Here is a 106,512-nt window from a genome sequence, read left to right as displayed (position 1 = left end):
GCTTCACACCCTCGATGTGCCAGGAGCCGTCCTCCTGCTTGACCGCCTTGGTGCCCCACCTGCCCGCCGCCGGTCCGCCCGCCACCCACCTGCCCGCCGCCGGTCCGCCCGCCACCCACCTGCCCGCCGCCGGTCCGCCCGCCGCCCACCTGCCCGCCGCCGGTCCGCCCGCCGAAGGCCTCGCCGGTGTCCCTGGTCACGTCGCCCACCCCTGTTCCTCACGCCGTCCGGACCGCCGCCGGACGGATGACGTCCGACCGGTCGCTATCCACCCTGCCCAGCGGAACGCCGCGGGAACCCCCGGATTCCCCCTCCCGCGGCCGCGCCCGGGGTGGGGTCACCCGGCCTGCGCGAGCTTCTCCCGCGCGTCGGCGAAGTCCTCGGCGGTGGGCGCGTCGTCCTGGGTGAGCCGGTGGCGCCAGTACCCGGCGAACTCCACCGACGCCTTGGCCAGTCCGCGCTCCTCCACCAGGTGGCGCCGGATCGCCCGGACCGCCGAGGCCTCCCCGGCCAGCCAGGCGAACGGCGTACCGCCGGGCAGGTCGGCGGCGCGGACCGCGTCGGTCAGCGGACCGCCGGGGGCGGCGCCGTCGCGGTACACCCAGTGCACCGTCAGGTCGGCCGGGGTGGCCAGCGGCTGCCGCTCCGCCTCGTCGGCCACCTCGGCGTACACCACCGCCCGGATCCCGGCGGGCAGCGCCGCCAGCAGGGTGGCGATCGCGGGCAGCGCCGTCTCGTCCCCGGCCAGCAGGACCCAGTCGGCCCCGGCGACGGCGGTGGCGAGCGGGACGGGCCGGGCGTACAGCTCGGAGGGGCCGACCATGCCGAGCCGGTCGCCCGGCCGGGCGCGGTCCGCCCAGGCGCTCGCCGGGCCGCCGTCGCCGTGCAGCACGAAGTCGACCTCCAGCCGCCGGGTGCCGGGCCGCCGGCCGCGGACGGTGAAGCTGCGCATCCACGGTCGCTCGTCCTCCGGGACGGCCAGGTAGGCCTGGTACCAGCCCATCGGATCGTCGCCGCCGCCGGGCAGCACGGGCTCGGTCCGGCCGGGCTTGGGGAAGCAGAGTTTGACCTGCTGGTCGGGGGTGCGGCCGACGCTGTCGTCGAGCGCATCGGCCTCGAAGGTGATGCGGGCCGTCCGCGGGGTGACCCGCTCGACCGCGACGACTTGGATGTATGTGACGGGCAATGCCACCGTCGGACCCTCCGGTTTCGGCTCCACTGATAACCTTACGCCATAAGCGATTACCTCGACGAGGATACTTTACGGCATAAGGAGTTCGCTACCGTGACCGTCTTCGCGGGCCAGGGTGACGCCCACAGCTCGATGTCCCTGCTCTGGCGCGGGCCGGAGGAGCCGCGCACCGGGCGCAGCGGCCCCAAGCCCGCCCTCAGCGTGGACGCGATCGTGACGGCCGGGATCGCGGTCGCCGACGCCGAGGGGATGGCCGCACTGTCCATGCGCGCGGTCGGCCAACGGCTCGGCCGCACCGCGATGGCCCTGTACACGTACGTACCGGGCAAGGCCGAGCTGCTCGACCTGATGCACGATCGGGTGCTCGCCGAGCTGCCCACCGGCCACGACCCCGCCGAGGGCTGGCGGGCCGCCGCCACCGCCTGGGCCGAGGAGGCCTTCACCTGCTACCTGCGGCACCCGTGGGTCCTGCAGATCTCCCAGGCCCGGCCGGTCCTCGGCCCGGCCGAGCTGGGCGCGATGGAGGCGGTGCTGCGGATCCTGGACGGCGCCGGCCTGGCGCCCCGACAGCTGCGCGGCGTGGTCGCCGCCTTCTGGCAGCTGGTCCGCGGAATGGCCCGGACCGCCGCCGAGGCCCGTGCCGCGGCCGTGGACACCGGGGTGGCCGACGAGGAGTGGTGGTACGCGCGGTCCACCCAACTCGCCTCCCTCGCACCGGACTTCGCGGAGCGCTTCCCACTGCTGACCGCGCTGGAGAGCGGCGGCGGCGCCCCCGAGGCCGGGGACGGCGCCGGTGACCTGGAGGAACGGACCCGGGAGGCCTTCCGCACCGGGCTCGCCGTCCTCCTCGACGGAGTCGAGGCGGCCGCCGCCCGGTCGTAGCGCCCGGCGGGCCCACCGGCACTGTCCGCTGCCCAGGTGACGGTTGGTCTGAGCGGGTACGCCCGGTCACCGATCAGCGTAGGCGGGCGCTCCACCGGTCACCCTGTTCGCACGAGCTGGCGGACGCTTCGACTATGTCTTCCTTCAACCGACTGCTCACCCGCGTCCGCCGACGGGCCGGCGCCCTGGCTCTCCCCTGTACGGTGCTCTCGACCCTGGTGCCGGTCCTCGCCCTCGGTGCCGGGGCCGTCCCCGCCGTGGCGGCGCCGCTGCCCGGCGGCCTCGGCCCGTGCGTACCGGGCAGCTGCCCGCCCAGCTATCCGACGTCGATCAACAACCTCCCGTTCACCGGCCGGGACAACGGCATCAACATCTTCGTCGGCAACCAGTTCCAGGTCGCCGGGCGCGCCGCCGAGGCCGAGGGCCGCGTGGTCGTCCTCGACAGCTTCGCCCAGGCCAAGGAGGCCGGCGTCAGCTCCATCTACAACATCGGCATCGCCGGCGTCGGCTCCCGGGTCCCCCCGCCGGACGGCGCCGACTTCCTCACCACCGGCGGCGGCATCACCATCGCTCCCGGCCAGACCCTGGTCGCCGAGGGCGGCGTGGTCCGGCACGCGGGCACGGTCACCGGCACGGTGACCGGGACCCTGGTCACCGACCCCGACGCCGTCCGGCCCTACAGCGGACTGCGCGACCAGCTCACCACCGCGTCCGACTGCTACGCCCGCGTCGGCGGCACGCCGCGCACCCCGACCGGCACCGCCGTGAACCAGGGCGGGCAGACCCTGTTCACCGGGGACGGCAGCTCGGCCCTCCAGGTGTTCAACGTCGACTTCGACCTCACCGGGCCGACCGGGGGCCAGCAGGGCATCGTCTTCGCCGGCATCCCCTCCGGCGCCACGATCCTCGTCAACGTCCTCGGCGCCACCCGGGCCCTGAACACCTACAGCGGCGGCATCAACGACACCGACGACCCGCTCAACGCCTACCGCGACCACCTGCTGTGGAACTTCCCCGACGCCACCGCCGTCACCCTGGCCGGCACCGGCCAGTTCCAGGGCAGCTTCCTGATCGGCCGTCAGGCCTCGCTGACCACCGTCACCCTCGCGGGGATCAACGGCCGCTTCTTCACCACCGGCTCGCTCACCCACACCAGCCTCCCCGTCGGGGGCGGCGGCCAGGAGTTCCACTCCTACCCGTTCAACGGCGACCTCCCCTCCTGCACCACCCCGCCGGTCACCGGTGAGGTCCGCGTCCTGAAGACCGACGCCACCACCGGCACCGCCCTCGCCGGCGCCGTCTTCGAACTCTGGCACGAGACCAACAACACCCCCGGCCTCCAGACCACCGGCACCAACCCCGACACCCGACTCGGCACCACCTGCACCACCCCCACCGACGGCATCTGCCGACGCACCGTCGACACCGGCACCTACTACTGGCGCGAAACCACCGCACCCACCGGCTACGACCTCCCCACCGACCCCGTCTTCGGCCCCCTCGTCCTCACCCCCCAGAACGCCACCACCGGCGTCCAGGTCACCGCGGCCGACCGACCCCACACCCAACCACCCGTCACCGGTGAGGTCCGCGTCCTGAAGACCGACGCCACCACCGGCACCGCCCTCGCCGGCGCCGTCTTCGAACTCTGGCACGAGACCAACAACACCCCCGGCCTCCAGACCACCGGCACCAACCCCGACACCCGACTCGGCGCCACCTGCACCACCCCCGCCGACGGCATCTGCCGACGCACCGTCGACACCGGCACCTACTACTGGCGCGAAACCACCGCACCCACCGGCTACGACCTCCCCACCGACCCCGTCTTCGGCCCCCTCGTCCTCACCCCCCAGAACGCCACCACCGGCGTCCAGGTCACCGCGGCCGACCGACCCCACACCCAACCACCCGTCACCGGTGAAGTCCGCGTCCTCAAGACCGACGCCACCACCGGCGCCCCCCTCGCCGGCGCCGTCTTCGAACTCTGGCACGAGACCAACAACACCCCCGGCCTCCAGACCACCGGCACCAACCCCGACACCCGACTCGGCACCACCTGCACCACCCCCACCGACGGCACCTGCCGACGCACCGTCGACACCGGCACCTACTACTGGCGCGAAACCACCGCACCCACCGGCTACGACCTCCCCACCGACCCCGTCTTCGGCCCCCTCGTCCTCACCCCCCAGAACGCCACCACCGGCGTCCAGGTGACGGCCGGCGACTGCCCCTCGCCGACGCCACCGCCGGACGGCTCGATCCACCTGACCAAGCGGGACGCCAAGACCGGCGAACCGCTGGGCGGCGCGCAGTTCCAGCTCTGGCGGGAGACCAACGGAGTCGCCGGCCTGCAGACCGGCGGAGCGAACCCGGACACCCGCACGGGCCCGGGCTGCACCACCTCGGCCGAGGGCGACTGCGCCTTCACGCACCTGCCGGCCGGCCAGTACTACCTCCGGGAGACCGCCGCGCCCGACGGCTACCAGCTCCCGCACGACCCGGTGACCGGCCCGTACCGGGTGGACGCCGATGACTGCGTCACCGTGGACCTCACCAACAAGCGGCACCACCACGACGACGACTGCTAGCCGAACGGCTGCCGCCCCCAGGGCGCGGCGCCCGGTACGCCGGACCCGCCCGAGCACCCTCTGCTCCGGCGGGTCCGGCGCGTCCGGGCCGGCCCGCCCCGTCCGGGTGCCGGGGCCCGGACGGAGCAGCGCACACGGCGCCCCGGCCGCGCCGCGGGTACGTTCGCGGTGTGCAGCAGAGGTCACACCATGTCAGAGGACCGGCCGCGGCCGGTGCCGTCGCCGCCGCGCTGGTGCTCGCCACCGCGGCGTCCGCGGCCGTCGCGCAGGACGCGACCACCGTGGTCGGCGGCGAGCGGCTGGGCCGCCCCGCCGTCCAGGTGGCCCCGCTGGCCGGGGCGCCCGCGCTGCCGGTCGAACTCACCGGCCGGTCCTGGCTGGTCGCCGACGCGACCACCGGTGACGTCCTGGCCGCCCGCAACGCCCATCTGCCGCTGCCGCCCGCGAGCACCCTGAAGATGCTCTTCGCGGACACCGTGCTGCCCAAGCTGGACCGCTCCCTGGAGCACAAGGTCGCCCCGGCCGAGCTGGCCAACCTGGGCGTGGGCAGCAGCCTGGTCGGCATCAAGGAGAACCTGCCCTACCGGGTGGAGGACCTCTGGCGGGGCGTCTTCCTCAGCTCCGGCAACGACGCGGTGCACGTCCTGGCCCACATGAACGGCGGCCTCGCCCGGACCGTGGCCCAGATGCAGGACCGCGCGGTGGCCCTCCAGGCCCGTGACACCCACGTGGTCTCGCCCGAGGGCTACGACCAGGAGGGGCAGGTCTCCTCGGCCTACGACCTGACGCTGTTCGCCCGGGCCGGGCTGCGCAACCAGGACTTCCGCTCCTACTGCTCCACCCGCACCGCGCGCTTCCCCGGCGGGGTGGACAAGACGACCGGTCAGCGCACCGCCTTCGACATCGCCAACACCGACCGGCTGCTCGGCAAGTACCCGGGCCTGATCGGGGTGAAGAACGGCTACACCACCGGCGCCGGTGCCACCTTCACCGGCGCCGCCGAACGCGGCGGCCGCACCCTGCTGGTGACGGTGATGCACCCGGAGTCGCAGACCAAGGTGTACGACGAGGCGGCGAGCCTGCTCGACTGGGGCTTCGCCGCGGCGGGCCGGGTGGAACCGGTCGGCCACCTGGTGGACGAGCCGGCCGACGCCGCGTCCGCCCCCGCCGAGGCCCCCGCGACGGGCGTCGTGCCGCACGCGATCCAGCAGGCCCACCACGCGCTCGGCCCGGCCGGGTGGACGGCGCTCGTGCTCGGCGGGGCGCTGGCGCTGTGGGCGGCGGGCCGGACCCGGACCCGGGCCCGGCGGCTGCGGCTGCGCCCGGCTGCCGCCGAGGCCGTCGCCGCCCCGCTCGCGTTCGCCCGGACGGGTGCCACCGCGCTGGGCGGCTCGACGGCGGTGGGCGGTCGCGGCCGCCGGCGGGCGGCCCGCGCCCTGCGGTCGACGGTGCGGTCGGCCCGTCGGCGGCTGCACAACCACCGGGCCTGACTCCCCGGCGGCCACCGCGCCGCCGACCGCGGCCGTCCGGACCGCGTCGTCCGTCGGGCGGTGCTCCGCCGGCCCGGCGTGCGGCCGGGCGCCGCCCGCACACCACCGATGGAACGGAGCATGCGATGACCGACCTGCCCTTCGACGACACCACGGACTTCGAGGACGCCGACCGGGGTTTCCTCGGCGCGCTGGTGCCCGCCGTGGTCCGGGCCGCCGACGGGCGGGTGGTCTGGGACAACGACGCGTACGGCTTCCTCGCCGCCGACTGCCCGGACACCGCCCGTCCGAGCCTCTGGCGCCAGGCCCGGCTCTGTGCCCGGCAGGGGCTCTACGAGGTGGCCGAGCGGGTCTACCAGGTGCGCGGCCTCGACCTGTCCAACATGACGCTGGTCGAGGGCGAGCGCGGGGTGATCGTGATCGACCCCTTGATCTCCGCCGAGACGGCCGCCGCCGCCCTCGCGCTCTACCGGGAGCACCGCGGTGACCGGGCCGTCACCGGCCTCGTCTACACCCACTCGCACGGCGACCACTTCGGCGGCGCCCGCGGCGTCCTGCCGCCGGGCAGTGAGGAGGGCGTCCCGGTCATCGCGCCCGCCGGCTTCCTGGAGCACGCCGTCAGCGAGAACGTCTACGCGGGCAACGCGATGACCCGGCGGGCCATGTTCATGTACGGCGACCGGCTGCCGAAGGCCCCCGACGGGCAGATCGGCGCCGGCCTCGGCATGACCACCTCCACCGGCACCATCACGCTCGTCCCGCCGACGGTGGACGTCACCCGCACCGGCCAGGAGGAGACCGTCGACGGCGTGCGGATCGTCTTCCAGCTCACCCCGGGCACCGAGGCCCCGGCCGAGATGAACTTCCTCTTCCCCGACCTGCGGGCACTCTGCCTGGCCGAGAACGCCACCCACACCATGCACAACATCCTGACGCTGCGCGGCGCGGTGGTCCGCGACGCCCGGATCTGGGCCCGCTACCTGGACGAGGCGATCGAGTACTTCCACGGCCGGTACGACGTCGCGTTCGCCTCGCACCACTGGCCGACCTGGGGCCACGACAACGTGGTCGCCTTCCTCTCCGAGCAGCGCGACCTCTACGCGTACCTGCACGACCAGACCCTGCGCCGGCTCAACGACGGGCTCACCGGGACGGAGATCGCCGAGGAGCTGCGGCTGCCGCCCGCGCTGGAGCGGCGCTGGCACGCGCGCGGCTACTACGGCTCGCTGAACCACAACGTCAAGGCCGTCTACCAGCGCTACCTCGGCTGGTTCGACGGCAACGTGGCGCACCTGTGGGAGCACCCGCCGGTGGCCCAGGCGCAGCGGTACGTCGAGGTGGCCGGCGGCGGCGACGCCGCACTGGCCAAGGCCCGGGGCTACGCCGACTCGGGGGACCTCCGCTTCGCGGCCACCCTGCTCAACCACGTGGTGTTCGCCGACCCGTCGAACCGGGCGGCCAGGGAAGCGCTGGCCGGCGTCTACCGGCAGCTCGGGCACGGCGCGGAGAACGGCCCCTGGCGCAACTTCTACCTGGCGGCCGCGGGCGAACTGCTGGACGGCCCCGGGACGGTCCTGCTCGACGCCACCAACCCCGGGATGACGGCGGCCCTGACCACCGCCATGCTGCTCGACTCGATCGCGATCCGGATCGACGGGCCGCGCGCCTGGGACGAGGCGCTGACCATCGACCTGGTGCTGACCGACGAGCGGCTGCGGTACCGGGTGACACTGCGGCACGGCGCCCTCACCCACCGGTCGTTCCCCGCCGGGGACGCGCCCCGGTCGCCGGCCGGGCTGACGCTCACCCTGACCAGGCCGCAGTTGCTCGGCCTGCTGGCCGGCCAGGCCCTCGACACCGTCCGGCACGAGGGCGACCCGGGGCTGCTGCCGCGGCTGTTCGCCCTCGTCACCACCCCGGAGCGGGCGTTTCCGGTGGTCACCCCCTGACGACGGCCACTCCCCCGGCCCACGGCGCGGCCTAGAATGCGGCCATGAGCGCCGCCACCCCCGACCCCGCCTCGCAGGACCGGCTCGCACGCCTGGTCCGGCTCTCCGCCGGGAACTACCTGCTGGTCACCACCTACAAGAAGGACGGCAGCACGGTACCGACCCCGGTCTGGGTGGTCCGCGACGGCGACGCGCTGGGCGTCTGGACCGTCGCCGACTCCTGGAAGGTCAAGCGGATCCGCAACCGCGCCGACGTCCTGGTCGGCCCGTGCGACGTCAAGGGCCGACCGACCGGCGAGCAGTACCCGGCCACCGCCGAGGTCCTCGGCCCCGAGCGGACCGCCGCCTACCGGACGCTGCTGCGGCAGAAGTACGGCCTGCTGGGTGTGCTCACCCTGCTCGGCAGCCGGGTGCGGCGCGGCGAGCGCGGCACGGTCGGCATCCGGATCACGCTGACGGACTGAGCGGCTCCGGCAGGGCCGGCCGGTCCTGCGCCCGGGCGCAGGTGTCCAGGACCACCCGGGCGACCAGCTCCGGGTCGTCGTTCATCGGCACGTGCCCGCAGCCCGACAGCCGGACCAGCCGGGCCGCCGGGAGTTCCCGCAGCGCGCGCACGCCCTGACGGCGCAGCAGGATGCGGTCCCGGCTGCCCCAGGCGACGGTGACCGGCACGTCGCCGGCGGCCCCGGTGAACCGCAGCCCGCGGCCGGCCGCGAGGGTGGGGCCGAAGCCGGTCGCCTCGCGCAGCGCCCTGGTCTCGGCGACGGCGGCGGCGGGCTCCCGGCGGCCGGGGCGGGCGTAGATGGAGCTGACCAGGAGCGCGCGGCCGGCCGCGGAGCGGGCGATCCGGCCCACGGCGGGCGGCGGCAGCAGCCGCGCTCCGAGCCGCATCCCGCCCAGCACCGCGTAGGCGTAGCGGCGTTCGGCCTCGGTCCAGAACCCGGCCGGGGCGAGCGCCGTCACCGAGCGGGCCAGGCCGGCCCGGCCGAGGCCGAGGGCGAGCAGTCCGCCGAGGGAGTTCCCGGCGACGTGCGGGCGTTCGATCCCGAGTTCGGCGCAGAGCCTGCCGAGTACCGGCACCACCGCCTCCAGCCCGTACGGCACGCCCGGCGGCAGGGCGGGCGAGGCGCCGAAGCCCGGCAGGTCGACGGCGATCACCTCGTGCCGCTCGGCCAGCGCGGGCAGCACGGGCTCCCAGGCCTGCCAGTGGTGGCCCACGCCGTGCAGCAGCAGGAGCGGGCTGCCGGACCCGAGCCGCTGGTAGCGGACGGTCACCTCCCCCGGTCCGTGCGGGGCGGGCAGCGCGAAGGTGACGTCGGCGGGCATGCGGCTCCTCTGCTGGACGCGATGTCAGCAAGGATTACCGACGAGTAGCCCGCCCGGCAAGAGGTGCGCCCTGCCGGCCGCTCAGTACCGGACGGCCCTGACCACCACCGGCAGCAGCGTCTCCTCCGCCGGCCGGCGGCTGAACGCGACCGGGGAGGCCTGCGCCCCGACGGCGAGGTGCTCCGCGCCGACGATCGAACTGTCCACGGTCTTCCCGCTGGTGTCGGTGAAGTCGACCTGCACCGCGTACGAGGCGGTGTTCACCCCGTCGTTGGTGATGGTGACCACGACGGCGTGCAGCCCACCGGTCTGCGCCCGCGGCACCCCGGTGATGGCGACGTCGCCCAGCGCGTTGCCGCCGTTCTCCAGCGTGCCCAGCGCGGCCGCCGCGTTCTGCCGCGCCTGCTCGCCCTGTGCCGAGGCGGAGGCCGCGAACGAGGCGGCGGCGGCCGAGCCGGACTCGGCGGCCGCCGACGCCGACGCGAGCGCCGACTCCGCGGTCGAGGCCAGCGCGGACGGCGGCTCCCCCGAGAACGACGACGGGTTGGGCGCCGTACTCAGCGTCGAGGCCTCCGAGCGGGTGACCGACGGATTGGTCGACGAACTGCTGCACGCGGCCAGCACCGCGGCCCCGGTCAGCGCGGCCACCAGCGCCACGGCCCGCGGCCCGGACCACCCCCGGCGAGCACCCTCGGCAGGACGGTTCGGGAAGCTATGGAGTTCACGCACCGGAGTTCCCTCTTCTGATCGGCGTCCAGCGGCCGACGACCGCTCCGTCCCCATGCTTCGCAACGACCGCCCCCGCCGCGAAACCTGCTCCCCCGTTCGGGTACCCCCGGCCTCCACCGACACCGTCGCCGGCGGCGGCCGGCGCTCCTGTTTCCGGCTCGACACCCCGCTGATGGACGGCGGCCCCGGCGCGGTCCCGGGGTGAGGGCCGGGGTGATGGTTCGGGCGTGGTGTTCCGGGGTGATGTGGGGGTGGTGGGAACCGGTGGGGGTGGCGGGCCGACTGGTGGGGGGTGAGTGAGATGACGCCGGGTGGCCGGCCGTGGAGTGTGGTGGCGGGGTTCGCCCTGCTGTTGGTGGTGGTGTTGGTGGCGGCGTTCGCGCTGGGGCGCGGGGCCGGGCCGGTGTCGCCGGGGCTGACGCCCGGGAGCGGCGGGGGCGGGGGCGCGCCGGGGATGAGCGGGCACGACATGGGGGCGGGCCGGTGAGCGCCGTCGCGGACGCGCCGGCCGGGGCGCCGGTCAGCACCGACCTGACGGTCGGCGGGATGACCTGCGCGGCCTGCGTCGGCCGGGTGGAGCGGACGCTGGCGCGGATCGACGGGGTCACGGCCGGCGTCAATCTCGCCACCGGGCGGGCGCGGGTGCTGCACCCGGCCGGGGTGGCCGTCGGGGACTTGGTCGCCGCGGTCGAGCGGGCCGGGTTCACGGCCGCGCCGGCCGGGGCCGGGCAGCCGCCGGTGGACCGCGCCGAGGAGCCCGCGGAGCGGTGGCGACTGCTGGTGACCGCGCTGGCGGCGGTGCCGGTGGTGGTGCTGTCGATGGTGCCGGCGCTGCAGTTCCCGGCCTGGCAGTGGGTGTGCTTCGCGCTGGCCGTCCCGGTGGTGACGTGGGGGTCGGCCGGCTTCCACCGGCGGGCCCGGCAGGGGCTGCGGCACGGCACGGCGACCATGGACACGCTCGTCAGCCTCGGCGTGGTGGCGTCCTTCGGCTGGTCCGCGTACGCGCTGGTGTTCGGCGGGGCGGGCGGGCTCGGCATGCGGATGCCGTTCTCGCTGACCGCCGACGGCGGGGGCGGCGCGCACGTCTATCTGGAGGCGGCCGTCGGGGTGCCGCTGTTCGTGCTGGCGGGCCGGCTGCTGGAGGGCAGGGTGCGGCGGCGCACCGGTTCGGCGCTGCGGGCGCTGGCCGAGCTGGGGGCCAAGGAGGTGTGCGTCCGGGATCCGCGGTCCGGGCAGGAGCGGCTGATCCCGATCGAACAGCTGCTGCCCGGCGGGGTGTTCGTGGTCCGCCCGGGCGAGCGGGTGGCCACCGACGGGGTGGTGGTGGAGGGCGGCTCGGCGCTGGACCTCAGTCTGCTCACCGGCGAGAGCGCGCCGGTGGAGGTCGGCCCCGGCGATGCCGTGGCGGGTGCCACGGTGAACGTCGGCGGCGCGCTGGTGGTCCGGGCCACGGCCGTCGGTGCGGACACCCAACTGGCCCGGATCACCGCCCTGGTGGCGGACGCGCAGGCCGGCAAGGCGCGGGCGCAGCGGCTCGCGGACGCGGTGGCCGGGGTGTTCGTGCCGTGCGTCCTGGCGGTGGCGGTCGCGGTGCTCGGCTTCTGGCTGGGGGCGGGCGCCGATCCGCAGGCGGCGGTGACGGCCGCGGTCGCGGTCCTGGTGGTGGCCTGTCCGTGCGCGCTGGGCCTGGCCACGCCGACCGCACTGCTGGCGGCGACCGGCCGGGGCGCGGAGCTGGGCGTCCTGGTGCGCGGGCCGGAGGTGCTGGAGAGCCTGCGCCGGATCGACACCGTGGTCCTGGACAAGACCGGGACGCTCACGACCGGGCGCACCGAGCTCGGTGAACTCACCGTCGTGCCCGGGGTGGAGGCGGACGAGGTGTTGCGGCTCGCGGGCGCGGTCGAGCAACGCTCCGAGCACCCCGTGGGCCGGGCCGTCCTGTCGGCGGCCCGGGCGCGCTGCGGGTCGCTGCCGGCGGTGGCGGCCTTCGCGGCCACCGCCGGGGTCGGTGTCACGGGCAGCGTCGAGGGGCGGGCCGTCCGGGTGGTTCGGCCGGAGGACTCATCGGCGGAGCTGCCCGCCGTCCTGGCCGGAGCGCGGGACCGGGCCGGGGCGGCCGGCCGGACACCGGTCCTGGTGGAACTGGACGGCCGTGCGGTGGCCCTGCTCGCGGTCGGGGACACCCTGCGCTCCGGCAGCTGGCGAGCGCTGCACCGGCTGCGCGCGCTGGGGTTGGAGACCGTCCTGCTGACCGGGGACGGCCCGGGGGCGGCCCGGGCGGTGGCCGCCGAGCTGGGCATCGAGCGGGTGCACTGCTCGGCCTCTCCGGCGCGCAAGGCCGAAGTGGTCGCCGAGTTGCGGGCCGCCGGGCGGACCACGGCGGTGGTCGGCGACGGGGTCAACGACGCCGTCGCGCTGGCCTCGGCGGACCTCGGGGTGGCGCTCGCCTCGGGCAGTGACGCCGCGATCGGGGCGGCCGGGCTCACCCTGGTGCGGGGCGACATCGAGGCGGTGGTGGACGCCGTCCGGCTGGCCCGGCGGACGCTGGCCACCATCCGGGTCAATCTGCTCTGGGCGTTCGGCTACAACCTGGTGCTGATCCCGCTGGCGGCGGTCGGACTGCTGAACCCGATGCTGGCGGCGGTGGCGATGTCGCTGAGTTCGCTGCTCGTGGTGGGCAACAGCCTGCGGCTGCGGACGTGGCAGCCGGGGCGCGGCGCGGGCCGTCCGGGCGGCGGGCCGCGCCGGGGCGCCGCGGGGGTGGCCGGGTGAGCGCCCGGTCCGGCGGCCGGAGGGCCGCACGGCTGCGGGTGGTCGGGCCGCCGGTGGCCGCGGCTGCGGTGGCGCTGGCCCTGCTCGCCGGCTGGACGGCGGTCGGCGGGGCCGGGCGCCAGCGGCCGGTGGAGGCGGGCCCGGGCTGGGTGCTGCTGCCGGCGACCAGCGGGGCGAGCGCCACGGCGGCGTTCTTCACCGTCCGCAACCCGGGCGACATACCCGACGAACTCACCGGTGCGAGCTGGGAGTTCGGCGGCCGGATCACGCTGAAGCGGCATCGGCACGAGGGCGCGGCGGGCCGCTGGGAGCCGGCCGCCGTGCTGCCCGTGCCGGAGCGCGGCGAGCTGGCGATGGCGCCGGAGGACGCCGACCTGATGATCGTCGACCCGCCGGAGCTGCGGGCGGGGCAGTGGGTGGAGTTCACCCTCAGCTTCCGCCACAGTCCGGACCTGCGGGTGCGGGCCGAGGTCGTACCGCCCGGTGGGCGGCGCGCGGGCTGAGCCCGGGCGGCGGGCTGAGTCAGGCGACGGACCGGGGCCGGGCGGCGGGCTGAGAGCAGGCGACGGGCCGGGGCCGGGCGGCGGGCTGAGAGCAGGCGACGGGCCGGGGCCGGGCGGCGGGCGGGCCGCCCGGCCGGGCCCTCACGGGTGCGGCACCACCGCGACGGGGGCGTCCGCGTACGGGAGGACGGCGCTGGTGACCGGGCCGAGCCGCCGGCCGAGGTCGTACGGGCGGTGGCGCCGGCCGACCACCACGAGGTCGGCCGCCCCGGAGACCGCCACCAGGGTGCGGGCGGCGCCGAGCCCGACCTGCTCGACGAGTTCCGTGCCCGGGCGGCGCTCGCGCCACTCGGCGAGGGCGAGCGAGAGCTCCTTCGCCTCCAGTGCTTCGAGTTCCGCGAGTTCGGGCTGGGACGGGACGACGCCCACGGTCGCGAACGCGGCCGGCAGCTCCCAGCCGTGGACGGCCCGCACGCGGGCGCCGCGCAGCTCCGCCGCGTCGAACGCGAAGGCCAGCAGGGCTTCGTCCACCGCCCGGGTGTCGACGCCGACGACGACCTCGGGCACCTCGGGCGGCCCGCCGTTCGCGGCCGGCGGCCGGACCACGACCACCGGTGACGCGCTGCGGGCGACCGTCGCCGTGCTCACCGAGCCGAGCAGCAGCCCGGCGAAGCCGCCGAGTCCGCGCGAGCCGAGGACCAGCAGGCCCGCGTCGGCGCTCTCGGCGACCAGACCGTCCTCCGCGCCGTCGAGCACCACGTCGGCGTGCACGGCCAGGCCGCGGTGGCGGCGGCGGATCGCCTCGGCGGCGCCCTGCACCACCTGCTGGGCGGCGGCGGGCGGCGCCTCGGCGGTGGCGAACCCGGCCCGGCCGTCGGTCAGCCAGGGCCAGGCGTGCACCAGGCGCAGCGGGACGCCCCGGCGCAGCGCCTCCTCGGCGGCCCAGTGGGCGGCGGCGGTGCTCGCGGGCGAGCCGTCGACTCCGGCCAGAACGGGTGGCGTCATCGGTCTTCCTTCCGTTGCGGATCACGGACCACTGCGGCCGGGGGCGGTGCGTCCTGACCCGCCGTCGACTCCCCCACCCTCGTCCCGGGAGCGGCCCCGGTGCCAGGGACCGGCGGGCCCCGGCACCGGGGCCGGAAGTCCCGCCGGGTGTGTACACGACGGACCCCGGCGTCCCGGGCGGGTGTGCACGGGCACTACCGTGAAATCCGACAATCCTCCCGGTCGCTCGACCGGGGACGGCACAGCTGGAACGGGACCCTGAGGAGGACGCCGGTGGGCGGCGCGGACGGTACGCGGACAGGCGCCGGCCCTTCGGCGGACAGGTCGCCCGGCGGCGGCGCGGGCGCCCGCGCGCGGATGCCGCACCTGCGCCTGGACGAGCTGCTGGAGGAGCTCCAATGGCGGATCGACGCGGCGCGCGGCACCCGGGACCGGGTGCACAGCCTGCTGGAGGCGGTGCTGGCGGTCGGCCGCGAACTCGACCTCTCCCAGGCGCTGCACCGGATCGTGGCGGCCGCCGCCGACCTGGTAGACGCCCGGTACGCGGCGCTCGGCGTGATCGGCGCCGACGGCCACACCCTCTCGCAGTTCCTCACGGTCGGCCTGACGGAGCAGGAGATCGCGGCGATCGGCCCGCTGCCGGCCGGCCACGGGATCCTCGGCGAGCTGATCCGCCACCCGGAGCCGCTGCGCTGCCCGGTGCTCTCCGAGCACCCGGCCTCGGTCGGCTTCCCCGCCCACCACCCGCCGATGCACACCTTCCTCGGGGTACCGGTGCGGGTGCGCGGCGAGGTGTTCGGCAACCTGTACCTCACCGACAAGCGCGGCGGCGTGGACTTCGACGCCGACGACGAGGCGGTCATCTCCACCCTGGCGGTGGCCGCCGGGGTGGCCATCGACAACGCCCGGCTGTACGAGGAGGCGCAGCGCCAGCAGCGCTGGCTGCGGGCGAGCGCCGAGATCACCCGGAGCCTGCTGTCGGGCGCGCCCCGGCTCGCCGTGGTGGAGCTGATCGCGCGCCGGGCCCGGGAGATCGCCGGCGCGGAGCTGGCGGACGTCTCGGTCGCGCTGGCCGAGCCCGGCGAGCGGGCCGGCGAGCTCACCGTGGAGGTGGCGCTGGGCCGTGAGCCGGGCGCCCGGCTCGGGGTGACGGTCCCCGTCGACGGCACGCTCTCCGGCGCCGCGTACGCCTCCGGCTCGCCGGTGACCAGTGAGGGGCTGGCGGTCGACGCCCGGTTCGCGGCCGGGCCGCCCGGGCGCTTCGACGGCCTCGGCCCGGCGGTGGCGGTGCCGCTGGGCACCGGGCCCGGGTACGGCCGGGGCGTGCTGCTGCTGGCCCGGGAGTGCGGGCGGCCGCCGTTCACCGCCGAGGAGACCGGCCCACTGCTGGGCTTCGCCGACCAGGCGGCACTCGCCCTGGAGCTGGCCGAACGCCGCCGGGACGCCGAGCAGTTGACGCTGCTGGAGGACCGTGACCGGATCGCCCGGGACCTGCACGACCTGGCCATCCAGCGGCTCTTCGCCACCGGGATGACGCTGCAGAGCGCGGGCCGGCTGATCGAGAGCCCGGGCGCGGCCGACCGGGTCGGCCGCGCGGTCGCGGACCTGGACGAGACGATCAAGATCATCCGCTCGACGATCTTCGGACTGCGCGCCCACGGGGAACCCGACCGGAGCCTGCGGGCCCGCGCGACCCGGGCCGTCGGCGACGCGCAGACCACCCTGGGCTTCGCGCCGCGGCTCAGCATGGAGGGCCTGCTGGACACCGACGTGCCGCAGGAGCTGGCCGAGCACGTGCTGGCCGTCCTCGGCGAGTCGCTCAGCAACGCGGCCCGGCACGCCCGGGCGAGCCGGGTGGAGGTCGCGCTGCGGGCGCTCGGCGGGCGGGTGACGCTCACCGTCACGGACGACGGGGTGGGCGTACCGGCGGGCGGGCGGCGCAGCGGCCTGCGCAACCTGGCCGAGCGGGCGGAACGGGCCGGTGGGAGCTTCGCCCTGCGGGAGGCGGAGGGCGGCGGCACCCGGGTGGTCTGGGAGGCCCCGCTGGGGGTCTGACGGGCCGGTCCGTATACCGCCGGGCGGCGGGGCCTCAGCCCTCGGTGGTCAGCCGCCGGCCCACCACCAGCTCCGGACCGACCCGGATCAGCACCCGCCCCCGGTCCGTGTGCCGGTCCGGTGCGTCGCCCGGGGCCGGGGCCGTCGCCGGGGCCGGGCGCACCTCCGCACGGCCGAGGACGGTGACGCACCAGCCGGTGCCGTCGGTGCCGTCCCACTCGTCGGCCTCGAAGGCGACCACCGCGCCGTCCACCGCCCGGGCCAGCTCGGAGCCGGCCCGGGCGGACAGCAGCACGCCGCCGGCCGCGTCCAGCCGGAAGTGCACCGGGAGCACGGCGGGCAGCGCGCCGACGGTGTAGACCACCCGGCCGACCGCCGCCCCGGCCAGCAGCTCCAGCGCCCTGGTCCGGTCGAGCTCCGGCGGGCCGGGCGGCCGCCGACCCTCCGGTTCCACCTGCACGGGCGGCGCGGACGGCGCTTGAGGATCGGGGTTCATGCCAGCGATGGTCACCCGCCGGACCGGGCCCGGGCGAGGGCCGATGGTCCCGCCGCGGGTCCCACCTTCCCGAAGCGCGGGGCTATCCCCGCCCGCTGCCGAGGGTGCGCGGGCAGGCCGGCTGGGCGGCGACGGACTGGCGCAGCTCGGTGGCGATCAGCGCGGCCTGGACGCGCCGCTCCACGCCGAGCTTGGCCAGCAGCCGGGAGACGTGGTTCTTCACCGTCTTCTCGGCGAGGTAGAGGCGCTCGCCGATCTGCCGGTTGGTCAGGCCCTCGCCGATCAGCGCCAGCACCTCCTGCTCGCGCCCCGTCAGCTCCGGCCCGGTGGCGGCGGGCGGCGGCGGGGCCGCGTCGTTGCGCAGCCGGTTGAGCAGCCGGGTGGCGGCGCCCGGGTCGAGCATCGACCGGCCGGAGGCGACCGTACGGACGGCGGTGACCAGGTCGGTGCCGCTGATCTGCTTCAGCACGTAGCCGACCGCGCCCGCCATCACGGCGTCGAGGAGCGCCTCCTCGTCGTCGAAGGAGGTGAGCATCAGGCAGGCCAGGTCGGGCATCCGGGAGCGCAGTTCGCGACAGACGGACACCCCGTCACCGTCGCCGAGGCGGACGTCCAGGACGGCGACGTCGGGGCGCAGGGCGGGGACGCGGACGAGGGCCTGCGCGGCGGTGGCGGCCTCGCCGACCACCTCCAGGTCGGGTTCGCAGTCCAGCAGGTCGTGGACGCCGCGGCGCACCACCTCGTGGTCGTCCAGCAGGAACACCCTGACCGGTGCCGGGGTGTCGGTACCGGCCGTCTCGCTCGCCATCTCGCGGCTCCACCTTCCTCGCGCCCGGCACACTGCCGCGGGCCCACCGCATCATCGCCGACCGGAGGGCGCCGGCCCAGGGCCCAAGGACCCCATTCGGGCCGGCTGCCCCGAAGCGGCCCACCGACGGCACGGCCCACCGACGGCACGGCCCACCCGGCGCCTCCCGGCCGACGCCGGCCCGGCGCGGCGCCCGGTCAGGGCCGGTGGCGGCGGGCGTTGGCGAGACCGATCAGCAGGAACGCCGTCGAGACCACCCCCGCGCCGGCTGCCGCTCCGCCCAGCCGGGAGGCGACCGGCCCGCCGGCGGTGAGCAGCAGGGACAGCGCACCGAGCGCGGCGACGGCGAGCCCGACGAGCAGCCAGCCCGCCAGGATCCGGGCCGCCGGGCGCCGGCCGCGTGGCACGGGGCCGGCGTCGAGCATCGCCCAGCGCCGCCCGGACTCACGCTGCTCGCCCCGCCGGTGGCGGTACGCGCGGACCCTCAGGACCGCCCCGGCGACCAGGCCCGTCAGGGCGAACCCGGCGGCGGGCCGCCAGTCGGGGACGACCGGCAGCACTCCCCCGGCGAGCGCGAGCCCCACCCAGCAGACCACGCAGGCCGCAGCGGCGGTGCGGACGGACCGGGGGCGGTCCTCGCCCGCCCGGAGGTCGGCGACGGCGGGCAGGTACCAGACGCAGCCGGCCGCGGTGAGCGCGGCGGTACCGAGGGCCAGGACGGGGTGGGACATACCGGGTGCTCCTCGACCGGGCGGGCCTCCCCCGGGTCGCCGGGGGCCGCTCCGAAGCGGGTGGAAGGGAAGGGGTGGGACCGGCCCCGCCCGCCCGGGGCAGCGGAACGGGCGGGACCGGCGTTCTGGGCGGCGCGGGCGGCGGCGGGCGCGGGCCGTCAGCAGGCGCGGGCCGTCAGCAGGCCGTCACCGGTCCGGCGACCGGTCCGGTGGCCCGTCGCCGCGCCGCACCGCCCGGCGGGCCCGCGGGGCGGGGACGTCGTACCGGGCCGGGGTGACGCCGGCCAGGTGCTCGGCCGGTTCGCCGTTGTTCTCCACGAAGTCCAGCGCCGCGATCCCGGGGTGGTGCAGGTCGAACGCCGGGGACTCCGAGCGGATCCGGGGCAGGGTGGCGAAGTTGTGCCGCGGCGGCGGGCAGGAGGTGGCCCACTCCAGCGAGCGTCCGTAGCCCCACGGGTCGTCGGTGGTGACGCGCTCGCCGTACTTGGCGGTCTTCCAGACGTTGTAGAGGAACGGCAGGATCGACAGGCCGAGCAGGAACGAGCCGAGGGTGGACACGGTGTTGAGGAGGGTGAAGCCGTCCGAGGCCAGGTAGTCGGCGTAGCGCCGCGGCATGCCCTCGGCGCCCAGCCAGTGCTGCACCAGGAAGGTGCTGTGAAAGCCGATGGTGAGGGTCCAGAAGCTGATCCGCCCGAGCCGCTCGTCCAGCATCTTCCCCGTCATCTTCGGCCACCAGAAGTGGAAGCCGGCCATCATGGCGTAGACGACCGTGCCGAACAGCGTGTAGTGGAAGTGGGCGACGACGAAGTACGAGTCGGAGACGTGGAAGTCGATCGGCGGCGCCGCCAGCAGCACCCCGGTCAGCCCGCCGAACAGGAAGGTGACCAGGAACCCGACCGTCCAGAGCATCGGCGTCTCGAAGCTCAGCGAGCCCTTCCACATGGTGCCGACCCAGTTGAAGAACTTCACCCCGGTGGGCACCGCGATCAGGAAGGTCATGAAGGAGAAGAACGGCAGCAGCACCTGGCCGGTGACGTACATGTGGTGCGCCCAGACCGTCACCGAGAGGCCCGCGATCGCCACGGTGGCGGCGATCAGACCCGCGTAGCCGAACATCGGCTTGCGGGAGAAGACCGGGATGACCTCGGAGACGATCCCGAAGAACGGCAGCGCCAGGATGTACACCTCGGGGTGGCCGAAGAACCAGAACAGGTGCTGCCAGAGCATCGCACCGCCGTTGGCCGGGTCGAAGACGTGCGAGCCGAACTTGCGGTCGCACTCCAGCGCCAGCAGCGCGGCGGCCAGCACCGGGAAGACCATCAGCACCAGGACGGAGGTGAGCAGAACGTTCCAGCAGAAGATGGACATCCGGAACATGGTCAGGCCCGGGGCGCGCATGCAGATGATGGTGGTGATGAAGTTGACCGCGCCCAGGATGCTGCCGAAGCCGGACAGCGTGACGCCCATGATCCACATGTCGGCGCCGACGCCCGGCGAGTGGATCGCGTCCGAGAGCGGCGCGTAGAGGAACCAGCCGAAGTCGGCCGCGCCCTGCGGGGTCGCGAAGCCGGCGGCGGCGATCAGCGAGCCGAACATGAACAGCCAGTAGGCCAGCATGTTCAACCGGGGGAACGCGACGTCCGGCGCGCCGATCTGCAGCGGCATGATCCAGTTGGCGAAACCGGTGAACAGCGGCATCGCGAACAGCAGCAGCATCACCGAACCGTGCATGGTGAAGGCCTGGTTGAACTGTTCGTTGGAGAGGATCTGCGTCCCCGGCCGGGCGAGTTCGGCCCGCATCACCAGCGCCAGGACGCCGCCGATCAGGAAGAACCCGAACGCCGACACCAGGTACATCGAGCCGATCGTCTTGTGGTCGGTGGTCGTCAGCAGCCTGACCAGGGCCGAGCCGGGCCGGCGGGCCCGTACTCCGGCCGGCCGGGCGGCCGACGGCGGCGACGGCGGCGCGCTGTCGCCCGGTGCCTCGATGGCGCTCAAGGACGCACTCCTTCGAAGTTCTGCGAATGGATGGTGATCCATGATCAGAACTCGACGGCCCGGCGCCCCAGGGCCGTTGGGCCCGGCGGTCCCGGGTCGGTGGGCCTCCGCCCCGGGCCGGGGCCAGGGACCTCCGACGGGCGTCCGGCGCTCGCCGGATCCCGCCGGGACCCGGGCCCGGGCATCCCGCCGGGGCCCGGACCAGGACGCACCGAAGCGCCGGTGCGGGCCGGAAGCCGGACATGCCGAAGCACCGGTGCGCCGCCGCGGGGCCCGGGGGCCACCGCGACACCGCACCGGCGGCGGACCGGCGCTACCGGCCGGCGGCCCCGGCCGGGGTCAGCCGGGAGCCCGTCACCAGCTCCGGCCGGATGGCCACGATGTGGTCAGTCCCGGCGTCCACCCAGGGCGTCAGCAGCGCCCGGTACCGGGCCAGCAGGACCGGGTCGGTGACCGGGCGGGCGTAGCCGGTGACGACCACGCTCCAGCCGAGCCTGGTCCGCGGGTCGATGGCGTCGGCCTCGTAGGCGACCACCACGCCCGCCGCGTCGGCCCCGAGCGTGGCCGCGCCCAGCGCCGCCGCGTCGTCCGTCCGGATCACCACGGTGTCGTCGACCAGCAGGTGGTTGACCGGGCGGACGGCGGGCAGCGCCCGCAGCGTGAAGACGATCCGCCCGAACGGCGCGCTGCCGAGCAGCCGCAGCGCCTCGGCCCGGTCGATCGGCACCAGCCGGCGCGGCGGGGCCCCGGTGTGCGGCGGCCGACCGCCGCCGGGCGGCTGCCCCGCGAGGCGGCGCAGCGTCCGCAGCCGGTGGCGGACGGCCCCGGTTCTCACGAGGTGGCCGCGATCAGGCCGAGCAGGCCGTCGAAGCGCCGGTAGAGCACCCGGCCGCCCCGCGTCCCGGGCTGGGCGAAGAACAGGAACGGCAGGTCGGCGGCGCAGAGCCGGTCGACGGCTCCGGCCTCCGTCAGTTCGGGTGCGCCGACCGGGCTGAGGGTGAATGGGACGGCCGGGCGGGTGGGCGGCCCGGCGGCGCCGGTGCGCGCGAGCCGGTAGCCGGTGGGGCCGGTCCGGTAGACGACGGCGTCGGTCTCGGTGGCCGGGTCGGTGAACAGGTGGATGTCGAAGTCCATCGCGTCCATGGTCCGGGCCGCCGCGTCGGGCGAGCACCACACCAGATGGGCCTCCTTGCGCCGCGCGATGTGGCGCGGGCCGGCCGAGGACGCCGCCAGGGCGGACCGGACGCCGGCGCGCGGCAACCCGGTGCACGGGTGCGCGGCGAACGGCGCCGCCACGGCGGCCACCGGCGCCCGGCCGGCGCGCGACGGCCCGCCCTGCGCGGGAACGGCGGAGAGCAGACCGGCCCCGGCCGCCCGGCGCGGCCACGGCAGCGGCGTCCAGCCGGTGGTGACGGCCGTGATCCGGGCGCGCAGCCCGTCGGCCAGCCGGTCCAGGGCGGTGGCCCGGTCGGCGGCGGCCTCCTGGACGCGGATCCGCCGCCCGTCCACCTCGGCGTTCACCTGCGCCAGCACGGCCCGCGTGCCGACCGGCCGGATCCGTACCCGGACCGCCTCGACCAGCGCGTCCGCCCCGCCCACCACCGCGGCGATCCGGGCCCTGGCGTCGATCGCGACCCCTCGCGCGAGCCCCTCGTCCACCTGTATCGCGACCAACTCGCCCACCTCAGGCCTCTCCTGTCCCGTCACGAAGTCCGCCGTCCCGTCACGTCTGCCCACCGGTACGCCCCGCACACCCGTCAGGCGCTCACGATCCCGCCGGCGGTCGGAGCCGGAAAGGGCCGAAGGGCCCGTTCGCGCGCGCCGACCGGGCCCGGGCCGCGCCCGCGCGGGCCCCCGGGGGCCCGGGTCGTGCGCACCCCACCCGGCGGGCGGGCCGCCCGGCCCGGATCATGCGGGCGGAGCGCCACAAAGATGGGGGGCCGTCCCCCATGCCCCGGCGGCCGGGGCAGGGCAAGGATCAGCACGAGGGCGGCGGCTTCGACGGCGACGCGGCCCTCTCGCGGCATCGGAGGTGCGGTGGTGGCAGAGGTGGACGCCGTGCGCAGAGCGCACCCCGACGGGGGCGGCGTACCGGTTCAGGGCCCGGTCGCACCGGCGTCCGCCAAGGCCGCCACGACGCCGCACCCTCCGATGCCCGGCGACCCGCCGGCCCGGCTCCACACACCCGCCCCGGCCCCGCTGCACGCCACGGCGCCCCGGGTCCGGCGCACCCGGGCGGACCGGGCCGTCTGGTGGGAGCGGGCGCTGACCCCCGGTCTGCCCCGGCCGCCGGCCCGCCCCGACTGGGCCGCGTTCACCGAGGCCGCCGTCGCCGCCGCCCCCGTGCGGCCGATCGTGCCGCGCGCCGCCTACCCGGGGCTGACCGGCTTCGCCCTGGTCCTGGCGCCGTTCGCCGAGCGCGCCCTCGTCCGGCTGCCGGCCGTGCTCGACCCCGCCGCCCACCGCCCCGGCCGGCCCGGGCGGCTGGACGTCCCCGCCCTGCGGGCCGGCTTCACCGCCCGCCTCGCCCGGCGCCTCGCCCGGATCGCCGCCCGCACCCTGGTCCTCGAACTGCACACCGCGCGGACCGGCGGGCGGCTCGCGGGCACCACCCCGCAGGAACGGTTCCGCTCCTTCCTCGCCCTGACCGCGCGCCGCGACGGTCTCGCCGGGCTGCTCCGCGGGTACCCCGTCCTGGCCCGGCTGCTCGCGCAGACCTGCCTGGACGCCGCCGACGCGCACGCCGAACTGCTCACCCGCTTCGCCGCCGACCGGCCGCTGCTGGTCGCCGGCCTGCTGCACGGCACCGACCCCGGGGCGCTGGTGGCCGTCGACTCCGAGGCCGGCGACCGCCACCGGCGCGGCCGCGCCGTCAGCGTGCTGCACTTCGCCAACGGCTCCGCCGTCGTCCACCGCCCCCGCCCGCCCGCCGCCCACCGGCACTTCAACGCCCTGCTCGGCTGGTTCAACGCGCAGCCCGGCGTGCCCCGGCTGCGCGCGCTGGGGCTGCTGGACCGGGGCGACTACGGGTGGACGGAGTACGCCGAGGCCCACCCCTGCCGCACCGGCTACGAGGTCGAGCGGTTCTACCGGCGCCAGGGCGCGCTACTGGCGCTGCTGCACGCCCTGGACGGCACCGACCTGCACTACGAGAACCTCGTCGCGGCCGGGGACCAGCCCGTCCTGGTGGACGTCGAGACACTGTTCCACCCGCCGGCCCGGGCCTGCCCGGCACCGGACCCGGCGGCCCGGGCCCTGGAGGAGTCGGTCCACCGGGTCGGCCTGCTGCCGCAGTTGCTGCTCGGCGACGAGGGCGCCGTGGACGTCTCCGGCATCGGCGGCGGCCGACGGTCCACCTCCCCGGTGGAGGGCGTGGACTGGACGGGCGCCGGCACCGACGAGATGCGGCTGGTCCGGCGCGCCCGCCCGCTCGCCGAGGCCCGCAACCGGCCCCGGCTGGACGGCGCGCCCGCCGACCCGGCCGAGTACACCGACGCCCTGGTGACCGGCTTCCGGGCCGGCTACACCGCCATCACCGGCGGGCGCCACCAACTCGTCGGCGCCCACGGCCTGCTGCGCTCCTTCGCCGAGGACGAAGTCCGGGTGGTGCCCCGCGCCACCCGGGTGTACGCACGGCTGCTGGACGAGTCGACCCACCCGGACGTGCTGCGCGACGCCGCCGCCCGGGGCGCCGTCCTGGAACTGCTGCGCACCGACGCCGTCGCCGACCCCGGCCGCCCGGAACTCGCCGACCACGAGCTCGCCGACCTCCGCTCCGGCGACGTCCCGCTGTTCACCACCCGCCCCGGCAGCCGCGACCTGTGGACCTCCACCGGCCGCCGGCTCCCCGGCGAACTCGCCGAGACCGGGCTGGCCCGCGTCGAGGCCAAGCTGGCGGCCCTCGGCGAGGTCGACCGCAAGGACCAGGAGTGGATCGTCCGGGCCGCGATGGCCGGCGCCGCCCCGACCCCCGCGCACCGGCCCGGCCGGCCGGCGCCGGAGAACGTCTGGGCCACCGCGCCCGAGCCCGAGCAGCTCCTCGCCGCCGCCCGGGGCGTGGGCGACCAGCTGGTCGCGGCCGCCTACCAGGGGCGGTCCCGCACCAACTGGCTCGGCCTGGAGCTGCTCGCCGACCGCTACTGGCGGGTCCGCCCGCTCGGCGCCGACCTGGCCGGCGGCTACACCGGCACCGCGCTGTTCCTCGCCCAACTGGCCGCCCTCACCGGCTCCGACCGCTACGCCGAGGTGGCCCGCCGGACCCTCGCACCCGTTCCCGGCCTGCTCGACACCCTCGGCGCGCACCCCGACCGGCCGGCCGCCGTCGGCTCGGGCGGCTTCGCCGGGCTCGGCGGTATCGCCTACGCGCTCACCGAGATCGGCCGCACCCTGGACGACCCGCTGATCCGGCAGTGGACCGGCCCGGCGGTCGCGCTCACCGCGGCCGCCGCCGCCCGCGAGACGGACCCCGGTGTGCACAGCGGCACCGCCGGCGGCCTGGCCGCGCTGCTCGCCGTGCACACCGCCACCGGCCGGCCCGGGGCGCTGGCCGCCGCGACGGACTGCGCCGACCGGCTCGCCGCCCTGCCGGTGCCCGCCGCCGCCGGCTTCGCCCACGGCTCGGCGGGCACCGGCTGGGCGCTGCTGCGGTACGCGGACACCGTCGGCGAACCCGCCGACGGACCGCACCACCGGGCGGGCCTGGCGGCCCTGCACGCCGCCACGGCCGCGCGCGCCCGGGAGTCCTCCTGGTGCCGAGGCCGCCCCGGGATCGCCCTCGCGGTGGCCGACAGCCCGTCCGCCCGCGCGGACCGGCGGCTCGCCGAGTGGGCCCAGCGCGCCGTCCGCAACACCGCGCGGGCCGCCCCGACGGCCGATCAGAGCCTGTGCCACGGCGAGTCGGGCGTACTGGAGCTGCTCGGCCGAGGCGGCCCGGCCACCGGGCGGACGCCGTGGGTGCGCCGGGCGGCCTCGCTGCTGGCCGGCGTCGACCAGGACGGCCCGCGCTGCGGCACCCCCGGGTCCGTCCCGCACCCGGGCCTGCTCACCGGCCTGGCCGGGATCGGCCACGGGCTGCTCCGGCTGGGCTTCCCCGAGCGGGTGCCGCCCGCCCTGCTGCTGCGCCCCCGCCCCCCGGCCGAAAGGCCGGCCCCCTGACCGCACGCCGTGTACCGTCCACGACGACCGAAGCGGCGCGGCGGGCGAGCACCGCTCGCCCGGGCCGAACCCGGCCGCACGCGCTCCACCGACGAACGGGAGTACCGCACCGCATGAACGACACCGACCTGGCACAGACCTGGAACCAGCCGGACGCCCGGCCCGAGGAGGCGGTGGACCATCCCGCCGGGGACATCCGGCTGCGGGCCGGCGGCGGGCTGGGCCTGCGCTCGCAGCTCCTGTCCGCCGCCGGCGGCTCCGTCTCCCCGGCCTTCGAGTTCCCCACCATGACCGTCCCGATCTGACCGGACCGATCCGAGCGGCCAGGGGCACCGGGCACCGCCCGTGACACCCCGACAGCGATCGCCACGTCCCGGCCGTGAACGGCCCGGCGAACGGGCCGCACGCCACCGACGCCGGACCGTGCGCCCCTGAGGGCGCGGCCGGCCGCCATCGGGGACCGGGCAGCGCCCCGGTGGCGGACCGGAGCGGCGCCTCGCCGATGTGGCCGTACGGTGACCGGCCCGTGCCGGACAGGTGTTCGCTTCGTGGCCGATTCACCACTCTACAGATCGGAGAGGCCGTCAAGTAGCCTGCGGGCCATGCGGACCACTTCGTCGATCACCGTCGGCCGGGCAGCCGAGCTCGGCCGGCTCGGCAGCGCGCTCGCCGCCGCCCGGCAGCGGTCCGGACGGGCGGTCTTCCTGCTCGGCGAGGCCGGGATCGGCAAGTCGCGGCTGGCCGGCGAGTGCGCCTACCAGGCCTACGGGCTGGGCCTGCCGGTCCTGCGCGGGCGCGGCAGCTCCACCGGGACGGTCACCCCGTTCCGGCCGCTGATCGAGGCGCTCTCCTCCCGCTTCCGGGCCGCCGGGCCGCCCACCGACCCCGAACTCGACCCGTACCGGCCCGCCCTGGCCCGGCTGGTGCCCGAATGGCGCGGGGCGGCGGCCTCGGCGGCCGGGGCCGGCGCGTACCCCGAGACGGTGGTCGAGCTCGCCGAGGCACTGCTGCGCCTGCTCGCGGTGCTCGGCCGGGACGCGGGCTGCGTGCTGCTCCTGGAGGACCTGCACGACACCGACGCGGAGACGGTCGCCGTCCTGGAGTACCTGGTCGACAACCTGGCCGGCCTGCCCGTCCTGCTGGTCGGCACCCTGCGGGCCGAGCGGGGCCCGGCGCTGGACCTGGTCCGGGCCGCCGAACGCCGCCGTGCCGCCGCCGTCTCCGAACTGCGCCCGCTGCCGCCCGCCGACGTCCGGGCGATGGCCGCCGCCGTCCTGGAGAGCGACGCCGCCGACGTCCCGGCGGCCGTCCTGGAGACGCTGGCCGACCGCGCCGACGGCTCGCCCTACCTGATCGAGGAACTGCTCGCGGACATGCTGGCCGGCGGCGCGCTGCACCGGGCCGGCGGCCGATGGGAGGTGGCCGGGGGCCTGCGCACCGGCGTGCCGAGCACCATCGTCCGCAGTTGGGGCCGGCGGATCGACCAGCTGGACCCGCCCGTGCGCGACCTGCTGCTCACCGCCGCCACCCTGGGCAGCCGGTTCTCGGTGGCCACCGTCCAGCTGATCACCGGGTACGACGACCGGACGCTCTTCAGCCACCTGCGGTCGGCCTCCGAGGCCAACGTCATCGTGCCCGACGGCGCCGCCCCGGACCGCTACGCCTTCCGCCACACCCTCACCGCCGCCGCCGTCACCGCCGCCCTGGCCCCGGCCGAGCGGGCCGCCGTGGCCCGCCGGGCGGCCCGGGCGATCCTCCGCGCCGATCCGGAACTCGCCGACGAACGACGCCAGTTGGTCGCTTCCCTGCTGCTGGCCGGCGGGGACCGGACGGGCGCCGCCGTGCACTTCGCCGAGGCCGGCCGACGCGTGCTGGAGGCCGGCGCCGCCGGCTCGGCGGTGGTGCTGCTGGAGCGGGCGCACGAACTCGCCGGGGACGCCGAACGGGCCGCCGTGACCGAGCAGTTGCTGCCGGCCCTGGCCGAGGCGGGCCAGCTGGACCGGGCCTTCGAGCTGGTCCGCACGCTGCCCCCGGTCCGGCCGGAGCCGGCGGCGGCCTGCGCCGCGGCGGTCCGCGGCCCGGCCACCGACCGCCGGGTCGACCTGCACACCCGGCTCGCCTGGGCGGCCGTGATGGCCGAACGGGCCGCCGAGGCCGCCGCCCAGGTCGCCGCCGCCCGCGCCCTCTCGGGTGCGCACCCGCGCCCCGAGCAGGACGCCGCACTCGTCGTGGTCGAGGGCCACCTGGCGCTCCTGCCCGACCACGCGCCCACCGCGCCCGAGGGCGGCGCGACCGCCGCCGGGGCCCCGGGCGACGAGCACCCCGGACGGGCCCGGCTGGCCCGCACCGAGGCCCTGGCCCGCCGGGCCGCCGAGGTGGCCGAGCGCTCCGGACTGCCGGTGGTCGCCTGCCAGGCCTGGCAGTTGCTCGCCCTGCTGGCCCGCGAACGCGGCTTCGACGACGCCGACGCCTGCCTGGAGCGGATGCTGGCGGTGGCCGAGGCCCACGCCCTGCCCGTCTGGCGGGTGGAGGCGCTGCTGCGGCTGGGCGCCAACGCCTTCATGCGCACCGGCGACGGCGCCCGCCTCGAACGCGCCCGGCAGGCCGCCGCCGGCCTCGGCGCGATCGTGCTCACCCAGACCCTCGACGGCCTGCTCGCCATGAACGCCGTCCTGCGCGGCGAATGGCGGACCGCCCGCGAGATCGTCGACCGCTGCCTCGACGCCACCGCCCGGCTGAACAACGTCCCCGCGCACCGCTACCTGCTGCTCGGCTCGGCGACCCTGGCCGCCCATCGCGGCCGGGGCCGGGAGATGGAGCGCGAACTGGTCCGGTTCCGCCAGGCCGGCGGCGAGGAGTCCTTCCTGATGCCCCTGCGGCACGGCCTCTGCCGCGCCATCGGCGCGCTGCTCGCCGAGGACCGCGCCGGGGCCCGGGCCGAACTGGCGGCCGGCCTCGCCTGGGAGCAGGAGCACCCCAACGTGTTCTACCTGGCCGGCCGGCACGGGCTGCACCCGCTGCTGGAGGTCGCCGAGGGCCACTGGCAGCGCCCCGACCTGACCCGGGCCATGGCCGCGCCCGCCACCGAACTCGCCTGGAACCGCCAGTTCCTGGGCTTCGCGGAGGCCGTGCTGCTCGGCCGCGAGGGCCGGCCGCGGGACGCCGCCCGCGCGGTCGACGAGGCCCGCGCGGCGGCGGCGCCCTTCCCGCTCGCCCACCACCTGGCGCTGCGGCTGACCGCCGAAGCGGCCCTCGCCGACGGCTGGGGCGACCCGGTGGGCTGGCTGCGCACCGCCGAGGAGTACTTCCACGAGGCCGGCGTCCAGCCGGTGGCGGCCGCCTGCCGGGCCCTGCTGCGCCGGGCGGGCGCCAGCGTCGCCCAGCACCGCGGCGGCCGCGACGCCGTCCCCGCCGGGCTGCGCAGCTGCGGGGTGACGCTGCGCGAGTACGAGGTCCTCGCCCTGCTCACCGACCGCCCCGGCAACCAGCAGCTGGCCCGGACGCTCTCCATCTCCCCCCGCACGGTGGAGAAGCACGTGGCCAACCTGCTCGCCAAGACCGGCCGCCCGGACCGCGCGGCCCTCTGCGACCTCGCCGCGGAGGTCTGCGCCGGACCGTGACGGTCCGGCCGCCCCGCCGGTCCCGCCTCGCGGACCGCACGGCTCTCCACGGCCTCGCCGCCGGACCGTGACGGCTCCGGGTCCGGCCCCCGGCTCAGGGAGTGAGCCGGACGATCTCGCCGAGTTCCAGGGCCGCGTACACCGCGCCGTCCGGAGCCACCGCGATGCCGTGCGGTTCGGCGGCCGGCACCGGCAGCTCGTACCCGGCGTAGTGGCCGTCGGCGGTGAGCGAGCCGAGCCGGTTGCCGGCCCACTCGGTGAACCAGAGCCGGCCGTCGGGGGCGGCCGCGACGGCGTGCGGCCGGGCGGCCCGGTCGGGCAGCGGATGCTCCGTCACCCGGCCGTCCACCGTGATCCGGCCGACCTGGCCGGCGCCGATCTCGGCGAACCAGAGCGCACCGTCGCCACCGGCGGCGATGCCGACGGGCGCGGCCCCCTCGGTCGGCAGCGGGTGGACGGTGATCTCGCCGTCGACGGTGATCCGGCCGACGGCCCCGGCCTGGTTGAGGGTGAACCAGAGCGCGCCGTCCGCCCCGGCCGTGATCATCGACGGGAAGGCGCCGGTCACCGGCAGCGGGTACTCCGTCACCCGGCCGTCCACGGTGATCCGTCCGATCCGGTCCGCGTTCAGCTCGGTGAACCAGAGCGCGCCGTCCGGGCCGGCCACGATCCCGTACGGCCCGGCGGCCTCGGTCGGCAGCCCGAACGACCGCTCCCGGCCGTCGGTGCCGATCCGTCCGATCCGGTGGTCCCGCATCCGCGCGTACCAGAGCGCGCCGTCCGGCCCGGTCGTGATCACCGACGGTCCGGACGCCGCGGAGCCCGTCCCGAACCGCCGCACCGACCCGTCCGCCGCCAGCCGCCCGATCTCCCCGGCGTGCACCAGCGTGAACCAGACACCGCCGTCCGGCCCCACCGTGATGCCGTACGGGCCGGCCTTCCCGTCCGCCACCCGGAACCGCTCGAACTCCCCGCGCATCCCCGCTCCTCGACTGTCGCGACGTGATCGTCTCCATGCTGTCACGCCGTCACCGGCCTTTGTCGGTGGCGTCGGCTACCGTCCTGGGCCATGGGGATCTACCTGGTGAGCGTGGCCGCCGACGACTGGCGCGACGAGGAGGTGCTCGGGCCGGTGGCCGGGGCGGTCGACGCCGAGCTGGGCCGGCGCGGCCTGGCGCCGTTCGTCTGTCCGGAGCCCGTCCGGGCCGGGCGGCGCCCCGGCACCCGGTTCGAGGAGAAACTCCACCGTCCGATCGGCGGCTTCGACCGGCTCTGCCGGGCGCGGTCCGACGACACCCACGAGGCGCTGCTCGGCTGGGAGGTGCTGCTGCCGGTCGACCTCGCCGACTCCGTGGTCCTGCCGGCGCGGTCGGAGGACGACGACCCGACGACGGTCGGCGGCGCCCGGCGGGCGCTCGCCGCCGCCCGGCGCCTCGCCGACCGGCTCGCGCTGCCCGCCGGGATACCCGAGCACTGCGACGGCCTCGACCTGGGCCGCTGGTTCGACGGCCCGGCGGCCGTCGCGGCCGCCACCGCCCCCGGCCCCTGGAGCGAGGACCTGGACGCCGCCTACTACACCGCGGTCTACCTGCGGGCGGCCGAGCACGCGCTCCGGCGCGGCTGCCCGGTGGCCTACTCCTGACCCGGGCCCCCGCCGGCGTCCCCGTCCTCGCGGTCGCCCCCGCCCGCGCCGGCCGGAGCCGCCCCGCGTAGGCCGCGGCCGACGGGGTCCGCGGTGCCGCGCAGGACGGAGACCACGCCCACCCCGGCGGCGCAGATCGGGACGGCCAGCAGCGCCCCCAGGATGCCCGCGATTCCGGCACCCGCCACCACGGCGACCATGATGGTGGCCGGGTGCAGCTCGACGGTGCGGCTCTGGATCACGGGCTGGAGGATGTTCCCCTCGACGACCTGGACGGCGAGGACGATGCCGAGCGCCCAGAGCGCCGTCCCCAGCCCCCCGTCGGCCAGCGCGACCAGGACGGCGACCGTCCCGGAGAGGAAGGCCCCGACGAACGGGATGTACGCGCCCATGAACACCAGCGCGCCGAGCCCGGGCGCCCCGGGGATGTCGAGCACGAGCAGGCCGACGGTGATGAAGAAGGCGTCGATCAGGGCGATCAGGGTGGTGCCCCGCATGAAGCCGGCCATCGCCTCGAACGCCCGGTCCGCGCAGGCGACGACCGTCTCGGCGCCGCCGCCCGGGAGGTGCGCGCGGAGCGCCTCCGGGGTGCGGTGACCGTCGCGGAGGAAGAAGAAGACCAGGGCGAGCGCCAGCACGGCGCCGGTGAGGATCTGGGTGGCGAGGCCGAGGCCGGAGAGCACGCCGTTGGTCACCGTGGAGATCAGCGAGCTGGTCTCGCCCGAGGCGTTGTCCAGCGCGTGGCGGATCTTCTCGCCGACCGGTCCGAGCCAGTCGGCGAGCCGGTCGCCGGCCTCCTGGAGCGACTCGGCGATCTGCGGGGCGCTGTGCACCAGCGAGTTGACCAGCAGGGCGATCACCCCGCCGACGGCGGCGACCAGGAGGGCGCAGGTCAGCCCGGCGGCGGCGCCGCGGCCGAGCCCGCGGCGGACCAGCCACGGCATCACGGGGTAGAGCAGCGAGGTGCCGAGCAGCGCCAGGATGACCGGCACGGTCGCCGCGCGCAGTTCGACCAGGGCGAAGACGACCAGCGAGGCGACGGTGATCAGGAGGATGACCGCGACCGACCAGGCGGCCGCCGCCCGGACCGGGGGCGGCAGCATCAGATAGGGCCTGCGGTGGTCCGCCCACCGCTCGCCGGGAGCCCTGTCGGGCGGAAGCTCCCCCGCCATGTCCACCTCCGCCTGGCTCGACCGGTCCAATTTCCCCATCTCAGCAGATGATCTGACCGATCGCCCGTTATGTCCGACCCCTGGCGTGCCCGGCGCGACCGCGCGGCGGGATCGGGCTTCCGGACGTCCACGCCCGTCGCCGACCACCGGCAGAGCCGATTCAACCGGCCCCGGCCCGGCCGGGCCCGGAGGAATCGCGGAGCCTCACCCCATCGGGAACGGCGCCTCGCACCCCTGTGGCCCGGTCGAACGCCGGACCTACCCGGCCTCCTCGAAGCTGACCGCCCCGCCCCCGCCGGCGAAGGCCAGCACCCGCTCGGCCTCCGCCTCCGCCGCCCGCCGGTCATCCCGGCCGAGCGCCGCGAACGGACGGACCGCCACCGCCCGTTCACCGGCCGGGCCCTCGGTCAGCTGCCAGCTCCCGGCGACCAGGCCGTCGACCAGCACCGTCCCGAGCACGATGCCGTTCTGCGTCATCACCCGCGGCCGGTACTCCTCGGGCAGCACCCGGGTGCGGTCGGCGTGCGAGAGCAGCAGGTTGTCGAAGGGCGCCAGCAACCGGACGGGCGCCGGGACGGCCGGGTCGGGCCGGGGCGCCCCCGGCAGGTCGTACAGCAGCCGGCCGTGCTCGTCGCGGAAGGTGACCAGCTCCGGCGCGAGCCGCTTCAGCACCGCGCCCAGCCGGCTGAGCCCGCACCACTTCTGCAGGTCGGCGACGGTCGCCGGCCCGAAGGCGGCGAGGTAGCGCCGGGCCAGCGCGTCCAGCGAGGGCGCCCGGTCCAAGGGTCGGCCCAGCCAGGACTCGGCGGTGGTGTGCGCCGCCGCCCCGCTCCGGCCCCAGAGGCCGCGCGGCGGCACCTGGACGAGCGGCAGCAGGCAGCGCGCGGCCTGGGCCAGGGCGGCGGGGTCGCGGTCGGGCCGGCCGGCGGCGAGCACCCCGCCGAGCTGCTGGAAGGTCAGCGGCCGCTCCTCCAGCAGCACCCGCGCCTCGTCGGCGAGCGCGGTGAGGTCCAGCCCGGCGAGCCGCTTGCCGTAGGCGGAGCGCAGGCCCTGGTCGAGCACCGGCTGGACGAGCGGGCGCAGCGTCCGGCAGTCGTCCGCCGTCACCAGGTGGATGGTGCCGCGGTGGAGGGCGATCCGGACCACCTCGCGCCGCTGGAACAGGTCGTCGAGAAGGTCGGGCGTGAAGCCCGCCAGCCGGCTGAGCAGCCCCAGGTAGGGCGGCTGCGGCACGGCCTGGGCCTGCAGCCCGCCCAGGTGGCCGACCATCGCGGCCGGCGTCATGGCGCTGCGGGCGAGCAGGTGCTGACGGGCCAGCAGGGCGCGGCCGAGCGCGCGGGTCCCGAGGACGGGCGGTCCGGTCACCGGCGGCCGTCCAGCACGTCGCGCAGCACGCCGATCCGGTTGCTGGTGATCGAGTCCACCCCGGCGGCGCGCAGCCGGCGCATGGTGCGGCGCAGGTCCGCGGTCCAGGTGGAGACGGCGAGGCCGGCGCCGTGGGCGGCGGCGGTGAACTCGGCGGTGGCCAGGCCGAACGGCGGATTGAGGTAGCGCGGGCGCAGGTCGTCCAGCAGGGCGCGGGCGGGCAGTCGCGGCTGCTTCCAGGTCAGCGCGATCTCGGCGTCGGGGGCGAGCGCGCGGACGGCGAGCATCGCGGTGGCGGGGCCGCAGAAGCCGACCCGGTGCTCGGCGCCGAGTCCGGTGACGGCCTCCCAGGCGGCGGCGACGGGGTGCGGGTCGTCCAGGTCGATCAGCAGCCGGGCGGCCGGGGAGGCGGCCGCGGCCTTGAGCGCCTCGGCGAGCGTGGGCACGGCGAGGTCTCCGTCGCGCAGCTCGTCGAGCTGGTCGAGGGTGACCCGGCGCAGGGCGCGGGGATCGCCCCAGAGCCGTTCGAGGGTCGCGTCGTGCAGCAGCACGGGCACGCCGTCGCGGGTGAGCCGGACATCGACCTCCACCGCGTCGGCGCCGGCGGCCAGCGCGGACTCGACGGAGGGAAGGGTGTTCTCGCGGTACCGGTACGGGTCGCCCCGGTGGGCGACGGCGAGCACCGGGCGACGGGTGGCGTTGGAGCCGGCGGTGGGGTTCATCGGGGCCCTCATCGGATCAGCCCCGCGAGCCACGGGGACAGGTACTGGTGGGTGACGGACTCGCGGTAGCTCGGCTCCCCCGGCACGGTGACGATCAGCGTGCAGGACGGCGGGAAGGTCCGCTGCTTCACGTGGACCAGCCCGCTCCAGACCGCGTCGAGGAAGGCGGGCACGCTGTCGCGCGGTACGTCGAAGGCGATGTCCTCGACGGTGACGACCGCCTCGTCGTGGACGAAGAGCCGGACGGTGAGCCCGGGGCGGCCGGTGATCTCCAGCAGGGCCTCGTGCGGGATCGCGTCGAGTCCTTCGGCGCGGTCGTGGCCGCCGACCAGTCCGGCGAAGGTCTGGTCGCGCCCGATGTCGTGGGAGGCGCGCACCTCGCGGCCGTGCCGGGCGGCCATCGCCTCGACCGCGAACACGGCGCTCTGGGTGGACGGCAGCGGCGGGTGGGGCATCGAGTGGCGGTCCTCTCGTCGGCGGGGTTCGGCTGTGCGCTCGCCCGGCTCTCCCCGGGCGGGTGGTCAGCGCAGTTCGACCATCACATTGGTCGACTTGATGACCGCCGTCGCGGGCGCTCCGGGCACCAGCCGGAGCTCCTCCGCCGACTCCCGGCTGATCAGCGAGACCACCCGGAACGGCCCGGCCTGGATCTCGACCTGCGCGGCCACGTCACCGAGCACCACATCGGTGACGATGCCGGGGAACCGGTTGCGGGCCGAGGACGGCCGCCCCTCGGCCTCGGCGTTCTCGGGCCGGGCGAGCTCCCGGGCGAAGGCGGCCAACTGGGCGCCGGGGATGATCCGGTGGCCGTGCTCGTCCCGCTCGGCGGCGACCCGGCCGGCGTCCACCCAGCGCCGCATGGTGTCCGAGCTCACACCGAGCATCGCCGCGGCCTCGCCGATCCGGTACGGGTTGACCGGCGCGTCGGACTGGCCCATGTGCGACTCCTGACGGTGGTTCGGTAGCACGTCCGGTGGCACGTGCGGTGTCACGTGTGACACCCCGTCCGGCTTCCCGGCGGGGCGGCGGCGCTGGTCCGGCCGCCCCCGCCATCCTGCCGTACCGGCCGCCCGCCCGGCCAAGCGGAGCACCGTACGCCCGCCGGGGCCGCCCCCCCGCGCCCGGTCCGGTGCGCCTAGGGCTCGCCGAAGAGGTCGCGCCGGACGGCGTCGCCGGCGGTGAGGACGGCGCCGGCGAGCACCGCGCCGCCGCCCGCCGTACCGGCCCGGACCTCGGTGCGCAGGGGGGAGAGCCCGGCCAGGCGGCGTTCGACCCGGCCGGCGAGTTCGGCCCCGCCGGCCCGGCCGACCTCGCCGCCGAGGACGACACAGCCCGGGTCGAGGACGACGCAGACCGCCGAGGCGCCGACCGCGATCCGCTCGGCCAGCTCGTCCAGGAACGGCCCGCCCGGCTCGCCCTCGCCGCACGCGCCGAGCGCCGTCCGAACGGCGGCCTCGGCGGCCGCGGCGTCGTCGGCCGGGCCGGCGGGCAGACCGTGGGCGCGGGCGAGGCCGCAGACCGCCGCGCTGCCGACCAGGCCGTGGAACCCGCCCTCGCATCCGGCGGCGCTGGGCAGGCCCGCGGTGCCGGGGACGGGCAGGAAGCAGATCTCGCCGGTGCCGCCGGAGGCGCCGCGGCGCAGCCTCCCGTCGAGGATCACCGCGGCACCGACGCTGTGGCCGAGCCAGATCAGGACGAAGGTCTGCTGCCCCCGGGCGACGCCGATCCGGTACTCGGCGCGGCCGGCCAGGTTGACCTCGTTCTCCAGGATCACCTCGGTGCCGGGCAGTGCCTCCAGGGCGGTGAGCAGTTCGGCGTGCCAGCTCGGCAGCGCACCGGTGCTGTAGAGCCGGCCGGTGGCGGGGGCGACCAGCCCGGGGGCGCCGACGGCGACGGTGTGCAGCCGGTCCACGCCGGCCCGGCCCGCGGTCTCGCGCAGGGTGCGGACGATCCGTTCCGCCGTACCGGCGTCGCCCCGGCCCTCGACCGCCAGCTCGGCGGAGGCCAGGGTGTGCCCGGTGAGGTCGGCGACGACCAGGCTGACCCCGCCCGCCCGGACGTCGATCGCGGCGAGGTGGGCGCGCGAGGCGACCAGCGCGTACAGCCGGGCGTTGGGGCCGCGCCGCTGCTCGCCGCGCTCGCCGACCACGGCGACCAGGCCGGTCCGCTGGAGTCGTTCCAGCAGGTCGGCGACGGTGGGGCGGGAGAGCCCGGTGAGGTCGCGGAGCTCGGTGGCGGTCAGTGGCCCCTGATCGAGCAGCAGGTCGAGCGCCAGCCGGTCGTTGATCGCCCGGGCGGTGCTCGGCGTGGCCGTACGCACGGTGGTCATGGGCGTCATCCTTCCAGAGTGTTTCTATCAGGGTCCCTTCCTGATAATTTATCGGACGACGACACCCGCGCACGAACCACGCGATGGCGGGCATCACTCAACAGGAACCACCCACAGGGCACCGTCGCGCCACGGCGCGGCCGGGAGGGAACACCGGATGACCGACAGCCTGACCACAGGACCACCCCACGGCCGGCCGGCCGCCGGGCCCCTGGCGCACCCGCGCCGCGCCAGGGCGAGCATCGCGCTGGTCTTCGCCGTGCACGGCGCGGTCGGCGGCACCTTCGTCACCCGCATCCCCTGGCTCCAGGACCGGCTGGACCTCTCCCCCGGCCAGCTCGGGCTCGCCCTGGTGATGCCGGCCATCGGCTCCTCCCTCGCGATGCCGCTGGCCGGCCGGTTCGTCCACCGCTACGGGGGCCGGGCCGCGGTGCGCGGGCTGCTGTCGATCTGGTGCCTGGCGCTCACCCTCCCCGCCCTCGCCCCCTCGCTGCCGCTGCTCTGCCTGTTCCTGCTCGTCTACGGTGCGACGGCGGGCATGGCGGACGTGGCGATGAACGCCCAGGGCGTGGAGGTCGAACAGCGGCTGGGCCGCTCGATCATGTCCGGACTGCACGGGATGTGGAGCGCGGGCGGGCTGGTGGCCTCGGCCTTCGGCATCCTCGCCGCCCACCAGGACCTCGACGCCCGGCTCCAGCTGGCCGTCACCGCGGTGGTGCTCCTCTGCCTGGCCCAGCCGGCCTGCCGGGGCCTGCCCGACCTGCGGGCGGCCGAGGAAACCGAGGCCCCGCCGCGCTTCGCCCTGCCGCCGCGCAGCTCGCTCGTGATCGGCCTGGTGGGCTTCTGCGCGGTGTTCGCCGAGGGCGCCTCGATGGACTGGAGCGGCGTCTACCTCAAGGACGTCACCGGCGCCTCGGCCACCGTCGCGGCCGCCTCGTACACCGCGTTCGCGCTCACCATGGCCGCCAGCCGGCTGGCGGGCGACGCGGCGATCCGCCGCCTGGGCGCCGTGCGGGCGACCAGGATCAGCGGCGCGGTCGCCACCACGGGCGGCGTCCTGGTGGTCCTCGCCGACAGCCCGGCCCCGGCCATCGCGGGGTTCGCGCTGATCGGCATCGGCATCGCCGTCGTCGTCCCGCTCGCCTTCGCGGCCGCCGGCCGGATCGGCACCAACCCGAGCCAGGCCATCGCCGGCGTCGCGACGGTCACCTACACCTCGGGCCTGGTGGCGCCGGCCATCATCGGGGCGCTCGCCCAGGCCACCTCGCTCACCGTCTCCTTCGGCGTGGTCGCGGCGCTCGCCTTCGCCCTGCTGCTGAGCGCCGGCGCCCTGCGCCGGGCCGAGCCGGGCGCCGGGGCGGCGGCCACCGACCACCCGCCGACCACCGGGAAGCGGGCCACCGAAAATGTGATCGCACCGTCCTCGAAATAGCCTTGCCAAGGTAATTCTCGGGCGATATAGTGGCCCCGCACAATTGAATTCTTCGCTAATATCGCCAACTGCCGGATGCATGGAGCATCCGGCAGTTCCGCGACCAGTGGAGGAATTCTCCCGTGTGCTACGACGCCGACTCCGCGCCCCCCGCCTTCACCGCCGCCGGCAGCGCCCTGGCCGAATCCGCCGATCTCACCCTCGTTTCCGGCGACGGCACGGAATTCGCCGCCTTCCTGGCCCGGCCGGTCCGGCCGACCGGCCGCGGCGTACTCGTCCTGCCGGACAACCGGGGCCTTTCCGATTTCTACCGGGCGACCGCCGTCCGGCTCGCCGAACAGGGCCACCCGGCACTCGCCGTCGATTACTACGGGCGCACCGCCGGCGCCGGGCCGCGGGAGCGCGGGCCGGAATTCGGCGAGCTCCCGCACCTGCTGCCGCACCTGCTCGCCCTCACCCCGGACGGCCTCGACGCCGACCTCACCGCGGGCATCGGCCGGCTGCGCGCGACCGGCGTCACCGAGGTCGTCGCCCTGGGCTTCTGCTTCGGCGGCCGCCAGGCGTTCCGGGCCGCCGCCCCCCGGTTCGGCCTCGCCGGTGTGATCGGCTACTACGGCTACCCCGACGCCATCAACGGCGCCCCCGGCCCCATCCAGCTCGCCCCCGGCCTGACCGCCCCCGTGCTCGCCTTCTGGGGCGGCGCCGACGAGCACATCCCCGCCGAGACGGTCGCCGCCTTCGACGCGGCCCTCACGGCAGCCGGCTGTTCACACGAGTTCATGACCTTTCCTCAGGCGCCGCACAACTTTTTCGAACTGGGCGCCGTCGAACACACCGACGCGGCCAGGGAGTCCTGGCTGCGCCTGCTGGCCTTCGCCGCCGCCCCGGGCCCGTCCGGAGCGGCCTGACCCGGCCGGCGACCGTCACGTCCACAGCACAGGGGGACTCATGACCGGCCGAACCAGCAGCAAGCGACGTGTCGGCTCCGCCGCCGCCGTCACCGCCCTCGCCCTCGCCACCGGCCTGGCCGTGGCCACACCGGCCGGCCCGGCCCGGGCGGCGACCTCCGCCCCCTTCCAGATCGGGAACCTCGCCACCTACAAGTGCCTGGAGGCGGCCGACTGGCGCACCGACGACGGCGCCCCGGTCCGCCAGTGGACCTGCACCGGCGGCGACAACCAGAAGTGGGTCTGGACCGACGCCGACCAGCTCGTCAACGTCCACAGCGGCAAGTGCCTGGAGATCCCGGGGTACAGCGGCGAACCCGGCACCGCGGTCGGCCAGTGGACCTGCAACGGCGGCGCGAACCAGGTCTGGAGCGACGCGAGCCGGCTGCACAGCGGGCTCCGCCACCTCGTCAACGCCCACAGCGGCCGCTACCTCGACGTGGCCGGTGGCAGCACCGTCGACGGCGCGCCGGTGATCCAGTGGGGCCTCAACGGGGCGGACAACCAGGTCTGGTACTACTCGCCGTTCCCGCCCGGACCGCACCACTGACCATGCCGAAGCCCGCCCGACCACCCGACACCAGGGGGATCCGATGACCGCGCTCCGCACCGCTCAGCTCCGCACCCCGCTCCAGCGCCTCGGCGCGGCCACCGCGGCGCTCGCCGCGGCCGGCGTGCTCACCGCCGCCGTCCCGACCACGGCGCAGGCCTCCGTCCCGGTCGTCGTGACCAGCCCGACCGAGGTCCGCAACGCCATCACCAACAAGTGCCTGGAGGTCACCGACTGGCGCACCGACGACGGCGCCCCGATCCGCCAGTGGACCTGCACCGGCGGCGACAACCAGAAGTGGGCCTGGACCGACGCGAACCAGCTCGTCAACGTCCACAGCGGCAAGTGCCTGGAGATCCCCGGCTTCAGCACCGCCTGGGGCGTCCAGGCCGACCAGTGGGACTGCAACGGCGGGCTCAACCAGATCTGGTCGGAGACCGTCGTCCACCACAGCGGCATCCGCTCGCTGACCAACCGCAGCAGCGGCCTCGTGCTGGACCTCCCCGGGACCAACCCCGCCGACGGCACCCCGATCATCCAGTGGGAGCGCAACCACGGCTTCAACCAGGCCTGGATCTACTCCCCCGCCCAGCACGGCACGCACAGCTGACCGGCGGCCGCGTCAGAAGCCGCCGCCTCCGGGCCGCCCGGTGACCGGCCGGTCGCCGGGGGTCACCGGGCGGTCACCGGGGGGGTCACCGGGGGTAAACCCACCGCCCGGCGCGCCGGGCCGTCCGGTTAGGCTCGGGCGGTGCCCGCACCCGCACCCGCATCGCCCGCGCCCCCGCCGACGCCCGACCCGACGCCGCCCCGGCCCGCGTCGCGGCTGCGCGCGCCCTGGCCGCGGTTCGCCCTGCTGGTGGTGATCCTCGCCGCGGCGGCCGGCTCGCTGCTGCTCTGGAGCCCGTCGACGCTGCTCTCCGACGGGCTCCCGGCCGGGGTGCCGGGGTACTGGCTGGCACCCGCGTTCACCGCGGTCTACGCGGTCGGCACGCTGGCCTTCGTACCCCGCCCGGCGCTCAACGCGGCGGCGGGGCTGCTGCTCGGCATCCAGCAGGGCATCCTGCTGGCCGTGCTCGGCACCACCCTGGGCGCGGCGGCGGCCTTCGCCCTGGGCCGGCTGCTCGGCCGGGACGCCCTCCGCCCCTATCTGCGCGGACGCCTGCTGACCGCGCTGGACCGGCGGTTCACCGAGCAGGGGTTCCGCAGCGTGCTGCTGCTGCGCCTGCTGCCCGGGCTGCCGTTCCAGGCCGGCAACTACGGCGCCGCGTTCTCCGGCGTGCGGTTCCTGCCGTTCCTGACCGCCACCGCGATCGGCGTGGTACCGACCACGGCGGTGTACGTCACGGCCGCGGCCAGCGCCGGGGAGCCGGGTTCGGCCGCTTTCCTGCTGTCGGCCGGCGCGATCGCCGTCCTGGCCGTCGGCAGCCTGGTGTCGGTGTGGCGGGCCGCCGCCCGCCGCCGCGTCCCGCAGGCCTGAGCCGGACAGCCCGGCCGGCGGCCCGGATCCCGGCGCGCCCGGCGACTATTCGGTCGCCCCGGCCCCACCGGGTGCGCCAGGATGGCCGCCATGACCAACGACCCGATCCCCGCCGTCGACCGGCCCGAGCCCCCATTCGCGGCGGACGAGACGGCGATGCTCACCGCGTGGCTGGAGTTCCACCGCGCCACCCTCGCCCGCAAGTGCGAGGGGCTGGGCGCCGACCAACTGCGGCTGCGCGCCGTCCCGCCGTCCTCGCTCTCGCTGCTCGGCCTGGTCCGGCACATGGCGGAGGTCGAGCGCTACTGGTTCCGGATCATCCTGCTCGGCGAGGAGCCCGGCACCGCGGGCCTCTACTGGACCGAGCAGCACCCGGACGGCGACTTCGACTTCGTCGACTCCGCCGACGCCGCGGAGGACTTCGCCACCTGGCAGGGGCAGATCACGGCCGCCCGGGCCGCCTGCGAGGGCCTGCCGCCGGAGACGGTCGGCAAGCGACCGCGCCAGGGACGGGAGGTGACGCTCCGCTGGATCCTGGTCCACATGATCGAGGAGTACGCCCGGCACAACGGTCACGCGGATCTGCTGCGCGAATTGGTCGACGGCGTCACCGGCGAGTGAAATCGTTCCCACATCGTTGACAGAAGGTCAATTCGGCGGTGACCACGACCGATATGGTCTACGCGCGCAACCGTCCGCCGTTCCGCTGCGTCGCAACTGTTGCCCGGGTTCACCCGGGTTTCCGGCGCGGCACGACTCGTACGGGGGTCGCGAGCGGGCACGGGACCGGTGATCAGTGCGATACTCGGACAGTTCCGACGAGTGGATGACGTGTCAAAAGGACACGCGCACCGGGGGACCTGTACGGAACGAGGCAGGGAGGCGCGGCATGGGAGCACTTCGCGACGAGCACCACAACGGGTGGCTGATGCCCTCCGGGAACTACCCGGCCGCGGTGTACGACGACGAGTGGATCGAGCAGGAGACGGTACCGTCCTCCCCGGCTCCCACGAAGATCGTCTCCCTGCGGCCGACGGGCTTCGAGGCCGCGCGAACGGTCGGCGAGCACATCCGGGCGAGCATCCCGGTGGTCATGGACCTCACCGAGATGGACGAGGCCGAGGCCAAGCGCATGGTCGACTTCGCCTCCGGGCTGATCTTCGGCACCTGCGGCGGGATCGAGCGGATCGCCCGCCGGGTGTTCCTGCTCACGCCGGCGGACGTCGAGGTGATGGTCATCGACCGACCGCTGGACGAGACCGGGTTCTACAACCAGAGCTGACCGGCAGCGATCGCCGGCACCAGACCCGCGACCGGGGACGGCCACCGCCGTCCCCGGTTTTGCATGCCCGGGCGCCCACCGGGCCCGGCCCCACTGGCTCCCTGCCCCACCAGCCCCACCGACCCCACCACGACACCGGGGCCTCGACTGAGGCATCCAAGAAAAGATTGAGACACGCACGTCTCATTTGGCGTAGACTCGCCCCATGGCCACCGACCGCGACTCCGTCCTCGAAGCCGCCGTGGGCGTGCTCTCCCGCCGCCCGACCGCCCATCTGGACGAGATCGCCCGGGCCGCGGGCATCAGCCGCGCCACGCTGCACCGGCTCTTCCCCGGCCGCGAGGCGCTGATCCGCGAGGTCGGCCTGCTCGGCCTGCGCACCTTCGGCGCCGCCCTGGACGCGGCCGCCGTCGAGGACGGCGACGCGCACGCCGCGCTGCGCCGCCTGGTCGACCGGATCGTGCCGGACGCCGCGCTCTGCGCCTTCCTGGCCGGCGAGAACCAGCTGTACGACGACGAGGACATCAACGAGCTCTGGGACGCCCAGATCAGCCGGCTGCAGGCGCTCTTCCTGCGCGGCCAGCAGCAGGGCGTGTTCCGCGTCGAGCTCTCCGCCGGCTGGCTCAGCGAGGCCTTCTTCGACCTGGTGGCCGGCGTCGGCTGGGCCGTCCAGGACGGCCGGCTCGCCCCCCGGGACGGCGCCTTCTCGCTCGCCGAGCTCTTCCTCGGCGGCGCGCTGCGACCGCCGCGGCCGCACTGAGCCCTCCACCCCACCCACAGCACCTCGGACCACAGGCCCGCACCAGCGGCCGGAAACCGATACCCATGAGCAGCACCGTCCTCACCCGCCCCCGCCAGCGCTGGATCGGCCTCGCCGTCCTCGTCCTGGCCGTGACCCTGGTCGCCGTCGACGCGACCGTCCTGTCCCTCGCGATACCGTCGATCAGCGAGACGCTGCGCCCCAGCGGCACGCAGCTGCTCTGGATCGGCGACGCCTACTCCTTCGTGCTGGCCGGCCTGCTGGTCAGCATGGGTTCGCTGAGCGACCGGATCGGCCGCAAGAAGCTGCTGCTGGCCGGCTCCACCGCGTTCGGCGCCGCCTCGCTGCTGGCCGCCTACGCGCCCAGCGCCGGCTGGCTGATCCTGGCCCGCGCGCTGCTCGGCGTGGCCGGGGCGACCATCATGCCGTCCACCCTGTCGCTGATCCGCAGCCTCTTCCCGGACGACCGCGAGCGGGCCACCGCGATCGGCATCTGGGGCGCGGCCGCCACCGCCGGCGCCGCGCTCGGACCGGTGGTCGGCGGGGTGCTGCTGGAGCACTTCTGGTGGGGCTCGGTGTTCCTGCTGAACATCCCCGTCCTGGTGCTGCTGCTGGTCTTCGGGGCCTGGCTGCTGCCGGAGTCCAAGGACCCGAAGCCGGGCCGCTGGGACGTGCTGTCCGTGGTGCTCTCGCTGACCGGAGTGATCGCCGCGGTCTACGCGATCAAGGAGGCCGCCGCCCACGGCGTGGCGCGCTGGGACGTCCCGGTCGCGGCCGTGCTGGGCGCCGCCGCACTGACCGTCTTCGTCCGCCGCCAGCTGCGCCTGACCACCCCGCTGCTGGACGTCCGGCTCTTCTCGGACCGGCGCTTCACCGCGGCGGTGCTGGCCTCGCTCACCGCGCTGGTCGGGCTCTCCGGCGTGGTCTTCGTGACCTCGCAGTACCTGCAGCTGGTGCGCGGCTACGAGCCGCTCAAGGCCGGTCTGGCCGAGCTGCCGGCCTTCGCCGGAGCCGTGGTCGGCGGTCTGCTGACCGCTCGGCTGGCGCGGCGGGCGGGAGCCCGGGCCACCCTGACGCTGGGCCTGCTGGCCATGGGCACCGGCATCGGCCTGCTCGGCTGGGTGCAGCAGGACTCCACCTACCTGGTGCTCGCCGCGGCCTTCCTGATCGTCGGCACCGCCGAGGGCGTGGTCTACACGCTCGGCGCCGACCTGGTGCTGGGCGCCGCGCCGGCCGACAAGTCCGGCGCCGCCTCGGCGGTCTCCGAGACGGCCTACGAGCTGGGGACGGCGCTCGGCATCGCCCTGGTGGGCTCGGTGGTCGGCTCGCTCTACGCGAGCGGGCTGACCGTGCCGGCCGGGGCGGGCCAGGCCGCCGCGACCCAGGCCGGCGAGTCGCTCGGCGGCGCGGTCGAGGTGGCGCACGGCCTGCCGCAGACGCTGGCCGGTCCGCTGCTGGACAGCGCCCGCGACTCCTTCGTGCACGGTATGAACATCGCCGCGATCCTGGCCGGCGGGCTGCTGCTGGCCGCCTCGGCGCTCGCCTGGCGCCTGCTGCGGGGCCTGCCCAAGGCCGCCGACCAGGAGCGGGCCGAGGCGGCGGCGCGGCAGCCCGACCGCGAGAAGGCGGCGCGCTGACCCCGGGCCTGACCCCGGGCCGCGCGCGGGACCTCGCACCCCTCCCCGGGGTGCGAGGTCCCGCGCGTCGGTGCGCTCAACCGGTGCCGAACGGCAGCTCCAGCTCCGCCCAGACCACCTTGCCGTCCCTGGTCAGGCGGCTGCCCCAGCGCTGGGCCAGCTCGTTGACCAGGAACATCCCGCGGCCGCCCTCGTCCTGCTCGGCGAACGGGCGCAGCTGCGGCGTCTGGCCGCCGGAGTCGGCGACCTCCAGGGTGAGCACCCGGTCGCGGAAGAGCCGGAGCCGGCGCGGGGTGTCGGAGTAGAGCAGGGCGTTCGTGACCAGCTCGCTGACCAGCAGCTCGGCGTAGTCGGAGAGCGCGGACAGGCCCCAGCCGTCCAGGGTCGCGCGGGTGAAACGGCGGGCCGTGCCGGGCAGCCGGCCGCCGCCGGTGAGCGAGAGGGTGGCGATCCGGTCCGAGGGCAGCGGCAGCACCCGGGCCATGATCATCGCGATGTCGTCGTCGGTGCCGTCGGTGACCAGCGCGCCGAGGACGGCGTCGCAGTTCTCCTCCAGGGTGCGGCCGGGGCCGGAGAGCGTGCGGGCGAGCAGGTCGATGCCGTCGTCGAGGTCCTGGCCGCGCCGCTCGACCAGGCCGTCGGTGTAGAGGGCCAGCAGGCCGCCCTCGGGGAGGGTGAAGCCGATCGACTCGAAGGCCACGCCGCCGACCCCGAGCGGGGCGCCGGGCGGCACGTCGATCCGGCGGGCGGTGCCGTCCGGCGCGACCGAGACCGGGGGCAGATGGCCCGCCGAGGCCACCTGCACCGTCCGCTCCAGCGGGTCGTAGACGGCGCAGATGCAGGTGGCGAACTGGCCCTCGCCGATCCCCGAGGCGGTCTCGTCCAGCCGCGTCAGCACCTGCTCGGGCGGCATGTCCAGGGTGGCCAGGGTCCGGGCGACGGTGCGCAGCTGGCCCATCGTGGCGGCGGCCCGGATGCCGTGGCCCATCACGTCGCCGACCACCAGCGCGACCCGGCCGCAGGAGAGCGGGACGACGTCGAACCAGTCGCCGCCGACCTCGCTGGTCATGCTGCTGGGCAGGTACCGGTAGGCGATCTCCAGGCCGAGCGTGCGGTGGATCTCCTGCGGCAGCAGGCTGCGCTGGAGGGTCAGCGCGGTCTCGCGCTCGCGCCGGTAGAGCCGGGCGTTGTCGATCGCGATCGCGGTGCGGGCGACCAGTTCCTCGGCGAGCGCGACATCGGCGTCGGTGAACGGCTCGGGGTTGCGCATCCGGATGAACTCGGAGCCGCCGAGCACCATGCCCCGGGCGGTCAGCGGCACCATCAGGTACGAGTGGATGCCGGCGCCGATGCCCGGTGCGACCCGCTCCTCGGTGGCGACCAGGCCGCGCAGCACGTCCTCGTCCACCTGGGCGCGCAGCAGCGGGCGGCCGCTGCGCAGGCACTGGGTGTAGCTGCGGTCGGGGGCGTACTCGGAGACGTCGCCGACGGTGTCGACGGCGTGGGCCAGGCCGGACTCGTAGGACTCGCCGACGGCCACGGCGCGCAGCTGGACGGAGCGGTCCTCGGGGATCGCGGCGGGCTCGGCGCCGCGCAGCACCGGCTCCAGCAGGTCGACGGTGGCGAAGTCGGCGAACCGGGGGACGACGGCCTCGATCAGCTCCTCCGCGGTGCGCTGGAGGTCGAGCGTGGTGCCGATCCGGGCGGTGGCCTCGGCGATGGTGGTGAGGCGTTCCTGCGCGCGGGCGGCGCGGGCCTCGGCCTGGAACCGCTCGGTGACGTCGATGATGGACGAACAGACGCCGAAGACCCGGCCGGTGGAGTCCTCCAGCCGGAAGTAGGAGGCGGACCAGGCCCGGTCGCGGCGCGGGTCGCCGGGGACGCGGCCGTGCGAGCGGGCGTCGACCACGGGACGGCCGGTGGTGAGCACCTGTCTCATGGTCTGTTCGATCTCGGCGCTGTTGATGCCGGGCAGGACGCCGCTGATCCGGCGTCCGAGGTGGTCCTCGACGGGGACGCCGTTCATCCGGGCCAGCGCCAGGTTGAGCCGGACGTAGCGCAGGTCGGTGTCGTAGACGGCCATGCCTATCGGGGACTGGCCGAAGATCCCGTCGAGGACGGCGAGGTCGGCCTCGACCCGGTGCAGGGCCTGGGTGTCCGAGGCGGTGGCGAGCAGCAGCAGGGTGCCGCCGGGGCCGGCTATCGGGTAGGTGCGGAACTCCAGCTCGACCACGTGGCCGTCGCGGTGGCGGACCGGGAAGACGCCGGACCAGCCCTTGCCGCTCATGATGCGCTCGAACAGGGCGAGCACCTCGGGACGGTCGGTGCGGCCGGTGAGCAGCTGGGCGGCGTAGCTGCCGACGGCCTCCTCCGAGGAGAAGCCGAGCAGCGCCTCGGCGTCCTCGCTCCAGTGGAGGATGAGGCCGTCCTCCTGGAGCAGCGCGGTGGCGAGCGGGACGAGGCGATGGCCGTCCAGGCGTACGGAGGCTCCGCCCGGTGCGGGGCCGGCGGCGTCGGTCTCGTCCCATTCGTGTCCGTGCATGATCAGCCAGCACCCCGCGTTCGGCTCGTGTCCGGCCGGGCGGGGCCTCGTGGTCCGTGCCGGCCGGGGTTCTTCTCCAGACTGCACGGACATCGGCCGCCCGGCGACCCCTTGGTCAGAGGTTCCTCGGACGGACCTGTCGTACGGGCGTCATGGGCGTACCGGCCGCAGCGTACCCTCCAGAAGGCCCGCCCACTGCCGGATCACTCCGGATCGTCTGGCGCTGTCGTCGGAGAGCAGGTCGGCCAGTCCGAGACCGCGCGCCATGTCGAGGGTCGCCTGCACCGTCTCGCGCACTCCGGGGCGGCTTTCGTCGGCGTCCAGGAACTCGACGGCGGCCCGGTGGGCCTCGCGGCCGACCCTGCCCTCAAGTGCGACGATCCGCGCACGCAGCGGTTCGTCGGTGGCGGCGGCGACCCACAGGTGCAGGGCCGCGCGGAACAGCGGACCGGTGTAGAGGCGCACGATCATGTCGACCACGGCCACGGTGCGGTCCGGTCCGGCGGCCGGCAGCTCGTCCGCGTGGGCGCGGACGGCTGCCAGCCGCTCGGCGGTGACGTGCTCGACGGCCGCGGTGAAGAGGTCCTCGCGGGTCGGGAAGTGGTGCTGGGCGGCGCCGCGGGAGACTCCGGCCCGTTCGGCGACCACGGAGACGGTGGCGCCGTTCCAGCCGACCTCGGCCAGACAGTCGACGGCCGCCGCCAGCAGCCGCTGCCGGGTGGCGCGGCTGCGGTCCTGCTGGGGGGTACGGGCGGCGGGGTGGGCGGTCATCGGCGGCGACTGGTCCTGTCCGTGGGGGGTCCGGGCGGGGTCGATCCTCGCAGATCCGCCGCCCGCCTCAGCGGGCGGCCTCGCGGGCCCGCAGCTCCCGGCGCAGGATCTTGCCGGCGGCCGACTTGGGGACGGCGTCCAGGAACTCCACCGCCCGCACCTTCTTGTAGGGGGCGACCTCGGCCGCCACGAAGGAGGTGACGTCCTGCTCGGTGAGCGCGCTGCCGGGGGCGCGGACCACGAAGGCCTTGGGGTACTCGGTGCCGTCCGCGTCCACGACGCCGATCACCGCGGCGTCGGCGATCTGCGGGTGGCTGAGCAGCAGGGCCTCCAGCTCGGCGGGGGCGACCTGGTACCCCTTGTACTTGATCAGTTCCTTGACCCGGTCGACGACGTACAGGTAGCCGCGCCCGTCGACGTGGCCGACGTCGCCGGTGTGCAGCCAGCCGTCGGCGTCGATGGTGGCGGCGGTGTCGGAGGGCCGGCCGAAGTACCCCTTCATCACCTGCGGGCCGCGGAGCAGCAGCTCGCCCGGCTCGCCGGGGCCGAGGTCGGCTCCGCTGCCGTCCAGGGCGACCACCCGCAGTTCGGTCGAGGGCACCATCCGGCCGACCGAGCCCGGCGGGGGGTCGGTCTCGGTCGGGGAGACGACGTGCGAGACCGGGGACAGCTCGGTCATGCCGTAGCCCTGGAGGATGTGCGGCAGGCCGAGCCGCCGGGCGCAGGCGGCGGCCAGGTCCGGGTCCAGCGGGGCGGCCGCGCAGAGCAGGTACTCCACCGAGGAGAGGTCGAAGCGGTCGACCACCGGGTGCCTGGCCAGGGCGAGCGCGATCGGCGGTGCCACGATCAGGGCCTGGACGCGCTGCTCCTCGATGGTGCGGCAGAACTGCTCCAGCTCGAAGCGCGGCAGGACGACGACGGTGGCGCCGCACCGCAACGGCTGGTTGAGCAGGGCGGCCAGGCCGTAGATGTGGAAGAAGGGGAGGACGGCGAGGATCCGCTCCCCCTCCCGCGGCCGGTACAGGGCGTCCGTCTGGGCGAGGTTGGTGGCGATCGAGCGGTGGGTGAGCATCACGCCCTTGGGCAGGCCGGTGGTGCCGCTGGAATAGGGGAGGACGGCGAGGTCGCTGCCGGGGTCGATCGCCGGCTCGGGGTCGGGGCCGCCGGAGGCGAGCAGGTCGGCCAGCGAGCGGTGGCCCTCGGCGCCGTCCAGCACGATGATCTCGGCGAGCGCCCGGCCCTCGGCGGCGAGCTTCCCGGCGGCCTGCCGGGCGGTGTCCAGGAACGGCGAGACGGTGATCAGCCAGCGCGCGCCACTGTCGGCCAGCTGGCCGGCCAGCTCGCCCGGGGTGGCGAGGGAGGACACCGTGGTGACGGTGGCCCCGGCCCGGGTGGCGCCGTAGAAGGCCATCGGGTACGCGATCGTGTTGGGACTGAACAGTGCCACCACGTCGCCCCGGCGCACGCCGGCCTCGGCCAGCCCGGCGGCCGCCCGGCGGACGGCCGTGGCGAGCCGCGCGTGGCTGACCGACTCCCCCGTGATCCCGTCGATCAGGGCCGGCCGGTCGCCGTAGCGGGCGGCGGAGCCGAGCACCGCCTCGTGGATCGGCAGATCGACGATGCCGACGTCCGGGAACTCGCTGTGGAACACCAAGGCATGCCTCCAAAGGGGTAGTTGACGCCCGGTCGAGGGGATCGGCGAGTGGTCCGGCCCGCCGGTCGGCCGAGCGCGCGCACAGGAGCATACGGACAGTGGCGGAGCGTTGCTCCATTGTGACGAAGGGCGGTGGGATCCCGTGCCGGCCGGTCGCCGTGCCCGGCGCACCCGGTCCGCTCCGCTCGCCCGCTCCCGACCAGGGCATACGTCGCCCGGCGGCCCGCCGGGCCGGGGTGCCGGGCGGCGGGCGGCGGCGGACCGCCGCCTCGCACGGACGGTGGCCCGCGCCGCCGGCGTCGCGCTGGAGTTCGGCGCCGGAGCGCTCCAGCCGGGCGCCCGTCCGGGCCCCGGGTCAGTACGACTTGGGCAGCCCGAGGGTGTGCTGGGCCACGAAGTTGAGCACCATCTCCCGGCTGACCGGGGCGACCCGGCCGACCCGGGTGGCGGCGAGCAGCGCGCCGAGCCCGTACTCCTGGGTCAGGCCGTTGCCGCCCAGCGTCTGGACGGCCTGGTCGACGGTGCGGGCGGCGGCCTCGCCGGCCGCGTACTTGGCCATGTTGGCGGCCTCGCCCGCCGCGAGGTCGTCGCCCCCGTCGTAGAGCAGCGCGGCCTTCTGCGTCATCAGCCGGGCGAGTTCGATCTCCACCGCGCACTGGGCGAGCGGGTGGGCCAGGCCCTGGTGGGCGCCGATCGGGGTCGACCAGACCGTCCGGGCCTTGGCGTACTCGACGGCCCGGCCGAGGGCCTGGCGGGCCAGGCCGAGCGAGAAGGCGGCGGTCATGATCCGCTCGGGGTTGAGGCCGGCGAAGAGTTGCAGCAGCCCGGCGCTCTCGTCGCCGACCAGGGCGTCGGCGGGCAGCCGGACGTCGTCCAGGAAGACCTGGAACTGCTTCTCGGGGGAGACGAGTTCCATCGGTATCGGGCGGTACTCGAACCCGGCAGTCTCGCGCGGGACGACGAAGAGCGCGGGCCGGAGCTTGCCGGTCCGGGCGTCCTCGGTGCGGGCGACGAACAGCACGGCGTCGCTGTGGTCGATGCCGGAGACGAACACCTTGCGGCCGGTGAGCAGCCAGTCCGCACCGTCGCGGCGGGCGACCGTGGAGATCCGGTGGGAGTTGGAGCCGGCGTCCGGCTCGGTGATGCCGAAGGCCATCCGCCGGGTGCCGTCGGCGAGGCCGGGCAGCCACTGCCGCTTCTGCTGCTCGGTGCCGTAGCGGGCGATCACCGTGCCGCAGATCGCCGGGGAGACGATCAGCATCAGCAACGGGCAGCCGGCGGTGCCGAGTTCCTCCAGGACGATGGAGAGGTCGGTGATGCCGCCGCCTCCGCCGCCGTACTCGGCGGGCAGGTTGACCCCGAGGTAGCCGGCCTTGCCGGCCTCGGCCCAGAGCTCGTCGGCGGGCAGGCCGGCCCGGGCCTTGCCCAGGTAGTACGCGGAGCCGTAGCGGCTGCCGAGGTCGGCCACGGCGCGGCGCAGGGCCTGGCGTTCGGGGCTCTCGATCAGCGGGCTGCCGGGGGTGGTGGTGCGCGGTGCGGACATGCGGTCGTCCTTCCGGGCGGATCGGGGCTGGCACGGGAATCGGGTGGGAGTCGGTGCTCTCCCGGGGGGTCGGGGGTGTCTCTCGGGGAGTCGGGCTCGGGAGGCTCCCTCAGGGCGCCGGCTGCACGACGGCGAGCAGGGCGCCGAGTTCGACCTGCTGGCCGGGGACGGCCCGGAGTTCGGTGAGCACGCCGTCGGCGGGGGCGGTGACCCGGTGCTCCATCTTCATCGCCTCCAGCCAGAGCAGCGGCTGGCCCGCGGTGACGGTGTCGCCGACCGCGACGGCGGTGCGCGCCACGGTGCCGGGCATCGGGGCGAGCAGGGCCCCCGGATCGACGTGGGCCGCCGGGTCGGGGAAGCGCTCCAGCGCGGTCAGCACGGTGGCGCCGGCCGGGCTGTCCAGGTGGACCCGGTTGCCGTGGCGCGCGATGTCGTAGCCGCTGCGGACGCCGTCGGTCTCCAGGACCACCCGGGTGGGCGTCGCCGAGACGAGCGTGGTGCCCGGGTGGTCCTCGGCGACCAGCCCGGCCCGGCCGAACCGGTAGCGGACCTCGTACACCGTGGCGTCGGCGGCGGCGTACCGCTTGCTCTGCGGCTGCGAGGGCAGGTTGCGCCAGCCGGAGGGCAGCGCCGAGCCGACGCGGCGTTCGGCGGCGTCGGCCAGCGCGGCGGCGAGGGCCGCCGCCGCGTCCCCGCCGGAGGCCGGGGCGAGACCGGCGGCGTGCTCGGCCAGGAAGGCGGTGTGCACCCGGCCGGCCAGGAAGGCGGGGTGGCGCAGCGCCGCGACGAGCAGGTCCCGGTTGGTGGCCGGCCCGTGGATCCGGGCCCGGGTGAGCGCGTCGGCGAGCCGGCGGGCGGCGGCGGCCCTGGTCGGCGCCCAGGCGACGACCTTGGCGAGCATCGGGTCGTAGTGCGCGCCGATCACACTGCCGGCCGCCACCCCGGAGTCCAGGCGCAGCCCGGTGTCACCGTCGGCGGTAGCGAACTCGACGCTGGTGCCCGGGAGTTCGAGACGGTGCACGGTGCCGGTCTGCGGCTGCCAGTCGCGCGCCGGGTCCTCGGCGTAGAGGCGGGCCTCGATGGCGTGGCCGCGCGGGGCGGGCGGCGCCGGGGCGGGCAGCGGTTCGCCCTCGGCGACGCGCAGTTGGAGCGCGACCAGGTCGAGCCCGGTGACGCACTCGGTGACGGGGTGCTCGACCTGGAGTCGGGTGTTCATCTCCAGGAAGTGGAACCGGCCGTCGGGGGCGAGCAGGAACTCCGCCGTGCCGGCGCCGGTGTAGCCGATCGCCCGGGCGGCGGCGACGGCGGCGGCGTGCAGCGCGGTGCGCACCTCCTCGTCGAGGCCGGGGGCCGGGGCCTCCTCGATGACCTTCTGGTGGCGGCGCTGCAGCGAGCAGTCGCGTTCGCCGACCGCCCACACCGTGCCGTGCGTGTCGGCGAGCAGCTGGACCTCGACGTGCCGCCCGGTGGGCAGGTAGCGCTCGCAGAACACCTCGTCCGAGCCGAAGCTCCGGGCCGCCTCGGCGCGGGCCTCGGCCAGCCGGGGCGCGAGTTCGTCCAGCCGGTGGACCACCCGCATGCCGCGCCCGCCGCCGCCCGCGGCCGCCTTCACCAGCAGCGGCAGGTCGGCCTCGACGGGGTCGGTGAGGGCCTCCAGCACGGGCACGCCGGCGGCGGCCATCAGGCGCTTCGCAGCGGTCTTGGAGCCCATCGCGGCGATCGCGGCCGGGGGCGGGCCGATCCAGGTCAGGCCCGCGTCGAGCACCGCCTGCGCGAACTCCTCGTTCTCGGAGAGGAATCCGTAGCCGGGGTGGACGGCGTCGGCCCCGGCGGCCAGCGCGGCCTTGACGATCAGGTCGCCGCGCAGATACGTGTCAGCGGGTGCCGCGCCGGGGAGCCGGACGGCGGCGTCGGCCTCCCGGGTGTGCGGGGCGTCGGCGTCCGGGTCGGCGTAGACGGCGGTGGTGGCGATGCCGAGGCTCCGGCAGGTGCGGAACACCCGGCGGGCGATCTCGCCCCGGTTGGCGACCAGCAGGTTGGCGATCACGTCGGTCCCTCTCAGAGTCGGATCACATGCGGAAGACGCCGTAGCCGCGCGCGCCCTCGACGGGCGCGTTGTGGATCGCGGAGAGGCACAGGCCGAGGACGGTCCGGGTGTCGCGGGGATCGATCACGCCGTCGTCGTAGAGCCGGCCGGAGAGGAAGGCGGGTAGCGACTCCGCCTCGATCTGCTGCTCGACCATCGCCCGGATCGCGGCGTCCGCGTCCTCGTCGTAGGGCTGCCCCTTGGCCGCGGCGGACTGCCGGGCCACGATCGACAGCACCCCGGCGAGCTGCTGCGGTCCCATCACGGCCGACTTGGCGCTCGGCCAGGCGAACAGGAACCGGGGCTCGTAGGCCCGCCCGCACATGCCGTAGTGGCCGGCCCCGTAGGAGGCGCCCATCAGCACCGACAGGTGCGGCACCGTGGAGTTGGCGACGGCGTTGATCATCATCGCGCCGTGCTTGATGATGCCGCCCTGCTCGTAGTCCTTGCCGACCATGTAGCCGGTGGTGTTGTGCAGGAACACCAGCGGGATGTCGCGCTGGTTGGCCAACTGGATGAACTGGGCGGCCTTCTGCGACTCCGGGCTGAACAGCACGCCCTGGGCGTTGGCGAGGATGCCGACCGGGTAACCGTGCAGCCTGGCCCAGCCGGTGGCGAGACTGGTGCCGTAGAGCGGCTTGAACTCGTCGAAGTCCGATCCGTCGACGATCCGGGCGATCACCTCGCGCGGGTCGAACGGGATCTTGAGGTCGCCCGGGACGATGCCGAGCAGTTCCTCCTCGGCGTACTTCGGCGGCTCGGCGAGCGGGTCGGCGCCGGGGCCGTGCCGGCGGTGGTTCAGCCGGGCGACGATCCGCCGCGCCAGCCGCAGCGCGTCCGGTTCGTCCACCGCGAAGTGGTCGGCCAGGCCGGAGGTGCGGGCGTGCATCTCGGCGCCGCCGAGCGACTCGTCGTCGGACTCCTCGCCGGTGGCCATCCTGACCAGCGGCGGGCCGCCCAGGAAGACCTTGGCCCGCTCCTTCACCATCACGGTGTGGTCGGACATCCCCGGCACGTAGGCGCCGCCGGCCGTGGAGTTGCCGAACACCACGGCCACGGTGGGGATGCCCGCCGCGGAGAGCCGGGTGAGGTCGCGGAAGAGCGCGCCCCCGGGGATGAAGATCTCCTTCTGGCTGGGCAGGTCGGCGCCGCCGGACTCGACCAGGTTGACCACCGGGAGCCGGTTCCGCAGCGCGATCTCGTTGGCGCGCAGGGCCTTGCGCAGCGTCCAGGGGTTGCTGGCCCCGCCGCGTACGGTGGGGTCGTTGGCCGTGATGAGGCACTCGACGCCCTCGATCACGCCGATCCCGGTGACGAGCGCCGCGCCGACCGGGTAGTCACTGCCCCAGGCGGCGAGCGGGGAGAGCTCCAGGAACGGCGAGTCCTGGTCGATCAGCAGCTCGATCCGCTCGCGCGGCAGCAACTTGCCCCGGCCGCGGTGGCGTTCGACGTACCTGGGGCCGCCGCCGGCCAGTGCCTTGGCGTGTTCGGCGTCCAGTTCGGTGAGCTTGGCGAGCATCGCGGCCCGGTGCTCGGCGTAGTCGGCGCCGGCCGGGTCGAGGCGGGTGGGCAGGACGGTCACAGCAGCGCCTCCGGGATGTCGAGGTGGCGGGAGCGCAGCCACTCCCCCAGCGCCTTGGCCTGCGGATCGAAGCGGTGCTGGGCGGCGACGCCCTCGCCGAGCAGGCCGGTGATGGTGAAGTTGACCGCGCGAAGATGTGGGAGGAGCTGTCGGCTGATCGGCAACCCGGCCGTCTCCGGCAGGAGTTCGCGCAGCAGATCGACGGTGAGGGTGTGCGCGAGCCAGCGCCAGCCGTCCGCGCCGCGGGCCCAGACCCCGAGGTTGGCGTCACCGCCCTTGTCGCCGCTGCGGGCGCCGGCCACCCGGCCGAGCGGTGCCCGCACGGTCGGGCCGGGCGGCAGCGGCTCCGGCAGGGCCGGGCCCGGCTCCGACGGCCGGGTCGACGGCTCCGCCGGGGCGGTGACCGGCGCGGGCGGTACGGCGACCCGCCGCCCGTCCGGCAGGACCGCGGTGTGCTCCACCGCCTTGGCATCGACGTACGCGGCGATGAAGACCCCGTACGGCGATCCCGCCCCGGGCGGCGCGGTGAGATGGAAGCCGGGGTAACCGGCCAGCCCCAACTCCACGGCCGCCTTGCCGAGTTCGCGCCCGACCTTGGCCGGATCGCGGTCCCGGGCGGTGAGCCGCAGCAGCGCCGAGGCGCTCTCCTCGGTGGCGGCGTCGGGGTGGTCGGTGCGGGCGAGCGTCCACCGGAGTTCGGCGGGGCGGGCGTCCTGCGGCAGGGCCTCGGCCAACTGCCGTTGGACCAGGGCGGCCTTGGCCTCGATGTCCAGGCCGGTCAGGACGAACACCACCTCGTTGCGGTGGCCGCCGAGCCGGTTCAGCCCGACCTTGAGGGTCGGCGGCGGCGCCTCGCCCCGCACGCCGTGGATCCGGACCCGGTCCGGCCCCTCCTCGGTGAGCCGCACGGTGTCCAGTCGGGCCGTGACGTCCGGGCCCAGGTAGCGCGCGTCGCCCGTCTCGTAGAGGAGTTGGGCGGTGACGGTACCGGTGGTGACGGCGCCGCCGGTGCCCGGATGCTTGGTGATGACGCTGGAGCCGTCCGCCGCCAGCTCGGCGATCGGGAAGCCGGGCCGGGTGACGTCGTGCTCGCGGAAGAACGCGTAGTTGCCGCCGGTCGCCTGCGCCCCGCACTCCAGCACGTGCCCGGCCACCACGGCGCCGGCCAGCTCGTCCAAGTCCCCGGGCCCCCAGCCGAACCGGGCGATCGCCGGGCCGACGACCAGCGCCGCGTCGGTGACCCGGCCGGTGACCACCAGGTCGGCCCCGGCGGTCAGGCACTCGGCGATCCCGAAGGCGCCGAGATAGGCGTTGGCGGCCAGCAGTCCTTCGGGAAGGCCGAGTTCGGCCCGCCGGGGCAGCAGGTCGTCCCCCTCGACATGGGCGACGGCGGGATCAAGCCCCTGACGCCGCGCCAGTTCACGGATCGCGTCCGCGAGTCGGGCCGGGTTGAGGCCACCGGCGTTGACCACGATCCGCACCCCGCGCTCCAGCGCCAGACCGAGGCACTCCTCCAACTGCCGCAGGAACGTCCTCGCGTAGCCGAGCGAGGGGTCCTTCAGCCGGTCCCGGGCCAGGATGAGCATGGTGAGCTCGGCCAGGTAGTCCCCGGTCAGGACGTCCAGCGGCCCGCCCGTGAGCATCTCGCGCACCGCCGAGAAGCGGTCCCCGTAGAAGCCCGAGGCATTGCCGATCCGCAGTACCGCACGCGACCCCACAGGTGCGCCTCCCCTACCGGTGGCCCCGCTCTCGCCACGCTTGCCGTCGGGCAGCAGCGTGGCACCGGCACGGAGAAAAAGCAATCATGCCTGCTTGTTTTTCGCCGACACCGCCGCCCGATGGCGTGATGACTGCCGGCGGTCGCGGCCTCGTTCTCCCGGGTGCGTCCCGAGGGCCACGAGATGCCCGCCGGGGCACGCGCTCCCGGTCTGCGGCACGGTCTCGGCAGGGCGTCAGGCGGGGTCCGGGAGCGCGGCCTCCTCGGGCCGGTCCCGCGTCGCGTGGGCCGGGTCGGGAGCCGGGCGGCGGGTGCGTTCGGCCCAGGCGGCCACCGGCGGGCCTGCCGCGCCCAGGGCCGCGAAGAACACGCCGAGCAGCAGCCAGCCCGCGTGCCCGAGGCCGAGGACCGCGGTCGTCAGGACCAGCGGAGCCAGCGCCTGCCCGGCGGCGAAGCCGATGCCGAGGAAGCCCTGGTACTGCCCCTGGGCGTGGTCGGGGGCCAGGCCGAAGCCGAGCGCGAAGCCGCCCGAGGACTCCCACACCTCGCCGAGGCTGTGCACCGCGACGGCGAGGAGGGCGAGCGCCGGCGCGACCCAGACCGGAACGTCCGCGGTCAGGGCCATCAAGGGGCAGCTGACCAGGAAGAGCAACCCCGCCAACCGGAACGCCCGGCCGCCCTGGCGCGGCGTCTCCACCCGGGAGCCGATCCTGCTCTGGAGCAGCACGCACACCCCGCTGTTGGCCGCGTAGACCGCCGCCACCGTCCAGCGCGGCGCGTCGGTGTGGGCGGAGAGCCAGATCGGCAGCAGCAGGGAGACGGTCTGGTACTGCAGGCCCATCGCACCGTAGAGCGCGACGAAGGACACGTACGGGCGGTCGGCCAGGACGGCCCAGCGGTGGTGCTCCTCGGGCCGGGGCAGCGGCCGGTAGTTCGGGACGCCGACCAGGGCGACGAGGCCGGCGCCGGCGAAGCTGGCGGCGTTGGCGAGGATGAGCGCGGTGTACGCCGCGCGGGTGTCGACCGAGACGGCGAAGGCCGCGCCCAGGGTGCCCAGGACCACGCCGAGGTTGACGAAGGTGCGGAGTCTCGCCCGGAAGGCGGCCGGGCGTTCGCCGCCGGTCCGGGCGATGAGCGCACCGCCCGCGGCGCCGCCCGCGGTTGCCGCCAGCCGGTCCAGGGTGGCGATGAGCGTGAAGGTGGCCCAGTCCTGGATGAACACGAAGGCGGCCATCGTCACGGCCTGCAGCGCGAGGGCCGTCAGCCAGACCGTGCGCGGGCCGTACCGGTCGGCCAGGTTCCCGGCCGGGATCCCGGCCAGCAGCCCGACCAGACCGGCGACCGTGAGGCCGGCGCCGACCTGGGCGGCGGGCAGGTGCACCACCAGCGTGAAGTAGAGCACCGCGGCGGTGTTGAACAGCCCGTTGCCCACCCGGCTGACGAAGCTCGCGAGGATGAGGGCGCGCTGCGGGCGGCTCGACTCCGGCGCGGTGGACGTCCGTGGGCCGACACTCTTCCCGGTGATCATGCGGACCAGGCTAACAGCGCCCTGACAAGCGCCTTTCGGGCCGCTCGGACCGGTCGGACCGGTCGGACCCGGGAGCAGGGGGCGCTCCCGGGTCCGTCCCGCGTGCGGTCAGCGGGCTGTCAGCAGCGGATCGGTGGAGATCAACGCCCCTGGAGGGACTTGACGTTGTCGCCGAAGCTCCAGCCCTTCGAGCCGTCCCAGTTGACCGACCACGTCATGAGCCCCTTCAGCGAGCCGCTGAAGGCGTTCCACGACTGGCTGACCAGGCCCGGCGCCATGTAGCCGCCGCCCGCACCGGGCTGGGCCGGCAGACCGGGCACCTGCTTGTCGTAGGGCACCTTGATGGTGGTCCCCTGGATGGTCAGGCCGTTGTTCAGGCAGGTGGTCTGCGCGGTGAAGCCCTGGACGGTGCCCGCCTGGTAGGAGTCGCCGGAGCAGCCGTACATGCTGCCGTTGTAGTACTGCATGTTCAGCCACCAGAGGCGGCCGTTGTCGACGTACTTCTTGATGATCGGCAGGTAGGAGCCCCAGATCGACCCGTAGGTGACGCTTCCGCCGGTCACGTAGGCGGTCTCGGGGGCCATCGTCAGGCCGAAGCCCGCGGGCATCTGCGCCAGCACACCGTCGATGATGCGGATCAGGTTGGACTGGGAGGCGGACAGCGTGGTGATGCTGCCGCTGCCGGACAGGCCGGTCTCGATGTCGATGTCGATGCCGTCGAAGTTGTACTTCTTGAGGATCGGCACGACGGTCGCCACGAACTTGTCGGCGACGGTGCTGGAGCTCAGGTCGATGCCCGCGGCGGCGCCGCCGATCGACATCAGGAGCGTCGCGCCGGCGGCCTTGGCCTGGCACATCTCGGCGGGGGTCGAGACCTTCACGCCGGCGTCCATGCCGTCCTGCCACAGGACGGTGCCGTCCGAGAGGATCACCGGGAACGCGGCGTTGATGACGTTGTAGCCGTGTGCGGCGATCCGGCTGTCCGTGATGGGCACCCAGCCCATGCCCGGGTGGACGCCGTTCGCGGCACCGTCCCAGTTCTCCCAGTAGCCCTGGAGGACCTTGCCCGAGGGCTTCGGCTTCGTCGGGCAGGTGTCACCCGGCGGCGTCGTGGTCGGCGGCGTCGTCGTCGGCGGAGCGGTCGTCGGCGGCGTCGTCGTCGGCGGAGCAGTGGTCGGCGGAGCAGTGGTCGGCGGAGCAGTGGTCGGCGGCGTCGTCGTCGGCGGAGCAGTGGTCGGCGGAGCGGTCGTCGGGGTCGCGGTCGGCGTGGGGCTGCTGCCGCCGGGGCCGGCGAGCGACACGTCGTCCGCGTAGAACGCCGGCTGCCCGTACCACCCGTGCAGGTAGACGGTCACCGAGGTGGTGGTCGCCCCGGTGGTGAAGCCGACGCTGAGCTGGCTGTACGTCGCGCTGTTCGGCGTCCAGGTCGACGGCGCCGTGGTGATGCCGGAGCCGGTGGCGCCCAGGTAGACGTAGCTGCCCTGGACGTAGGCGCTCAGCGTGTACTGGGAGTTGGGCTGCACGCTGACGGTCTGGGTGCACTGGGCGTTGTCCAGGCCGGTCGGCGTGGCCTTGAGCGCGGAGGCGCCGGAGTGGACCGGACTGCCGACGGCCGCGCCGGAGCCGCCGGTGCAGGTCCAGTCGGAGAGTCCGTTCTCGAACCCCGGGTTGGCCACCAGGTTGGTGGTGGCCGCCCCGGCCGTGACGGAGCCGGTCAGGGCGAGGCCGGCCCCGAGGACGGCGGCGACGCTCACCCCGGCGAGGGAACGCATCATGACGGTCTGTCCGTGCCCGGGCCGCCCGGCCCGCGACGCGCGTGCCGCGGTCGCCCGCTGGAGACCGGGAGCCCCGAGCGGCTCGCTCCCGGTCCGGTCGCCTCCGAGGCGGCCGTGGTCCTGGCTGGGTCGGGGCTCGCCCGACGGACGTGGCGTACGCGACCTTCGACGGAACATGCTGTGCTCCCTTTCCCGCCGAGCGTCATGGAGATGACCGACGCGTGGGGGCGTGACGCCCGGCTCTGGGTGAGGTGGGGACATGTGGGGCTGTGCCGAACCGGATCGTAGGAGGGGCGACAAGGCCCGTCAATAGGTCTGGACCAATTGCCCGGTGACGGCGGAACACCGGCTCTCCGACTTTCGACAGAGCCGCAGCTCATCCCCAGGTCGCACAAGGACCCGCGGCACCGCCCCTGACAATGGGCCGATGGCCCCCCTCTCCCGAAATCCGTTCACGGCCCCCGGCGAACCGGGCCGGGGGCTGTGGCGCGCCCTCGCGGAGACGACCGGCGGCGCGGCGCTGATGCTCCTGACCCAGCTGCTCCTGGGCGGCCGCGGCCCGGCCGGCGAGATCCAGCTCCTCCTCGGTACCGTCGTCCTCGTCCTGCTCGCCGTCCGCCGCCGCTTCCCCGTACTGAGCCTGCTGGGCACCTCCGTCGTCGTCGGGCTGCTGCCCCCCGCCGGGCTGCCGGCCGCCGTGACCGCGTACACCTCGGCCAAGCACCTGACCGCCCCCCGGCGCCGGAGCACCGTGCTGCTCGCCTCCGCCGTGCTGGCGGCGCTGGTCTGCGCCGTCCTCGCCCCGGCCATCGGGCTCGGCGGCCACGCGTTCGGGCTCGCGCTCGGCGCCGTACTCGCGGCGACCACCCTGGTGGTGCCGGGGCTCCTCGGCGGCTCGGGCGGGCAGGAGGACCGGCTGCTGCGGGCGCTCCGGGAGCGGGCCGCCGCCGCGGAGGCGGCCCGCCGGCTCGCGGAGAGCGAGTCCCGGATCCACGAGCGCTCCCGAATCGCCGCCGAGATGCACGACCTGGTCGGCCACCGGCTCAGCCTGATCTCGCTGCACGCGGGCGGCCTGGAGATGGCCCTGCGGAAGGAGGCGCCGGACCTGCGGGACGAGGCGGCCCTGGTCCGCCGGGCCACCGGGGACGCGATGCGGGAGCTGCGCGAAGTACTCGGGGTCCTGGGCCCGTTGGGCCGGGACACCGGGACGGACGCGCTGACCGACAGCACCGGGACCAGATCCGACGTCGAGGCGCTGGCCGCGGAGTCCCGCACCGGCGGCATACCCGTCGAGCTCACCTGGGACGGCCCCGACCTGCACGAGCGCGCCGCCCAGGTGCGGCGGGCGGTGCACCGCGTGGTGCGCGAGGCGCTGACCAATGTGCACCGCTACGCCGCCGGGGCCCGCGTCACCGTGGCGGTCACGCACACCGAGGACCGGGTGGAGGTGCTCGTGCGCAACGGCCTTCCGCCGGTGGCCCCCGAGGCGGCGACCGGCCTGGGCACCGGGCGCGGACTGGTCGGGCTGCGGGAACGGGTGGCGCTGCTCGGCGGCGCCCTGGAGGCGGGCCCGACGCCGGCCGGGGGCTTCGCGGTCGCCGCGCGGATCCCGGCCCGCCCCGACCCGGGAGCGAGTCTCACCGCCGCGGGCGCCCCGCCGCGCGAAACGCCGTCCGAGCCGCACGCCGACCACCCGCCCGCCGGTCTCCGACGCCGCGTCGTGGACGCCCTCAGCGGATTCCTCGGCCTCGCGGGCGTCGGCGTGCTGATGATGTGCGGTCTCCTGCTGGTCTCCCAGGCGTCCCCGGATCCCGCCCCCCGCGATCCCGAGCCGCCCAGGATCGGGATGTCCCGCGCGATGGTGGAGCGGGCCGTCTACGGGGACGACCCGGCGGTGCGCGCGGCGGCGACGGGCCGGGAGCCGGCCCGCGCGGAGTCCGTGACGAGCTGCATCTACCCGACGTTCCGCTACGCAGACCCGACACCGCCGGCCCCGGCTGCCGAGGGCACCCCCACGGACGAGGCCGCCCCGCGGGGCGGCGACCGGCTCACCATCACCCGGCTCTGCTTCCGTGGCGATACGTTGGCCACGATCGACCGCTTCACCGTGCCCATGGTGTCGCGCACACCACCGTGGGAGTCCCCGTGACCGAGTTCCCCCCTGCCGTCCACCACCCGATCCGGGTCCTGCTCGCCGACGACGAGGAACTGATCCGGCACGCCGTCCGGCTGATCCTGCGCCACGCCGAGGGCATCGAGGTGGTCGGCGAGGCGGCGAACGGCGAGGAGGCCGTCCGGGTCGCCGCCGAGACCCGCCCGGACGTGGCCCTGATCGACATCCGGATGCCCGTGCTCGACGGGCTCGCCACCATCGAGCGGCTCCTCGCCCTGGACCCCGGGCCGCAGGTCGTCATGCTCACCACGTTCGGCGACGAGCAGAACGTGACGCGCGCGCTGCGCTCCGGCGCCACCGGCTTCCTCCTCAAGGACGAGGGCCCGCAGGAGCTGATCAGCGCGGTCCGGGCCGCCGCCGGCGGCGACGCCGTCCTCTCGCCCAAGGTCACCCGGACCGTCATCGACCGCATGCTCGACACCGGCGCCGGTACGCCGGCCGCCCCGGCCCCTGGCGCCGTCCCCGACCAGCGACTGGCGGCGCTCACCGGCCGCGAGCGCGACGTCCTCGCGCTGCTCGGCCTGGGTCTCGCCAACGCGGAGATCGGCCGCCGACTGGGCATCGGCGTGGGCACGGTGAAGACCCACGTCAGCGCCGTCCTGGTGAAGACCGGCACGGACAGCCGCGTCCAGGCGGCGGTCCTCGCCCACCGGGCGGGGCTGCTGTCCTGAGCACCGGCCGGTACGCCGCCTCTGCCGGACGACGGAGACGGCCGTCCGCCGCGGGGAGGAGGCACCACCCCGGGCCCGACCTTCGGCAGACGCCCCGGTCACACCCTGAGGCCGACGGTCCGGCGCCGCGGCGCGCCGAGGATGAGAGTCAGTCACCGACCCTCTCCCCGTAGCCCGGAGCCGACATGTCACCGCAGGAAGCCGTACCCGCCCCCGTCTCCCCCGGCCCCGCCGCCCGGGCCACCGGACTGAGCAAGGTCTACGGCCGGGGCGAGGCCCGGGTGGTCGCCCTGGACTCGGTCTCGGTCGAGTTCGGACGCGGCCGGTTCACCGCGATCATGGGGCCGTCCGGCTCCGGCAAGTCGACGCTGATGCACTGCATGGCCGGTCTCGACGCGGTCACCGCGGGCTCCGCGCGGATCGGTGACACCGAACTGTCCGGCCTGACCGACCGGCAGCTCACCCGGCTGCGCCGGGACAGCGTCGGTTTCGTCTTCCAGGCGTTCAACCTGCTCCCCACCCTGACGGCGCTGGAGAACATCACGCTGCCGATGGCCATCGCGGGCCGCCGGCCGGACCGGAAGTGGCTGGAGACCGTCGTGGCGACCGTCGGCCTCGCCGGGCGGCTGGGCCACCGCCCCGCCCAGCTGTCCGGCGGCCAGCAGCAGCGGGTCGCCGTGGCCCGCGCCCTCGCCGCCCGGCCGGAGATCGTCTTCGCCGACGAACCGACCGGCAACCTGGACTCCCGCGCCGGCTCCGAGATCCTCGGCTTCCTGCGGGAGTCCGTACGGGAGTTGGGCCAGACCGTGGTGATGGTCACCCACGACCCGGCGGCCGCCGCGCACGCCGACCGCGTGGTCTTCCTCGCCGACGGCCGGCTCACCGACGAGCTGCTCGCCCCGACCGCCGAGACCGTCCTGGACCGGATGCGGCGCTTCGACACCGGCGCCCGCACGAGCTGACCAGGCTCCCCGCGCCCCACCCCCTCGCACCTCCTAACTGGGACCACCGCCATGCTGCGAACAGCCCTGCGCAACGTCTTCGCGCACCGAGCCCGCCTGATCATGACCGCCCTCGCGATCACCCTCGGCGTCGCCTTCGTCTCCGGCACCCTCGTCTTCGGCGACACCGTCGCGGAGGCCCTGCGCGGCGCCTCCGCCAGGAGCCTCAAGGACGTCGCCGTCTCCGTCCAGGCCGAGGCCCGGCGCGGCTCCGACACCGGGGCGGACGACACCGTGTCCACCGCGCTCACCGGTGAACTCGCCGACAGGGTCCGCACCGTGCCCGGCGTCACCTCCGTGCGCCCCACCGTCAACGGCACCGCCACCCTGGCCGCCAAGGACGGCCGGCCGCTCGACGCCGACACCAGCTGGCAGAACCTGGCAACCAACTACGCACCGGACGCGGCCCACGGCGACCGGGACGCCCGGTTCCCGCTCAGCGCCGGCCGCGGCCCCGTCGACAGCGGTGAGCTGGCCCTGGACCGCGGGACCGCCGAGCGGGCCGGCTACCGCGTCGGCGACACCGTCCGCTTCGCCACCCGGGGCCCCGCGCTGACCAAGAAGCTGGTCGGCACCGTCGACACCGACGACCCCCGGGTGCGGGCCGGCGGCAGCCTCGTGCTCTTCGACACCAGGACCGCCCAGCAGCTCTTCCTCCAGGACGGCCGCTTCGACGAGCTGGCCGTCGGCTCCGCGCCCGGCACCGACGCCGAGGAACTCACCGGCAGGATCCGCGCGCTGCTGCCCGCCGAGGGCATCACGGTCACCAGCGGAGCCCGGCTCGCGCGCGAGCAGGCCGCGCAGATCGCCGAGAGCACCAAGGAGCTCACCCGGATGCTCCTGACCTTCGCCGGGATCGCCCTGTTCGTCGGCGCCTTCATCATCGCCAACGCCTTCACCATGCTGATCGCCCAGCGCAGCCGGGAGACCGCGCTGCTGCGCGCCGTCGGGGCCTCGCGCCGCCAGGTCGTCCGCGCCGTCCTCACCGAGGCCGCGCTCCTCGGCCTCGGCGCCTCGGCGGCCGGCATCGCGCTCGGGACCGGTATCGCGACCGCCGTGCGGCCGATCCTCGACGCGGCCGGCGCGGGCCTGCCGGACGGCCCCCTGGTGATCTCCGCGGACACCCTCCTGCGCTCCCTCCTGACCGGCGTCGGCGTCACCGTGCTCGCCGCCTGGCTGCCGTCCCGCAGGGCCGCGAAGACCGCCCCGGTGGAGGCGTTGAGCAGCGTCGACCAGGCACCGCCCCGGCGCGGCATGCTCGTGCGCAACAGCCTCGGCGGACTGCTCACCGGCCTCGGCCTGCTCACCCTGCTGTACGTCTCCACCCGGAGGGACGGCGCTGACGCCAACCTCCAGGCCGCCGCCCTGGGTTCGCTGCTCACCCTGACCGGCCTGATCGTGATCGCCCCGCTGCTGTCCCACCCGCTGATCCGGCTCGCGGGCACGGTCACCACCCGGCTCTTCGGCGTCAGCGGCAGGCTCGCCGAGGAGAACGCGCTGCGCAATCCGCGCCGCACCGCCGCCACCGCCTCGGCCCTGATGATCGGGCTGGCCCTGATCACCGGCCTGAGCGTGACCGGCGGTTCCACCGACGCCGCCCTCCAGGACGCGGCCGTGCGCGGCCTGACCGCCGACTACAAGGTGTCCAACGCCGGGTACGGCGGCATCGACCCCGCGCTCGCCGGCAAGGTCGCCGACGTCCCCGGCGTCGCGCGGGCGGTGCCCGTCGCCTCCTCGACCCTGGGCGTGCGGGGCCGGGCCGCCACGTTCACCGGCGCGGACCCGCGGCAGCTCGCCGCGGTCTCCGACCTGGAGTTCAGCAGCGGCTCGCTCGCGGACCTCGGACCCGGCAGGGTCGCGCTCTCGGACCAGCTGGCCGAGGAGACCGGCCTGTCGAAGGGCGACACCTTCCCGGGCACGCTGGGCTTCGGCCGCGAGACCAGGGAGCTGACCGTCGCCGGTGTCTACCGCCGGACCCGCACCGTGGGCGGCGCCGTGGGCACCCTGGGCGACGTCCTGCCGTACGCCGTCGGCGGCCGGCTCGACAGCGTCCTGGTCGAAGCCGCGGCCGACGGGCGCACCGGCGGCCTCGACCAGCGGATCCGCGAGGCCCTCGGCAACAGCCCGCTCCTCCAGGTGCAGGACCGGGGGCAGTTGACGAAGGCGCAGTCCGGCGAGATCGACACGATGCTCACCATGATGTACGGCCTGCTCGGCATGACGGTCGTGATCGCCGTCTTCGGCGTCGTCAACACCCTGGCCATGTCCGTCTTCGAGCGGACCAGGGAGATCGGGCTGCTGCGCGCGATCGGCCTGGACGACCGGGGCGTCAGGCGGATGGTGCGGCTGGAGTCGGTGGTGATCTCGCTGTTCGGCGCCGTTCTCGGCATCGGCACCGGGATCTTCCTGGCCTGGGCCTGCGGCAGCCTGGCCCGGGCCTCGCTCCCGCAGTACCGGATCGTGCTGCCGTGGGCGCGGCTCGGCCTGTTCCTGCTGCTCGGCCCGGCGATCGGGGTGCTGGCGGCGGTCTGGCCGGCCCGGCGGGCGGCCCGCCTGAACACCCTGCGGGCGATCGACGCCCAGTAGCGCCCGGCCGGCGCGGGTACGCGCCGCCCGCCGTCCTGTCGGCCCCGCCGGTTCGGCCGCGCCCCGGTCGCCGCACCCGGCCGGGGCGCGAGAGCATCGAGGAGGCCCCGGGCGCGGGCACCGTCGAACCGGGGCGGTGCCGCGGATCGTTCCTCCTGCCGTACGCCCCCGCGGACCGCGACCGGTCGGGCGGCGACGGCGCCCGGCCGGGTGCCGCCCCGCCACGCGGCGGCAGAACCGAACCGACAGGCTGGAGTCCCCGTGCGCGTCAGCGTCTGCATCCTGCCCGACCGGCCGTTCCCCGAGGCGGCCCCGCTCTGGCGGCGCGCCGAGGAGCTGGGCTTCCACGCCGCCTACTCCTACGACCACCTCACCTGGGGCGGCCTGCCGGACGGCGCCTGGTACGGCGCCGTGCCCACCCTGGCGGCCGCCGCCGGGGCCACCTCCCGGATCCGCCTCGGCACCCTGGTCTCCTCGGCGAACTTCCGCCACCCCGTGCCGCTCGCGCAGGACGTCATGACGCTGGACACCATCAGCGGCGGCCGGTTCGTCCTCGGCTACGGCGCCGGCGCGCCCGACGCCGACGGCATCGTGCTCGGCCAGGGCGCGCCCGACACGGGCTGGTCGGTGAAGGAACGCGGCGGCCGGTTCCGCGAATCGGTGGAACTGCTGGACCGGCTGCTCACCGGGGCGCCCGAGGGCCGGCCGCGGACCACCTTCCGCGGCCGCTACTTCGACGCGATCGACGCCCGGCTGGAGCCCGGGTGCGTCCAGCGGCCCCGGGTGCCGTTCCTGTTGGCGGCGACCGGACCGCTCGGCATGCGCACCGTGGCGCGGTACGGCGCGTCCTGGGCCGTCACCGACGACGCGGAGCTGCCGAAGGACACCCTCACCGAGGCCTCGACCTGGGCCGGCCTCGCCCAGCGGCTGGAGGGTCTCGACGCGGCCTGCGAGCAGGAGGGCCGCGACCCGAAGTCACTCGGCCGCACCCTGCTGACCGGGTTCTCGCCGCTGCCCACCATGCGCTCGGCGGCGGCCTTCGAGGAGGTCGCGGGGCGCTGCGCGGAGCTCGGCTTCACGGAGCTGGTGGTCCACTACCCGCGCGAGTCCGGGCCGTTCGCCACGCCCGCGCACGTCCTGGCGGAGATCGCGCCCGCCCACCGCGGCGCCGCCCGGCTGCCCTGACCGCGGACCCGCTCCACGGCTACCGCAACGACGCCATCCAGGCCTCGACCTCGTCCGCCTGGCGCGGCAGGCCCGAGGACAGCCACTGCGCGCCGTCGGTGGTGATCAGGAAGTCGTCCTCGATCCGGACGCCGATCCCGCGCAGCTCCTCGGGGACGGTCAGGTCGTCGGGCTGGAAGTACAGTCCGGGCTCGACGGTCAGCACCTGGCCGGCCTCCAGGACGCCGTCCAGGTAGGCCTGGCCGCGGGCACCGGCGCAGTCGTGGCAGTCCAGGCCCAGCATGTGCCCCGAGCCGCAGACGGTGAAGCGGCGGTACCGGCCGGACTCGGCGAGGGACGGCCCGCCGTCCGGTGCCAGGCCCCAGGCGTCGAGCCCGTCCGCGATCACGCGCATCGCCGCGTCGTGGAAGGCCCCGTAGCGGGCGCCGGGCCGCAGGGCCGCGATCCCCGCCGACTGGGCGGCGAAGACCAGGTCGTACACCCGGCGCTGGACATCGGTGTAGTGGCCGGAGACCGGCAGCGTCCGGGTGACGTCGCCGGTGTAGAAGGAGTCGGCCTCGACCCCGGCGTCCAGCAGGAGGAGGTCGCCGTCCCGCACCGGGCCGTCGTTGTGCATCCAGTGCAGGACGCAGGCGTGCGCGCCGGCCGCCGCGATGGTCTCGAAGCCCAGGCCGTAGCCGTCCAGCCGGGCGCGGCGGTTGAAGGTGCCCTCGATCCAGCGCTCGCCCCGCGCGAGGCCCGTGGCATGGCGCAGCTCGCCGATTACGTCGTGGAACCCGGCCACCGTGGACCGGACGGCCGCGCGCAGCTGCTCGACCTCCCAGGCGTCCTTGACCAGCCGTGACTCCGCGAGGTAGGTCAGCAGTTCGGCCTCCGCCCGGTGGGCCGGCCGGACCAGTGCGTCGACGAGCGCGTCCTCGCCGCGCACCACCCGGGTCGGGACGTGTCCGGCGAGCGCCCGCTCCAGGTCGTCCCGGGCGGCGGCCCGGACACCGATCGCGTCGGCGGTCTCCGACAGCGTCCGGCGCCGGCCGACCCAGAACTCGCCGTGCCGGCGGCTGCTGTGGAACTCGGCGCCGTTCGGCCCGCCGTCGCGCGGCGACCGCGGCCGGGTGAACAGGGTGACCTCGTGCCCGGTCCCGGTGGGCTCGAAGAGGAGGACGCTGTCGGGGACGGCACTCGTGCCCTGCTCCGCGGTGAGGTGGACGAACGCGGAGTGCGGCCGGAAGGTGTGGTCGAAGTCGTTGCTGCGGACCTTGAGCCCGCCCGAGGGGACGACGATCCGCTCCCCGGGGAACCGCTCGGAGAGCGCCGAGCGCCGCGCGGCGGCGAAGGCCGCACCGGGCAGGAGCGGCAGCGTCGTCCCGGTGTCGGCCCAGCCGTGGTGGAACCACTCGGCCTGCGCGGCCGGCACCGCGCGGTCCTGCGCCCCGGCTCCGCGTGCCCCACCCTGCTGCTCCACCCGTCGTCTCCGCTCACCGTAGTCCGCCGCACGCCCGCTGCATGTCGGCCACATGTCGGCCGCACGGGGAAACTACCATTTCACATGTCACACATCCACACCCCCGCACAGAAACCCCCGGTACCCCCAGGAGGCACCCGGGACTACGCGGGCGTCTCGCGGCCGGACTGGACGGTCGGAATCCGCTGGGTGAAGAACAGCGCCACGACGGCGGTCAGGGCGAGGATCGCGAGGGCCGCCCGCAGACCGTCCAGCCGAGCGGCCGCGTTGGCGTCGAGCGCCGCCCGCGCGACCTCCGGGCTCGTGCCCGCCTCGTCCAGCGCCGCCGTGAGCTGGACGTCCGACAGGAAGGGCGCACCGCTCTCCAGTTGGACGGCCGCCCGGTCCGCGACCTCGGCCGGGACGGCCGGGTTCTGCTCGACGGCGGCCAGGAACGAGGCCGTCAGGGCGGCGATCATGATCGACCCGGCGAGCGCGGTGCCGATCGAGGACCCGAGGTTGGTCACGGCGTTCTGGATGCCGCCGACCTCCGCGCTCTGCTCGTCCGGGACGGCCGACACGGTGACCGCGCCGAGCTGCGAGGCCATCGCGCCCATCCCGAGGCCGATCAGCAGCAGGGGCAGGGTGACGATCTCCGCACCCGCGTCCGCGTCGAGCGCGGCGAGCAGGGTGACGGCGCCCGCGAGGAGGGCCAGCGTCCCCAGCCGCACCACCCGGCGCGGTGAGACGTCCGGGAACAGGCGCGGGATCAGGACCGCGGCGGCCAGCAGCGTCAGCGAGAGCGGCAGCAGCCAGACGCCGGTCCGCAGGGCGGACAGGCCGAGGGCGACGGACAGGTAGAGCGGGACGACGAAGAACACGCCCATCTGGATGAAGTACTGGAAGAAGAACATCGTCAGACCGCCGGTGAGCCGGCGGTTGCCGAGTAGGTCCGGGTCGACGAGCGGCTCCCCGCCGCGCTCCACGACGCGCGTCTCCCAGTGCAGGAAGAGCCGGATCAGCAGCACACCGGCCAGCAGCAGCCACACGGTGAGCGAGATGCCGAGCCAGCCGGGCGCACCCGGCTTGGGCACGAACCACCCCCAGGAGCTGGAGCGCAGCACCCCGAACACGAAGACCCCGAGCCCGAGCGCGGACAGCAGGGCGCCGACCAGGTCGAGCCCGGCCCGGTCGGCGGGCGGGGCGTCGGCGAGCCGGCGCGCGAACACCAGGATGGCGAGGACGATGACGACCTCGCCGGCGAAGACCCAGCGCCAGGAGAAGTACGTCGTCGCGATACCGCCGATGAGCGGCCCCAGCGCGATCGCCACCGCCCCCGCCGCGGCGACGAACCCGTAGGCGGCCGGTCGGCGCCCGGCAGCGAAGTTGCCGGCCACCAGCGCCACGATCGCCGGGAGGATGAGGGCCGCCCCGACCCCCTCCAGGAAGGACCAGCCGAACAGCAGAACAGCCAGGTTGGGGGCGAGCGAGGTGGTCAGGGAACCGCAGCCGTAGATGACGCAGCCGATCATGAACGCCCGTCGCCGGCCGATGAGCTTCCCGACCTTGCCGCCCGGGATCATGAACATCGCCATCACGAGCGTGTACGCCGTGATGGCGCCCTGGATCCCGGCCACCGTCGTCCCGACGTCGTCGGCCACCGTCGCGATGGAGACGTTCATGACGGAGCTGTCGAGCGCCATCAGGAACTGGCCGGCCGCGAGGGTCGGCAGGACGAACCCGCCGACCGCGGAGGAGGTGCCTGTGCTGGGTTCCATGGGCCGCATCGTCGCAGCGGCGGCGGGACACGGCCACCCGGGAGTCGGCCGGTCGGACCGGGTCGGCGGTGCGGCGCGCCGGGCGCGCCGCACCCGGGGTCAGATCACGTCCCGCCCGCGCAGCGTCCCCGCGCACAGGGCCCAGATGATGAAGATGTTCACGGCGATCAGCACGATGGCCCAGAACGGGTAGTACGGCAGCCAGAGGAAGTTGGCGATCAGGCTGAACCCCGCCAGGACGACGCCGACGGCTCTCGCCCAGACGGCTCCGGTGAACACCATGACCCCGGCCAGCACGACGAGGAGGCCGAGGATGAGATGGATCCAGCCCCAGCCGGTCAGGTTGAAGCGGAACACGTAGTCGTTCGTCCGGACGAACAGGTCGTCCTTGGCGATGGCCGCGATCCCCTCGAAGATCGCCATCGTTCCGCCGAAGACCATCAGGATCCCCGCGAGCACGATCCACCCGGATCGCAGCAGGTGCCCCGAGGAGCGCGCGGGCGGCGCCGGATCGGCGCCGACGGGCGGCGGCTGGGGCGGGTTGAGATTGCCGGCCATGAGGGCCTCCGAACTCTCGGGGAGCCGGCAGGCCCATGGGTCCGGACCCGGCGGCGGCTCCACGTTCCAGCGTTCCACACCCCCGCCGCGGGCGCGCCCCGTGCCGGAGCCCCGGCCGCCACCCGTACGGCCGTTCCCGCTGGTGGGCCGGGGCGTGCGCGGCTCTGCTGGGGAGGAGCTGTCACCACGTGCGCTCCCCGGCGGGGCAAGCGTCCGACCCCAGGGAGAGTGCGATGGCCCCGACGGATTCCGGAGCGGATCCCGCAGGAGCGAACGGCGCCGAACCGCCCGGCGACCAACCCCCGCACCCTGCTCCGCCGCCGGCTGCCTCCACCCCGGAGCCACCGACACGACCTGCGGTGGAACCACCACGGCCCGCGCCGCAACCGCCGGACGACGTCGAGCACCTGAAGGCCCGGATCGCCGCGCTGGAGCGCACCGCCCCGCCCCGCCACCGGGAACACCACCGGCTGCGGACCTCCGGATCCGTGGTGGTCATCGTCATCGCGTCGCTGCTCTCGCTGATCTCCGTCCTCGCGGTCTGGACGAGCGACATCGTCGGCAACACCGACCGCTACGTCTCCACGGTCGCGCCACTGGCCACCGATCCGGCGGTGCAGGACGCCGTCACCACCCGGGTCACCCAGGTCGTCCTGGACCAGATCGACGTGAACGGGCTGGTCAAGCAGCTCTCCGACGCGGCCGCCGAACAGGGCGTGCCGGCCCCGCTCGCGACCCTGATCGGCGGCCTGAGCGGGCCCATCACCAGCGGCCTCAACGACCTGGTGCACACCACCGTCGACCGGGTGGTGACCAGCAGTGCCTTCGAGTCGATCTGGGTCGACGCCAACCGGCTGATCCACACCGCCCTCGACAAGGCCCTCACCGGGAAGGGCGGCGGTGCGGTGACGCTGACCAACAATCAGGTCGGCATCGACATCGCGCCGATCGTGGCGAAGGTGAAGACCGAGCTGGTGGACGCCGGCCTCGGGATCGCTTCCAAGATCCCGGAGGTCCACACCGACTTCGTGGTCTTCCAGTCCGAGGACATCGGCAAGGTCAAGACGTACTTCCGGCTGCTGGAGATCATGGGCTCGTGGCTCCCGCTGGTGACCGTCCTGGTGGCCGCCGGCGGCGTCCTCCTCGCCTCCAACCGGCGCCGCGGCCTGGTCGGCGCGGCCGTCGGCGTGGCACTCGCCATGCTGCTGCTCGGCATCGTCCTGACCGTCTTCCGCGCGTACTACCTCGACCGCCTGCCACCGGGCGCGAACCAGGCGGCCGCGGGCGCCGTCTACGACACCCTGATCCGGTTCATGCGCGCGAGCATCCGGGTGGTCTTCGCGGTGGCCGTCGTCACCGCCATGGGCGCGCTCCTGATCGGGCCGTCCCGAGCCGCCGTCGCGATCCGCACCGCCTGCCGCCGGATGGTGGACGCCCTGCGCGAGGTGCTGTTCGGCATCGGGATGCGGCTGGGCCCGGTCGGCCCGTTCGTCCACCGCTTCAAGCGGTGGATCGGCGCCCTGATCCTCGCCGTGGCGGCGGTCGTCCTGGCCACCTGGAACTATCCGACCACGGCGGTGGTCCTGTGGATCACCCTGGTGGTCCTGCTCGCCTTCCTGATCCGGGAGTTCCTCGACACCGGCCCGGGCCCGGGCACCGTCACCGGCCCGGACGGAGCCCCGGGCCCCGGGCCCGGCACCGTCTCCGGTACCGGGCCGCCGACCCACGCCTGAGCGCCCGCCGCCCGGCTCCCGGGCCGCCCCGCCGGGCCGGGATGCGCGGTGCGGCGGGCACTGCTGGAATGGCAGGAGCGGGAGCCGCCCGCGGCGGACGCCGTCCGCCCCGTGCCGCCCTCCCGGGCGCGTACCGCCACGGCATCGGCCGACAGCCTCCGCCCGGCCGACCGGAGAGGACCCGACATGAGCGACGAGCTGAACGAGCTGAACGAGACCGGACCGATCGACTACATCGTCGTCGAGTTCCCCGGCAGCCGGATGACCGGGGAAGGGCTGCCACTGCTGGTCGACCTGGTCGACCGGGGCATCATCCGGATCCTCGACCTGACCTTCGTCCGCAAGGAGACGGACGGCTCGGTCACCGGCCTCGAACTCGCCGACCTCACCGGTGACGGCGTGCTCGACCTCGCCGTCTTCGACGGCGTCTCCTCCGGCCTGCTCGACGAGGAGGACCTCGCCGACGCCGCCGCCGTCCTGGAGCCGGGCAGCTCCGCCGCCGTCCTCGTCTACGAGAACGTCTGGGCCGGCCCGCTGGCCGCCGCCCTCCGGCGCAGCGGGGCGCGGCTGGTCGCGGACGGCCGCATCCCCGTCCAGGCGATCCTCGCCTCCCTCGAAGCCGCCGAGGGCAAGGACGGACGCTGAACCCGCCCTGCCCGTCCGCTCGCCCCACCCCGAAGGTCAAGGAGGTTTCGCCATGCCAGGACTCCTTCGCGGCGTCGCCCGAACCGCCGTCGTCGCCGGAACGGCGACCGCCGTCTCCAACCGGGTCTCCCGGCGGCAGGCCGGCCGCTGGGCCCAGCAGGAGGCACCGCAGGCCCAGGCCCAGCCCGCCGCACCGCAGGCGGCGCCTGCCGCGCCCGCCGCCGAGCCCGACGACATGGCCACCCGGCTCGACCAGCTCAAGCAGCTGGCCGAGCTCAAGAACCAGGGCGTGCTCACCGACGCCGAGTTCGCGGCACAGAAGTCCCGTCTGCTCGGCTCCTGACCGGCGGCGCCGGCCCGCACCCCGGGCCGGCGGCCACGGCGAGGGCGCCTTCGCCCCGGCCGGTGCCCCGGCGCAGCCGGTGAGACCCGTTCTGCCGCGACAGGGAGGCGGTCCCATGAGCCGCGAGTACCACTTCCACTGCGAGTACGCCGGCTGCTCGGTCACCGTCGGGATTCACCTGGGCGGCAGCCGGGCGGTGGAACTGCTGGTCGACGGCAAGGAGGTCGCCGCCGAGCGGATCCACGGCCACCACGCCCAGGTGTGCCCGCTCAGCACCACGCTGCCCACCACCCCGCCGCGCCCGGTCACCGTCGAGGCCGAACTGCCCGGCGCGGTCCGCGGCGCCCCGTCCGCCACCCTGGTCGACGGCGACACCCGGCTGCCGATGCCCGAACGCGAGGTGCCGCGCCGGGCCGGACCGACCGAGGTCTCCTGGTACGGCTGACGGCGTCGACGGCCGGCATCGGGCCAGGTCGGAGGCGCTCCCCCGGCGGAAGTTAGGGTTCGGATGCGGGTGGCGGACCACCGCCGCCGCGCCCGGACCGCCGAAGGGACCCCGCCCATGCCGACCGCACCCGCCACCGGACCAGCCGCCGCACCGTCACTCGCGCGGTTCGGCCTGGGCACCGCCGCCGTCGGGCGGCCCGGCTACATCACGCTCGGGCGCGAGCTCGACCTGCCGGCCGGGCGCACCGTCGAGGCGATGCGGGAGCGGACGCACGACCTGCTCGACGCCGCCTACGCGGCGGGGGTGCGCTACTTCGACACCGCCCGCTCCTACGGCCGCGCCGAGGAGTTCGTCGGCGAGTGGCTCGCCGCCCGGCCGCGGCTCGCGTCCGAGGTCGTGATCGGCAGCAAGTGGGGTTACACCTACACCGCCGACTGGCGGGCCTCCGGGGTGCCCGTGCACGAGGTCAAGGAGCACTCGACGGCGGTGTTCGACCGTCAGATCAAGGAGACCAGGCAGCTGTTGGGCGGTCTGCCGCAGGTGTACCTGGTGCACTCGGTCACCCCCGACAGCCCGGCGCTCGGCGACCGGGCGCTGCACGAGCGGCTGGCGGCGCTGGCCGCCGAGGGCGTCCGGATCGGCCTGTCCACCAGCGGACCGGCGCAGGCCGCCACCGTCCGGGCGGCCCTGGAGGTGACCGTGGCGGGGCGGCCGCTGTTCGCCGCCGTCCAGTCCACCTGGAACCTGCTGGAGCCCTCCGCCGGGCCCGCCCTGGCCGAGGCGCACGCGGCGGGCTGGCTGGTGGTGGTCAAGGAGGGCATGGCCAACGGCCGGCTCGCCGACCGCAACGCGACCGGGCCCGGGACCGCCGCGCTGCGCGAGCTGGCCGCCCGCACCGGCGCCACCTGCGACGCGCTCGCCCTCGCCGCGGCCGCCGCCCGACCCTGGGCCGACATCGTGCTCTCCGGCGCGGCCACCCCGGAGCAGCTGGCCTCCAACCTCAGCGCGGCCGGGCTCGACCTCGCCGCCGCGGACCTCGCCGCGCTCACCGTGCTCGCCGAGCCCGCGGAGGCGTACTGGCGCAGCCGCGCCGCGCTGCCCTGGGAGTGAGCCCGAGCCGGGCGGGCCGCCGCAGCCCGCCCGGGCCCGCGGCCGGTCAGACGCGGGTGTCCTCCACCACCGGGACGACGCGGTCCGACGCGCCGCCGCCGGCCGCGGCCGGCGCGGTCCGGGCCGCCGGCGCGGCGGGTCGCTCTCCGCAGAAGGCCGGCTCCAGCGCGCTCATCAGCCCCGTCGTGACGGCCCCGTTGTTGGAGGCGTTGGCGAACACCACCACGCTGCGCCGGCCGTCGGGGGTGACGAAGCTCTGGGTCTGGAAGCCCTGGACGATGCCTCCGTGGCCGAGGACGGTCCCGCAGGAGAGCGCGATCTGGCGGATCCCGAGTCCGTAGCCGACCTTCGCCGTGGGCGTGGGGAGGACGGCGGTCAGCTGCCGCAGCGAGTCGTCCGAGACGAGCCCGCCGGCGCGGCCCGCGACCAGCGCGGTGAGGAAGCGGTCCATGTCGGCGGCGGAGGAGATGACGCCGCCGGCACTCCACAGCCAGGACGCGGTCTGCTCGGTGGAGTCCAGCAGCGGCTTGGCGCGGTCGTCGTTGGTCAGGTAGCCGGTGATGTGCGGGCCCGCGATGCGCTTCTCGGGCACCACGAAGGAGGTCTGCCGCAGCTTCAGCGGCTCGATGACCTGCTCGCGCAGCACGTCGGCGTAGGCCCGGCCGGTGAGGTGCTCGACCGCCATTCCCATCAGTACGTAGTCCGTGTTGGAGTACGCGTACGCCGTCCCCGGGGCGCTCCGCACACCGTGCTTGACGGAGAGCGCCACCAAGTCCCGCGGTGTGTAGACGGTGTTGCGGATGCGCGCCTCGAAGGCGCTCGTGGTCTCCTCGCCGTTCTGTTCGAGCAGGTCGTCGGTGTGGTCGTAGATGCCCGCGCGGTGCTGCATCACCTGGCGGCCGGTCATCGTCCAGCCCTCGGGCAGGGTGCCCTGGGGCAGGTACTCGCGCAGCGGCCTGTCCAGGTCGACGAGCCCCTGTTCGGCCAGGCGCATCACGAGCACGGCGGCGAACATCTTGCTGTTGCTGCCCACCCGGAACTGCCGGTCCGCCCTCATCGAGGCGCCGCCGAGGTCGGCCTTGCCCATCGTCAGCGACCATTCGCGCTCGCCCGGGCCGTGGTCCCTGATCACCGCGAAGGCGCCGGGGGCGCCCGCGTCCAGGGTGTTCCGCAGTGCGGTCCGCACGGCGGTGGTGTCCGGGAGGGGCGGTGCGGCGGCCCGCGGCGCCGCGGCGGCCGCCCCCGCCCCGAAGGCGGTCGCCATCAGCGCGGCGGCGGCCGCCAGTGCTCCGGCGCGCGTGAGCCCGATCGTCACCATCGACAAGTCCCCTGTCTCGTTGGCATCCCGCGCGGCGGGTCCGCGCAGACCAAGATCATATCTCCTCTGCGTGACAGATGCTGACTGTCCGTCACCGCTCGGTCGCGCGCCGGACCAGGTGGACCGACCCTCGGTCGACGGTCGGTGACGATGCCATGACAGCGCGCGCCCACCCTGCGGGCACACTCCGGAGCGCGGGGGCACCCGCCTTGCCCGAACGGGCAAACCTAACGTTCGGTCGGCCCTCCGTACGCGGCGGACCGCCCTCGCCCCGCCGGGCGCCGGACGCCCCCCGTTCACCCGGCCGCCACCCGGAACAGCGCCGCGACCTGCGCGGAAGCCCGGCCGCCCCCGCCGCGCAACTTCTCCGATGGGCACGATCCGCCCAAGTCGGACCATTCCGCCCCTTCCGTCGGCAATCGACAGCAGTCGACCGTGAAACCCACCGGCCCGCCGGAGCGGCGAGTGAGCTGCGTCACTTGACGCTCTATTGGCCCCGGGCTTGACTTCGGAGCGACGAGAAAGCGGATCGCGGAATTCAGCGAGTAATCACCGCACACCCGTCGAGCCTTTGCATGATTCGTCCTGTTCACCGTCAGACGGAGGTACTGCCATGAAGCTCGTCCACTTCGTGAAGAAGGTCATGCCGGAGAAGAGCCTGAAGGCCTACGCGTGGTACGGCTGGATCTAGTCGGGTAGTTCGTCTACCGGGCACGGGCCCGGTGAGCAGTCGTCTCACCGGGCCCGTGCCTTTCACCCTTGGAGTTCACCGATGCCCATGTCCAGTACCGGCAGGAGCGCCCGGGCCACCGTCTTCGCACCGCGGATCGAGGAACTTCTCCGCAGGTACCGCGGGGCGGACCTCTTCCGTCTGGAGCACGACACCATCGGGGTCGCCGGCGCCGACCTGATGGACAGCCTGCTCCGCAGCCGGCCCGCGAACGACTCCGAGCGCCCGACCTTCAAGCCCGTCCAGGGCCGGTCCGTCACCCGGACGGACGCGTCCGCGCTCATGCAGGCCGTCTCCGCCGACGTCCGCGCGGCGCTGAAGAAGCCCCTCGGCGACGAGGTCGACCTCACCGGGAAATGGCCGCACGTCGCGCACGTCTATCTCCGGGATCTCGTCTTCGGCCGGGAGAGTTTCCGTTTCCGCGTCCTGGTGGACCGCCGCCTGGAACTCACGCCGAAATTGACCTGGGCAGCCGTCGCGGCCGGCACCGCCATGCTCGGAAAGCCCGGCACGGAAATCCCGCTGTCCAATCTGGCGGCCCGCGTGCTGGACGCCGAGAGCTATGACGACCGCCGGTATGCGATGTACCTCTACCGGCGGGTCGCCGCCCCGATCTGTTTCACCGTGTCCGCCCTCGTGACGAATGCGCTCTGGCTCGGTTCGCCTTTCGAGGACGGCGTGTCGAACCGGGACGTCCTGCTGGAGTCCCTCCGGCTGCTGCCGCCGTCCTGGAACATCCTGCGGATGGCCTCCCCCGAGTTCACCGCGGTGGACGACCGGATCGGGGCCAAGGACGACCTGCTGATCCTCCCGCTGGTGAGCCACCGCGACCCGCGGCTCTGGGAGGACCCGGACAGCTACCGCCCTGAGCGCTGGGCCGACCTCGACCCCGACGACCACCCCGGGTACCTCCCGTTCGGCCATGTGAACGAGCGCTGCTGGGGCCGGCACATGGTGATGCCGCTGGCCGAACGGCTCCTCGACATCGTGCGCCGGGACGGTCTCGTGGTGAACCCGGAGCAGACCGTCGGCAAGGTCGAACTCGACGGCCTGCTCGAAGTCTCCGACGTCCGGCTGGTCCGGCGCTGAGCCGTGCCGTCCGGGCCCGGCCCCTCCCGGTCCCGGACGGCACGGGCCGCCCGCCTCAGCCCCGGGGCGCGCCGGCCAGGAACCGGTGCAGCGAGGCCGTCAGGGCGGTGGCGAAGGCCTCCCGGACCGGTTCGGCCACGCGGTCCAGCGACAGGTAGGGGTTGAGGTCCTCCAGCTCGACCAGCAGCAGTTCCCCCTCCGGGGCGCGGCAGGCGTCCACCCGCTGGATCCCGTGGTCGAGCGTGTTCCAGTCGATGAACCCCCGGGCGAAGGCGAGGTCCGCGTCGGTGGGGTGGTACGGCTCCAGGATCCAGCGCCGCTCGGGATCCGGCGCGTACAGCGCGTACTGGAAGGCGTCGTCGACGAAGTAGAACGACACCTCGTAGCGGAAGTCGACGCGCGGCTGGACGAGGATGTCGCCGTACGCGAGGCCGGACAGCCCGTCCGGGTCGACGAAGGCCAGGCCGATGGAGTCCGCACCGGCCTTCGGCTTGACGGCGTACTGGGCGCAGCCGGGCAGGCGGTCCAGGTCCTCGGGCCGGTCGACGGTGGGGATCACCGGGTGCCCGGCCTCGGTGAGGTCCAGCAGGTACTGCTTGCCGGCCATGTCACCGCGCCCGGTGAGCGGGTTGTAGACCCGGGTGCCGCGTGCTTCCGCCGCGGCCCGGAAGGCCTCGTACCGCTCCTGGTAGTGCAGGACGGGGCCGCTGTTGCGGACCAGCACGGCGTCGAAGCCGTCCATCAGCGCGGCCGCGTCCAAGGGGTGGCAGAGCGCGATGTCGAAGTCGGCCCGGAGCCGGGCGGAGAGCCGGATGTCCTCGTCGCAGTACCGCCGGCCCCGGGCCTGGTAGGCGAGGTCGGTCACGAACAGAACGCTGGGGCGGGCGGGCACGTGGCGGCTCCTCGGTCGGTGGCGGCCCAACATACCCACCGGCCGGTCCTGGCCCGGCCGGGGCCCCGGGCACCGGTGGCCGCCCGACGCCTTGACGAATCCATGACAGCGGCGCACCATCGTGCTGGCGCGCGCCGCACCTCCTCCCCGTTCCGTCCCTACGGACCCCCCACAGGAGGACAGTCATGCGACTGCCCCGCCGAGGGAAGCCCGCCGCGGTCGCCGCCGCCGTGCTGGCTCTCGCGCTCGCCTCCCCGCTCACCACCCAGGTCGCCGCCCAGCCGGTCACCGCCGGCCCGGCCGCGGCCCCCGACTCCGCCCGGCAGTACGTCCTCGACGGCCCCCGCACCGTCGCCGAACGCACCGCCGTCGCCGCCACCGGCGCGTCCGTCGACGCCGTGCGCTCCGATTCCGTGGTGGTCACCGCGACCGCCGCCGAGGCCGACCGACTGCGGGCGCTCGGCTGGTCCCCCAGCCCGCTGCCGGAGCCGGTGTACGGCGACGGGGCCGGCACACCGGGCGTCGGCGCCGCGGTGTACGACTTCCCGTCCGCCGACTCCGGTTACCACAACTACGCGGAGGCCACCGCCGACATCGACGCCGTCGTGGCGGCGCACCCCGACATCATGAGCAAGCGGGTCATCGGCACCTCGTACGAGGGCCGGCCGATCGTCGCCGTCAAGATCAGCGACAACGTCGGCACCGACGAGAACGAACCCGAAGTGCTGTTCACCGCCCACCAGCACGCCCGCGAGCACCTCACCGTCGAGATGTCGCTGTACCTGCTCCACGAGTTCGGCGACAAGTACGCCACCGACAGCCGGATCGCCAACGCCGTCAACAGCCGGGAGATCTGGGTGATCCCCGACCTCAACCCGGACGGCGGCGAGTACGACATCGCCACCGGCCGCTACCGCAGCTGGCGCAAGGACCGCCAGCCCAACGCGGGCAGCAGCAGCGTGGGCACCGACCTGAACCGCAACTGGGACTACAAGTGGGGCTGCTGCGGCGGCTCCTCCGGCTCCACCTCCAACGAGACCTACCGGGGCGCCGCCCCGGAGTCCGCCAAGGAGACCAAGGTGGTCGCCGACTTCGTCCGCACCCGCGTGGTCGGCGGCAAGCAGCAGATCACCGCCGCCATCGACTTCCACACCTACAGTCAGCTGGTGCTCTGGCCGTTCGGCTGGACCACGGCCGACACCGCCCCCGGGATGACGGCCGACGAGTACAACACCTTCGCGACCTTCGGCCGGGCCATGGCCGGCACCAACGGCTACACCCCCGAGCAGTCGAGCGACCTGTACATCACCGACGGCTCGATCGACGACTGGCTGTGGGGCACCCAGCGGGTCTTCGCCTACACCTTCGAGATGTACCCCGGTCCGAACGGCAGCAGCGGCTTCTACCCGCCCGACGAGGTGATCGGGCGCGAGACCAGCCGCAACCGCGAGGCGGTGCTGCGCCTGGTGGAGACCGCCGACTGCATGTACCGCGCGATCGGCAAGCAGCAGCAGTACTGCGGCATCGCCTCCTGAACCGCAGACGCCGCACCGGCCGGGGCCTCACGGACCCGGCCGGTGCGGCGTCCCGGCCTCGGCGGGAGCGGTTCCGGGACCCCCGCGCTGACGGTGCGCGTTCCGGACGAACGTCCTCCATGCCAACTCGTCCTCTCCCGTTCAATTTGACGATGCCTCAGCTCAAGGAGCATAGTGCAATATCACATTGCAACGAGCTCCTGGACCGCCCAGGAGCCCCCTTCACACAGGAGAAGGCTTCCCATGACTCGCAAGATCCTGACGACGGCCGCCGCAGCGGTCGCCCTGGGTACGGTTCCGGTCGTCGCGGCTCCGGCCGGTGCGGCAGCCGTCGCCGACGCCCCCACGGTGATCTGCGACAACTACGGTCTGCAGGCCGGTCTGGCGACCAAGGTGTGCGCCACCGTGAGCGGCGACACCATCGAGTTCTCCGGCCACATCGGCCTGGCCGGCCCGCCGAGCCCCGGCAGCCCGCTCCCCCGGCCGACGGAGGTCGAGGTGGTCCTGACCGGCAGCGTCGCCGGCGGGATCACCCTCGGGACGACGCGGCAGACGCTGACCTTCCAGAGCCGGTCGGTGCTGGTCGAGGGCGTGCGCGGCACGGTGCCGTGCGGCTCGACCGTGCGCGCCTCGTTCGCGGTCTCGTCCGCCGGCTGGCCCGCCAGGCCCGTCACCACCGAGGTCCCGGTCACCTGCTGACGGTGCGGCAGCCGGCCGGATCGGCGGGGGCCCACCGGCGGGTGGGCCCCCACCGGTCCGGCCCTTCGCCGGTTCGCCCGGCGGACATGACCGGGCCCGGCCGGGCGCACACCCGGCCGGGCCCGCCGAGCCTGGCCGGAGCGAGCCAGGCCAGCCCTGGGGACCTAACAGATGCGCGGCAGTTGCTCGCCCATCGGCAGGTCGACCACCCGGGTGCCGCCGAGCGCCGTGCGGGCGACGACCATGCCGGGGTGCTCCGCCACGCACTCGCCGATCACGGTCGCTCCCGCGCCCAACGGGTGCGCCCGCATCGCGGCGAGCACCGCGTCCGCCTGCGCGCGCGGCACGAAGGCCACCAGCTTGCCCTCGTTGGCGACGTACATCGGGTCGAGGCCCAGCACCGCACAGGCGTTGGCGACCTGTGGTGGCACCGGCACGGCACGTTCACCGATCCTGACGCCCACCCCGGCCGCCGCCGCGATCTCGTTGAGCGCCGCGGCCAGGCCACCCCGGGTGGGGTCGCGCAGCACGTGCAGGTCCGGGGTGACCGCCAGCATCGCGTCCACCAGGCCGCCGAGCGCGGCGCAGTCGCTCTCGATCTCCACGCCGAACTCCAGGCCCTCGCGCACGCTCATGATCGCGACCCCGTGCAGCCCGATCTCCCCGCTGACGATCACCACGTCCCCGGGGACGGCCCGCTGCGGCCTGATGTCCACCCCGGCCGGGACGAGGCCGATGCCGGCGGTGTTGAGGTAGACGCCGTCGCCGTGACCGGCCTCGACGACCTTGGTGTCACCGGTGGCGACCTCCACCCCGGCCAGTCGCGCGGCAGCCCCGAGCGCCCGGGCGACCCGGTCCACCACGGCCATCTCCACGCCCTCCTCCAGGATGAACCCGCAGGACAGGTAGGCCGCCCGGGCCCCGCTCATCGCGAGGTCGTTGACCGTCCCGTTGACGGCGAGGTCCCCGATGCTGCCGCCGGGGAAGAACAGCGGCCGCACGACGTAGGAGTCGGTGGAGAAGGCGAGCCTCGCTCCGCCGAGTTCCAGCACGGCGGAGTCCCCGAGGGCGGCGAGCGCGGCGCCGCCGAAGGCCGGGGCGAAGATGTTCTCCACCAGCTCGGCCGACATCGCGCCGCCGCCGCCGTGCCCCATCACCACCCGGGGGTGGTCGCGCAGGGGCAGCGGGCAGCTCCACCCGGAGAAGTCCGGCGCCTCGGACGGCGTCTCGGAGGGCACGGCCGCCGGCACGGCGCCCGACCCGGTCAGGACCTCGGCCTCAGCCAACGGGGCTCGCCTCCCGGGGAACGGCCGGCGTGCTCAGCCGGCGGTAGAGGTAGTACGCGGCGCAGGCCCCCTCGCTGGACACCATGGTGGCGCCGAGCGGGGTGCGCGGAGTGCAGGTGGTGCCGAAGGCCTCGCACTGGTCGGGCTTCAGCAGCCCCTGGAGGACCTCCCCGCTGCGGCACTGCGCCGGCTCGCGGGTGGTGATGCCGGTGACGTCGAAGCGGTACTCGGCGTCGTGGTCGCGGTAGCGCGGGGAGAGCCGCCAGCCGCTCCGCGGGATCACCCCGATCCCGCGCCAGGCCCGGTCGGCCACCTCGAAGACGTCCTCCAGCATGGCCCGGGCCGCCGGGTTGCCCTCCGGGCGGACAGCCCGCGCGTAGGCGTTCTCCACGGTGTGCTCGCCGCGCTCCAACTGCCGCACGGTGCGCCGGATTCCCTCCAGGATGTCGAGCGGCTCGAAGCCGGTGACCACGATCGGCACCCGGTGGCGCTCGGCCAGTTCGGGGTACTCACCGGTGCCCATCACGCTGCAGACGTGCCCGGCGGCCAGGAAGCCCTGCACCCGGCAGTCCGGCGAGGTCATGATGGCCTCGATGGCCGGGGGCACCCGGACGTGCGAGACGAGCATGCTGAAGTTGCGCAGCCCCTGCTTCCGGGCCTGGTGGACGGCCATCGCGTTGGGCGGAGCGGTGGTCTCGAAGCCGATGCCGAAGAAGACGACCTCGCGGTGCGGGTTCTCCCGGGCGACCTTCAGCGCGTCGAGCGGCGAGTAGACCACCCGGACGTCACCACCCTCGCTCCGGACCCGGAAGAGGTCGCGGTCGCTGCCCGGCACCCGGAGCATGTCGCCGAACGAGCAGAAGATCACCTCGGGCCGGGCCGCGATCGCCAGCGCCCGGTCGATCACCTCCAGCGGGGTGACACAGACCGGGCAGCCCGGCCCGTGGATCAACTCGACCTCGTCCGGCAGGAGTTGGTCGATCCCCTGCCGGATGATGGTGTGCGTCTGCCCGCCGCACACCTCCATCAGCGCCCACGGCCTGGTGACCGTCGCCCTGATGTCCGCGAGCAGGCCGGCCGCCAGCTCCGGGTTCTGGAAGTCCTCCAGGTACTTCACTGCTGCTCCTCCCGTACGGCCGCGGCCGCCGCTTCCCACGGATCGCCGAACTCCTCCTGCAGCAGGCCGATCTCGGCGAAGAGCTCCAGCGTCCGGCGGGCCGACTCCTCGTCCAGGCGCTGCAGCGCGAACCCGACGTGCACGATGGCGTACTCACCCACCCGCAGGTCCGGCAGGTACTCCAGGCACACGTCCTTGACGACTCCGCCGAAGTCGACGACCGCCATCCTGGCTCCGTCGCGTTCCGCGATCTCCACCACTCTTCCGGGCACCGCCAGACACATCCGGGTCTCTCCTCTCAGATGGCGGCCGGGCCGGCGGCCCGGGCGGCCACCATCAGCTGCCCGAGCGCCAGCCCTCCGTCGTTGGGCGGCACCCGGCGGTGCCGCAACACGGTGAATCCGTCCGCCCGCAGGCCCTCCGCGCAGGCCGAGGACAGCAGCGCGTTGGCGAAGACCCCGCCGGTCAGCGCGACCGTCCCGGTCCCGTGCTCCTCCCGGGCCACCGCGCAGACCCGGCGGACCAGCCCCGCGACCGCGTCGTGGAAGCGCGCCGCGATCAGGCCGGCCGGGGCGCCGGCGGCCAGGTCGGCCACCACCGCGGCCAGCACCGGCGCCGGGTCGGCGACCAGCGTCCCGTCCACCGGCCGCAGCCCGAAGGCGTAGGCCCCCTCGGCCGGGCCGTGCGCCAGCGCCGCGCCCTCCAGCTCGATCGCCGCCTGCGCCTCGTACTCGACCCGCTGGCAGATCCCGGCGAGGGCGGACACCGCGTCGAACAGCCGCCCCATGCTGGAGGTCGGCGCACAGTTCAGCGAGCGCTCCAACTGCCGCTTCAGTACCAGCCGTTCGTTCTCCGGGCAGGCCAGGACGGGTGGCAGCTCGGGCGCCCACGGGAGCCCGGCCGCGAACAGCTGGGCGAGCGCCGTCCGGTAGGGCCGCGCCACCGCCGCGTCCCCGCCCGGCAGCGGGACGTAGGCGAGGTGGGCGAGGCGGCGGTAGCCGTCGTAGTCGGCCAGCAGGACCTCGCCGCCCCACACCGCACCGTCGTCACCGAAGCCGGTGCCGTCGAAGGCGACCCCCAGAACGGGCCGGCCGCCGTCGAGGCCGTGTTCGGCCATCACCGAGGCGACGTGCGCATGGTGGTGCTGCACCGTCCGCACCTCCCGCCCGCCGGCGGTGCTCCGGGCGTGCCGCACGGACCGGTAGCCGGGGTGGCGGTCCACCGCCAGCAGCTCGGGCCGGACGCCGGTGACCGCGCCGAGATGGGCCACCGCCCGGTCGAAGGCCTCCAGGGTGGCGAGGTCGTCCATGTCCCCGATGTGGCCGGACAGCCAGGCGTAGCCGTCCTGGGCCAGCGCGAAGGTGTTCTTGAGGTCGCCGCCGACGGCCAGCACGGGCCGGACGGGGGCCGGGAGCGGCAGCGGCAGCGGTGCGTGGCCGCGCGAGCGCCGGATCGGCAGCTGCTCGCCGTCCACCACCCGCACCACCGAGTCCTCGCACGGGACGTGGATCGGCCGGTCGTGCGTCAGCCAGGCGTCGACCAGCGGTGCTAGCCGGGCGAACGCGTCCCTGTCCTCCGTCACGACCGGTTCGCCGGAGAGGTTGGCGCTGGTCATCACGAGCAGCCCGGGGCCGGGCGGGGCGATCAGCAGCTGGTGCAGGGGGGTGTAGGGGAGCATCACCCCGAGGTCGGGGCTGCGCGGCGCCACCGCGTCCAGCGCCGCCGGCAGCGGCCTCCGGCGTCGTAGCAGGACGATCGGCCGGACGGCGCCGGTGAGCAGTTCCTCCTCGACCGGGTCGGGGCGGAGCAGCGGCGCGATCTCGGCGAGGTCGCGCGCCATCAGGGCGAAGGGCTTGGCGCCGCGCCGCTTGCGCCGGCGCAGCCGGGCCACGCTCCGCTCGTTCAGCGCGTCGCAGGCCAGGTGGTAGCCGCCGATGCCCTTGACGGCCAGGATCGCGCCGTCGGCGAGCAGCCGCCGGGCCTCGGTGAGCGCCGCCTCGCCGTCGAGCGACGGCAGCCCGGGCACGACCAGGGCGAGCCTCGGTCCGCACGCGTGGCAACAGAGCGGCTGGGCGTGGAAGCGCCGGTCGGCCGGGTCGGTGTACTCCCGCTCGCAGTCCGGGCAGAGCGGGAAGCCGGCCATCGTGGTGTTGGCCCGGTCGTACGGCAAGCCGGTCACGATGGTGTGCCGGGGGCCGCAGTTGGTGCAGCTGATGAACGGGTGCCGGTAGCGGCGGTCGCCGGGGTCGGCGAGTTCGGCGAGGCAGTCCGCGCAGGTCGCGGTGTCGGGCGGGATCAGTGTGCGGCGGGTGCCGTCGGTCCTGGAGGGGGTGATGGCGAACCCGGCCGCGCCGGTGAGGGCCAGCGCCTCGTGCTCGACCGAGGCGACCCGCGCCAGCGGCGGCGCGTCGGTGGCGACCCGGCGGCAGAACGCGTCCACCGACTCCGGCGGCCCCTCGACCTCGGCCAGCACGCCGTCCCCGGTGTTGGTGACGGTGCCGGCCAGGCCGAGCTCGGCGGCGAGCGTGAAGACGAACGGCCGGAACCCGACGCCCTGGACGAGGCCGCGGACGGCGACCCGGCGCCGCTGCGGCCCGGCCGCCGGCCGACCGGCCGTCACGACCGTTCCGCCACCGGGGCGTGCGGATGCGCGTGCGCGCCGTCGTCCCCGTGGTGGTGCCCCTCATCCGGCCCGTGCGCGTGCGGATGTCCGGGGGAGTGCCCGTGCCCCGGGGCGCCGGCCATCACCGGCCGGTGGGCCTCGGCGCCGTCCAGCACCGCGAGCGCCCGGTCCAGCAGCACCCCTGCCCCCTGCCCGGTCCGGACGGAGGTGAACAGCACCTCCACCCCCGGGTTGACCCGCGCGACGCTCGCCAGGAACGCGGCCTCGTCGAACTCCGCCGCCACCGCGAGGTCGGCCTTGGTCACCAGCACCAGGTTCGCCAGCCCGAAGGCCGTCGGGTACTTGAGCGGCTTGTCCTCCCCCTCCGTGACGGAGGCGAGCACCACCCGCAGGGATTCGCCGAGGTCGTAGGAGGCCGGGCAGACCAGGTTGCCGACGTTCTCGACGAAGAGCAGCCGGGTGTCCGGCGGCAGCCAGCCCGCCAGGTGCTCGCGGAGCATCGCCGTCTCCAGGTGGCACAGCCCGTCGGTGAGCACCTGCTTCACCGGCGCGCCCGAACGAGCCAGCCGCCGGGCGTCGTTCTCGGTGGCGAGGTCCGCGGTGAGCGCGGCCACCGGCACGCCGCGGGCCCGGGCCAGCCCGAGTTCGGCCTCCAGCAGCGCCGTCTTCCCACTGCCGGGGCTGGACAGCAGGTTCACCACGACGGTGCCGCGCGCGGCGAGTTCGGCGCGCAGCTCGCGGGCGCCGTCGTCGTTGCGGGCGAGGACCGCCTGCCGGAGTTCCACCGTGCGACACATCGGTTTCAGCCTTCCTGGTCGGCCGACGCGCCCACCGGGCGCTCGGCCCACTGGACGCCGAGGATCTGCAACTCCCGGCCCGCGAGCAGCTCGACCCGGGCGCCGCCACAGCGCGGACACCCGAGGTCGGGCGGCATGCCCACGGCCCACTCGACGCCGCACGGGGTGCACCTGGCACGCGCCGCGACGGCCTCGGTCTCCAGCTTCGCGCCCTCCACCAGCGTTCCGGCGCAGGCCAGTTCGAAGCAGAAGTCCAGCGCGGAGGGCACCACCCCGGCGAGTTCGCCGACCTGGAGGCGCACCTTCTCCACCGCGACCGCCCCGTGGTCCCGGGCTGCCGCGTCCACCTGCTCGACGACGGCCGTCGCGATCGACATCTCGTGCATCGGGCCCACTCCCTCCCCTCGCCGGAGGCGACAGGCTTCATTACAAGGGCGCGGTGGCGGCCTCGGCCGCAGCCGCGCCGCCACCGCGCCCGGAGTACACCGTTCGCCGCAATCCGGCCTCACATCCGCAGGATCCGCAGGTAGCGCTTCAGGTCGGGCAGGCTCTGCCAGACCAGGGTCACGACCGCGGCCGCGACGGCCGCGCACAGCAGGTTCTTCAGCATGGTGACGCCTCTCTCTGCGCCTGCGCGTCCGATCCGACGATCCGCAGGACCACTTCGACCGCCTCCTCGACGGCTGCGGCCACCGGGGCACTGAGCCCGATGCCCTCCTCCAGCGACTCCGGCTCGCACCCCACCACGAGCACCCGTTCGGGCGCGGATCCGCCCGTCCCGGCGGCCAGCGTGGCGAGCAGCGCGAGCACGGCGTCCGGCCCCATCCGGTGCCCGTCCATGACGGGCGCCTCCACCGGGCCGGCGTCCGCCTCGATCAGGTACACCGTGCCCGGCTCGCCTCCGCGCGCGGTGGCGTCGACCAGCACGAGCGTCCGGTAGCCGTCCAGCAGCTGGTAGGCCAGGTGCACTCCGCGCACCCCGATGTCCACCAGCTCGACGTCGGCCGGCAGCGGGTGCCCGGCCAGCCGCCGGACCGTCTCCACTCCGAACCCGTCGTCACCGAGGAAGATGTTGCCCACCCCGGCCACCAGCACCCGGCCCGTGCTCACGAGTCCTCCAGCGGGGTGACCTCGTCGGGCTGGAAGTACCGGAACCGGCCCTGGGCGCGCCACAGGTCCGCGCCCGGGTCGTCCTCGACCGTGACGGCGAGGTGCACCGAGCCGTCGACGTCGTGCAGCACGGCCTCGACCACGGCGGTCCGCCCGTGCAGGAAGAGGTCCTGGGCGTCGGTGCGCCGCCGGCCGGGCCGGAGCAGGACGCGGCTGCCGGCCCCGACCTCGCGGCCGTCGACCACCACCCGGTCCCGGTCCGGGTCCACCTCCGGGTCGTTGCCAGGGTCCCACCAGGGCTGCTCGGCGGTGGACCCGGTGATCTCGCGCAGGCCCCGGACGGCGCCGTGCAGCCGCTCCAGGACCTCCGGGGGCATCGACTCGGCGAGGTCGATCACGGCGCCCGCCCGCTCGTCCGTGCCCCGGGCCTCGCGCTTCTCGCGCTCGGTCAGCGCCGCCGTCCGCAGGGCGAGGATCTCGTCGATCTCGGTCGCGTCGTAGAGCGCGCCGAGGCTCTCCGGGGCGACCAGCGGATGGTCCTCCAGGATGATCGGCGAGGAGAGCAGCACCTGGTCGCGCCCGGGCGGGCCGGCCAGCACGGGCCAGGTGTGCTCGTTGCGGCACTCGGCCACGGCCGCCTTCGCCCATTCGGGCGGGTCGGTCACCGACAGGAAGGTGCCCCGGTCGAGGCCGAGCAGCAGGTGTGCCGAGACCAGCGCGCGGGGCAGCGCCGCCTCCCGCCGGTCGCCCGGCCCGGGCTGCCACGGCGCGGTGTTCTCCACCACGACCGCGAGCCTGCGCACCTCGTACGGTCCGGGGACGTCCCGGGCGGTCAGCCGCAGGAGGCCGTCGGCCTGTTCGCGCCGGCGCAGCAGCCGGCCGACCGTCACGCCGTCCTCGCGGAGCAGTTCCATCTCCTCGCAGGCCGGCAGCCGGAACGGCCGGACGATCCCGTCTCCGGCCAGCTCGTCGACGGGGAGGACGAGTTCCACGCGCTCCTCGACGCCCTCGTCCCACGGGACGAGCACCCGGTCGGCCAGCTCCAGCTCGTCGACCGGCTCGAAGCCGCCGCCCGGGGTGGCGCGCTGGACGGTCCGCCGCTGAGCGCGGAGGAACCGCAGCTCCACCGCCAGCCGGTCGCCGGGGCGCGGCTCGATCAGGCACTCGGTGCGCTGGTGGGAGTGCTCACCGCTGTCCTCGCCGTAGCCGGGCGGGACGAGGACGCCGAACTGCCAGCGCAGCCGGTTCTTGGCCGCCGAGGCCCGGTAGGGGTAGAGCACGTAGCCCTCGAAGAGGACGGCGTCGGCGATCTGCCGGGCCTGCGCGAACCGGCTCTCGGTCTCGGCCGTGAAGGCGTTCGCGTTCACCGGGCGACCTCCTCGGTCCGGACCGCGTCGAGCAGCTCGCGCACGGTCGCGTCCCAGGACGGCAGGGCCCGCCGGGAGCGGTAGGCGAGCAGTTCCGCCATCAGTTCGGCCGGCAGCCGCAGCCACCCGCAGCCCGGGAAGTGCTGCTCGATCATCTCCCGCCACACCCGCACGGGCATCCGCACCGTCGCCTCCCGGTCCCAGTGCACCGGGGCCACCTGGAAGCCGCCCGGGCCGGTGAACGCGGTGCCGGAGAAGAGCAGCAGCAGCGGGACGTCGCCGCCGTCCAGCGCCGCGAGGTAGCGGGCGGAGGCCACGTCCATGTCGTAGGTGCACGGGACGGGCAGGTCCACCTCGGTCTCCCCGGTGAAGCCGGGCACCAGCAGCGGCACCTGGGCGAACTGCACCGGGTGCAGCGTGCCGCCCCAGCGGGAGCGCTCGCCGAACAGGTCGGCCAGCCGCTCGCCCTCGGCCTCGCCGTAGGAGCGCCGCGCGGGTTCGATCCGCAGCTGGCAGCGGAGCGCCAGGGCGTGCACCCTGGTCCCTTCGGGGGCGGTGATCCGCAGCCGCAGGACCAGCGTCGGTCCGGCCGCGTGGGGGTCGGGCCGCACGCCGGTGCAGGCGAAGGACAGCGCGGTCACGAGGCCCCCTCCGGTTGGAGCGCGCGGGCCCGGGCGGCCACCCGGGCGAAGAAGGCGTCGAGTTCGGCCCGGGCCTCGGCCCCGCCGTCGAAGCCCTTCCAGCACCGCCGCAGCCGGCCGACCAGCTCGTAGCAGACGTCGATCGGCACCAGGAAGCACTGGACCGGGCTCGCCGCCGGGTGCCGCAGCAGCAACGCCTCGACGTCGGGCTCCAGTTCGGCGGCGAGCCGGCTCGCGCCGAGCGCGGCCCGCCAGTCGGCCTCGTCCGGTTCGCTCTCGGTCGCACCGCCCGGGCCGGGGTAGAGCAGCACCAGCCGGTCCTGCCGGGCGTTGCGGAACAGGAACGCCGTCTCGACCGGGATGCCGAGCGCCGCCCACTGCTCCTCGCCGAACCGGTGGTCCGGCTCGGCGAGGTAGCGGTCGGGCACGCCGCGGTAGCGGCCGCCGGCCGCGCCGGGCTGCTGGAACAGCAGCCCGCAGGCCGTGCAGACACAGGTGAGGGACTGCTCCTCGGTGTCCACCAGGTGCCGGTGCTCCCGCGGGAGCTGCTGGCCGCAGAAGGTGCAGCGCTCCGGCTGCGGGGGTGCGGGCTCGCGCAGCCGGCGCAGCAGGGCGGCGCCGGGGCGGGAGAGCTGACGGGCGCTCACCGCACCTCCGCCGAGGCCGGCGGCCGGGTGCCGATCTGCAGCAGCTGCGGCGCGCGTTCCAGCTCCACGGCCGTCACCTCGGGGGCGTGACAGGCCAGCACGGCCTCGACGTCCTGCTCCCCGCAGCCGCAGCCGCTCCTGGTCCGGCGCAGCCGCAGCGTGCCGGTCGCGGGGTCGAAGCCGAGCAGTTCGACCGGCTCGGGCAGCGCGGCGAGCGCGCGGGCGATCCGGGCGGTGACGTCCTCGGGGTGCAGGTCGTGCAGGACGAGCAGCCCGGCCACCGCCTGGTCGTCCAGCAGCTGCCGCAGCGTCCGCGGCGGCAGGGCCCGGACGAGCCGGGTGAGGCCGTCCCCGTAGAAGGCCATCAGCTCGCGGACCAGCTGCTCGCCGGCCCCCTGCCCGTCGCCGCCGGCCAGCTGGTCCAGCGCCTCCTGGATCCGCAGCCCGGTCTCCTCCGCCGTCATGCGGTGAGCCCGCTCAGTCCCGTGGGGACGTGCATCTTCTGCACGGTCCGGCCGCCGCCGACGTACATGTGGACGCCGCAGGGCAGACAGGGGTCGAAGCTGCGCACGGCCCGCATGATGTCGATGCCCTTGAAGTTCTCCGGCGAGTTCTCCTCGAAGATCGGCGTGTTCTGCACCGCGTCCTCGTACGGGCCGGGCGTGCCGTAGCTGTCGCGGACGCTGGCGTTCCACGGCGTCGGCGGGTACGGGTGGTAGTTGGCGATCTTGCCGTCGCGGATCACCATGTGGTGCGACAGCACGCCGCGCACGGCCTCGGTGAAGCCGCAGCCGATCGACTCGTCCGGCACCTCGAAGCGCTCCCAGGTCTGGCTGCGCCCGGCCCGGACCTCGGCGAGGGCCTTCTCCGCGAAGTGCAGGGCCGCCGCGGCCGCGTAGGCCTGGAAGTACGTCCGGGCGCGGTTGCGCTCGATGGCGTTGCTCCAGCGCGGGATCTTCCACTCGAAGGTGGTCTCCGGCTTGGTCATCGAGCGCGGCAGGTTGATCTGCACGCTGTGGCCGGTGGCCTTGATGTAGCCGATGTCGACCAGCCCGGAGAGCGCGGTGGACCAGAGGCGGGCGATCGGGCCGCCGCCGGTGTCGAGCGCGAGGTGGTCCTTGCCGTCGAACCAGCGGGGGGACATCACCCAGCTGTACTTGTCGTCGAAGTCGCGCTTCTGCGGCGCGGGGACGGTGTGCTGGTTCCAGGGGTGCCTGGGGTCGACCGGGTTGCCCAGCGGGTCGTGGGTGACGAAGAGCTCCTTGCCTTCCCAGTCCTCGTAGTAGGAGCTGCCGAGCAGGATGCGGATGCCGAGGTTGATCTCGGTCAGGTCGTTGGTGACCAGCTTGCCGTCGACGACCACGCCCGGGGTGACGAACATCTTCCGGCCCCAGTCGGTCATGTTCCGGTACGTGAAGTCGCAGTGGTCCGGGTCGTTGAGGCTCCCCCAGCAGCCGAGCAGGATGCGGCGCCGGCCGACCTCCTCGTAGCCGGGCAGCGCCTCGTAGAAGAAGTCGAAGAGGTCGTCATGGAGCGGCACGACCTTCTTCATGAACTCCACGTACCGCATCAGCCGGGTCAGGTAGTCGGTGAAGAGCTGGACCGTCGCCACCGTGCCGACGCCGCCCGGGTAGAGCGTGGAGGGGTGCACGTGGCGGCCCTCCATCAGGCAGAACATCTCCCGGGTGTAGCGGCTGACCTGCAGCGCCTCGCGGTAGAACTCGCCCTCGATCGGGTTGAGCGAGCGCATGATGTCGGCGATCGTCCGGTACCCGTGGTCGCCGGCGTGCGGGGCCGCGGTGCGCTCGGCCAGCTCCAGGACGCCGGGGTTGGTCTCGCGGACCATCTTCTCGCAGTAGTCCACCCCGACCAGGTTCTCCTGGAAGATGTTGTGGTCGAACATGTACTCGGCGGCCTCGCCGAGGTTGATGATCCACTCACCGAGGTGCGGCGGCTTCACCCCGTACGCCATGTTCTGCGCGTAGACGGAGCAGGTGGCGTGGTTGTCGCCGCAGATGCCGCAGATGCGGCTGGTGATGAAGTGCGCGTCGCGCGGATCCTTGCCCCGCATGAAGACGCTGTAGCCGCGGAAGACCGACGAGGTGCTGTAGCACTCCGCCACCTTCTTCTGCTTGAAGTCGATCTTCGTGTGGATGCCGAGGCTGCCCACGATCCGGGTGATCGGGTCCCAGGACATCTCCACCAGGCCGCTGCCGTCGCCGGCTGCCTTCGTCGTCGGTGCCATCGTGTCTGTCGTGCCCTTCTGGAAGCGGGGAGGGTCAGCGGCGGAGCGGGCCGCCGCACGGGAGTGCGGCGGCCCGCCTGGTCACCGCGGTGTGCGGTAACCGGTCGTCAGCGTGCGCCCCGGGTGGCGCCACTTCGGTTCCTTGTCGAGGGTCTTCATGGTGATCGAGCGCAGTCGCCGGATCACCGCGCCGTACGCGGAGCTGGCGTTGGCCGAGATGTGCGAGCCCGGCGGCGGGTCCATGAAGGGCATGAACTTGTCCGGGAAGCCGGGCATCGTGCAGGCGATGCAGATGCCGCCCACGTTGGGACAGCCGCCGATGCCGTTGATCCAGCCGCGCTTGGTGACGTTGCACTTGACGACCGGGCCCCAACAGCCCAGCCGCACCAGGCACTCCGGGGTGCCGTACTCGGTGGCGAACTGGCCCTGCTCGTAGTAGCCGCCGCGGTCGCAGCCCTCGTGCACGGTGGCGCCGAACAGCCAGGTCGGGCGCAGCTTGTCGTCCAGCGGGATCATCGGCGCGGAGCCGGCCAGCTGGTAGAGCAGGTAGGTCAGGGTCTCGGAGAAGTTGTCGGGCTGGATGGGGCAGCCCGGCACGCAGACGATGGGCAGGCCGGCCTTGGACTTCCAGTCCCAGCCCAGGTAGTCGGGGACGCCCATGGCACCGGTCGGGTTGCCGGCCATGGCGTGGATGCCGCCGTAGGTGGCGCAGGTGCCGATCGCGACGACCGCCGTGGCCTTGGGCGCGAGCCGGTCCAGCCACTCACTGGTGGTGATCGGCTGACCGGTCCGCGGATCGTCGCCGAAACCGCACCAGTAGCCCTCCTCCTTGATGCTCTCGTTCGGGATGGATCCCTCGACGACCAGGACGAACGGGTCGAGTTCCCCGCGGTCCGCCTTGAAGAACCACTCCACGAAGTTGTCCGCGCCCTGGACCGGCCCGCACTCGAAGTCGATCAGCGGCCAGTGGACGGCGATCTTCGGCAGGCCCGGCAGCGCGCCGGTGACGATCTCCTCGATGCTCGGCTGCATGGCCGCGGTCAGGGAGACCGAGTCACCGTCGCAGCTCAGGCCCGCGTTGATCCAGAGAATGTGCACCACGTCAGCGTCGGTGGCGCTCGTTGCTGCAGCACCCATGAGGATGCCTCCTCGGAACTGGGAGCCGGACAAAAAGGCTCAAACCAGTCATAGCAGCGGTTGCGGCGGGCCGCCGGTCCGCAGGGCCGGGCGAGCACCCGGACGGAGCGCAAGCCGGGAGGGCCGTTCGGAGCAGCCGGGCGGTCACCCCTGCGGGCGGCATGGAGGGCGGCGCGGAGCGGGCCGGAGGCCGTCCGGGCGGCCGCGCCCCGGCATCGGGGCGGCACCGGCGAATTTGACATGACTGAACCAGGCCCCGAGCGGGCATACCGTCAGTAGCCCGCCGAAGGGCCCCGGTTGAAGCTCCCCCACGAGCGCAACCGAGGCCCCGGCCGGCGACCGGGCCTGGACGTGACTCCCCCCACGGAGCGGCGGCCAGGCCCGCATGCTGTACAACCAGCGATACGCAGCGTACATGTCATATCCACGTACCGCTACCGGGCGGACGTCCGGAGGTCGACCGACGGCCCGTCAGGGCGCCGCCGCCGCGCCTCCGCGACCGGTCGGCGCCCTGGTCAGCGGCGCCCACCACAGACGGAACGGCCGGTGCACCGGGGATGGTTCCCGGTGCACCGGCCGTTCGGGTCCGCGGCCCCGGGCCGCCGGACTCAGGCGGGAAGCGGACGCTCCACCGGGGCGTGCCAGTCCGGGACGCTCGCGCCCGGCTCGGTGAAGGCGGCGAAGTCCGTGGTGCCGGTGAACGGCTTCCGCTGGTAGAGATCGCGGGCGTAGGCCCACAGGTGCGGGTACGCGGTCAGACCGGGGTTCACCGCGCGCGCGTGGTTGGGCCCGACGTCGTAGCGCACCAGCGTCACCCAGAGCCGCACATCGGCCTCGGTCAGCCGGTCGCCCAGCAGGTAGCGGCTGGTGGCCAGCCGGTCGTCCAGCTCCGCGAAGGTCTCCAGCAGCACGGCGCGGGCCGCGAGCGCGGCGTCCCCGGTGCCGGCCGCCGCGCCCGCGCCGTGGTTCACAGCCGGGCCCAGCCGGGCGTCCAGCGCGTCGATCTCGGCCCGGAGGTCCTCCGGGTAGGTGTCGGCGCCGTTGCTCCACCGGCCGAACTGGGTCGCCAGGTCGATGCCTATGGTCCGGAAGTCGTTGCTGACCACCCGACCGGTCCGGCGGTCCCAGAGCGTCGGCACCGAGATGTGCCCGTCGAAACCGGGCTCGGTCCGCTCGTACGCGTCGCGCAGCAGGGTGAACCCGTTCACCGGGTCCGGCCCGTAGGTCTCCCGGAAGGCCCAGCCGCGGCCGTCACGGCGGCCGTCGACGTAGGAGACCGAGACGACGTCCTCCAGCCCGTTGAGAGCGCGCTGGATGGTAGTGCGCTGCGCCCAGGGGCAGAACCAGCCGGCGTAGATGTGGTAGCGGCCGGGCTCGGCGGCGAAGCCGCTGCTCCCGTCGGCGGTGATCCGCCCGGTGAAGCGGTACAGCGGGCGCTCGTCGCCGGGAGCCCTGGTGATCCGGTACTCGCCGTGGACGGCGGTGTCGGCGGGGCTGGCGTAGGGCACGTTCTGACTCACATCGAACTCCTCGGACTCCTCGGAAAGGTGGAACGGTGCGGCTCGGCGGGTGGTCTCGGTGCGGAGGCGGGGCACCTGGGCTTCGTCACGCGCCCGGGCCCCCGCCGGGCGTCCGCAGGCCCAGGAAGGTGACGTGCCGGCGCAGCCGGAACCCCAGCGACTCGTAGAGCCGGATCGCGGTGGTGTTCTCGGCGGAGGTGTGCAGGAACGGCGTGTCGCCCCGCTCACGGATCCCGGCCGCGACCGCCCGGACCAGCCGGGAGCCGAGCCCCCGGCCCCGGTGGGACTCGGCCGTGCAGACGGCGCTGATCTCGGTCCAGCCCGGCGGGCGCAGGCGCTCCCCCGCCATCGCGACCAGCGCGCCGCCGCGGCGGATGCCCAGGTAGCCGCCGAGTTCGATGGTCCGGGGCAGGAACGGGCCGGGCCGGGCGTGCTCCACCAGCGCCAGCATCTCCGGTACGTCGGCGGGGCCCAGCCGGACGGCCTCCTCGTCGGGCCGGGCCCGGACGCCGTCGTCCACCAGCTGGACGCCCCGGCCCCGCAGCAGGATCTCCCAGTCGGCCGGTACGGCGTCCGGGGAGCCGGTGGCGGCGACGACGGCGCCCGGGCCGTACAGCGCCGCGACATCCCGCCAGGTCTCCCGGTCGGGCCGGTCGGGGAGGGCGACGAACGGCGACACGTCGGCCGGGTAGCGCAGCACCTCACCGCTTCGCTCGGCCAGGTGGGCGTGCGGGCCGAGCAGGGCGGCGCGGGCGGGGTTGTCCAGGGGGTGGCGCCGCTCGGCGGTGTCCGGGGCGTCGTCGGGGATGAGCACGGGGTACTGGGGCATGCGGGAGCCGTTCCTCGATCTCGGTCTTCTCGGTCGCTTCGGCCCGGGGCGTCGCCGGCCGGGGGCAGGACCTCGGGCGGCTGCCGGGAGGCCGGGCAGCCGGGACGGGCCACGGCGGAGCGGGGCTGCCGGGCACACCGGGGCGCCGGGCACGCGTGACGACGGGCGATTACGGGCGGTTACGGGCGGTTACGGGCGACAGAGGCCGGTCGGGGAGCCGACCCCGTCGATCCAGCGGCGCCGCACCAGCCGGGCACCACCGGGCCGGATGCCGACGGTCCGGGTGCCGGCGGCCGCGTGGGCTCCGGCCTGCGGGCGGAACGCCGCGCGCGGCCGCAGCGGGTGTCCGAAGACCACCCGCCCGCCCCGCAGTTGGCGTGCGTGCATCGCCCGTCCGTTTCGCGTCCGGCAACCGTGAAGGTCCACAGTACCGCTCGACCGGCCCGGGACCAGGGGCAATCCCGAATCGCCGGCCGCCGACGCCGGGCCGAAACAGTGCCGTCGCACCGTGCTCACAGCGCGTTCACTGCAGGATGTTGATCGCCCGGGCGACGACCAGGGCGCCCAGCGCGAGGGAGGTCGCCGCCTGCGCCATCATCAGCAGCTTGGCCCACCGTCTGACCGCCGAGACGTCGGTGGGGCTGAAGGCCGTGGCGGTCCAGAAGGAGAGCGTCAGGTAGTCGGCGAACCGCGGCACCCAGGCGGCCGGCGCGTGGTCCGGGTACTGCATCTCGGGGAACACGAACGCCGGGTTCGCGAAGGGCCGGTGGGCGCGGGCGGCGGCGCCGCCGCGGTCCAGGCTCCAGTACCAGAGCGCGAAGGCCACCACGTTCGTCACCCAGACCACGCCGCCGGTCGCCAGCAGCCCGACGGCGTTGTTCGCGAACAGCTTGTTGTCGGTCAGGATGTCCACCACCAGACGGACGCCCGCGAACACGTTGGCCACCGTGATGGCGCCGATCAGCAGCTGGGTGACGACCCGGAGCCAGGCCTTCTGCCGGTCGATCCGGCCCGGGTCGCCGATGATCAGCACCGCCAGCAACGAGCCCACGGCGACTGGCAGCACCCAGGCGGGGTCGACCCGGTAGCGGGCCGGCAGCGTCACGTGGAGCATCGCGACGACCGCGACCGCCAGCACCACCGGCCACCAGTGCTCGCCGCTCACCGCGGCCCGGTCCGGCGTCACCCGCCGCGGATCCGTCGGGTGGGGGCTGGAGGGCATGCCCCATTGTCACCTCGCGGCCCGGATCGCGGCCGCAGGCTCACCAGCCGGGGCCGGGGCGGGGCGGCTCCTACCGGGTGGCGGCCGTCGCCGTTCCCTCCAGGCGCCCGACGATCAGCTCGCAGAGCTCATGGGTGCGCAGGGCGTCGTGGGCGTCGATCGTCTTTCCGGTCCGGACGGCGTCGAGGAAGGCGAGGACGACCTGCTCGATGCCGCGCTGGCGGGCCACCGGGACCCAGTCGCCGCGACGGCGGATCGTGGGCTGGCCGCGGTGGTCGATCACGTCGGCGAGGTTGTGGACCTCGCGCTTGGAGTCCCCGCCGGAGACCTGGAGGATCTCCTCGGTGGAGCCGGAGACGCGGTTCATGATGCCCAGGGCGGTGAAGCCCTCACCGGAGAGGGTGAGGACGACGTGCTCGACGAGGCCGTCGCGCACCCGGGAGCGGACGTCGACCTGCTCGATCTCCCCGGGCGCCAGGAAGCGCAGCAGGTCCACCACGTGGATGAAGTCGTCGAAGACCATCGAGCGGGGCGCCTCGGGCAGGCCCTCGCGGTTCTTCTGCAGGACGATCAGGTCGCGCGGCCGCTCCTTCGCCTGCACGTAGCCGGGCGCGTAGCGGCGGTTGAAACCGACCATCAGCGAGCGGCCCGTGCGGTCGGCGAGGTCGACCAGCCGACGGGACCCGTCCAGGGTCTGGTCGAGCGGCTTGTCCACGTAGACGTCGACCCCGGCCGTCAGCAGCTGCTCGACGATCGGGACGTGCTGGTCGGTGGCGGCGTGCACGAAGGCGGCCCGGATGCCGCTGCCGATCAGCGCGCCGAGGTCGGTGAACCGGTGCTCGGGCGCGATCCGGTGGGCCTCGCCGATCCGGTCCAGCTTGGCCCGGTCCCGGGTCATCAGGCGCAGGTCGAGGCCGGGCAGCGTGCCGAGGACCGGGAGGTAGGCCTTCTGGGCGATGTCGCCGAGCCCGATCACCCCGACGGGGAGGAGAGCGTCGGGGGCGGAGGTCAGGCTCATCGGTGCTCCAGTGGTCCGGACGATCATCGGCCCGGCCCACCCTACTCGTCGCTCCCCCGGCGGCCGGCGGGGTGGCCCGGCGCACCCGACGGACGCGTGCGGCGGTGCCGGCGCGGTGGGGCCCCGACCGGTGGCCGGGGCCCCACCGTCCCCCGCTCAGCCGACGTCGAGCGCCCGCGTCAGCGGGCGCTCCGCCATGTGGCGGCCGGCCGGGACGGTGGACCCGCCGGGGCGGGCCGCCCGGGCGCGCGCGGCGGTGTCCCGGGTCCGCACCGCCGCAGCGGGGTGCTCACCCGGGCGGTCAGCCGGCCGAGGCCGACCGCCTCGCCGGCGGGCAGCGACCACAGGTCGGCCCCGCTCAGCAGGGCGGCCTCGGCGGTGAGGTCCAGTCGCGCGAGGGCGGCCCCGACGGCGGCCGCGCGCCGGGCGCCGGCGGTCACGGCGAACTCCTCGTCCTCGTCATGGTTCAGATCCAGCCGTCGAGCCCGGCCAGGAAACCGTCGTGATCGTCCCGGTGGACGGTGTGGCCGGCGCCGGGCACGGTGCGCACCTCGAAGCCCCGGGCGCGCAGCAGTCCGGCGTCCTCGGCGCTCACCAGGAAGCTCCGGTCGGCCAGGAGCACCAGCGAGGGCACGGCCGGTGCGGCCGGCAGGCCGCACTCCTGGCCGGACAGGGCGAGCGCGGACTCCTCGTCCCAGGCCGCGAGGGTGGCGAGTTCGACGTCCACGTCGGCGGCCTCCCAGCGGGGGTTGAACCCGGCGATCTGCTCCCGGGTGGCGTGCCGGAACTCCACGAACATCCGCGGGTCGGCGCCCTCGATCCGGGCGAACTGCCAGGCCGGGTCGACGTACACGGCGCGGGCCGGCTTCAGCCGCTCCACCGCGCCCAGCAGGCTGATGCCGCCGAGCGAGTGGCCGACGGCCAGCTCCGCGCCGGCCGGCAGGGTCTCGACGAGGTCCTCGGCGTAGGCCTCCAGGGCGTACCGCTCCTGCGGGCTCCCGCCGGTACCGCGCGGGCTCCGGCCGTGGCCGCGCTGGTCGACGGCGATGACGCGGTATCCGCGCGCGGCCAGGGCCGGGCCGACCCGCCGCCAGGTGCGGTGGTCGGACATGATGCCGTGCACCAGCAGGGCGACGCGGTCGCCGGAACCCCACTCCTGGGTGTGCAACTTCACGAGATGGAGACCTTTCTGGGAACGTTCGGGTGGGCGGACGTACTCGGTCGGGTGGACGTCGTGGGTGTGCCGGGAGGTGCCGGCGTACTCAGCGAACACCGCGGACCGGCTTCAGCGCGAGGGTGCCGAGCCCGGCGAGGGCCGCGCCGAGCAGGAACAGCGGAGTGCGGCCGCCGAGGCCGGGCACGACGGAGGCGACGAAGTGCACCAGGATCCGCGGACAGGCGTTGGCGATGTCGAGCCCGCCGATGTCCCGGGCGGCGTCCTCCGCCTCGGGCAGCACCATGGTGACCGGCGCGGTGTCGACGGCCGTGAAGCGGCCGAAGGCCAGTCCGTTGACCACGGAGAAGACGATCATGCCGGGCCGCCCGAGGCCGACCACCGGCCATCCGGCCCTGCCGGGCGGGGAGGAACTCGCCGCCCTGGTCGCCCGGTCGGTGAACGAGCCCGACCAGGTGCCCGCCACCCGGAACGTGCTGGGCTTGCGCACGGTCGTCCGCGAGTCGGCCTCGCTCCGCCCCCGCTCCGGGCCTCCCCGACAGGAGAATCCGGTTGTGACCGGGACGGCTGGTGGGCGAGGCTCTCGGCATGACCACTCCGCCCGAGTCGATCACGCTCGACGACCTCACGCTGCGCCGCTTCGACGGCGAGGCGGACCTTCCCGAGCTCTTCCGGGTCATCGAGGAGTCCCTGGAGCACCTCCGCCCGTGGATGCCCTGGGTCGCCACGCACAGCCCCGACGCCACCCGTGCCTTCCTGGCCGGCCGCGCCGAGCAGTGGGAGAGCGGCGCCGCGTTCACCTACGCGATGGTGACGGAGCGGGGCATCGTCGGCGCCTGCCAGCTGTTCCGCCGCGAGGGCCTGCCGGGCGACGGCCTGGAGATCGGCTACTGGCTGCACCCCGCCGCCACCGGCCGCGGCCTGGCCACCAGAGCCGTCCGGGCCCTGGTCGACGAGGCGTTCCTGCTGCCCGGCGTCGACCACGTCGAGATCGTCCACGACCCGGCGAACCGGGCGAGCGGCGCCGTACCGGCGCGCCTCGGCTTCGCCGAGCACCTCTGCCGGCCCGCCGAGCGCCTGGCGCCCGCGCAGACCGGGGTGGACAAGGTCTGGCGGCTGACCCGGGCGCGGACAGGGCTGTGACCGGCCGCACCGGACGGGCGACCGGGGCGGCGGAGACAGCGCGGCCGGAGCACGGAGGGAGTGCCCGGCGCCGCTAAGACAGACGGACGGGCCGGCCGCCAGAACTCCACGGCGGCACGGGTGCCGGGCCGGTGCGGCGGGACAGCACCGCGCCCCCGGGGCCGCACGGCCCCGGGGCGCCCCGGGTGGAGGTCGAACCGCGGATCAGAGCTTGAACATGGCGGTGTACGGCTGGGTGATCCGTTCCTGCCGTGAACCGAAGTCGACCAGTACCGCGATGTCACCGCCGCCCTCGACGGCGATGGCCCGGCCGAGGCCGTACGTGTCGTGGGTGACCCTGTCGCCGACGGCGAACCGTTTGAGAGGAGCTTCGACCCGGGCCTTGAAGGGGCTGGTGGGCAGAGTACGCCGGACTGCTGCTGATTTCGTCATCTCCCCCAGTATGCGCCGGAACTCGCCCCAGCGGGCCCTCCGGAAGGTCTCGAATTCGCACATAACCGGAATCCGTATGGTGCGGTTCACCACCGCGCCGACGGAATTTCGCGGCCGCGGACGGTCCGCCACCGGCGCGAACCGCGTCGGCGGGGGCGGGCAGGACACCTGTGCCCGCCGCTCTTTCGAGCGATTCGCAGGCCCGGCCGGCCCCGCGCAGCGGGACGCCAACTCCGCCGGGCGGTCGACCGGTTGGCGCTGCTTCCGCCGCCGCGACAGCCGGCCCCGGGCGGGGCCCCGGAGCCGCCGGGGGTGAATCCCTCCACCACGGAGACCCCCGGCCTGCTAGAGTCGAATGAGTTGCAGTAGTGGTTCCCATGAACTTTGTGTGGGCCTGCTGAGGTCTCGCAGGCGCATTTTTGTTTCCCGGCTCTTCCCCGGGTGGGTCATCATCGCGGCATCTCGGAGCACGCACCGTGCGAGCTCCGGACAGCCCCTTGAAGGAGATTTCTTTATGGCTAATGGCACTGTGAAGTGGTTCAACGCGGAAAAGGGCTTCGGCTTCATCGAGCAGGAGGGTGGCGGCCCCGACGTCTTCGCCCACTACTCGAACATCAACGCCAACGGCTTCCGTGAGCTGCTCGAGGGCCAGAAGGTCGAGTTCGACGTCACGCAGGGCCAGAAGGGCCCGCAGGCCGAGAACATTCGTCCGCTGTAGTTTCTGCCACGGCACCCGCCCGGCAGCGAGGGGCCCGCACCGCGTTCATGCCTGGTGCGGGCCCCTCGGCTTTTTCGCAGGACCCACCGCTGCCCGGGCTTCATTCCCGGCTCCGCCACCGGCGGCCTTCCCCACGCGAGCTGCTCCGCGCCGCGTCCGGGTCGGCGCCCCGCCGTGATGACTCACGGTTCGAGGTTCTTCGCTCCCGCCCGCGCGGTGAGCGCCGACCGTAGGTGACGTGCCGCACGGTTTCACCGTCCACGCTCCGCCAGTTCCGGCCCGTTCCTTGCAGCCTCCGCCCGGATTACCCGTGGGCGCGGAGCCTTCCTCGTGACGTGCCACCTTGAGGAAGGTCTCCAGATGAATCGCTCCAGTCGCTCCTCGTACCAGAATTCCGAGTCCCGCTCCGGCGGCGGCTCGTACGGCTCCCGTTCCGGCGGGGGCGGTTCCTCGTACGGCTCCCGCTCGGGTGGTGGCGGCGGCTCCTACGGCTCCCGTTCCGGCGGGGGCGGCTCCTCGTACGGCTCCCGCTCGGGCGGCGGTCCGAGGCGGCGCCAGAGCTCCTCCGTGCAGGGCGAGTTCGCGATGCCGGTCAGCACCACCCCGGCCCTGCCGGCCGTCGAGACCTTCGACCAGCTCGACATGCCGAAGGCCCTGCTCTCGACGCTCACCCGCCAGGGCGTCACCTCGCCGTTCCCGATCCAGGCCGCGACGCTGCCGAACTCGCTGGCGGGCCGGGACGTCCTCGGCCGCGGCCGGACCGGCTCCGGCAAGACCATCGCCTTCGGCCTCGCGCTGCTGGCCCGCATCGCCGGCCGGCAGGCCGAGCCGGGCCAGCCGCTGGCTCTCGTCCTGGTGCCCACCCGTGAGCTCGCGCAGCAGGTCACCGAGGCGCTCACCCCCTACGCCCACTCGGTGCGGCTGCGGCTCGCCACCGTGGTCGGCGGGGTCTCGATCGGCCGCCAGGCCCAGATCCTGGGCCGGGGGGCGGAGGTCGTCGTGGCCACTCCCGGCCGCCTCAAGGACCTGATCCAGCGTGGCGCCTGCCGGCTCGACAGCGTCGGGATCACCGTCCTCGACGAGGCCGACCAGATGGCCGACATGGGCTTCCTGCCGCAGGTCATCGAGCTGCTCGACCAGGTCGAGGCCGACAGCCAGACGATGCTGTTCTCCGCCACCCTGGACCGCAACGTCGACCGCCTGGTGCGCCGCTTCCTCAAGGACCCGGTCACCCACTCGGTGGACCCGTCCGCCGCCGCGGTCAGCACCATGGAGCACCACGTCCTGCACGTGCAGAACGGCGACAAGAACGCCACGATCGCCCACATCGCCTCGCGCGAGGGCGGCGTGATCATGTTCACCGACACCAAGCACGGCGCCGACCGGCTGGTGGACGAGCTGCTCGCCAGCGGGGTGAAGGCTGCCGCGCTGCACGGCGGGAAGTCCCAGCCCCAGCGCACCCGCACCCTCCAGCAGTTCCGCAACGGCCAGGTCACCGCGCTGATCGCGACCAACGTCGCGGCCCGCGGCATCCACGTCGACGGCCTCGACCTGGTCGTCAACCTGGACCCGCCGACCGACCACAAGGACTACCTGCACCGCGGCGGCCGCACCGCCCGGGCGGGCGAGTCCGGCACCGTCGTGACGCTCGTCCTGCCCAACCAGCGCCGCGAGACGGCCCGGATGATGGCCACCGCCGGCATCACCCCCGAGTCCACCCGGGTCCACTCCACCGATGACGAGCTGGCCCGCATCACCGGCGCCCGCGTGCCCACCGGCGTGCCCGTGGTGATCGCCGACCCCGTGGTCGAGCGGCCCCGGCGCAGCGCCTCGGGCGGTCGCAACCGCCGCAGCCGCCCCACCTCGGCCGGCCGCGGCCAGCAGGGCGGCGGCACCGGCGGCCGCGGCCAGGGCGGCGGCACCGGCGGCGCCCGCCGTGGCGGGCCGCGGCGCGTCGACCTGGCCGCGTAGGCCCCGCGTCCGGTCGGTCCCGCCGCGCGACGGCGGGACCGGCCGGATCCGGCCGGGCATCCGCGGGCCGGGCCCAGCCGCGGCAGCACCGTCGAGCACCTCCCTGATCGCCGCCGTCACCGGTGGACCGACCCGAAGGAGCCCCATGACCATGGCCCTCGAACACCCCGTCGACTTCGCCGCCGACGCCCTGACCACGGTCGGGGACGTGATGACCCGACCCGAGCTGCAGATCAGTGACGACGTCATGGTCGACACCGCGCTGGACATCCTGCTCAGCTCCGGCGCCCCGCACGCCCTGGTCCGCGACGAGGAGGGCCGCTGCGCCGGGCTGCTGACCCGTCTGCACCTCGCGCCGTTCCGGGCCCGCTCCTGGTACACCGAGCGCACCCCGGTGCGGGCGGTGAAGCACGACCGCGCGCCGTTCGCCACCGCCGGGATGCCGGCCGCCACCGCGGCGGCCACCATGCGCGCCCGCGGTCTGGACACCTGGCCGGTCGTGGACGACGACGGGCACGTCATCGGTCTGCTCAGCATCTGAGTCCCACCCGGGACCCCGCCTCCCCCGGCCCACCGGGGGAGGCGGGGTCCCGGTGGTTTCCGGAGCCGCCGCCCCGGACGCGGTCAGCCGGTGGCGGCGGCCACCTCGGTGAGGGCCTCCAGCACCGGGCGGATCAACGGGTGGCCGTCGGCGCCGGCCCGGACGGCGGCGAAGACCCGGCGGGTGGCGAGCGCGCTGTCCACCGGCCGCACCGCGACCCGTCCGAGATCCACCCCGAGCAGGGCGGACCGGGGCACCAGCGCCACCCCCGCACCGGCCGAGGCCAGCGCCACGACGGCGCGGAAGTCGTCCGAGGAGTGCACCAGACGCGGCTGGAACCCGGCGTGCTCGCAGGCCAGCAGCACCACGTCGTGGCAGGGATTGCCCGGGTAGGGCCCGATCCACGGCTCGGCGGCCAGGTCCGCGACGGCGATCGGCCCCTCCCCGGCGGCCAGCGGATGGCCGAGCGGCAGCACCGCCTCGAACGGTTCGGCGTACAGCGGCACCCGGGTGAGCCGGGCGTCGTCGGCCCGCGGCGCCCCCCGGTACTCGACGGCCACGGCCAGGTCGGCCCGCCCCTCCAGGACCATCGGCAGGCTGGCGTCGCCCTCCGCGTCCAGCACCTTGAGGCGGACGCCGGGCGCCCGGGCGGCGAGGGTCCCGATGGCGGGCGCCAGCACCAGGGAGATCCCGGTGGCGAAGGAGGCCACGGTGACCTCACCGGCCACACCGGCGCTGTAGGCGGCGAGATCGGCCTCGGCCCGTTCCAGCTGGGCGAGGACGGCGTCGGCGTGGCCGAGCAGGATCTCCCCGGCGGCGGTGAGCCGCACCCCCCGGCCCTCGCGGGCGAGCAGGTGGTGGCCGGTCTCCTGCTCCAGCGCGGCCAGCTGCTGGGACACCGCCGAGGGGGTGAGGTAGAGGGCGGCCGCCGCGGCGGTCACCGTGCGGTGGTCCGCCACGGCCCGCAGGGTCCGCAGCCGTCGTGCGTCGATCACACGCCAATTCTGCCAGCGTGCCGCGGGGTGCCGGAGCCACCGGGGGGACGTCCGGCGGCGCAGCGGGCGGAACAGCGGGCGGCGCCGTGGGCGGGCGGGTCCGCCGAAACCGCGAACGGGAGTGGGACGTCGGCCGGGCCGACGTCCCACAGCAGGGGGGGGGGGGTGGGGCCATGTGATAGAGTGGGGGAGGGGCGCCCCCAGGGCACGGCGGCGGTGCCGCG

Annotated in this window: 92 protein-coding genes and 2 pseudogenes; 39 read left to right on the top strand and 55 right to left on the bottom strand. The window is 75.1% G+C overall.

The annotated features are described in order from the left end of the window. Nucleotides 1-337: 337 nt before the first annotated feature. On the bottom strand, nt 338-1,192 hold the full coding sequence (locus ABZ497_RS21515) for a siderophore-interacting protein (protein ID WP_359807476.1): 855 nt from the start codon (nt 1,190-1,192) through the stop codon (nt 338-340). Nucleotides 1,193-1,285: 93 nt separating this feature from the next. Here ABZ497_RS21515 and ABZ497_RS21510 point away from each other — a divergent pair, with 93 nt between their 5' ends. The 5 genes from ABZ497_RS21510 (at nt 1,286) to ABZ497_RS21490 (ending at nt 8,571) form a co-directional block, all read left to right on the top strand. Next, entirely contained in the window at nt 1,286-2,074 is a 789-nt protein-coding gene (locus ABZ497_RS21510) for a TetR/AcrR family transcriptional regulator C-terminal domain-containing protein (RefSeq protein WP_359807473.1), read from the top strand. 134 nt (nt 2,075-2,208) lie between these two features. After that, nucleotides 2,209-4,668, top strand: a complete 2,460-nt coding sequence (locus ABZ497_RS21505) for a SpaA isopeptide-forming pilin-related protein (RefSeq protein ID WP_359807471.1) — start codon at nt 2,209-2,211, stop codon at nt 4,666-4,668. 230 nt (nt 4,669-4,898) lie between these two features. Next, complete coding sequence (locus tag ABZ497_RS21500; protein WP_359807488.1) at nt 4,899-6,158, top strand: D-alanyl-D-alanine carboxypeptidase; 1,260 nt, start codon at nt 4,899-4,901, stop codon at nt 6,156-6,158. A 125-nt stretch (nt 6,159-6,283) separates the two neighbouring features. Continuing rightward, entirely contained in the window at nt 6,284-8,107 is a 1,824-nt protein-coding gene (locus ABZ497_RS21495) for an alkyl sulfatase dimerization domain-containing protein (RefSeq protein ID WP_359807469.1), read from the top strand. Between the two features lie 44 nt (nt 8,108-8,151). Continuing rightward, nucleotides 8,152-8,571, top strand: coding sequence for a PPOX class F420-dependent oxidoreductase (locus ABZ497_RS21490; protein ID WP_359807468.1), 420 nt, complete (start codon nt 8,152-8,154; stop codon nt 8,569-8,571). On the opposite strand, the gene ABZ497_RS21485 is transcribed toward ABZ497_RS21490, so the two are convergent. Together ABZ497_RS21485 and ABZ497_RS21480 are read right to left on the bottom strand one after the other, a co-directional pair. Continuing rightward, nucleotides 8,555-9,433 (bottom strand): alpha/beta hydrolase, encoded by an 879-nt coding sequence (locus ABZ497_RS21485; protein ID WP_359807466.1) that lies wholly within the window; start codon nt 9,431-9,433, stop codon nt 8,555-8,557. The two genes, ABZ497_RS21490 and ABZ497_RS21485, sit on opposite strands and share 17 nt — an antisense overlap. 81 nt (nt 9,434-9,514) lie before the next feature. Beyond that, nucleotides 9,515-10,162 (bottom strand): hypothetical protein, encoded by a 648-nt coding sequence (locus ABZ497_RS21480; RefSeq protein ID WP_359807463.1) that lies wholly within the window; start codon nt 10,160-10,162, stop codon nt 9,515-9,517. 483 nt (nt 10,163-10,645) lie between these two features. Here ABZ497_RS21480 and ABZ497_RS21475 point away from each other — a divergent pair, with 483 nt between their 5' ends. Continuing rightward, nucleotides 10,646-12,934, top strand: coding sequence for a heavy metal translocating P-type ATPase (locus ABZ497_RS21475; protein WP_359807460.1), 2,289 nt, complete (start codon nt 10,646-10,648; stop codon nt 12,932-12,934). Continuing rightward, on the top strand, nt 12,931-13,437 hold the full coding sequence (locus ABZ497_RS21470; protein WP_329486115.1) for a copper chaperone PCu(A)C: 507 nt from the start codon (nt 12,931-12,933) through the stop codon (nt 13,435-13,437). Before ABZ497_RS21475 ends, ABZ497_RS21470 begins: the two co-directional genes overlap by 4 nt. A gap of 141 nt (nt 13,438-13,578) precedes the next feature. Here ABZ497_RS21470 and ABZ497_RS21465 read toward each other — a convergent pair whose 3' ends face one another. Next, nucleotides 13,579-14,442, bottom strand: a complete 864-nt coding sequence (locus tag ABZ497_RS21465) for a universal stress protein (protein WP_359807457.1) — start codon at nt 14,440-14,442, stop codon at nt 13,579-13,581. 357 nt (nt 14,443-14,799) lie between these two features. On the opposite strand from ABZ497_RS21465, the gene ABZ497_RS21460 reads away from it, so the two are divergent. Then, nucleotides 14,800-16,497, top strand: a complete 1,698-nt coding sequence (locus ABZ497_RS21460; RefSeq protein WP_359807455.1) for a GAF domain-containing sensor histidine kinase — start codon at nt 14,800-14,802, stop codon at nt 16,495-16,497. A gap of 34 nt (nt 16,498-16,531) precedes the next feature. On the opposite strand, the gene ABZ497_RS21455 is transcribed toward ABZ497_RS21460, so the two are convergent. The 6 genes from ABZ497_RS21455 to ABZ497_RS21430 form a co-directional block, all read right to left on the bottom strand. Then, a complete protein-coding gene (locus ABZ497_RS21455; protein WP_359807453.1) occupies nt 16,532-16,993 on the bottom strand; it encodes a pyridoxamine 5'-phosphate oxidase family protein in 462 nt (153 codons plus the stop codon). Nucleotides 16,994-17,075: 82 nt separating this feature from the next. Further along, nucleotides 17,076-17,801, bottom strand: a complete 726-nt coding sequence (locus tag ABZ497_RS21450) for a response regulator transcription factor (RefSeq protein WP_359807450.1) — start codon at nt 17,799-17,801, stop codon at nt 17,076-17,078. A 197-nt stretch (nt 17,802-17,998) separates the two neighbouring features. Beyond that, entirely contained in the window at nt 17,999-18,532 is a 534-nt protein-coding gene (locus tag ABZ497_RS21445) for a hypothetical protein (RefSeq protein WP_359807448.1), read from the bottom strand. 186 nt (nt 18,533-18,718) lie between these two features. Continuing rightward, nucleotides 18,719-20,572 carry a cytochrome c oxidase subunit I gene (gene ctaD, locus ABZ497_RS21440; protein ID WP_359807445.1) on the bottom strand — a complete coding sequence of 618 codons (1,854 nt, stop codon included), beginning with the start codon at nt 20,570-20,572 and terminating at the stop codon, nt 18,719-18,721. A gap of 271 nt (nt 20,573-20,843) precedes the next feature. After that, nucleotides 20,844-21,260 carry a pyridoxamine 5'-phosphate oxidase family protein gene (locus tag ABZ497_RS21435; protein WP_359807486.1) on the bottom strand — a complete coding sequence of 139 codons (417 nt, stop codon included), beginning with the start codon at nt 21,258-21,260 and terminating at the stop codon, nt 20,844-20,846. 101 nt (nt 21,261-21,361) lie between these two features. Continuing rightward, entirely contained in the window at nt 21,362-22,213 is an 852-nt protein-coding gene (locus ABZ497_RS21430) for a sigma 54 modulation/S30EA ribosomal C-terminal domain-containing protein (RefSeq protein WP_359807442.1), read from the bottom strand. A 357-nt stretch (nt 22,214-22,570) separates the two neighbouring features. Here ABZ497_RS21430 and ABZ497_RS21425 point away from each other — a divergent pair, with 357 nt between their 5' ends. From ABZ497_RS21425 to ABZ497_RS21415, 3 genes are all read left to right on the top strand, one after another. Next, nucleotides 22,571-25,684, top strand: coding sequence for a type 2 lanthipeptide synthetase LanM family protein (locus ABZ497_RS21425; protein ID WP_359807439.1), 3,114 nt, complete (start codon nt 22,571-22,573; stop codon nt 25,682-25,684). Between the two features lie 113 nt (nt 25,685-25,797). Continuing rightward, nucleotides 25,798-25,989 carry a hypothetical protein gene (locus tag ABZ497_RS21420; protein WP_359807438.1) on the top strand — a complete coding sequence of 64 codons (192 nt, stop codon included), beginning with the start codon at nt 25,798-25,800 and terminating at the stop codon, nt 25,987-25,989. 297 nt (nt 25,990-26,286) lie between these two features. Next, nucleotides 26,287-29,304: an AAA family ATPase gene (locus ABZ497_RS21415; RefSeq protein ID WP_359807435.1), complete on the top strand. Its 3,018-nt coding sequence runs from the start codon at nt 26,287-26,289 to the stop codon at nt 29,302-29,304. A gap of 94 nt (nt 29,305-29,398) precedes the next feature. Here ABZ497_RS21415 and ABZ497_RS21410 read toward each other — a convergent pair whose 3' ends face one another. Continuing rightward, on the bottom strand, nt 29,399-30,283 hold the full coding sequence (locus ABZ497_RS21410; protein ID WP_359807433.1) for a virginiamycin B lyase: 885 nt from the start codon (nt 30,281-30,283) through the stop codon (nt 29,399-29,401). Nucleotides 30,284-30,373: 90 nt separating this feature from the next. Between ABZ497_RS21410 and ABZ497_RS21405 the strand changes: the two genes are divergently transcribed. After that, nucleotides 30,374-30,946 carry a hypothetical protein gene (locus ABZ497_RS21405; RefSeq protein ID WP_359807430.1) on the top strand — a complete coding sequence of 191 codons (573 nt, stop codon included), beginning with the start codon at nt 30,374-30,376 and terminating at the stop codon, nt 30,944-30,946. Here ABZ497_RS21405 and ABZ497_RS21400 read toward each other — a convergent pair. The 6 genes from ABZ497_RS21400 to ABZ497_RS21375 form a co-directional block, all read right to left on the bottom strand. Further along, nucleotides 30,937-32,118, bottom strand: coding sequence for an AI-2E family transporter (locus ABZ497_RS21400; protein WP_359807427.1), 1,182 nt, complete (start codon nt 32,116-32,118; stop codon nt 30,937-30,939). The two genes, ABZ497_RS21405 and ABZ497_RS21400, sit on opposite strands and share 10 nt — an antisense overlap. A gap of 258 nt (nt 32,119-32,376) precedes the next feature. Continuing rightward, complete coding sequence (locus ABZ497_RS21395; RefSeq protein ID WP_359807425.1) at nt 32,377-33,483, bottom strand: winged helix DNA-binding domain-containing protein; 1,107 nt, start codon at nt 33,481-33,483, stop codon at nt 32,377-32,379. After that, nucleotides 33,480-34,205 (bottom strand): glycerophosphodiester phosphodiesterase, encoded by a 726-nt coding sequence (locus ABZ497_RS21390; RefSeq protein WP_359807422.1) that lies wholly within the window; start codon nt 34,203-34,205, stop codon nt 33,480-33,482. The genes ABZ497_RS21395 and ABZ497_RS21390 overlap by 4 nt, the downstream gene beginning before the upstream one ends. Nucleotides 34,206-34,213: 8 nt before the next feature. After that, a complete protein-coding gene (locus ABZ497_RS21385; RefSeq protein WP_352292314.1) occupies nt 34,214-34,660 on the bottom strand; it encodes a hypothetical protein in 447 nt (148 codons plus the stop codon). A gap of 66 nt (nt 34,661-34,726) precedes the next feature. Further along, nucleotides 34,727-35,143, bottom strand: coding sequence for a helix-turn-helix transcriptional regulator (locus tag ABZ497_RS21380; RefSeq protein WP_329486130.1), 417 nt, complete (start codon nt 35,141-35,143; stop codon nt 34,727-34,729). Between the two features lie 197 nt (nt 35,144-35,340). After that, on the bottom strand, nt 35,341-36,534 hold the full coding sequence (locus tag ABZ497_RS21375) for an ROK family transcriptional regulator (RefSeq protein ID WP_359807419.1): 1,194 nt from the start codon (nt 36,532-36,534) through the stop codon (nt 35,341-35,343). A gap of 157 nt (nt 36,535-36,691) precedes the next feature. Here ABZ497_RS21375 and ABZ497_RS21370 point away from each other — a divergent pair, with 157 nt between their 5' ends. The 9 genes from ABZ497_RS21370 to ABZ497_RS21330 all read left to right on the top strand — a co-directional run bounded on the left by ABZ497_RS21370 (nt 36,692) and on the right by ABZ497_RS21330 (nt 44,622). Next, nucleotides 36,692-37,966, top strand: a complete 1,275-nt coding sequence (locus ABZ497_RS21370) for an MFS transporter (protein WP_359807416.1) — start codon at nt 36,692-36,694, stop codon at nt 37,964-37,966. A 122-nt stretch (nt 37,967-38,088) separates the two neighbouring features. Further along, nucleotides 38,089-38,874 carry a dienelactone hydrolase family protein gene (locus tag ABZ497_RS21365; protein WP_359807413.1) on the top strand — a complete coding sequence of 262 codons (786 nt, stop codon included), beginning with the start codon at nt 38,089-38,091 and terminating at the stop codon, nt 38,872-38,874. Between the two features lie 40 nt (nt 38,875-38,914). Beyond that, a complete protein-coding gene (locus tag ABZ497_RS21360; protein WP_359807411.1) occupies nt 38,915-39,463 on the top strand; it encodes an RICIN domain-containing protein in 549 nt (182 codons plus the stop codon). A gap of 43 nt (nt 39,464-39,506) precedes the next feature. After that, nucleotides 39,507-40,073 carry an RICIN domain-containing protein gene (locus tag ABZ497_RS21355; protein WP_359807408.1) on the top strand — a complete coding sequence of 189 codons (567 nt, stop codon included), beginning with the start codon at nt 39,507-39,509 and terminating at the stop codon, nt 40,071-40,073. Between the two features lie 141 nt (nt 40,074-40,214). Continuing rightward, the gene (locus ABZ497_RS21350; RefSeq protein WP_359807405.1) at nt 40,215-40,943 is read left to right on the top strand and encodes a VTT domain-containing protein; all 729 of its coding nucleotides are present in this window, start codon (nt 40,215-40,217) and stop codon (nt 40,941-40,943) included. A gap of 90 nt (nt 40,944-41,033) precedes the next feature. Next, nucleotides 41,034-41,564 carry a DinB family protein gene (locus ABZ497_RS21345; protein ID WP_329486139.1) on the top strand — a complete coding sequence of 177 codons (531 nt, stop codon included), beginning with the start codon at nt 41,034-41,036 and terminating at the stop codon, nt 41,562-41,564. A 268-nt stretch (nt 41,565-41,832) separates the two neighbouring features. Then, entirely contained in the window at nt 41,833-42,225 is a 393-nt protein-coding gene (locus ABZ497_RS21340; RefSeq protein WP_329486140.1) for a cell division protein SepF, read from the top strand. A gap of 205 nt (nt 42,226-42,430) precedes the next feature. Next, on the top strand, nt 42,431-42,985 hold the full coding sequence (locus ABZ497_RS21335) for a helix-turn-helix domain-containing protein (protein ID WP_352292334.1): 555 nt from the start codon (nt 42,431-42,433) through the stop codon (nt 42,983-42,985). A gap of 65 nt (nt 42,986-43,050) precedes the next feature. Continuing rightward, nucleotides 43,051-44,622, top strand: a complete 1,572-nt coding sequence (locus ABZ497_RS21330; protein WP_359807402.1) for an MFS transporter — start codon at nt 43,051-43,053, stop codon at nt 44,620-44,622. A gap of 76 nt (nt 44,623-44,698) precedes the next feature. Here ABZ497_RS21330 and ABZ497_RS21325 read toward each other — a convergent pair whose 3' ends face one another. The 10 genes and pseudogenes from ABZ497_RS21325 to ABZ497_RS21280 form a co-directional block, all read right to left on the bottom strand. Continuing rightward, on the bottom strand, nt 44,699-47,164 hold the full coding sequence (locus ABZ497_RS21325; protein ID WP_329486143.1) for a SpoIIE family protein phosphatase: 2,466 nt from the start codon (nt 47,162-47,164) through the stop codon (nt 44,699-44,701). Between the two features lie 150 nt (nt 47,165-47,314). After that, entirely contained in the window at nt 47,315-47,935 is a 621-nt protein-coding gene (locus tag ABZ497_RS21320; protein ID WP_329486144.1) for a TetR/AcrR family transcriptional regulator, read from the bottom strand. 67 nt (nt 47,936-48,002) lie between these two features. Continuing rightward, nucleotides 48,003-49,589, bottom strand: coding sequence for a 4-coumarate--CoA ligase family protein (locus ABZ497_RS21315; RefSeq protein ID WP_329486145.1), 1,587 nt, complete (start codon nt 49,587-49,589; stop codon nt 48,003-48,005). Nucleotides 49,590-49,944: 355 nt separating this feature from the next. Continuing rightward, nucleotides 49,945-51,132: an acyl-CoA dehydrogenase family protein gene (locus ABZ497_RS21310; RefSeq protein WP_359807398.1), complete on the bottom strand. Its 1,188-nt coding sequence runs from the start codon at nt 51,130-51,132 to the stop codon at nt 49,945-49,947. Between the two features lie 109 nt (nt 51,133-51,241). Continuing rightward, nucleotides 51,242-53,179, bottom strand: a complete 1,938-nt coding sequence (locus ABZ497_RS21305; protein ID WP_359807396.1) for a biotin carboxylase N-terminal domain-containing protein — start codon at nt 53,177-53,179, stop codon at nt 51,242-51,244. Between the two features lie 22 nt (nt 53,180-53,201). Next, nucleotides 53,202-54,800, bottom strand: coding sequence for a carboxyl transferase domain-containing protein (locus tag ABZ497_RS21300; protein ID WP_359807393.1), 1,599 nt, complete (start codon nt 54,798-54,800; stop codon nt 53,202-53,204). Beyond that, nucleotides 54,797-56,518, bottom strand: coding sequence for an acyclic terpene utilization AtuA family protein (locus tag ABZ497_RS21295; protein WP_359807391.1), 1,722 nt, complete (start codon nt 56,516-56,518; stop codon nt 54,797-54,799). The genes ABZ497_RS21300 and ABZ497_RS21295 overlap by 4 nt, the downstream gene beginning before the upstream one ends. Before the next feature lie 234 nt (nt 56,519-56,752). Next, a complete protein-coding gene (locus ABZ497_RS21290; protein ID WP_359807388.1) occupies nt 56,753-58,045 on the bottom strand; it encodes an MFS transporter in 1,293 nt (430 codons plus the stop codon). A 140-nt stretch (nt 58,046-58,185) separates the two neighbouring features. Continuing rightward, nucleotides 58,186-59,142: pseudogene (locus ABZ497_RS21285) on the bottom strand (chitinase); the annotation flags it as partial. Nucleotides 59,143-59,388: 246 nt separating this feature from the next. Beyond that, nucleotides 59,389-59,817 (bottom strand): annotated as a pseudogene (locus tag ABZ497_RS21280) (carbohydrate binding domain-containing protein); the annotation flags it as partial. 430 nt (nt 59,818-60,247) lie between these two features. On the opposite strand from ABZ497_RS21280, the gene ABZ497_RS21275 reads away from it, so the two are divergent. The 5 genes from ABZ497_RS21275 (at nt 60,248) to ABZ497_RS21255 (ending at nt 67,436) form a co-directional block, all read left to right on the top strand. Continuing rightward, the gene (locus ABZ497_RS21275; protein ID WP_359807386.1) at nt 60,248-61,969 is read left to right on the top strand and encodes a histidine kinase; all 1,722 of its coding nucleotides are present in this window, start codon (nt 60,248-60,250) and stop codon (nt 61,967-61,969) included. Continuing rightward, a complete protein-coding gene (locus ABZ497_RS21270; protein WP_359807383.1) occupies nt 61,966-62,664 on the top strand; it encodes a response regulator transcription factor in 699 nt (232 codons plus the stop codon). The genes ABZ497_RS21275 and ABZ497_RS21270 overlap by 4 nt, the downstream gene beginning before the upstream one ends. A gap of 185 nt (nt 62,665-62,849) precedes the next feature. Then, nucleotides 62,850-63,626: an ABC transporter ATP-binding protein gene (locus ABZ497_RS21265; protein ID WP_359807380.1), complete on the top strand. Its 777-nt coding sequence runs from the start codon at nt 62,850-62,852 to the stop codon at nt 63,624-63,626. Between the two features lie 51 nt (nt 63,627-63,677). Beyond that, nucleotides 63,678-66,251: an FtsX-like permease family protein gene (locus ABZ497_RS21260; RefSeq protein ID WP_359807378.1), complete on the top strand. Its 2,574-nt coding sequence runs from the start codon at nt 63,678-63,680 to the stop codon at nt 66,249-66,251. 261 nt (nt 66,252-66,512) lie between these two features. Continuing rightward, the gene (locus ABZ497_RS21255; RefSeq protein WP_359807376.1) at nt 66,513-67,436 is read left to right on the top strand and encodes an LLM class flavin-dependent oxidoreductase; all 924 of its coding nucleotides are present in this window, start codon (nt 66,513-66,515) and stop codon (nt 67,434-67,436) included. Between the two features lie 19 nt (nt 67,437-67,455). Here the strand turns inward: ABZ497_RS21255 and ABZ497_RS21250 are convergent, their stop codons facing one another. From ABZ497_RS21250 to ABZ497_RS21240, 3 genes are all read right to left on the bottom strand, one after another. Continuing rightward, nucleotides 67,456-68,793, bottom strand: coding sequence for an aminopeptidase P family protein (locus tag ABZ497_RS21250; RefSeq protein ID WP_359807484.1), 1,338 nt, complete (start codon nt 68,791-68,793; stop codon nt 67,456-67,458). A gap of 248 nt (nt 68,794-69,041) precedes the next feature. Further along, complete coding sequence (locus ABZ497_RS21245; protein ID WP_359807375.1) at nt 69,042-70,655, bottom strand: MFS transporter; 1,614 nt, start codon at nt 70,653-70,655, stop codon at nt 69,042-69,044. A gap of 99 nt (nt 70,656-70,754) precedes the next feature. Further along, nucleotides 70,755-71,096 carry a hypothetical protein gene (locus tag ABZ497_RS21240; RefSeq protein ID WP_359807481.1) on the bottom strand — a complete coding sequence of 114 codons (342 nt, stop codon included), beginning with the start codon at nt 71,094-71,096 and terminating at the stop codon, nt 70,755-70,757. 476 nt (nt 71,097-71,572) lie between these two features. On the opposite strand from ABZ497_RS21240, the gene ABZ497_RS21235 reads away from it, so the two are divergent. From ABZ497_RS21235 to ABZ497_RS21215, 5 genes are all read left to right on the top strand, one after another. Further along, the gene (locus ABZ497_RS21235; protein WP_359807372.1) at nt 71,573-72,946 is read left to right on the top strand and encodes a hypothetical protein; all 1,374 of its coding nucleotides are present in this window, start codon (nt 71,573-71,575) and stop codon (nt 72,944-72,946) included. A 186-nt stretch (nt 72,947-73,132) separates the two neighbouring features. Further along, a complete protein-coding gene (locus ABZ497_RS21230) occupies nt 73,133-73,591 on the top strand; it encodes a DUF6325 family protein (RefSeq protein WP_359807371.1) in 459 nt (152 codons plus the stop codon). 52 nt (nt 73,592-73,643) lie between these two features. Then, nucleotides 73,644-73,934 carry an SHOCT domain-containing protein gene (locus ABZ497_RS21225; protein WP_359807368.1) on the top strand — a complete coding sequence of 97 codons (291 nt, stop codon included), beginning with the start codon at nt 73,644-73,646 and terminating at the stop codon, nt 73,932-73,934. 115 nt (nt 73,935-74,049) lie between these two features. Beyond that, the gene (locus tag ABZ497_RS21220; RefSeq protein WP_359807367.1) at nt 74,050-74,379 is read left to right on the top strand and encodes a hypothetical protein; all 330 of its coding nucleotides are present in this window, start codon (nt 74,050-74,052) and stop codon (nt 74,377-74,379) included. A 117-nt stretch (nt 74,380-74,496) separates the two neighbouring features. Further along, nucleotides 74,497-75,492, top strand: a complete 996-nt coding sequence (locus ABZ497_RS21215; protein WP_359807364.1) for an aldo/keto reductase — start codon at nt 74,497-74,499, stop codon at nt 75,490-75,492. A gap of 46 nt (nt 75,493-75,538) precedes the next feature. On the opposite strand, the gene ABZ497_RS21210 is transcribed toward ABZ497_RS21215, so the two are convergent. Further along, nucleotides 75,539-76,810 carry a serine hydrolase domain-containing protein gene (locus tag ABZ497_RS21210; protein WP_359807361.1) on the bottom strand — a complete coding sequence of 424 codons (1,272 nt, stop codon included), beginning with the start codon at nt 76,808-76,810 and terminating at the stop codon, nt 75,539-75,541. Between the two features lie 613 nt (nt 76,811-77,423). Between ABZ497_RS21210 and ABZ497_RS21205 the strand changes: the two genes are divergently transcribed. Further along, on the top strand, nt 77,424-77,501 hold the full coding sequence (locus ABZ497_RS21205) for a tryptorubin family RiPP precursor (protein ID WP_350540985.1): 78 nt from the start codon (nt 77,424-77,426) through the stop codon (nt 77,499-77,501). 81 nt (nt 77,502-77,582) lie between these two features. Next, complete coding sequence (locus tag ABZ497_RS21200) at nt 77,583-78,629, top strand: cytochrome P450 (protein WP_329486168.1); 1,047 nt, start codon at nt 77,583-77,585, stop codon at nt 78,627-78,629. 55 nt (nt 78,630-78,684) lie between these two features. Here ABZ497_RS21200 and ABZ497_RS21195 read toward each other — a convergent pair whose 3' ends face one another. Then, the gene (locus ABZ497_RS21195; RefSeq protein ID WP_359807358.1) at nt 78,685-79,521 is read right to left on the bottom strand and encodes a hypothetical protein; all 837 of its coding nucleotides are present in this window, start codon (nt 79,519-79,521) and stop codon (nt 78,685-78,687) included. Nucleotides 79,522-79,706: 185 nt separating this feature from the next. Here ABZ497_RS21195 and ABZ497_RS21190 point away from each other — a divergent pair, with 185 nt between their 5' ends. Then, the gene (locus tag ABZ497_RS21190; RefSeq protein ID WP_359807355.1) at nt 79,707-81,056 is read left to right on the top strand and encodes a M14 family metallopeptidase; all 1,350 of its coding nucleotides are present in this window, start codon (nt 79,707-79,709) and stop codon (nt 81,054-81,056) included. A 243-nt stretch (nt 81,057-81,299) separates the two neighbouring features. Further along, complete coding sequence (locus ABZ497_RS21185; protein WP_359807352.1) at nt 81,300-81,755, top strand: hypothetical protein; 456 nt, start codon at nt 81,300-81,302, stop codon at nt 81,753-81,755. Nucleotides 81,756-81,919: 164 nt separating this feature from the next. On the opposite strand, the gene hypE is transcribed toward ABZ497_RS21185, so the two are convergent. From hypE to ABZ497_RS21080, 21 genes are all read right to left on the bottom strand, one after another. After that, a complete protein-coding gene (gene hypE / locus ABZ497_RS21180; RefSeq protein ID WP_359807478.1) occupies nt 81,920-82,993 on the bottom strand; it encodes a hydrogenase expression/formation protein HypE in 1,074 nt (357 codons plus the stop codon). A gap of 40 nt (nt 82,994-83,033) precedes the next feature. Next, nucleotides 83,034-84,158, bottom strand: coding sequence for a hydrogenase formation protein HypD (gene hypD / locus ABZ497_RS21175; protein ID WP_359807350.1), 1,125 nt, complete (start codon nt 84,156-84,158; stop codon nt 83,034-83,036). Beyond that, complete coding sequence (locus ABZ497_RS21170) at nt 84,155-84,442, bottom strand: HypC/HybG/HupF family hydrogenase formation chaperone (protein WP_352292380.1); 288 nt, start codon at nt 84,440-84,442, stop codon at nt 84,155-84,157. Before ABZ497_RS21170 ends, hypD begins: the two co-directional genes overlap by 4 nt. A gap of 14 nt (nt 84,443-84,456) precedes the next feature. Next, nucleotides 84,457-86,778 carry a carbamoyltransferase HypF gene (gene hypF / locus ABZ497_RS21165; RefSeq protein WP_359807348.1) on the bottom strand — a complete coding sequence of 774 codons (2,322 nt, stop codon included), beginning with the start codon at nt 86,776-86,778 and terminating at the stop codon, nt 84,457-84,459. Next, nucleotides 86,775-87,578, bottom strand: a complete 804-nt coding sequence (gene hypB, locus ABZ497_RS21160) for a hydrogenase nickel incorporation protein HypB (RefSeq protein WP_359807346.1) — start codon at nt 87,576-87,578, stop codon at nt 86,775-86,777. The genes hypF and hypB overlap by 4 nt, the downstream gene beginning before the upstream one ends. A gap of 5 nt (nt 87,579-87,583) precedes the next feature. Next, nucleotides 87,584-87,964, bottom strand: a complete 381-nt coding sequence (gene hypA, locus ABZ497_RS21155; protein ID WP_329486177.1) for a hydrogenase maturation nickel metallochaperone HypA — start codon at nt 87,962-87,964, stop codon at nt 87,584-87,586. A 217-nt stretch (nt 87,965-88,181) separates the two neighbouring features. Next, complete coding sequence (locus tag ABZ497_RS21150) at nt 88,182-88,688, bottom strand: hydrogenase maturation protease (RefSeq protein ID WP_329486178.1); 507 nt, start codon at nt 88,686-88,688, stop codon at nt 88,182-88,184. Beyond that, entirely contained in the window at nt 88,685-90,055 is a 1,371-nt protein-coding gene (locus ABZ497_RS21145) for a hypothetical protein (RefSeq protein ID WP_329486179.1), read from the bottom strand. The genes ABZ497_RS21150 and ABZ497_RS21145 overlap by 4 nt, the downstream gene beginning before the upstream one ends. Beyond that, nucleotides 90,052-90,696, bottom strand: a complete 645-nt coding sequence (locus ABZ497_RS21140; protein WP_359807342.1) for a DUF6084 family protein — start codon at nt 90,694-90,696, stop codon at nt 90,052-90,054. The genes ABZ497_RS21145 and ABZ497_RS21140 overlap by 4 nt, the downstream gene beginning before the upstream one ends. Beyond that, entirely contained in the window at nt 90,693-91,343 is a 651-nt protein-coding gene (locus ABZ497_RS21135) for a DUF5947 family protein (RefSeq protein ID WP_329486181.1), read from the bottom strand. Before ABZ497_RS21135 ends, ABZ497_RS21140 begins: the two co-directional genes overlap by 4 nt. Beyond that, nucleotides 91,340-91,807: a thioredoxin gene (locus ABZ497_RS21130; RefSeq protein WP_359807341.1), complete on the bottom strand. Its 468-nt coding sequence runs from the start codon at nt 91,805-91,807 to the stop codon at nt 91,340-91,342. Before ABZ497_RS21130 ends, ABZ497_RS21135 begins: the two co-directional genes overlap by 4 nt. Further along, a complete protein-coding gene (locus tag ABZ497_RS21125) occupies nt 91,804-93,588 on the bottom strand; it encodes a nickel-dependent hydrogenase large subunit (protein ID WP_329486183.1) in 1,785 nt (594 codons plus the stop codon). Before ABZ497_RS21125 ends, ABZ497_RS21130 begins: the two co-directional genes overlap by 4 nt. 81 nt (nt 93,589-93,669) lie before the next feature. After that, nucleotides 93,670-94,725, bottom strand: a complete 1,056-nt coding sequence (locus tag ABZ497_RS21120; RefSeq protein WP_352294821.1) for a hydrogenase expression protein HypE — start codon at nt 94,723-94,725, stop codon at nt 93,670-93,672. Nucleotides 94,726-95,333: 608 nt separating this feature from the next. Beyond that, on the bottom strand, nt 95,334-96,245 hold the full coding sequence (locus tag ABZ497_RS21115; protein WP_359807337.1) for a glutathione S-transferase C-terminal domain-containing protein: 912 nt from the start codon (nt 96,243-96,245) through the stop codon (nt 95,334-95,336). 85 nt (nt 96,246-96,330) lie between these two features. Beyond that, entirely contained in the window at nt 96,331-97,074 is a 744-nt protein-coding gene (locus ABZ497_RS21110) for a GNAT family N-acetyltransferase (protein ID WP_329486186.1), read from the bottom strand. Nucleotides 97,075-97,263: 189 nt separating this feature from the next. Beyond that, the gene (locus ABZ497_RS21105; RefSeq protein ID WP_352294825.1) at nt 97,264-97,461 is read right to left on the bottom strand and encodes a hypothetical protein; all 198 of its coding nucleotides are present in this window, start codon (nt 97,459-97,461) and stop codon (nt 97,264-97,266) included. Nucleotides 97,462-97,597: 136 nt separating this feature from the next. Beyond that, the gene (locus ABZ497_RS21100) at nt 97,598-98,296 is read right to left on the bottom strand and encodes a hypothetical protein (RefSeq protein ID WP_359807334.1); all 699 of its coding nucleotides are present in this window, start codon (nt 98,294-98,296) and stop codon (nt 97,598-97,600) included. Nucleotides 98,297-98,366: 70 nt separating this feature from the next. Further along, the gene (locus ABZ497_RS21095; RefSeq protein ID WP_329486190.1) at nt 98,367-99,314 is read right to left on the bottom strand and encodes a Gfo/Idh/MocA family oxidoreductase; all 948 of its coding nucleotides are present in this window, start codon (nt 99,312-99,314) and stop codon (nt 98,367-98,369) included. A 179-nt stretch (nt 99,315-99,493) separates the two neighbouring features. Then, nucleotides 99,494-99,754, bottom strand: coding sequence for a hypothetical protein (locus tag ABZ497_RS21090; RefSeq protein WP_359807332.1), 261 nt, complete (start codon nt 99,752-99,754; stop codon nt 99,494-99,496). Between the two features lie 26 nt (nt 99,755-99,780). Next, nucleotides 99,781-100,488 (bottom strand): alpha/beta hydrolase, encoded by a 708-nt coding sequence (locus ABZ497_RS21085; protein WP_359807329.1) that lies wholly within the window; start codon nt 100,486-100,488, stop codon nt 99,781-99,783. Nucleotides 100,489-100,576: 88 nt separating this feature from the next. Next, entirely contained in the window at nt 100,577-100,978 is a 402-nt protein-coding gene (locus ABZ497_RS21080; protein ID WP_359807326.1) for a hypothetical protein, read from the bottom strand. Between the two features lie 98 nt (nt 100,979-101,076). Here ABZ497_RS21080 and ABZ497_RS21075 point away from each other — a divergent pair, with 98 nt between their 5' ends. Continuing rightward, nucleotides 101,077-101,631, top strand: coding sequence for a GNAT family N-acetyltransferase (locus ABZ497_RS21075; RefSeq protein WP_329486195.1), 555 nt, complete (start codon nt 101,077-101,079; stop codon nt 101,629-101,631). A gap of 204 nt (nt 101,632-101,835) precedes the next feature. Here the strand turns inward: ABZ497_RS21075 and ABZ497_RS21070 are convergent, their stop codons facing one another. Next, nucleotides 101,836-102,063 carry a hypothetical protein gene (locus ABZ497_RS21070; protein ID WP_329486196.1) on the bottom strand — a complete coding sequence of 76 codons (228 nt, stop codon included), beginning with the start codon at nt 102,061-102,063 and terminating at the stop codon, nt 101,836-101,838. A gap of 514 nt (nt 102,064-102,577) precedes the next feature. On the opposite strand from ABZ497_RS21070, the gene ABZ497_RS21065 reads away from it, so the two are divergent. The 3 genes from ABZ497_RS21065 (at nt 102,578) to ABZ497_RS21055 (ending at nt 105,293) form a co-directional block, all read left to right on the top strand. After that, nucleotides 102,578-102,781 carry a cold-shock protein gene (locus tag ABZ497_RS21065; protein ID WP_030918248.1) on the top strand — a complete coding sequence of 68 codons (204 nt, stop codon included), beginning with the start codon at nt 102,578-102,580 and terminating at the stop codon, nt 102,779-102,781. Between the two features lie 360 nt (nt 102,782-103,141). Next, nucleotides 103,142-104,752 carry a DEAD/DEAH box helicase gene (locus ABZ497_RS21060; RefSeq protein WP_359807322.1) on the top strand — a complete coding sequence of 537 codons (1,611 nt, stop codon included), beginning with the start codon at nt 103,142-103,144 and terminating at the stop codon, nt 104,750-104,752. A gap of 145 nt (nt 104,753-104,897) precedes the next feature. Next, the gene (locus ABZ497_RS21055; protein WP_359807320.1) at nt 104,898-105,293 is read left to right on the top strand and encodes a CBS domain-containing protein; all 396 of its coding nucleotides are present in this window, start codon (nt 104,898-104,900) and stop codon (nt 105,291-105,293) included. Between the two features lie 83 nt (nt 105,294-105,376). Here ABZ497_RS21055 and ABZ497_RS21050 read toward each other — a convergent pair whose 3' ends face one another. After that, nucleotides 105,377-106,288: a LysR family transcriptional regulator gene (locus ABZ497_RS21050; protein WP_329486199.1), complete on the bottom strand. Its 912-nt coding sequence runs from the start codon at nt 106,286-106,288 to the stop codon at nt 105,377-105,379. Nucleotides 106,289-106,512: the final 224 nt, after the last annotated feature.

Origin of the sequence: Kitasatospora sp. NPDC005751, assembly GCF_040630835.1 — a bacterium.
In the GTDB taxonomy this organism is placed as follows: domain Bacteria; phylum Actinomycetota; class Actinomycetes; order Streptomycetales; family Streptomycetaceae; genus Kitasatospora.
The sequence above is the reverse complement of the archived record's forward strand: the minus strand, read 5'-3'. Positions and strand labels throughout refer to the sequence as shown.

Excerpts from the sequence above, each read along its gene's own strand:
- ABZ497_RS21320 (WP_329486144.1), bottom strand. The coding sequence starts at position 47,935 with ATGACCGCCCACCCCGCCGCCCGTACCCCCCAGCAGGACCGCAGCCGC.
- ABZ497_RS21355 (WP_359807408.1), top strand. The coding sequence starts at position 39,507 with ATGACCGCGCTCCGCACCGCTCAGCTCCGCACCCCGCTCCAGCGCCTC.
- ABZ497_RS21105 (WP_352294825.1), bottom strand. The coding sequence starts at position 97,461 with ATGCACGCACGCCAACTGCGGGGCGGGCGGGTGGTCTTCGGACACCCG.
- ctaD (WP_359807445.1), bottom strand. The coding sequence starts at position 20,572 with ATGGATCACCATCCATTCGCAGAACTTCGAAGGAGTGCGTCCTTGAGC.
- ABZ497_RS21390 (WP_359807422.1), bottom strand. The coding sequence starts at position 34,205 with ATGAACCCCACCGCCGGCTCCAACGCCACCCGTCGCCCGGTGCTCGCC.
- ABZ497_RS21460 (WP_359807455.1), top strand. The coding sequence starts at position 14,800 with ATGCCGCACCTGCGCCTGGACGAGCTGCTGGAGGAGCTCCAATGGCGG.
- ABZ497_RS21190 (WP_359807355.1), top strand. The coding sequence starts at position 79,707 with ATGCGACTGCCCCGCCGAGGGAAGCCCGCCGCGGTCGCCGCCGCCGTG.
- ABZ497_RS21310 (WP_359807398.1), bottom strand. The coding sequence starts at position 51,132 with ATGTCCGCACCGCGCACCACCACCCCCGGCAGCCCGCTGATCGAGAGC.
- ABZ497_RS21110 (WP_329486186.1), bottom strand. The coding sequence starts at position 97,074 with ATGCCCCAGTACCCCGTGCTCATCCCCGACGACGCCCCGGACACCGCC.
- ABZ497_RS21065 (WP_030918248.1), top strand. The coding sequence starts at position 102,578 with ATGGCTAATGGCACTGTGAAGTGGTTCAACGCGGAAAAGGGCTTCGGC.
- ABZ497_RS21490 (WP_359807468.1), top strand. The coding sequence starts at position 8,152 with ATGAGCGCCGCCACCCCCGACCCCGCCTCGCAGGACCGGCTCGCACGC.
- ABZ497_RS21275 (WP_359807386.1), top strand. The coding sequence starts at position 60,248 with ATGGCCCCCCTCTCCCGAAATCCGTTCACGGCCCCCGGCGAACCGGGC.
- ABZ497_RS21185 (WP_359807352.1), top strand. The coding sequence starts at position 81,300 with ATGACTCGCAAGATCCTGACGACGGCCGCCGCAGCGGTCGCCCTGGGT.
- ABZ497_RS21400 (WP_359807427.1), bottom strand. The coding sequence starts at position 32,118 with ATGGCGGGGGAGCTTCCGCCCGACAGGGCTCCCGGCGAGCGGTGGGCG.
- ABZ497_RS21205 (WP_350540985.1), top strand. The coding sequence starts at position 77,424 with ATGAAGCTCGTCCACTTCGTGAAGAAGGTCATGCCGGAGAAGAGCCTG.
- ABZ497_RS21360 (WP_359807411.1), top strand. The coding sequence starts at position 38,915 with ATGACCGGCCGAACCAGCAGCAAGCGACGTGTCGGCTCCGCCGCCGCC.
- ABZ497_RS21325 (WP_329486143.1), bottom strand. The coding sequence starts at position 47,164 with ATGCACGGACACGAATGGGACGAGACCGACGCCGCCGGCCCCGCACCG.
- ABZ497_RS21170 (WP_352292380.1), bottom strand. The coding sequence starts at position 84,442 with ATGTGTCTGGCGGTGCCCGGAAGAGTGGTGGAGATCGCGGAACGCGAC.
- ABZ497_RS21450 (WP_359807450.1), bottom strand. The coding sequence starts at position 17,801 with ATGGCGAGCGAGACGGCCGGTACCGACACCCCGGCACCGGTCAGGGTG.
- ABZ497_RS21335 (WP_352292334.1), top strand. The coding sequence starts at position 42,431 with ATGGCCACCGACCGCGACTCCGTCCTCGAAGCCGCCGTGGGCGTGCTC.
- ABZ497_RS21380 (WP_329486130.1), bottom strand. The coding sequence starts at position 35,143 with ATGGGCCAGTCCGACGCGCCGGTCAACCCGTACCGGATCGGCGAGGCC.
- ABZ497_RS21290 (WP_359807388.1), bottom strand. The coding sequence starts at position 58,045 with ATGATCACCGGGAAGAGTGTCGGCCCACGGACGTCCACCGCGCCGGAG.
- ABZ497_RS21220 (WP_359807367.1), top strand. The coding sequence starts at position 74,050 with ATGAGCCGCGAGTACCACTTCCACTGCGAGTACGCCGGCTGCTCGGTC.
- ABZ497_RS21495 (WP_359807469.1), top strand. The coding sequence starts at position 6,284 with ATGACCGACCTGCCCTTCGACGACACCACGGACTTCGAGGACGCCGAC.
- ABZ497_RS21125 (WP_329486183.1), bottom strand. The coding sequence starts at position 93,588 with ATGGCACCGACGACGAAGGCAGCCGGCGACGGCAGCGGCCTGGTGGAG.
- ABZ497_RS21485 (WP_359807466.1), bottom strand. The coding sequence starts at position 9,433 with ATGCCCGCCGACGTCACCTTCGCGCTGCCCGCCCCGCACGGACCGGGG.
- ABZ497_RS21215 (WP_359807364.1), top strand. The coding sequence starts at position 74,497 with ATGCCGACCGCACCCGCCACCGGACCAGCCGCCGCACCGTCACTCGCG.
- ABZ497_RS21245 (WP_359807375.1), bottom strand. The coding sequence starts at position 70,655 with ATGGAACCCAGCACAGGCACCTCCTCCGCGGTCGGCGGGTTCGTCCTG.
- ABZ497_RS21200 (WP_329486168.1), top strand. The coding sequence starts at position 77,583 with ATGCCCATGTCCAGTACCGGCAGGAGCGCCCGGGCCACCGTCTTCGCA.
- ABZ497_RS21465 (WP_359807457.1), bottom strand. The coding sequence starts at position 14,442 with ATGACGCCACCCGTTCTGGCCGGAGTCGACGGCTCGCCCGCGAGCACC.
- ABZ497_RS21060 (WP_359807322.1), top strand. The coding sequence starts at position 103,142 with ATGAATCGCTCCAGTCGCTCCTCGTACCAGAATTCCGAGTCCCGCTCC.
- ABZ497_RS21375 (WP_359807419.1), bottom strand. The coding sequence starts at position 36,534 with ATGACCACCGTGCGTACGGCCACGCCGAGCACCGCCCGGGCGATCAAC.
- ABZ497_RS21405 (WP_359807430.1), top strand. The coding sequence starts at position 30,374 with ATGGGGATCTACCTGGTGAGCGTGGCCGCCGACGACTGGCGCGACGAG.
- ABZ497_RS21445 (WP_359807448.1), bottom strand. The coding sequence starts at position 18,532 with ATGTCCCACCCCGTCCTGGCCCTCGGTACCGCCGCGCTCACCGCGGCC.
- ABZ497_RS21055 (WP_359807320.1), top strand. The coding sequence starts at position 104,898 with ATGACCATGGCCCTCGAACACCCCGTCGACTTCGCCGCCGACGCCCTG.
- ABZ497_RS21075 (WP_329486195.1), top strand. The coding sequence starts at position 101,077 with ATGACCACTCCGCCCGAGTCGATCACGCTCGACGACCTCACGCTGCGC.
- ABZ497_RS21455 (WP_359807453.1), bottom strand. The coding sequence starts at position 16,993 with ATGAACCCCGATCCTCAAGCGCCGTCCGCGCCGCCCGTGCAGGTGGAA.
- ABZ497_RS21210 (WP_359807361.1), bottom strand. The coding sequence starts at position 76,810 with ATGGTGACGATCGGGCTCACGCGCGCCGGAGCACTGGCGGCCGCCGCC.
- ABZ497_RS21415 (WP_359807435.1), top strand. The coding sequence starts at position 26,287 with ATGCGGACCACTTCGTCGATCACCGTCGGCCGGGCAGCCGAGCTCGGC.
- ABZ497_RS21410 (WP_359807433.1), bottom strand. The coding sequence starts at position 30,283 with ATGCGCGGGGAGTTCGAGCGGTTCCGGGTGGCGGACGGGAAGGCCGGC.
- ABZ497_RS21225 (WP_359807368.1), top strand. The coding sequence starts at position 73,644 with ATGCCAGGACTCCTTCGCGGCGTCGCCCGAACCGCCGTCGTCGCCGGA.
- ABZ497_RS21240 (WP_359807481.1), bottom strand. The coding sequence starts at position 71,096 with ATGGTCTTCGGCGGAACGATGGCGATCTTCGAGGGGATCGCGGCCATC.
- hypB (WP_359807346.1), bottom strand. The coding sequence starts at position 87,578 with ATGTGTCGCACGGTGGAACTCCGGCAGGCGGTCCTCGCCCGCAACGAC.
- ABZ497_RS21385 (WP_352292314.1), bottom strand. The coding sequence starts at position 34,660 with ATGCCCCACCCGCCGCTGCCGTCCACCCAGAGCGCCGTGTTCGCGGTC.
- ABZ497_RS21340 (WP_329486140.1), top strand. The coding sequence starts at position 41,833 with ATGGGAGCACTTCGCGACGAGCACCACAACGGGTGGCTGATGCCCTCC.
- ABZ497_RS21100 (WP_359807334.1), bottom strand. The coding sequence starts at position 98,296 with ATGCCCTCCAGCCCCCACCCGACGGATCCGCGGCGGGTGACGCCGGAC.
- ABZ497_RS21070 (WP_329486196.1), bottom strand. The coding sequence starts at position 102,063 with ATGACGAAATCAGCAGCAGTCCGGCGTACTCTGCCCACCAGCCCCTTC.
- ABZ497_RS21345 (WP_329486139.1), top strand. The coding sequence starts at position 41,034 with ATGACCAACGACCCGATCCCCGCCGTCGACCGGCCCGAGCCCCCATTC.
- ABZ497_RS21370 (WP_359807416.1), top strand. The coding sequence starts at position 36,692 with ATGACCGACAGCCTGACCACAGGACCACCCCACGGCCGGCCGGCCGCC.
- ABZ497_RS21420 (WP_359807438.1), top strand. The coding sequence starts at position 25,798 with ATGAACGACACCGACCTGGCACAGACCTGGAACCAGCCGGACGCCCGG.
- ABZ497_RS21095 (WP_329486190.1), bottom strand. The coding sequence starts at position 99,314 with ATGAGCCTGACCTCCGCCCCCGACGCTCTCCTCCCCGTCGGGGTGATC.
- ABZ497_RS21330 (WP_359807402.1), top strand. The coding sequence starts at position 43,051 with ATGAGCAGCACCGTCCTCACCCGCCCCCGCCAGCGCTGGATCGGCCTC.
- ABZ497_RS21120 (WP_352294821.1), bottom strand. The coding sequence starts at position 94,725 with ATGGGTGCTGCAGCAACGAGCGCCACCGACGCTGACGTGGTGCACATT.
- hypA (WP_329486177.1), bottom strand. The coding sequence starts at position 87,964 with ATGCACGAGATGTCGATCGCGACGGCCGTCGTCGAGCAGGTGGACGCG.
- ABZ497_RS21130 (WP_359807341.1), bottom strand. The coding sequence starts at position 91,807 with ATGACGGCGGAGGAGACCGGGCTGCGGATCCAGGAGGCGCTGGACCAG.
- ABZ497_RS21265 (WP_359807380.1), top strand. The coding sequence starts at position 62,850 with ATGTCACCGCAGGAAGCCGTACCCGCCCCCGTCTCCCCCGGCCCCGCC.
- ABZ497_RS21260 (WP_359807378.1), top strand. The coding sequence starts at position 63,678 with ATGCTGCGAACAGCCCTGCGCAACGTCTTCGCGCACCGAGCCCGCCTG.
- ABZ497_RS21230 (WP_359807371.1), top strand. The coding sequence starts at position 73,133 with ATGAGCGACGAGCTGAACGAGCTGAACGAGACCGGACCGATCGACTAC.
- ABZ497_RS21505 (WP_359807471.1), top strand. The coding sequence starts at position 2,209 with ATGTCTTCCTTCAACCGACTGCTCACCCGCGTCCGCCGACGGGCCGGC.